Here is an 84,456-nt window from a genome sequence, read left to right on the forward strand (position 1 = left end):
CACGGAGGCCACGACGGACCACGCCACAGCCGTGGACACGGACCCACCCGGGGCGAGACCACCCATGACACGGCCGGACCGGGAAACGGGGCCGGAAGCAGGGGCGGAGGCGGGGGTTCGGCCGTGGTCATGCTCGCGCCCGTACCGTGACGGGCCGTCAGGCGTCGTGCGCGGCCCGGTGCGGAGCCGTACCGCCGCCCTCGTCCCCGGCCAGGTCCGCGCCCGCTCCCCGTTCCCCTTCCTGCTCCGCTGGTCCGTGTTCCTCGGTGCCGGCCTCTGCTGGGAGGTGGCCGCCCGGGCGCGGCGCAGCGTGTACTTCCCGCCGCCGCTGCGGATCGTCCGGCACGCCCTCGACCTGTGGTTCTCCGGCCCCGCCCGGCATCTGTTCCTCAGCTCGGACGCCGTCGGCACCATCCTGCCGAGCCTCGGCCGGATGGCCGCCGGGTTCGCGCTCGCCGCCGTGGCCGGGATCGCCCTGGGGATCGCGGTGGGCCGCTCGCGCCGGGCGTACGCGCTGTGCAACCCGGTGCTCCAGTTCGCGCGGGCCGTGCCACCGCCCGCGCTGGTGCCGGTGTTCGTCGTCGTCTTCGACGTCGGTACGCCCATGCAGGTGGCGTCGATCGTGTTCGGCGCCGTGTGGCCGGTGCTGGTCAACTCGGCGGAGGGCGCCCGTGCCACCGACCCGCTGCGGCTCCAGGTGGCGGCCGTGCTGCGGCTGACGGCACCCGAGCGGCTGTGGTTCCTGATCCTGCCCTCGGCGCTGCCCCGGATCCTCGCGGGGCTCCGGCTCGGCCTGTCGCTGTCCCTGATCCTGATGGTGTTCTCGGAGCTGCTGCCGGGCAGCGACGACGGCATCGGGTTCACGCTCACCGACGCCATGACCCGATCCGACCTGCTCACGGTGTGGGCGGCGCTGTTACTGCTCGGCGCGCTCGGGTATCTCCTCAACACCGCACTGCTGGCGGTCGAGAAACGGCTCGTCGGTCCGGGATCCCCGGCAGGGAGGACGGTATGACGACGACCACGGTGCGCGAGGCGGTCGTACGGCTGCTGCGTGACACCGGCATGACCACGGTCTTCGGCAATCCGGGCTCCACGGAGCTGCGGATGTTCCGGGACTGGCCGGACGACTTCACCTACGTACTGGGCCTCCAGGAGTCCGTCGTCGTCGGCATGGCGGCCGGGCACGCGCTCGGCACCCGGCGGGCCGCGTTCGTCGGACTGCACTCGGCCGGCGGCCTCGGGCACGCGCTCGGCGCGGTCTTCAACGCGTTCCGCGACCGGGTGCCGCTGGTGATCGTGGCCGGTCAGCAGGCGCGCTCGCTGATCCAGTTGCGGCCGTTCCTCGGTGCCGACGAACCGGCCCTGTTCCCGCGCCCGTACGTGAAGTCCGCGCGTCAGCCGGAGCGGGCCGAGGACGTGCCGGCGGTGCTCGCCGAGGCGTACCGGCTCGCGATGGCGCCGCCGCGCGGCCCGGTGTTCGTGTCGGTGCCGGAGGACGACTGGGACCGGCCCGCGGAGCCCGTCGCACCGCGCACGGTGCACTCGGCGTTCACGGCCGCCCCGGACGTCCTGGCCGCGCTCGCCGCCCGGCTGGAGAGCTGTGCGCGCCCGGCGCTCGTGGTCGGACCGGGGGTGGCCGACGAGGACGCCACCGACGAGGTCCGGGCGCTGGCCGAGCTGCTGCGGGCCGCGGTGTGGATCAGCCCGCTCTCCGGCCGCTCCGGCTTCCCGGAGTCGCATCCGCTGTTCCAGGGCTTCCTGCCGCCGGTCGCGGGCCCCCTGGCCGCGTGTCTCGCGCCGTACGACGTGGTGCTCGCACTCGGCGCGCCGGTGTTCACGTACCACGTGGCGGACGGCGGTCCGCCGCTGGCGCCCGGCACCGAGCTGTTCCACATGGACTGCGACCCCGGCCAGGCGGCCTGGCTGCCCACCGGCACCAGCGTCGTCACCACCCTGCGGCCCGCCCTGACGCACCTCACCGGGCTGCTGAAGCAGGCCCACCGCGCCGCGCCGCCGCCCCGCCCGGCACCGCCCCCGACCCGCACCGCCGGAGTACGGGAACCGGCCGGAGCCGGGGAGCGCATCACCGCGGAGCTGTTCTTCGACCTCCTGCGCGAGCGGCTGCCGCGCGACCGGGTCCTCGTCGAGGAGGCGCCGAGCCACCGCGACGCGCTGCACGCGCGGGTGCCCGTCGAAGCGGGCGGCGGGTTCCTGACCACGGGCAGCGGGGCGCTCGGCTGGGGGCTGCCGCTCGCGGTGGGCCGGGCCCTCGCCGACCGGCGCCGGGTGGTGTGCGTGGTCGGGGACGGCTCGGCGCTGTACTCGGTGCAGGCCCTGTGGACCGCGGCCCGGCACACGGCCCCGGTCACCTACGTCCTCCTCGACAACGGCGGATACGAGGCCGTGGGCGCGCTGGGCCGCCGGATCGGCGTCGCGCCCGTCCCCGGCACGACCGTCACCGGCATCGACTACGCGGCCCTCGCGGAGTCCTTCGGCTGCCCCGCGGCCCGCGCCGAGCACCCCGGGGAACTCCCGGCCGCCCTGGACCACGCCCTGGGCGCCGGCGACGACTCCGGCCCCTTCCTGCTGCACGTCACGGTGGCCGGCGGCGCGGGCACCCTCTACGAACCCCGGGTCGGGTGAGAGGGTGCTGCGCCTCGACTCCGTCAGCCGGCGCTTCGGCGAGCAGCACGTCCTGGACGGCATCAGCCTGACCGTGCCCGACGGGCAGCTGCTCAGCGTGGTCGGCCCCTCCGGCTGCGGCAAGTCCACGCTGCTGCGCACCATCGCCGGGCTGCTGCCCGCGCAGGAGGGCACGGTCACGGTCGACGGGACCCCGGTGACCGGCGTGCCGGAGCGGCTCGCGGTGGTCTTCCAGGAGTACGGCCGCTCGCTGCTGCCCTGGCTCACCGTCCGCGACAACGTGGCCCTGCCGCTGCGCCGCCGGGGCCTTGGCCGCGCCGCCCGCCGGGCCGAGGCCGAGACCATCCTCGAACGCGTGGGTCTGCACGGGGTCGCCCGGCGCCGTCCGCGCGAACTGTCCGGCGGTATGCAGCAGCGCGTCGCCATCGCCCGCGCCCTGGTCTGCCGTCCCTCGCTGCTGCTCATGGACGAGCCGTTCGGCTCGCTGGACGCGGGCACCCGGGAGGATCTGGAGGACCTGCTGCTGGAGGTCCACCGGGCCGACGAGACGACCATCGTGTTCGTCACCCACGACATCGACGAGAGCGTGTACGTGGGAGACCGCGTCGTCGTCCTCTCCGCCGGCCCCGGCTCCCGTGTCGTCCGGGACCTGCCGGTCACCCTGCCCGGCGAACGGGACCAGATCACCACCCGCGGCTCCACCGCCTTCGTGACGCTGCGCACGGAGGTGGGCCGGGCGGTGCGGGCGGTGCGGGGCGCTCCGCCGGAAGGACCGCGGTGAGCGGCGGCCCTCGGGAAGGCACCCGGACGTGATTCGAGGGGGCCCGGTCCGTCGACCGAACCCCCTCGGCTTTCCCCCTCCGGATCAGAACCCCCGTGATCCCCCCGGATCCCCCTCCGAAAGTCCTGACGCCACGTAAGACAGACGAGGTGGGACGAGGGTTGTACGGGAGTTCAAGATTCTTTCCGGCGGCCGGTCCGTTCAGCGGACCTCGACGGAGACCGGCTCGGAGACGGACCTGCCGTCCTTCGCGCGGACCACCTGGGCGCCCTTGTCGTCGAACTTCTCGCCGAGCTTGTAGGCGCCCTTCTTGACCTTCGCCGTCCCGGGCAGGGCCAGCCACTTCCTGCCGTCCTTGACCTGGAGGGTCACCTTGCTGCCGTCCTTGATGCCGGTGGCCCTGCCGGTGAAGGTGACCACGTCGCCCAGCCGGACGTGGGCGGCGCTCGCCTTGACGGTGAGCGCCGGGGCGGGGGCCGCGACGGCGGCCGTGGCACCGGTGGCGAGGAGCACGGCGGAAACCGCGGAAACGGTGGCGATACGCACGTTCACAGAAATCTCCTTGACTCTGAATAGACTTCCCGACCGCAATTACACGAGCTTTGCTCTGAGTTGCGGCCGACTCGAACTCTAGGGACACGACCAGCATCTACACGGTTCCGATCGGGTCGAGAAAATTCGAATCTACAGGTGAACCACAGCAAATCTAGGAGCCCTTGAAAGGCAGGAATCCGGCGAGCAGGGAATATAAAAAGAACCTGTGCGAAGGAGGCTTCGCACAGGTTCTGACCGGACCTCGCCGGACGGCCCGGTTACCGGTTCACGTGTGCCACGAAACGGCTCGCGGTCTCCGCCAGGACCTCGCGGCCGTCCCGTGCCCACAGGCCGTCGTTGAAGAGCTCGACCTCGATGGCGCCGGTGTAGCCGGCCGCCTCCACGTATCCCAGCCACTCCCGCATGTCGATCGCGCCGTCGCCGATCTGGCCGCGGCCGTTGAGGACGCCCGCCGGCAACGGGGTCGTCCAGTCGGCGAGCTGGAAGGTGTGGATACGGCCGCCGGCGCCGGCGCGGGCGATCTGGGCGGGTGCCTGATCGTCCCACCAGATGTGGTACGTGTCGACCGTGACGCCGACCTGGTGCGCCGGGAAGCGTTCCGCGAGGTCCAGGGCCTGGGTGAGGGTGGAGACCACGCAGCGGTCGGCGGCGTACATGGGGTGCAGGGGTTCGATGGCCAGCCGGACGCCGTGCTGTTCGGCGTACGGGCCCAGCTCGGCGAGGGCGTCGGCGATCCGCTCCCGGGCACCGTGCAGGTCCCGGGAGCCGGCCGGGAGGCCGCCGGAGACCAGGACCAGCACCTCGGTGCCGAGGGTCGCCGCCTCCTCGACGGCGCGCCGGTTGTCGGCCAGGGCCGCCGCGCGTGCGTCCGGGTCGATCGCCGTCAGGAAGCCGCCCCGGCACAGGGTGGTGACCGTCAGGCCGGCCTCGCGGACCAGTTTGGCGGTCGCCTCCACGCCGTGGGACTGCACCGGCTCGCGCCACAGACCCACGCCCGGCACACCCAGTTCCAGGCAGGCGTCGGCCAGTTCGGGGATCGACAGCTGCTTGACGGTCATCTGGTTGATCGAGAAACGCGACAGGTCGCCGCTCACCGCGGTCACTGGTCCACTCCGTACAGGGCGAGCAGGGTCTTCATCCGCTCCTCGGCCAACTTCGGGTCCGGGAACAGGCCCAGCCCGTCCGCGAGTTCGTAGGCACGGGCGAAGTGCGGCAGGGAGCGGGCCGACTGGAGGCCGCCGACCATGGTGAAGTGGGACTGGTGGCCCGCCAGCCAGGCCAGGAGGACCACGCCCGTCTTGTAGAAGCGGGTGGGGGCCTGGAAGAGGTGCCGGGAGAGTTCCACGGTGGGGTCCAGGAGGCCGCGGAAGCCCGCCGTGTCCCCGGTGTCCAGGACCCGGACCGCCTCGGCCGCGAGCGGGCCCAGCGGGTCGAAGATGCCGAGCAGCGCGTGGCTGAAGCCCTGCTCGTCACCCGCGATCAGCTCGGGGTAGTTGAAGTCGTCGCCGGTGTAGCAGCGGACCCCGCCGGGCAGGCGGCGGCGGATGTCGATCTCCCGCCGGGCCTCCAGGAGCGACACCTTGATGCCGTCGACCTTGTCGGGGTGGGCGGCGATGACCTCCAGGAAGGTCGCGGTGGCCGCGTCCAGGTCGGACGAGCCCCAGTAGCCCTCCAGGGCCGGGTCGAACATGGGGCCGAGCCAGTGCAGGACGACCGGTTCGGAGGCCTGGCGGAGCAGGTGGCCGTAGACGTCGAGGTAGTCCTCGGGTCCGTCGGCGGCCGCGGCCAGCGCCCGGGAGGCCATCAGGATGGCCTGGGCGCCGGTCTCCTCGACGAGCGCGAGCTGCTCCTCGTAGGCGGCCCGGACCTCGGCGAGGGTGGCCGGGCCGGTGAGCTGGTCGGTGCCGACGCCGCAGGCGATCCGGCCGCCGACCGTCTTCGCCTCGGCGGCGCTGCGGCGGATCAGCTCGGCCGCGCCCGCCCAGTCGAGGCCCATGCCGCGCTGGGCGGTGTCCATCGCCTCCGCGACGCCCAGGCCGTGCGACCAGAGGTGGCGGCGGAAGGCGAGGGTCGCGTCCCAGTCGACGGCGGCGGGCGAGTCGGGGTTGCTGTCGGCGAACGGGTCGGCGACGACGTGCGCCGCCGAGAAGACCGTGCGCGAGGTGAAGGGGGTGCCGGGAGTGAGGGCGAGCGGTTCGCCGCGGGTCTCGTAGGTCCGCAGCGAGCCGTCGGCCGAGGGCAGTCGGAGGGTCACAGCGAGATCTCCGGTACGTCGATGCGGCGGCCCTCGGCCGAGGACTTCAGGCCCAGCTCGGCGAGCTGGACTCCTCGGGCGCCGGCCAGCAGGTCCCACTGGTAGGGCGCGTCGGCGTAGACGTGCTTGAGGAACAGCTCCCACTGGGCCTTGAAGCCGTTGTCGAACTCGGTGTTGTCGGGGATCTCCTGCCACTGCTCGCGGAAGGCGTAGGTGGCGGGGATGTCCGGGTTCCAGACCGGCATGGGGGTCGCGCTGCGGTGCTGGACACGGCAGTTGCGCAGGCCGGCGACCGCTGAGCCTTCGGTGCCGTCCACCTGGAACTCGACCAGTTCGTCGCGGTTGACGCGGACCGCCCAGGAGGAGTTGATCTGGGCGACGGCGCCGCCGTCGAGCTCGAAGATGCCGTAGGCGGCGTCGTCGGCGGTGGCGTCGTAGGGCTTGCCGCCCTCGTCCCAGCGCTGCGGGATGTGGGTGGCGGTGAGGGCCTGGACGGACTTCACCCGGCCGAACAGCTCGTGCAGCACGTACTCCCAGTGCGGGAACATGTCGACGACGATGCCGCCGCCGTCCTCCGCGCGGTAGTTCCAGGACGGGCGCTGGGCGGTCTGCCAGTCGCCCTCGAAGACCCAGTAGCCGAACTCGCCGCGGACGGACAGGATCCGGCCGAAGAAGCCGCCGTCGATGAGCCGCTTCAGCTTCAGCAGGCCGGGCAGGAAGATCTTGTCCTGGACGACGCCGTGCTTGATGCCCTTCGCGTGCGCGAGCCGGGCCAGCTCCAGGGCGCCGTCCAGGCCGGTCGCGGTCGGCTTCTCGGTGTAGATGTGCTTCCCGGCGGCGATGGCCTGCTTCAGGGCCTCCTCGCGGGCGGAGGTGACCTGGGCGTCGAAGTAGATGTCGATGGTGGGGTCGGCGAGGACCGCCGAGAGGTCCGTGGCGATGTGCTCGCCGGACAGACCGTGCCGGTCGGCGATCTCGCGGAGCGCGTGTTCCCGGCGGCCGACGAGGACCGGTTCCGGCCACAGCACGGTGCCGTCGCCGAGGTCGAGACCGCCCTGTTCGCGCAGCGCGAGGATCGAGCGGACGAGGTGCTGTCGGTAGCCCATGCGCCCGGTCACGCCGTTCATGGCGATACGCACCGTCTTGCGTGTCACGTGTTTCCCTTCGTCCGCGTGCGTCTCAGCAACGCAGCAAGCGCTTTCTATACAGTCTGAAGCTAGCCTTTCACCACTGGTCTGTACAAGACCGTGACGGGGTCGACTTGTTCGAGGGGGCGAACAACCAGGGTGATTGGCCTTATGGTCTGCACGGCAAGGGGGCTTCCTTTGATCAGGCTGTGTACGACGGCGTACGACAAGATGCGCGACCGGAGGACGACGAGATGACGGTGACCCTGGCGGACGTGGCGGCCCGCGCCCAGGTCTCGCCCGCGACGGTGTCGCGCGTACTGAACGGCAACTACCCGGTGGCGGCGACCACTCGGGAGCGGGTGCTGCGGGCGGTGGACGAGCTGGACTACGTCCTCAACGGGCCCGCGAGCGCGCTCGCGGCGGCCACCTCCGACCTGGTCGGGATCCTCGTCAACGACATCGCCGACCCGTTCTTCGGGATCATGGCGGGGGCGATCCAGTCCGAGATCGGCGGGCCCGGCGGGCGCGCGGGCGGCGAGCGGCTGGCTGTGGTGTGCAACACAGGGGGCTCGCCGGAGCGGGAGCTGACGTACCTGACCCTGCTCCAGCGGCAGCGGGCGGCGGCGGTGGTCCTGACCGGCGGGGCCGTGGAGGACGCGCCGCACGCGGCGGCGGTGGCGGCGAAGCTGCGCAAGCTCGCCGACGCGGGCACCCGCGTGGTGCTGTGCGGGCGGCCGCCGGCGCCGGAGACCGACGCGGTGGCGCTGACCTTCGACAACCGCGGGGGCGGCAAGGAACTCACCGAGCACCTCATCGGGCTCGGGCACCGGCGGCTCGGCTACATCGCGGGCCCGGAGGAGCGGACGACCACCCGGCACCGGCTCGAGGGGCACCGGGCGGCGCTGGCCGCGGCCGGGATCGAGGAGGACCCGCGCTGGACCGTGCACGGCCGGTACGACCGGCGGGCGGGGTACGAGGCGACGCTGGAGCTGCTGCGCCGGGACCCCACGCTCACCGCCGTGGTGGCCGCGAACGACTCCGTCGCGCTGGGCGCGTGCGCGGCGCTGCGCGAGTCGGGACTGCGGATCCCGGAGGACGTGTCGGTGGCCGGCTTCGACGACCTGCCGTTCAGCATCGACGCGGTGCCTTCGCTGACGACGGTACGGCTGCCGTTGGCGGAGGCGGGCGCACGGGCCGGGCGGATCGCCATGGGGCGCGAGGAGCCGCCACCGGGAGGCATCGCGACGGTCCGGGGGGAGCTGATGGTCCGGGGCTCCTCAGGGGTACCGCGAGGCTGAGGCGGCGCCGACCGCCCGGGGTCTCACAGATCGCGGGCGACCGGCGGGGGGCCTCACAGCCCTCAGACCACAGGCGACCGGCCGGGCGTCTCACAGCCCCGAACCGCGGGCGGCCGACCGGCATCCCGTGGGCCGCGCGCAGGCGGCGGTCGACCGGCGTCCCGTGGGCCGCGCGCGGGCGGCGGTCGGTCGGGGAGCCGTCTCGCACACCACGGACCGGGGGTGGTCGGCGGGGCGGTGGGGGTCAGGGTCTGGGAGGGCGGGAGCGGGTCAGCAGCGGGAGCGGTGCCTCGCCTCGTCTGCGGTCCCGGTACCAGCGGCGGCCGGTGTCGTAGGCCCGGCGGGCCCGGCGCACCGGGGTCAGCTGGGTGGCCAGGTGGGTCTGATAGCGCCAGGGGGGCTGGTTGCCCTGGCGGACCGCCATCGCGTAGGCGAAGTCGACGGGGTCGCGGTCGAGGTAGCCGTCGAGGTGCTCGAACCAGGCCATGCTGGTGCGTGCCGCCGCCTGGACGGAGTGCAGTTCGGCGCGGCGGTGCCGGTCGTACTCGTGCAGGGCGACCCGCGGATCGTCGTACCGCTTCAGCGCGTGGGCGAGCACGATCGCGTCGATCATCGCGAGCCGGGTGCCGGAGCCCAGGGTGAAGTGGGTGGTGTGCGCGGCGTCGCCGGCGAGGACCACCCGGCCGTCGACCCAGGTCCTGTTGGTGACGTGCGTGAAGCGCTGCCACCTCGCCGGGGCGCCGCGCGACCTGCTGATCAGGGAGTGGCCGTCGAGGGCCCGGTGGAACACCTTCTCCAGCAGGGGTACGGCGTCCTCCTCGCCCATCGTGTCGAGGCCGAGGCCCTGCCAGGTCTCCGGGGAGCACTCGACGATGCAGGTGCTGACACCTTTGAACGACGGGTAGGCGTGGAACCAGATCCAGCCCGCCTCGGTCTCCTCGAAGGCGAAGACGAAACTGTCGAACTGCCGGTCCGTGCCGAGCCAGATGAACGGGTTGCGGCCGGTCTCCAGCCGGGTGCCGAAGTGCTCGGCGCGGCTCTGCCGGATCCGGCTGTTCGCGCCGTCGGCGGCCAGCACCAGGTCGGCTTCGGGCAGGTCGGCGGGGTCGGCGAGGCGCTCTCCGTGCCGTACGTCCACGCCCAGGGACCGGGCGCGCCGGGTCAGGATGTCGAGCAGGGCGGCGCGGCCCATGCTGTAGCCGTAGCCGCCGAAGTAGGCGGTCCCGTCGTGCCGGTCGCCGTGCACGCGGATGTCCTGCTGCTGCCAGAGCACGGAGCCGGCGCTGATCGCGCGGGCGCTCTCGGGGTCGTTGCCGTGCAGGATGTCCAGCAGGTCGTTCCAGTACACGACGCCCCAGCCGTAGGTGGCCTCGGGCGGGTCCGCCTCCAGGACGGTGATCTCGTGTCCGGCGTCCCGCAGCTTCGCCGAGATCGAGAAGTAGAGTCCGGCCGGGCCTCCGCCCACGCAGACGATCCTCATCCGGTCACCGCCTCCTGGCGTCGGGGCCCGTGCCCCGCAAGGGATTCGATGCACGGGTCCGGGTGCCCGAGGGGTCGGGCACCCGGATCCGTCCTTCACTGTCAGAGAGCGTCAGCGACCGTGGGTTCAGTCTCCCCAGCCACCGCCGCCGTAGCCGCCGCCCCCGCCCCAGCCGTCGTCGTCGCCGCCCCAGCCGCCGCCACCGTGGTGGCCGCCGCCCCAGCCGTAGTCGTCGTCGCCGCCCCAGCCCCAGCCGCCGTGGTCGTGGCCGCCGCCGTAGCCGCCACCGCCGTAGCCACCGCCGCCGTAGCCGCCACCGCCGTAGCCGCCGCCACCGTGGCCGCCGCCGCCGTAGCCGCCACCGCCGCCGTGGCCGCCACCGCCGCCACCGCCGCCGTGGTCGCCGTACGCGGCGACGTGGGCGGGTGCGGCACCGGTGGCCGCGCCGGCGACTCCGGCACCGGCCGCGAGCGCCAGGATGGGCGCCGAGATCGCAGCGATCGCGACCCTCTTCATACGTGTGGTGTGCGCGCGCATTTCTCGCCCCTCTCCGAGGGTGTGGATGTGTACCGGCGGCCGCTCAGGGGGACCGCCCTGCGTGCGCTCCAGAGCCTGCGCGCAGCTCTGAGCGCGTCCGCCGCCCTCGATGCCGGTTCTCCGCACCGCACGGGTTCTCCGGCGGACCACGTCACGCCCGAAGTTGAAAACGGACATAAGTGACGTTCGTGTATAAACCTACGGCGCTGACGCGACGAAGTCAAAAGCAGGACCGAGACCAGGCAAAAAGAACAAGTAAAGCCCGGACGGCCCGCGTTCGGGCCGACGCCTTCCGGCCTGACGGGGCGACGGGTTAGCCTCGGAGGGCGATATCTCTGACTCAGTCAATCATCGAGGTCCCGCCATGACCGTCCAGGACGTCCGCGCCTTCAACCGCTTCTACACCAACCTCATCGGCGCCCTCGACTACGGCCGCCACCTCTACGCCCCGTACACCCTCACCGAGGCCCGGGTGCTCTACGAACTCGCGCACTCCACGGACACCGACGCGGCCGACCTGCGCGCCGATCTCGCACTGGACGCGGGGTACTTGAGCCGCATCCTCAACAAGTTCGAGACCGCCGGGCTGATCGAGCGCGCCCCCTCGGACAAGGATCCGCGGCGGCGCCGGGTGTCCCTCACCACGGCCGGCCGGGCCGCCGCCGGCCTGCTGGACGAACGGGCCCGGGAGTCGGTCGGCTCGCTGCTGGGCGCCCTGGACCCCGGCGACCGGCCGCGCCTGGCCGAGGCCATGCGCACCATCCGCACCCTCCTCGGCGACGGGCACGCCCCGGACGGCGCGGCCGAGCCCGTGCTGCGCGAGCCGCACCCCGGCGACCTGGGCTGGATCGTGCAGCGCAACGCCGCCCTGTACGCCGCCGAGTACGGCTTCAACGCCGACTACGAAGGGCTGGTCGCCCGGATCGTCGCCGACTACGCCGAGGACCACGACCCGCACCTGGAGCGGACCTGGATCGCCGAGTGGGCCGGGCGGCCGGTGGGCTGCGTGATGTGCGTGCGGGACGACGCCCCGGGCACCGCGCGGCTGCGGCTGCTGCTGGTCGAGCCGGACGCCCGCGGGCTCGGCATCGGGGACCGGCTGGTCGGCGCCGTGGTGGACTTCGCGCGCGGGGTCGGCTACCGGGACCTGGTGCTGTGGACCAACGACATCCTGTCCTCGGCCCGCCGCGTCTACCAGCGGCACGGCTTCGTCCTCAGCGCCGAGAAGCCGCACCGCTCCTTCGGTCAGGACCTGGTCGGCCAGGACTGGCGACTGGATCTGCACGGGACGGGCCGCTGAGACTAGGTTGGTGAGCATGAAGTTCGCCTTCTCCACCCTCGGGGTCCCCGGTCTGCCCGTCTCGGACGTGCTGGCGCTCGCCACCACCCACGGCTACCACGGTGTGGAGCTGCGCGCCCACCCGGAGGAGCCGGTGCACCCAGGTCTCGGGCCGGCCCAACGGGCGGATGTCGCCGCCGAGTTCAAGTCGTGCGGGGTGGAGGTGCTGGGCGTCGCGGGCTACGCGCGGGTCGCCGCGCCCGGTGAGGACGCGCCGGTCCTCGACGAGATGCGGCAACTCCTCCAGCTGGCGCACGACCTGGGCGCCTCCTTCGTGCGCGTCTTCCCCGGCGCCGACCCCGACGTGCCGGCCGCCGAGTCCGACGCGATCGCCGCCCGGCGGCTCGGCACGGTCGCCGAGGACGCCTCCGCGCTCGGCGTACGGATCCTGCTCGAGACCCATGACTCGCACCGCACCGGCGCCGACGCCATCCGCGTGCTCGGCCCGGTCGGCCACCGCATGGCCGGCGCCCTCTGGGACGTCATGCACACCTGGCTGGGCGGCGAACAGCCCGCCGAGACCTACGCGGCCCTCGCGCCGCACCTCGGATACGTCCAGGTCAAGGACATCGCCTCGGCCGAGGACACCACCCCGCTGGCGCTGGGCGCCGGGATCCTGCCCCTCTCCGACTGCGTGGAGGTCCTCTCCCGGCACGGCTGGGACGGCTGGCTGTGCTGGGAGTACGAGAAGCGCTGGTACGAGGCGGCGGCCCCGCTGCCCGGCCTCCTGGCCGCGGGCCGCGACCACCTCTCCCGGCTCCTCAACGAATCGGCCTGAGCACGGCGCGGCTGCGGGCGGCCGGCCGCGGGCGCTGAGCACGGCGCGGCTGCGGGCGGCCGGCCGCGGGCGCTGAGCACGGCGCGGCGGCGGGCGGGCCCGGCCGCCGGCGCGGGAACGGGGCCTCAGGCGGCGTCGAGCGGGATCCCCCAGCCCGCGGCCAGTTCCCCGAACGCCTCGTGGAACCCCGGGAACGTCTTCTTCACGCAGCCCGGGTCGTCGAAGGTGATGCCGGGGGTGCGCAGGCCCGTCACCGCGAAGGACATGACGATGCGGTGGTCGCCGTGGGTCCTGATCTCGGCGGGGGCGGGGCTGCCGGGGCGGATCTCGATCCAGTCCTCGCCCGTGGCGACCTCGACGCCGAGCCGGCGCAGGTTCTCCGCGCAGGCGTCCAGCCGGTCGCACTCCTTCACCCGCGTGTTGGCCACGTCCTCGATCCGGACGGGGCCGTCCGCGAAGGGGGCGACGGCCGCGAGGGTGGGCATGGTGTCGGAGATGTCCCGCATGTTGACGGTGACGCCGCGGAGTGCGCCGGTGCCCCGGACGGTGGTGCGGTCCGCGCCGGTCTCCACCTCGGCGCCCATCCTGCGCAGGACGTCGACGAAGCCGAGGTCCCCCTGGAGCGCGCCCTGCCCGAGGCCCGGCACGGTGACCTCGCGGCCCGTGACGGCCGCCGCGGCGAAGAAGTAGCTCGCGGTGGAGGCGTCGGGTTCGATCGCGTAGGTGGTGGCCCGGTAGCCGCCCGGCGGTACGACGAAGGTGTCCCCCTCCCGTGCCACCTGCACCCCGAACGACCGCATCATCGCGAGGGTGATCCCCACGTACGGCGCGGATACCAGGTCCGTCACCCGGATCCGCAGGCCCCTGCGGGTCAGCGGTCCGAGCATCAGCAGCGCGGTGAGGTACTGCGAGGACTGCCCGGCGTCCAGGGTCACCTCGCCGCCCTCCACCCCGGCCGCCTCGACGCGCAGCGGGTGGTGGCCCTCCGCCGCCTCGTGCCGCAGGTCGACACCGAGGTCGCGCAGGGCGCGGGTGAGCGGGGCGAGGGGGCGGCGGCGCATCTGCTCGGACGCGTCGAAGCGGTAGCTGCCGTGGCCGGCGGCGGCGAGCGTGGGCAGGAAGCGGGCGGTGGTGGCGCCGTCCCGGCAGTGGACGTCGGCCTCGGGCACGGCGGGGCCCTGCGGGCGGCCGTCCACCTGCCAGGTGTCCGGGGTGCGGCCGACGCGGTAGCCGAGCCGGGTCAGTCCCTCGGCGAAGCCCTCGGTGTCGTCGGAGCGGAGGGGGCGGACGAGGGTGGTGACTCCGTCGGCGGCGGCCGCGAGGAAGAGGGCGCGGGCGGTGACGGACTTGGAACCGGGGATGGGGGCGACGGGCATGCGCCGATGATCTCCGGTTCCTCGTCGGTGCGGGGATGTCTGTCCATGGGGTGGAACGGTGGATCGTCGTGCGCGGGCCGGTGGGGGCCGTTCGCGCGGTTCCTCCCCCAGCCTTCGGCCGGGGGGACCCCCAGCGAGCCTGGCGGGGCGCTCCGCCGAGGTGTCTCGGATCCTTCCGCCGGCGGATTTCCGGGATCCGGTGGCCGGCGGGAACCTGGCCCCGGCTCCGGCCGTCCAACGCGCAGGCTGTCGGAAGAGTCCTCGTGGTGCGGCCCACCCTCTCCGCCGTACCGCGGCCGCCGGCCCGCCGCCATCGACGTGCCCCCCTCCAATGCGCCGATGGCGGCCCCTTTCCGGCTACCTTGCCCTCAGGGTTCCCCACCGGAAGGAGCGCACGTGCCCTCCAGACGCACCCTTCTCGCCGCGACCGCGGGTGTGACCGCGGGACTGACCGTCGGCACCAGCGCGCACTCCCTCGACTCCGACGAGCGGACACTGCGCGCCCTGGTCTCCCGGATGACGCTCCAGGAGAAGGTCGGCCAGCTGTTCGTGGCGCGGGTCCACGGCCACTCCGCCACCGCTCCCGACCAGGCCGACATCGACGCCAACCTGAAGGAGCTCGGCGTCCGCACCGCCGCCGAGCTCGTCGCGAAGTACCGGGTCGGCGGGATCATCTACTTCACCTGGACCCACAACACCCGTGATCCGCGGCAGATCGCCGAGCTGTCGAACGGGATCCAGCGGGCGTCCCTGGCACAGCCGCGCGGGCTGCCCGTGCTCATCAGCACCGACCAGGAGCACGGCGCCGTCTGCCGGATCGGCCGGCCCGCCACCCTCTTCCCGGGCGCGATGGCGATCGGGGCGGGCGGTTCGACGGCCGACGCCCGTACCGTCGGCCGGGTCTCCGGTGCCGAACTGCGGGCGATGGGGGTCCGGCAGGACTACTCCCCCGACGCCGACGTCAACGTGAACCCGGCCAACCCCGTCATCGGAGTGCGGTCCTTCGGCGCCGATCCGGACGCGGCGGGCGCGCTGGCCGCCGCCGAGGCACGGGGGTACCAGGAGGCCGGGGTGGCCGCCACCGCCAAGCACTTCCCGGGGCACGGCGACACCACGGTGGACAGCCACACCGGTTTCCCCGTCATCACGCACAGCCGGGAGCTGTGGGAGAAGCTGGACGCGGTGCCCTTCCGGGCGGCCGTCGCGGCGGGCGTCGACTCGGTCATGACCGCGCACATCCAGTTCCCGGCCCTGGACGACTCCGGTGACCCGGCGACCCTCTCCCACCCCGTGGTCACCGGCATCCTGCGCGGTGAACTCGGCTACGACGGTGTGGTGGTGACCGACTCGCTGAGCATGGCGGGGGTGCGCACGAAGTACGGCGACGACCGGGTGCCCGTGCTCGCCCTCAAGGCCGGTGTCGACCAGCTCCTCGACCCGCCCGCCCTGGACGTCGCCTGGAACGCCGTCCTGGAGGCCGTGCGGAACGGCGAGCTGACCGAGTCCCGGCTGGACGAGTCGATCCTGCGCGTCCTGCGCCTGAAGTCGCGGCTGGGGCTGCTGGACCGGCCGTACGTCGACGCGAAGGACGTCCGCCGGGTGGTCGGCACGGCCCACCACCTCGCCGTCGCCGACCGGGTCGCCGAACGCACCACCACCCTGCTGGTCAACGAGGGCGGTCTGCTCCCGCTGTCGCCGCGCACCCACCACAAGGTGCTGGTGGTGGGCGCCGATCCGGCGGCCCCGTCCGGCACGACGGGCCCGCCCACCGGCGTGCTCGCCGCCGCGCTCACCGAACTCGGTTTCGCCGCGAGCGCGTTGTCCACCGGCACGGACCCCTCCGCGGCCACGGTCGAGGAGGCGGTCGCGGCGGCCGAGGGGACGGACGCGGTGGTCGTCGGGACGTACAACGTCACGGCGGGTAGCGGGCAGCAGAAGCTGGTGGGCCAACTGGTGGGCACCGGACGGCCGGTGGTCGCGGTCGCGCTGCGCAATCCGTACGACGTGGCCCAACTGCCCACCGTCAAGGCCTGCTTGGCGTCCTACTGCTGGACCGACGTCGAACTGCGGGCGGCCGCCCGGGTGATCGCGGGCCGGGTGGCGCCACGCGGCAGACTGCCGGTGCCGGTCGGGCGGGCGGACGACCCGGCCCAGGTGCTGTACCCGATCGGCCACGGGCTGACGTACCGGACGCACACAGCAGACCGGGCATGACGCGCCCGCCGGGGCCGGCCGGTCCTCAGCAGAGGATCCACCCCGAGCTCACCGAGCCGCCCGCCACCGCGCCCTTCACCCACACGCAGCGATGGCCCGCGTGCACGGTCACCGGGCCCGCGCGGCGGGTGTACCTGCCCTTGTCCACGACCGGGCGGTTGCCGCGCGCCTGGACGCTGACGGACATGGTGCGCTTGGTCCCGGGGTTCTTGGAGAGGGTGACGGCGCAGACGTAGCCGCCCTGCCGGTAGACGTGCACCGTGCCGGTGGTGAACGGCAGGGTCCGGACCTCGCGGCCGGCGCAGTTCTCGGCCGTCACCGCCCGCGCCTGGGCCGGCGCCGCGAGGGCGAAGGCCCCGGAGGCGGCCAGCACGGCCGCGCCGAACGCCAGCCGCCGACGTATCGCACCACTGTCCACCGTCGTCCCCTCCCATGCCGCAGCCGTGCACCCTCCGTGTACGCCAGGTGCGTACTGATGTACGGACGCAGGACGTATGTCGGATGGTTGCACGACCGTCAGGGACGCGGGACCGCCGCCCCCTCGACGGCCCCCTCGGCGGTGCTCCGGCGGCGGGCGGCGGACGGCGAGCCGCGGTTCAGCGGGCCGCGGTTCAGCGGGCCGCGCCCACCGGCTCCTCCGGTTCCCCGGCCTGGCCGGTGAAGGTGCGCCACAGTTCGGCGTACCGGCCGCCGCGGGCGAGGAGTTCCTCGTGGGTGCCGTCCTCGGCGACCCGGCCGTGGTCCATGACCACCACCCGGTCGGCGCGCGCCGCGGTGGTCAGCCGGTGAGCGACCACGAGCGTCGTACGACGGCCCGCGAGACGGTCGGTGGCCAGGTTGACCTGCGCCTCGGTCGCCAGGTCGAGCGCCGCCGTCGCCTCGTCGAGGAGCAGCACGTCGGGGTCGACGAGCTCCGCTCGCGCGAGCGCGATCAGCTGGCGCTGGCCGGCCGAGAGGTTCCGGCCGCGCTCGGCCACCTCGTGGAGGTAGCCGCCGTCGAGGGTGGCGATCATCTCGTGGGCGCCGACCGCGCGGGCCGCCGCCTCCACCTCGGCGTCGCCGGCCCCGGGCCGCCCGTACGCGATGGCGTCCCGGACGGTGCCGGGGAACAGGTACGCCTCCTGCGGGACCACCCCGAGACGGTGCCGGTACGAGGTGAGGTCCAGGTCCCGCAGGTCGGTGCCGTCGGCGGTGACCCGGCCGCTCGTCGGGTCGTAGAACCGCGCCACCAGCTTCACCAGGGTCGACTTGCCCGCGCCGGTCTCGCCGACGAAGGCGACCGTCTGCCCGGCGGGGATGACCAGGTCGACTCCGGTGAGGGCCGCGTCCCCCTGGTCGGCGGCGCCGTAGGCGAAGCGCACGTCCTCGAAGGCGATGTCGCCGCGCAGGGCGTCCACCTCGCGGGGCTGCTCGGCGGACTTCGTGGAGGTCGGCTCACGCAGCAGTTCCTGGATGCGGCCGAGGGAGACGGTCGCCTGCTGGTAGCCGTCGAAGACCTGGGAGAGCTGCTGGACGGGCGCGAAGAACAGGTCGATGTAGAGCAGGTAGGCGACCAGCGCGCCGGTGGTGAGGGTGGCCGCCTCGACCCGGTGCGCGCCGGCGATCAGCACGCTCGCCGCCGCCACCGAGGACAGCAGCTGCACGAACGGGAAGTAGACCGATATCAGGAACTGGCCCCGGATACGGGCCCTGCGGTAGCTCTCGCTGCGCTCGGTGAAGCGCCGGGAGCCGTCGCCCTCGCGCCGGAAGGCCTGGACGATCCTGAGGCCCGCCACCGACTCCTGGAGGTCGGCGTTGACCACCGACACCCGCTCGCGGGCGAGTTCGTACGCCTTCACGCTCGCCCGGCGGAAGAAGAAGGTCGCGACGACCAGCGGCGGCAGGGTGGTGAAGACGACGAGGGCCAGCTGCACGTCGATCACCAGCAGGGCGACCATGATGCCGAAGAACGTGACGACGGAGACGAAGGCCGTGACCAGACCGGTCTGGAGGAAGGTGGACAGGGCGTCCACGTCCGTGGTCATCCTCGTCATGATCCGGCCGGTCAGCTCCCGCTCGTAGTAGTCGAGTCCGAGCCGCTGGAGCTGGGCGAAGATCTTCAGCCGGAGCGAGTAGAGGACCCGTTCGCCGGTACGGCCGGTCATCCGGGTCTCGCCGGTCTGGGCGGCCCACTGCGCGAGCACCGCGAACAGCCCCAGCAGCGCGGCCGCCCACACCGCGCCCAGCGCCATCCGGGAGACGCCCTGGTCGATGCCGTGCCGGATCAGCACCGGCAGGAGGAGGCCCATGCCGGCGTCCACGGCCACCAGACCGAGGCTCACGAGGAGGGGGGCGCCGAAGCCGCGCAGCAGGCGGCGCAGGCCGTAGGAGTCCTCGGGGCGGACGGCGCGGTCCTCGTCGATGTCGGGGGTGTCGGTCGCCGGGGGCAGGGCGTCCACCTGGGCGAGCAGTTCGGGGGTGGCCGGGGTGCCGGAGAGGGCGAGGTCCCGCGGCGTACGGTCGCCGGTCCACAGGCGCGGGGTCACACCGCGCTCGGCGTCGAACTCGGCGTCCAGTTCCTCCCGTACGGAGATGTCCTCGCGCGGCCCGGCGGGCAGGGCGTGCCCCGGCGAGACCCCGCCCAGTTCGTCGGGGTCGGTCAGCAGCCTGCGGTACAGCGCCGACCGCTCCTGGAGCTCCTCGTCGGTGCCGATGTCGGCGAGCCGGCCGTTGTCGAGGACGGCGATGCGGTCGGCGAGGTTGAGGGTGGAGCGGCGGTGCGCGACGAGCAGGGTCGTGCGGCCCCGCATCACGTGTCTGAGCGCCTCGTGGATCTCGTGCTCCACGCGGGCGTCGACGGCCGAGGTGGCGTCGTCGAGGACGAGCAGCCGCGGGTCGGTGAGGATGGCGCGGGCCAGGGCGACGCGCTGGCGCTGGCCGCCGGAGAGGGTGAGGCCCTGCTCGCCGACCTTGGTGTCGTAGCCGTCGGGCAGCTCGGCGATGAAGCGGTCGGCCTGGGCGGCTTGGGCGGCGGCGCGGATCTCCTCCTCGGTGGCGTCGGGACGGCCGTACGCGATGTTGGCGCGGACCGTGTCCGAGAAGAGGAACGAGTCCTCCGGGACCAGGCCGATCGCGGCCCGCAGCGAGTCGAGCGTCAGCTCACGGACGTCGTGGCCGCCGATCAGGACGGCGCCGTGGGTGACGTCGTAGAAGCGGGGGAGCAGGAGGGAGACCGTGGACTTGCCCGAGCCGGAGGAGCCGACGACGGCGAGGGTCTCGCCGGCGCGGATCTCGAGGCTCAGCCCCTGGAGGACCGGGCGCCCCTGGTCGTAGCCGAACGCCACGTCGTCGAACTCGACGGTGGCGGGCGCGTCGGCGGGGAGGGTCTTCGTGCCGTCCCTCATGGTCGGCCGGGTGTCGATCAGCTCCAGGACGCGTTCGGTGCCGGCGCGGGCCTGCTGGCCGACGGTGAGGACCACGGCGAGCATCCGGACCGGGCCGACCAGCTGGGCGAGGTACGAGGAGAACGCGACGAAGGTGCCGAGGGTGATGTGGCCGCGTACCGCCAGCCAGCCGCCGAGCGCCAGCATGGCGACCTGGCCGAGGGCCGGGACGGCCTGGAGCGCCGGGGTGAACCTGCTGTTCAGCCGGATCGTGCGCAGCCGCCCGGCGAAGAGCCTGCGCCCGACCTCGCGGAGCTTGCCGGTCTCCTGCTCCTCCTGCCCGAACCCCTTGACCACGCGTACGCCGCTCACCGCGCCGTCGACCACCCCGGCGACGGCGGCGGCCTGGGCCTGGGCGTACCAGGTGGCGGGGTGCAGCTTGGCGCGGCTGCGCCTGGCGATCCAGTACAGGGCCGGAGCGACGGCGAGGGCGACCAGCGTGAGCGGCGGCGACAGCCAGGCCATGATCGCGAGGGAGATCACGAAGAGGAGGACGTTGCCGATGGTCATCGGCAGCATGAAGAGCAGGCCCTGGATCAGCTGGAGGTCGCTGGTGGCCCGGCCGACGACCTGGCCCGTGGACAGTTCGTCCTGGCGCCGCCCGTCGAGCCGGGTGAGGGTGTCGTACATCTCCGTCCGCAGGTCGTGCTGGACGTCGAGGGCGAGCCGGCCGCCGTAGTAGCGCCGTACGTAGGTGGAGACGTAGACGAGGACGGCGGCCCCGATCAGCCCGCCGGCCCAGGGCGCCATCGACCGGCTGTGATCACCGATCACGTCGTCGATGATCACCTTGGTCATGAGCGGTACGACGGCCAGCACGGCCATTCCGGCCAGCGAGGACCCGAGCGCGAGCACGACGTCCCTGGGGTGCCGCCAGGCGTACCCCGCGAGTCTGCGCGCCCAGCCACCCTGTCCCCGCTCCCCCTGTTGCCCCGCCACGCGGTGCCCTCCGTTCGCCCTGGTCTTCCGCATCGCCACAACGTCGCAACGCGGCCGGAAGCGGATTTCATCCCTCCGCAACAATTCTCGGGCACGAGACGGAGGAGCGTCGGTCCGAGGGCCTGGGCCCTGCCGGCCCGGGGCTCCTCCCGGCCGGGGCCGCTGTCGGCTTCGCGGGTGCCCGGGGTGAAGAAGGTGACGAGGTTGCCGTCCGGTCACGGAACAGCAGGGAGCGGTTGCCCCAGGGCACCGTGGTGGGCCGGTGACGAAGCCGGTGACGAAGCCGGTGACGAAGCCGGTCAGGTTCCGGTACACCCGGTCCACGCCGTCGACGCGGAACTCGATGATCACGCTGTGGTTGTCCGGCGGGCGGGCCGCGCACGGGGCGAACGGCGGGACGGTGCGGGTGCCGGCGATCACGAGGGCCGCGCCCGCGGTCCCGAGTTCGGCGAAGTCCTCGGCGGCCCAGGTCGCGGACACTCCACGTCACCGCGTTCGCCGACCGTCTCGCGGCGCACGTCCGCCAGGTCTGGCCACGCGGGAAAACCGGTGGCCCGGTGGTGCCGCGCGCCCCTACCGTGCCTGTGGACCACAACTCCCAGGCAAGGACGTGCCGTTGCACACCGTGTGAGACCTCCCGAGAGCTGAACTGTCGCGCGTCGCGCCTGCGTGCCGCGCTCTTTCCCGCTGCGGATTTCTCACTGAGACCGGTGTGTTCCTGTGCTCGACAACTGGGTCGTCATGCCCACCTGCCTGCCCCTCGTCCTGCGCCGCTGCCACGCGTGCGCGTCCCCGCGCTTCCGGGCGAACGGAAAGTTCCGTGTCAACGCCCACCACAAACTCATCGACGCCTGGCTCCTCGTGCTCTGCGCCGGCTGCGGCCGGACCGCGAAGCTCACGGTCCTGGAGCGGACGGACGTGCGCTCCGTACCACCCCTGCTGCTGGACCGGCTGCATGCCAACGACCCCTCCCTGGCAGCCGAGTTGCTGCTGGATCCGGTGGTGCGGCGACGCAACCGGATCGCTCTCGACTGGGACGGGGCCTGGCGCCTCGACACCGGCGGCACGGGCCGTCCCGACCGGGAGGTGCTCGACGTCGCGGTGCGTTTCGCGGCGCCGATCCCCGTCCGGCCGGCGCGGCTCGTCGCCGAGGGCTGCGGTCTCGCGCGGGCCGACGTCGGGCGACTGATCGCGGAGGGGCGGCTCGTCTCGGCGGTCCGGCTGGACGGCCGGCTCTCCTGCGACTTCACGTTCACGCTCAAGCGCTGACGTCCGGCCCGGCGCCGGACCGGATAACGGATCGTCAAAGCCATCGACTCTCGTACAACCATTCGTGCGAACTCGTGCGTCACATCGGGCATGACTCACCGGATATCCAGACGTGCCCGCGCGCTGGCGGCGGTTGTCGGCGGGGCCGCGCTCACCGTGGGCGTGGCCTCGGCGCCCGCCTCGGCCGCCGCGCCCACGGTCAGCTGTACGTCCGCGAAGGCGGGCCTGGCCGCGAAGCTGAAGACGGACATCACGGCGGCCATCGCGAACCGCAGGGGGACGATCGCCGTCGGGCTGTACGACCGGTCCACGAAGACGACCTGCACACTTCGCTCCACCACCCACTACGACTCGGCCAGCACGGTCAAGGTCACCGTCCTCGCCACGCTGCTGTGGGACGCGAAGAAACACAACCGGTATCTGACCACCACCGAGCAGACGCTCGCCAAGGCCATGATCACCAAGTCGGACAACGACGCGACCAGCAAGCTGTGGAGGCAGCTGGGTCTGACGAAGATCAAGGGCTTCCTGAGCGCCGCCGGCATGACGCAGACCACGCCGGGCGCGAACGGCTACTGGGGCCTGACCCAGATCGACGTGCGCGACGAGCAGAAGCTGCTCGCCCTGGTCACCGCCAAGAACACCGTGCTCAGCGACAACGCTCGGGCCTACATCCTGAAGCTGATGGGGCAGGTCATCTCGTCCCAGCGGTGGGGCACCCCCTACGGCGCCCCGTCCGGTGTCGCCGTGCACGTCAAGAACGGCTGGCTACAGCGCGCCACGCACGGCTGGCGGGTGCACAGCCTCGGCACGTTCACGGGCGGCGGGCACGACTACCAGATGACCGTGCTGACCCAGGACAACAGCACGACGTCCTACGGCATCAACACGATCCAGGCCGTCGCGAAGGTCGTCCACAAGGATCTCAGGGCGTCCTGAGGCTCCTTGGCCGGAAATCGGCCCGTCCCTTCATGAGGCGGCCTCCGGCCCGTCACCGTCGCGTCCTACGGTGACCGCCATGCGCCTGCGAACCGTACTCGCCACCGTCACCGCCGGCCTGGCGGCGGCCACCTGTCTGTCCGCCGCCGGGCCCGCCACGGCCACGACCACCAACACCACGACGAACAGCGCCTGTTCGCCCTCGGTGTCCATCGACGGCTTCTCCGACGCCCTCGACAAGACGACCTTCGGCGGCTACTTCGTCGGGAACCTGTCCGCGCTCGCCGTGGACAAGGACGGCTCCCTGGCCGCCCTGGCCGACCGGTCCTACCTCTTCGACCTGGACGCGAAGACGCTCGCGCCGGAGAAGGCCGTCGGGCTCGCCGACGAGAACGGCGCGGCGCTCGACTCCGAGGGCCTGGCCGTGGACCGGGACGGCACCCGGCTGATCACCTCCGAGACCGAGCCGTCCGTCCGGCGCTACTCGGCGGACGGCAGGATCCTGGACCGGCTCCCGGTGCCGTCGTCCCTGCTGGTGTCCCCCGCCGGGCGGGCCACCTCCAACCAGACCTTCGAGGGCCTGACCCTGCTGAACGGCGGCCGCACCCTGCTGGCCTCCATGGAGGACGCGATCTCCGGGGACACCCCCGGGACCGTCCGCTTCCAGACCTGGCGGCGCACCAGGGGCGACCACTTCGAACTGTCGGCCCAGTACGCCTACCGCACCGACGACCCGGCCCTCGGCGTCCCCGAGGTGCAGGCGCTGCCCGACGGCCGGCTGCTGGTCCTGGAGCGCGGCTTCACCTCCGGCGTCGGCAACACCGTCCGCCTCTTCCTCGCCGACCCGCGGCACGCCACGGACACCCGCGGGATCGGGAACCTGACCGGGCAGACGGGCGTCCACCTGATCAGGAAGACGCTGCTGACGGACATCGCGACCTGCCCGTCGCTGGGCGCCACGGCCAGGCAGCCGCAGCCCAACCCGCTCCTCGACAACATCGAGGGCATGGTGGTCACGGGCCACGCGAAGGGCCGCTACCAGGTCCTCCTGGTCAGCGACGACAACCAGAACGCGGCCCAGACGACCAGGTTCTACCGCCTGTCGGTCCGGGTGCGCTGACCGCCGGTCGCCCGCGCGGAGGGCGGCCCGCACCGGCCGCCGCCCGTGTGCGAGCGGCCCGCACCGGCCGCCCTCTTACCCACATCTCACCCACCCACAGGCCGTTCCCAGGATCAGCACAGCGCTCACCCATCGCGCCGCTGCATGTTGGGCTCGTGACATCTGCCACCGATCCCACCCCCCACACGCACCCGACCGTGTCCCCCGACTGGGCCCCGCCCACGGCGGCTTCCGCGGCTCCCCTGCCGGACAGGGCACCACGCTGGTCCCTTCCCGCGTTGGTCGCGATCCTGGTCCTGGCGGCGGTGCTCTACGCCTGGAACCTCTCCGGTTCCGACATGAACACCTTCTACAGCGGAGCCGTCTGGGCCGGCACGAAGAGCTGGAAGGCCTGGTTCTTCGGCTCGCTGGACCCGGGCAACTTCCTGACCGTCGACAAACCGCCGCTCGCGACCATGGTCATGGGCCTGTCGAGCCGGATCCTCGGCTTCGGCACGTGGCAGATGATGGCGCCGATGATCGTGCTGGCGCTCGCCACGATCTACATCCTGCACACCACCGTGAAGCGGGTGTGGGGCCACGGCGCGGCGGCCGTCGCCGCGCTGGTGCTGGCGCTGACCCCGATCACCGTCGCCATCAACCGCGACAACAACCCCGACACCCTTCTGGTGTTCCTCATGGTGTCGGGCGCGGCGCTCGCCTTCCGCGCCACCCGTGACGAGAGGCTGCTGCCGCTGCTCGGCTCGGCCGCCTGCTTCGGTCTCGCCTTCAACACCAAGCTGCTCGCGGGCTGGATCGCGCTGCCCGCCGTCTTCGCGCTCTACCTGTACGCGTCGAAGGCGCCCTGGGTGAAGCGCGTCGTCAACCTGCTGCTCGCCGCGGTCGTCCTGGCCGTCTCCAGCTTCTGGTGGGCGATCGCCGTCTCCCTGGTCCCGGCCTCCGACCGGCCCTACATCGGCGGCTCCACGGACGGCTCCGCCTGGGACCTGATCATGGGGTACGACGGCCTCGGCCGGGTCTTCGGCGGCGAGGGCAACGGCGGTGGCGGCGGGGGCGGAGGCGGCGGCTTCTCCGGTTCCGCGGGCCTCGGCCGGATGTTCAACGACGTCCTCGGCGGCCAGATCTCCTGGCTGCTGCCCTTCTCGGCCATCGCGCTCGTCGGCGGTCTGGTGCTGTGCGGGCGCGCCCCGCGCACCGACCTCAGGCGGATGGCGCTGGTCCTGTGGGGCGGCTGGACCCTCCTGCACTACGTGATCTTCGCGACCGCGCAGGGCACCATGCACCCCTACTACACGACCGCGCTCGCCCCGGGCATCGCGGTGCTGTGCGCCGGCGGCGGCGTGATGCTGCTGGACGCGTTCCGCACCGACAAGCGGTGGGTGTGGGTCCTTCCCCTCGCCTTCGGTGTCACCGGCGTGTGGGCGATCGTGCTGCTGCGCCGGGCCTCCGGCTGGAACACCTGGCTGTGGCCGACGGTCGGCGTGCTGACCGCGGCCGGCATCGTGGGCATGATCCTCTTCCGGTCGGGCGGCAGGGTCCGGCTGCTGGCGGTCTCGCTGGCGGCGGCCGTGGTCGCGGCGCTGGCCGGCCCGACGGCGTACGCGGCGACCCTGCCGTTCGGCAGCGGCACCGGCGGCGGGATGCGTGGCGGTACGAACCCGACCGCGGGCCCCTCGACGGGCAGCGGCTTCGGCGGCGGACCCGGCGGAGGCGGCGGCAACCGCGGAGGCTTCCCGGGGGGCGGCGAGATGCCCGGCGGTACGCAGCAGGGCGGCCAGAACAGCCAGGCCGGCGGGTTCCCGGGCGGGATGAACGGTGAGGCGCCGGGCGGCGGGACGAACGGCCAGGCTCCCGGCGGCACGGGCACCGGAAACGGTGGGACCGCCCCCGGCGGCGGCACCGGCGAACTGCCGAACGGCGGCACCGGAAACGGTGAACTGCCCGGCGGCACCGGCGGGATGCCCGGCGGAACCGGTGGCACCGGCGAGCTGCCCGGCGGCGGTACCGGTACCGGCGGCACGCGCGGCGGCTTCGGCGGCGGCATGGGCGGCGGCGGTATGGGCGGCGGCGTCGACAGCGACCTGATCGCCTACCTCAAGAAGCACATGGACGGCGCCACCTGGCTGCTGGCCGTCTCCAACTCCCAGTCCGCGGCGCAGATCGAGCTCAGCGCGCGGGAACCGGTGATCTCCATGTGGGGCTTCACCGGGTCCGACAAGGCGATGACCGTCGCCAAGCTGAAGGAGCTGGTGAAGGCGGGCAAGCTGCACTACATCCAGGTCGGCTCCGGCGGCATGGGCATGGGCGGTGACAACACCCTCAGCTCCGAGGTGACCTCCTGGGTGCAGAAGCACGGCACCGCGGTGAAGGAGAGCGCGTACAGCAAGAGCACGAGCGGAAGTTCCAGCTCGCAGGGCAAGAGCACGAGCCCCTCGAAGAGCACGAGCGGAAGTTCCTCCTCGCAGAGCAGCACCTCGACGCTCTACCGGCTGGACCCTTCGGACGTCAGCTGACACACCGGCACCAAGAGGCCCCCGACCACGCGGTCGGGGGCCTCTTTTTACGTCCCGTTTACCTGCGCGTCCTCATGTTCATGTCACCCTCCTTCTTGCCGCCTCGTCAACCCGCGTAGATGGGACTCTCTTTATGCTGGCGACACACATCCGGCGCTGGAAGCCGGTGGCGCTGACGACCGCCGCCGTCCTGGTGGGCCTGACGGTCCCGGCGCTGACGGCGACCCCGGCCGCCGCCACGACGACCGCGTACGACTCGACGTACTACAAGAACGCGATCGGCAAGACGGGAACGAGCCTGAAGTCGTCCCTGCACACGATCATCAGCGCGAACGTCACCAAGCTGTCGTACTCGGCCCTGTGGGACGCCCTGAAGAAGACCGACCAGGACCCGAACAACAGCAGCAACGTGATCCTGCTGTACTCGGGCATCTCGCGCAGCAAGTCCCTCAACGGCGGTGACAGCGGCGACTGGAACCGTGAGCACGTGTGGGCGATCTCGCACGGCGACCTGACCACGTCCACCGGGCCCGGCACGGACCTGCACCACATCCGTCCCGAGGACGTGGCGGTCAACGGCAAGCGCGGCAACCTCGACTTCGACGAGGGCGGCTCCACCTTCACCAACAGCGGCGGCAGCAAGGTCGACTCGGACTCGTTCGAGCCGCGCGACGCCGTCAAGGGCGACGTGGCCCGGATGATCCTCTACATGGCCGTGCGCTACGAGGGCGACGACGGGTTCGCGAACCTGGAGCCCGACGACAAGGTCGGCAACGGCTCCAATCCGTACATCGGCAAACTGTCGGTGCTGAAGCAGTGGAACGACGAGGACCCGCCGGACTCCTTCGAGGAGAACCGCAACGACGTCATCTACAACACCTACCAGCACAACCGGAACCCGTTCATCGACCACCCGGAGTGGGTCGACGCGATCTGGTAGGCGCCGTCCGGACCGGTCCTACTACTTCCCTCACACAGGTGAAGTCGATCTTGGACTCGGGCGTGTCCGCATGGCCGGCCCGCAGCATGGGGGCGCCCCGGCAGTTCCGCCGGGGCGTCCCCAACTCCCTTTTCCGGAGAGTCCCGTGAAGCTGCGCACCTGGTCCCTCGCCGCCGCCCTCGCGCTGACCGCACTCGTCGTCCCCGCCCAGAGCGCCTCCGCACACGCGGCCGCCGCCCCGTCCTGTCCCGACGGCTCGGTCTGCTTCTGGAGCGGTGAGGGCTTCGGCGGCGACCACTGGGAGTGGACGTCCCGCAGCGGCTACCGCGACATGCCGCCGAACCTCCACGACAACGTCGGCTCCTTCGTCGCCTCCACCCGCGCCTGCTTCGTCAACTGGGACCCGCAGGAGAAGCGCGACGTCTTCAACGGCGACTGGCGCTCCCAGTACCGCGGCGACTTCGGGGGACGGATCGACGGAGTGGGCCCGGGCGCCTGCTGACCGCGGAGGCCTCCTCCGCAACACGCCCTAGTCCAGATGCGTCGGTGCGAACATCCGCAGCAGGGCCGGGAGTACGACCACCGAGGGGCCCGGTGCGGCCAGGGCCTTCGCCAGGTCCGCCGCCAGGTTCTCCGGGGTGGTCCGGGTGCCGGGGACGCCGAAGGACTCCGCGAGGGCCACGTAGTCGGGGCGGGTCAGCTCCGTCGCCGTGGCCTCGCCGAAGGCGTCGGTCATGTACTCGCGGAGGATGCCGTAGCCGCCGTCGTCGACGATGAGCCAGGTGACCGGGAGGTCGTACTGCCTGGCCGTCGCCAGTTCGGCGATGGAGTAGAGGGCGCCGCCGTCGCCGGAGACCGCCAGCACCGGGCGGGTCGGGTCGGCGGCGGCCGCGCCCAGGGCGGCCGGGAAGCCGTAGCCGAGACCGCCTGCGCCCTGCGCCGAGTGCATCAGGTTCGGGGCCTCGGCGTCGAACGCCGACCAGGCCCAGTACGCCAGGATCGTCATGTCCCAGAAGGACGGGGAGCCGGCCGGCAGGGCCTGCCGGACCGACGTCAGCACGTCCTGTTCCAGGGTGAGTTCCTGGCCGGCGATGCGGTCGGAGACGCGCGAGAGCAGGTCTCGTACCCGGTCCGCCGCCTGGTCGTCCGCACGCGGGGTCACCGTCTCCAGCAGCGCCTGGAGCGCGAGGCGGGCGTCCGCGTGGATGCCGAGGGCGGGGTGGTTGGACTCCAGTTTGCCGAGGTCGGCCTCGATCTGGATCACCCGGCCGCGCGGCTTGAACGTGTGGTAGTTCGAGGAGAGTTCACCGAGGCCCGAGCCGACCACCAGCAGGACGTCCGCGTCCTCCAGGAAGTCCGTGGTGTGCCGGTCCTCCAGCCAGGACTGGAGGGAGAGCGGGTGCTGCCAGGGGAACGCGCCCTTGCCGCCGTAGGTGGTGACGACCGGGGCGTTCAGCGTCTCCGCCAGCTGCCGCAGCTTCCCCGCGGCGTCCGACCGTACGACCCCGCCGCCCGCGATGATCGCCGGGCGGGCGGCCCGGGACAGCAGGTCGGCCGCGACGGCGGTCAGTTCGGGGCGCGGCGGGAGTTCGTCGGGGGTCGCGTCGACCGCGGTCACCACCGGGACGGACGTCTCGGCGAGGAGGACGTCCTGCGGGATCTCCACCCAGACCGGGCCGTGCGGGACGGTCAGCGCGGACTGCCAGGCGGCCGCGATCGCCGACGGGATCTGCGACTGGGTGCGGACCGTGTGGACCGACTTCACCACGCCCCGGAACGAGGCCGACTGGTCGGGGAGTTCGTGCAGGTAGCCGTGGCGGCCGCCGCCGAGGCCGGCCGTCGGGATCTGGCTGCTGATCGCCAGCACGGGCGCGGACGCGGAGGCCGCCTCGTGCAGCGCGGCCAGCGAGGTCAGCGCGCCGGGGCCGGTGGAGAGGAGCAGCGGGGCCGCCTCGCCGGTGATCCTGCCGTACGCGTCCGCCGCGAAGCCCGCGTTGTTCTCCACCCGGAGGCCGACATAGCGCAGGGCGGAGCGGCGCAGGGCGTCGAACATGCCGAGGGCGTGCTGGCCGGGCAGCCCGAAGACGGTGGTCGCGCCGAGCCCGGCCAGGGTCTCCACGACCAGGTCCCCGCCGTTGCGGCCGGCGGGCGGGTTCAGGGCTGCGGCCGTCTGCGCCTCGGTCGGGCGGAGCACCAGGTCGTGGTCGTGGGTCACTTGGAGCGTGCCTCGGCAATCTGTCGGGTCATGATCGTGGTCAGTTCGTAAGCGGTGTGCGAGGCCGCCACCGACGTGATCTCCGCGTGGTCGTACGCGGGGGCCACCTCGACGACGTCCGCCGACACCAGGTTGCAGGAGGAGAGTCCGCGCAGGATCTCCAGCAGCTCCCTGGACGTCATACCACCGGCCTCGGGCGTGCCCGTGCCCGGGGCGTGCGCGGGGTCCAGGCAGTCGATGTCGATCGAGATGTAGAGGGGGCGGTCGCCGATGCGCTGCCGCAGCTGGTCGGCGACCTCGTCGGCACCGCGGCGGTAGATGTCCGCCGAGGTGACGATGCCGAAGCCCATCTTCTCGTCGTCGGTGAGGTCCTGCTTGCCGTAGAGCGGGCCGCGGGTGCCGACGTGCGAGAGGGCGGAGGTGTCGAGGACGCCCTCCTCCACCGCCCGCCGGAACGGGGTGCCGTGGGTGTACTCGGCGCCGAAGTAGGTGTCCCAGGTGTCGAGGTGGGCGTCGAAGTGGAGCAGCGCGACCGGGCCGTGCTTCCTGGCGACGCTCCGCAGCAGCGGCAGCGCGATGGTGTGGTCGCCGCCCAGTGTCATCAGCCGGGCGCCGGTGCCGAGCAGTTCGTCGGCCGCCGCCTCGATGGTCTCGACGGCCTCGTTGATGTTGAACGGGTTCACCGCGACGTCCCCGCCGTCCGCCACCTGCGCCAGCGCGAAGGGGGAGGCGTCCTGCGCGGGGTTGTACGGACGCAGCAGCCGGGACGCCTCGCGGATGGCGTTGCCGCCGAAGCGGGCGCCCGGCCGGTAGGAGACACCGGAGTCGAAGGGCACGCCCACGACCGCCACGTCCGCGCGGCCCACCTCGTCGAGGCGGGGCAGCCGGGCGAAGGTCGCGGGACCGGCGTACCGCGGGACGCGGGAGGAGTCGACGGGGCCGCGGGGCGTCTCGTTGCTGGTCATGGGGGTGCTGCCTACTTTCCTACGCTTCATCGCGTGCGTACCGCTATGTACTGCCTCTGACGACGACTCTACTGGTGGGCCGGCACCGGTTCGGACGCGAGTTCGGGGGCGGCACGGCCGGCCAGCCGCTCGCGCCAGTTCGCCAGCACCGCCGCGTCGGTCGGCTTCGTCGCCAGGGAGACGGCGACGTACGCGGCGAGGGAGGAGAGGAGGCCGTAGTAGACGGGCTCGTTGGCGAGGATGCCGTACCCGGCCATCAGGCCGATCACCGCGAGACCGCCGACGACCACGGCGGCGAGGGCGCCCTGCACGGTGCCGCGCTTCCACAGCAGCCCGCCGAGGATCGGCACCAGCAGTCCGCCGACGAGCAGGTTGTACGCCACGGTCAGCGCCTCCACCACGTCGTTGAGCGCGATGGCCGTGCCGATCACTCCGATCCCCATGACCAGGATGAAGACGCGGTTGCCCCGCACCTCGTCGTGATCGCCGGAGCGCGCCTTCCCGCGCAGCCGCGACCAGATGTCGTTGTTGGCGACGGTGGCGCAGGCGATCAGCGCGCCGGAGGAGGTCGACATCACCGCGGCGAGCGCGGCGGCCAGCACCAGCCCCCGCACGCCGACGGGGAGTTCGTCCTTGACGATGGTGGCGAAGGCGTCGTCCGGGCTGCCCAGCTTCGGGTACATCACCTTGGCGGCCGTCCCGATGACCGCTCCGGCGAGGGCGTAGAGCAGGCAGTAGGTGCCCGCGACCGTGCCGCCCCACCTGGCCGTCGTGTCGCTGCGCGCCGTGAACACCCGCTGCCAGATGTCCTGCCCGATGAGCATCCCGAACGTGTAGATCAGCACGTACGTGAAGATCGTCTCGCCGCCGATGCCCAGCGGGTCGAAGTACGAGGTCGGCAGCTTCGCCTTCATCGCGCCGAAGCCGCCCGCCTTGACCACCGCGATGGGCAGCAGCAGGAGCAGCACGCCGATGGTCTTCACCACGAACTGGACCATGTCCGTCAGGGTGATCGACCACATGCCGCCGAGCGTCGAGTAGGCGACGACGATCGAGCCGCCGAGGACGATCGCGACGGTCCGGTTCATGTCGAAGAGGACGTCGAAGATCGTGGCGTAGGCGATGGTCGAGGTGACGGCGAGCATCAGGGTGTACGCCCACATGACCACGCCGGAGATCACGCCCGCCCGGCCGCCGTACCGCAGGTCCAGCATCTCGGAGACGGTGTAGACCTTGAGGCGGGCGATCCGGGCCGAGAAGAAGACGGAGAGGGCGAGCAGGCCCAGGCCGATGGTGAAGACCATCCAGGCCCCGGACAGCCCGTACTGGTAGCCCAGGCCGACCCCGCCGATGGTGGACGCGCCGCCGAGGACGATCGCGGCCATGGTGCCGGAGTACATGGCGGGCCCGAGCCGGCGCCCGGCCACCAGGAACTCGCTCTTGGACCGGGCGCGGCGCATGCCCCACCAGCCCATGGCCAGCATCCCGGCGAGATAGAGCACGATCACTGTGTAGTCGACGGCCATGGGACCTCCCTCGAATCGCGTGCACGGAGTCGGACGACGTGCAACGACACTAGGTGGCCGGAAAGCGACTGCGAAGTGTACGTTTCATCCATTCGAACCGCAGCGCATGGAGGGAACGCACACCGTGCCGGACCCCGCCGTTCCCCCCACGCCCGCGGTGCCCCTCACGGCGCTGCTGGCCCGCGAGGACCTCGCCCTGCGCCGGATCGCGGGCCCGTCCGACCCCTCCCTGGTGGTCCACGCGGCCCACACCTCGGAGATGGCCGACCCGTACCCGTACCTGCTGGGCGGCGAGCTGCTGCTGACGGCCGGGGTGCACATCCCGGACGCGGCGGGTTCGGGCACCTACTTCGACGACTACGTGTCCCGGATCGTCGCGGCGGGCGGCGCCGCCCTCGGCTTCGGCCTCGCCCCCGTCCACGACACCGTCCCGCGCGCCCTGGTCGCCGCCTGCGACCGCCACGGCCTCCCGCTGATCGAGGTCCCGCCGGGGACCCCGTTCACCGCCGTCGCCCGCGCCGTCTGGCAGCTGCTCGCCCAGGCCCGCCTGACCGAGCTGCGCCGGGTCAGCGACGCCCAGCAGAGCCTCGCGGCCGCCGCCGCCCGCCCCGACCCGGTCCCCTCGGTGCTGCGCCAGCTGGCGGTCCGGCTCGGCGGCTGGGCGGCCCTGTACGGCCCCGAGGGCACGGAGATCGCGTCGGCGGGCCGCGCGCCGGAGCCGCCGGTGCGCGCGTCCCTGACCGAGCTGGCGGAGGTCGTACGCCCCTCGGGCCCGGGCACCCCCACCTCCGCGACCCACGCCACCGCCGCCGCCCACCTCGCCGCCTACGCCCTCGGCACCGGCCACGGCTTCGCCCTCGGCGTGGCCACCCCCGGCCGCGAGCCGGGCGACCACACGATCGCCTCCGTCGCGGCGGTCCTCCTCACCCTCCTGACCGGCGACCAGCAGACCGGCTCGGGCGCGGCCCGTACGTCGGCACTCGTACGGCTCCTGCTGGGCGGTACCGCGGAAGAGGTGGCTCTGCTGCTGGGCAGCAGCGCCATCTGGTTCGTCGTGCACGCCGCACCGGACGACCGACGTGACCGTGCCCACCCAGGGGCGCGGGACCCTGCCGACACGCGGCTCCGCCGCGGGGCGCGACCAGCCCCCGCGCACCCGCAGCCGCCCGACCTCCTGGCCGCCACCGCCCTGGGCGCCGCACTCGGCTCGCCCCTCATCGACCCCGTAGGGGACATCGTCCGACTCCTGGTCCCCGCCGACCGGACACCTGAGCCGCAGCCAGGCTGGACCCTCGGCGTCAGCGCCCCCGCACCCGCACAGCATCTGCCGGCCGCGGCCACGCAAGCGGCACGCGCCCTGGCCCGCGCCCGGGCGACCCGCACCCCGCTCGTCCGCCACAGCACCCGCCCCGCCCTCGACGACCTGGTCCCCCGCGAGGACGCACAGGCCCACGCCCGCGCCCTCCTCGCCCCGCTCGCGGAGCACCCCGCCCTCGTCGAGACCCTGCGCACCTGGCTCTCGCTGCACGGCAGTTGGGACCGGACCGCGGTCGCCCTGGCCGTCCACCGCAACACCGTGCGGCAGCGGATCGCCCGCTCCGCGGAACTCCTCGGCACCGAACTCGACGACCCCGACGTCCGGATGGAGCTGTGGTTCGCCCTCCGGAGGCAGTGACCCACGTCCCAGCGGGCGATACGCAGGGAATCCGCACAGCACGCTGCCTCACAATGGAGCCATGCCGATACCCGGGACACCCAGCCGCGCCGAGCTCGTCGAGCACCTTGTGAAGACCCGTATCGCGGGCGATGTCGCCACGCCCCGCGAGAACAACCTGCTCCACTACCGCAAGCTGGCCAACGGCGAGCGCAACTGGTGGCTCGGACTGGAACTCGGCGACCGCTGGACCGACGAGCAGGACGTCCTGGCCGTGATGGCCGAGCGGGTCGGGGTGAACGACGACGCGGAGTACCGGTACGGCCAGGACACCATCGATCCCGAGCTGACCGTGGACGGCCTGGAGCGGCTGGCCGCGCGGCTGCGCAAGGCGGCCGAGGGGCGGCAGCGGGTGCTGTTCGCGACCGGTCACCCGGGCGGCCTGCTGGACGTGCACCGGGCGACGGCGGCGGCGCTGCGTACGGCCGGCTGCGAGATCGTGGTCATCCCGGACGGCCTCCAGACGGACGAGGGGTACGTGATGCAGTTCGCCGACGTGGCGGTGCTGGAGCACGGGGCGACCCTGTGGCACACCCACTCCGGGGAGCCGATGAAGGCGATCCTGGGCGGCCTGGAGCGCGCGGGCCGGCCGCTGCCCGACCTGGTCGTCGCCGACCACGGCTGGGCGGGGTACGCGGCGCAGGCCGGTCTGGACTCCGTCGGCTACGCCGACTGCAACGACCCGGCGCTGTTCCTCGCCGAGGCGGAGGGCACCCTCCAGGTGGCCGTACCCCTCGACGACCACGTGCTCAGCCCGCGGTACTACGACCCGCTGACCGCGTACCTGCTGGCGGAGGCCGGGCTGGCCTGACATGCCGGTGTGCGGCCCCCGTGAGACGGGAGCCGCACACCGTGTCCTGGCCCTAGACCCTCAGTTCCTGCCGTTCGTGGTCCTGTCGTGCCCGGCCGGGTTCAGCCGAACCCGAGTCCGCCGAAACCGCCGAAGCCTCCGAGGCCGCCGAAACCGCCGAAGCCGACGGCGGGGACGACCACGACCGGGACGACCGGAACGACGGGGACGACGGCGAAGCTGCGGAACCCGCAGTTGTTGAACCCGCCGCCCCGGAAGCCGTTGCAGCCGAACCCGCCGGTGACGACGGTCTGGTGGGTGGAGGCGGGAGCCGCCGAGGCGGTACCCGCGGCGCCGATCGCGGCACCACCGGCCAGCAGCAGGCCGGCGGCGGACATCGCGGCGAGACGCCTCGCGCGCTGTACTCGCATGGGAAATACCTTTCTGCCGGACATACGTCCGCTACGCGGCACGTCCGCTATGCGGCACATGCACTGTGCGGCATTTCACTCATAGAGCTTAATCTCGGACAAACAGGACGGCACGTCGGATGGTCACCGACCGTCATTCCCCGAGCTCAGGGGCCCCGGCGTGGGATCCAGATACACCCGGCCGATCGCGGGGAACGCGGCCCGCAGCCGCTGCTCGGCGCGCTCGCAGGCCCACTCGATCTCGGCCGCCGTCGACACGTCCCGGAGGTCCACCTTGGCGGCCACCAGCGCCTCGTCCGGGCCCTGCACCAGCGTGGTCAGCTCCAGCACGGCCACGATGTGCCGGGACGCCAGCAGCTCCGCGCGGATCCGCTCCCGTACGGGCCTCGGCAGCGGCCGCCCGACGAGGAGTTCGGCGTTGGACCGGCCCAGCACCCAGGCGACGTACAGCAGGAGCACGCCGATGAGGAGGGAGGCGAGGCCGTCCCAGACGCCGGAGCCGGTGAGCTGGCCGCCGAGCAGCCCGCCGGCCGCGAGCACCAGGCCGACGAGCGCGGCCGAGTCCTCCATCACCACGGCCTTCACGGCGGTGTCGGGGGTGTACCGGAGGTAGCGCTTGAACGGCGCCTTGAGACGGGCCGCCTCGCCGCGCGCCTGCTTCAGGCCGGTGCGCAGGGAGTACCCCTCCAGCACGAGGGCCACGGCCAGCACGAGGTACGACGCCAGCGGATCGCCGGGCTTCTCCCCGACGGCCAGCGTGTGGACGCCGTCGTAGAGGGAGAAGACCGCCCCGCCGACGAAGGTGGCGACGGCGGCGAGCATGGCCCAGATGTACCGCTCGGGGCCGTAGCCGAGGGGGTGTTCCTCGTCGGCCGGCTTCCCGCTGCGCTTGAGGGCGGTGAGCAGCAGCAGTTCGGTGACGGTGTCGGCGACCGAGTGCGCCGCCTCGGACAGCATCGCGCTGGACCCGCTGACCACTCCGGCGACCGCCTTGGCCACGGCGATGCCGAGATTGGCGACGGCGGCGACGATCACCGTGAAGGTGCTCTCGCCGCCGCCGTCGTGCGTCTGTGTCTCCGTCACGCCTCTCGGTTTTCCCGTGGGACGCGGACGACACCCTCCTGGATCACGGAAACGGCGAGTGAGCCGTCCTGGGTGTAGATCCGGGCCTGGCCGAGCCCACGGCCGCCGGAGGCGGACGGCGACTCCTGGTCGTACAGCAGCCATTCGTCGGCGCGGAACGGGCGGTGGAACCACATGGCGTGGTCGAGCGAGGCGCCCACCACGTCGCCGACGGCCCAGCCGCCGCGCCCGTGCGCGAGCAGCACGGAGTCGAGGAGGGTCATGTCGGAGACGTAGGTGGCGAGGACGACGTGCAGCAGGGGATCGTCGTCGAGTTTGCCGTTGGTGCGGAACCAGACCTGGCTGTGCGGCTCGCGCGGCTCGCCGTACTTCCCGTACGGCGGCTCGTCGACGTACCGCAGGTCGATCGCCTCGCGGGCCTCCAGGAACCTCTCCACCACGGCGGACGGCAGGTGGTCGTAGCCGCGCAGCCGCTCGGCGGAGGTGGGGAGGCCGGCCGGGTCGGGCGCGGGCGGCATCGGGGCCTGGTGGTCGAGGCCCTCCTCGTACGTCTGGAAGGACGCCGAGAGCGTGAAGATCGGCCGGCCGTGCTGGACGGCGACCGCGCGCCGGGTGGTGAAGGAGCGGCCGTCGCGGATCCGCTCGACGTTGTAGACGATGGGCGCGCCCGGGTCGCCGGCGCGCAGGAAGTACGCGTGCAGCGAGTGCGCGTGCCGGTCCGCCGGGACGGTGCGTCCGGCGGCGACCAGCGCCTGGGCCGCGACCTGGCCGCCGAAGACGCGCGGGACGACGGCGGACCGGGACTGGCCGCGGAAGATGTTCTCCTCGATCTGCTCGAGGTCGAGCAGATCGAGGAGATCACTCAGTGCCTGGTTCATGGCACCTTTTCTACTGGCGGGTTGTTGCGGTGGCCCTACAGGCCCATGTCCTTCGCGATGATCGTCTTCATGATCTCGCTGGTGCCGCCGTAGATGCGGTTGACGCGGTTGTCCGCGTACAGGCGGGCGATCGGGTACTCGTTCATGAAGCCGTAGCCGCCGTGCAGCTGGAGGCAGCGGTCGATCACGCGGTGCGCGACCTCGGTGGTGAACAGCTTGGCGCTGGCCGCCTCGGCGGGGGTCAGCTCACCGGCGTCCAGGGCCTCGGTGGCGCGGTCGACCACGGCCTCGGCGGCGTCCACCTCGGCCTGGCAGGCGGCCAGCTCGAACTTGGTGTTCTGGAAGGCGGCGACGGGCTGGCCGAAGACGACCCGCTCCTGCACGTACTGCTTGGCGAACCGGACCGCGGCCTTGGCCTGCGCGTAGGCGCCGAAGGCGATGCCCCAGCGCTCCGAGGCGAGGTTGTGGCCGAGGTAGTAGAAGCCCTTGTTCTCCTCGCCGAGCAGGTCCTCGACCGGGATCTTGACGTCGACGAACGCCAGCTCGGCGGTGTCGGAGGTCTTCAGGCCCAGCTTGTCGAGCTTGCGCCCGATCGAGTAGCCCTCCGCCTTCGTGTCCACCACGAAGAGGGAGATGCCGTGCCGGCGGTCCTCCTTGGTGGGCGCGGCGGTACGGGCGCAGACGATCATGCGGTCGGCGTGCACACCGCCGGTGATGAAGGTCTTGGCGCCGTTGAGGACGTAGTGGGTGCCGTCCTCGCTGAGCCTGGCGGTGGTCTTCATGCCGGCGAGGTCGGAGCCGGTGCCCGGCTCGGTCATCGCGATGGCCCACATCTCCTCGCCGGAGACGAACTTGGGCAGGTACCGCTTCTTCTGCTCGTCGGTGGCGAGCAGCTTGATGTACGGCAGGCCGAGCAGCACGTGCACGCCGGAGCCGCCGAAGGAGATGCCCGCGCGGGCGGTCTCCTCGTACAGGACGGCCTCGAACTTGTAGGAGTCGATGCCGGCGCCGCCGTACTCCTCGTCCACGCGGATGCCGAAGACGCCCAGCTCGGCGAGCTTGTAGTAGAAGTCGCGGGGGGCCTGGCCGGCGGCGAGCCACTCGTCGTAGACCGGGACGACCTCGGCCTCGATGAAGGCGCGGAGGGTGTCCCGGAACGCCTCGTGATCCTCGTTGTACAACGTACGGCGCACGGCCGCCACCTCCAGGCACGTCAGCTGTCTAAGCGCTTGCTCAGATCTCCAAGGTACCGGTGGGTAGGGCGACGGGTCCAGGGTGCGCGGGACGGGACGGGGGTAACGCTCGTCACTCCCCCGCCGCCGCGCCGAACGCCCCCTTCGCCATCCGGTGCAGCAGTCCGGCCGTGGTCCCGCGCCCCGGCAGGGAACCCGGTCGGCCCAAGTGCGGGGTGGAGTTCAGGAGGCCGAAGACCGAGTGGACCGCCGAGCGGGCGGCGGGCTCCGCGAGCCCCGGGTGGACCTCCCGGACGACCTGCACCCACAGCTCGACGTACTGCCGCTGGAGCTGGCGGACCAGTTTCCGGTCGCTGTCGCGCAGGCGGTCCAGTTCCCGGTCGTGCAGGGTGATCAGTGGACGGTCGTCGAGGGCGAAGTCGATGTGCCCCTCGATGAGGGAGTCGAGCACCTCCTCGGCGGGGACCCCGTCGGCCTCCGCGAGGCGCCGCTTCGCCCCCGTCAGCAGCTGCCCGCTGATCCCCACCAGGAGCTCCGCGAGCATCGCGTCCTTGCCCGCGAAGTGCCGGTAGAGACCGGGCCCGCTGATGCCGACCGCGGCGCCTATCTCGTCCACGCCGACACCGTGGAAGCCGCGCTCGGCGAACAGCCGGGCGGCCTCCTTGAGGATCTGCTCACGACGGGTCGGGGCGTCGGTTCTCGTGACCATGAAGGCAATTCTAGACAGGGAGGTTAGCGGTCGTTAACCTGAGGGAAATGCGTTAACGCTCATTAACAAGGTGAGGGGATCGCGGGATGGACCAGGCACCGGAGCTCCACAGCGCGGCGGACCCCGCGTCGGAGGCCTTTCGGGCCAACGAGGAGGCGCACCGCGTCCTCGTGGAGGAGCTGCGCGGCAAGCTGGCCGCGGCCGCGCTGGGCGGCGGCGAGAAGGCGCGGGCCCGGCACACCGCGCGCGGGAAGCTGCTGCCCAGGGACCGGGTGGACACCCTGCTGGATCCGGGGTCCCCGTTCCTGGAGCTGGCCCCGCTGGCCGCCGACGGGATGTACGACGGGGCGGCCCCGGCCGCGGGCGTGATCGCCGGGATCGGGCGGGTCAGCGGCCGGGAGTGCGTGATCGTCGCCAACGACGCGACGGTCAAGGGCGGCACGTACTACCCGATGACCGTGAAGAAGCACCTGCGGGCGCAGGAGGTGGCCCTCGACAACCGGCTGCCCTGCCTCTACCTGGTGGACTCGGGGGGCGCCTTCCTGCCCATGCAGGACGAGGTCTTCCCGGACCGTGACCACTTCGGGCGGATCTTCTACAACCAGGCCCGGATGTCGGCCGCGGGGATCCCGCAGATCGCGGCGGTGCTCGGATCGTGCACGGCCGGTGGCGCGTACGTCCCGGCGATGAGCGACGAGGCGGTCATCGTCCGCGGCCAGGGCACGATCTTCCTGGGCGGGCCCCCGCTGGTGAAGGCAGCCACGGGTGAGGTGGTGACGGCCGAGGAGCTGGGCGGCGGCGAGGTCCACTCCCGGGTCTCCGGGGTCACCGACCACCTCGCCGAGGACGACGCGCACGCCCTGCGGATCGTCCGGAACATCGCCGCCACCCTCCCGGCCCGGAGCGCCCTGCCCTGGGAGGTCGCCCCGGCCGCCGAGCCCAAGGCCGACCCCTACGGCCTCTACGGCGCCGTCCCCGTCGACTCCCGGACCCCCTACGACGTCCGCGAGATCATCGCCCGGGTCGTCGACGGCTCCCGGTTCGCCGAGTTCAAGAGCGAGTTCGGGCAGACCCTGGTCACCGGCTTCGCCCGGATCCACGGCCACCCCGTCGGCATCGTCGCCAACAACGGCATCCTGTTCTCCGAGTCCGCCCAGAAGGGCGCCCACTTCATCGAGCTGTGCGACCAGCGCGGGATCCCGCTGGTGTTCCTCCAGAACATCTCCGGCTTCATGGTGGGCAGGGACTACGAGGCGGGCGGCATCGCCAAGCACGGCGCGAAGATGGTGACGGCGGTGGCCTGCACCCGGGTGCCGAAGCTGACGGTGGTGGTCGGCGGCTCCTACGGCGCCGGGAACTACTCCATGTGCGGCCGGGCCTACTCCCCCCGCTTCCTGTGGATGTGGCCCAACGCCAAGATCTCCGTGATGGGCGGCGAGCAGGCCGCCGGCGTGCTGGCCACGGTCAAGCGGGACCAGCTGGAGGCACGCAGCGAGGACTGGCCCCGCGAGGCGGAGGAGGCCTTCAAGGCACCGATCCGGGAGCAGTACGAGCGCCAGGGCAACGCCTACTACGCGACGGCCCGCCTCTGGGACGACGGGGTCATCGACCCCCTCGACACCCGGCAGGTGCTCGGACTCGCGCTGACGGCCTGTGGCAACGCGCCGCTGGGTGAACCCCGGTTCGGCGTCTTCCGGATGTGAGGAGGGGACTCGTGTTCGACACCGTACTCGTGGCCAACCGGGGCGAGATCGCCGTCCGGGTCGTCCGGACGCTGCGCTCGCTGGGCGTGCGCTCGGTGGCCGTGTACTCCGACGCCGACGCGGACGCCCGGCACGTCCGGGAGGCCGACACGGCGGTCCGGCTCGGCCCGGCGCCCGCGGGCGAGAGCTATCTGTCGGTGGCGCGGCTGCTGGACGCGGCCGCGCGGACCGACGCGCAGGCCGTCCACCCCGGCTACGGCTTCCTCGCCGAGAACGCGGCCTTCGCGCGCGCCTGCGAGGCGGCGGGGCTGGTCTTCATCGGCCCGCCGGCCGACGCGATCGCGCTGATGGGCGACAAGATCCGGGCCAAGGAGACCGTCGAGGCCGCCGGGGTGCCGGTGGTGCCCGGCGGCCGTGACCCCGAACTGGCGGACGCGGCACGGGCGCTGGGCGCGCCGGTGCTGCTCAAGCCGTCGGCGGGCGGCGGCGGCAAGGGCATGCGGCTGGTGCGCGACCTCGCCCTGCTGGACGACGAGATCGCCGCGGCCCGGCGCGAGGCCCGTGCCTCCTTCGGCGACGACACGCTGCTCGTCGAGCGGTGGGTCGACCGGCCCCGGCACATCGAGATCCAGGTACTGGCCGACGGCCACGGCAACGTGGTGCACCTCGGCGAGCGCGAGTGCTCGCTCCAGCGGCGGCACCAGAAGGTCGTGGAGGAGGCGCCCAGCGTGCTGCTCGACGAGGCGACCCGGGCCGCGATGGGCGAGGCAGCGGTGCAGGCCGCGCGCTCGTGCGGGTACGTCGGTGCGGGCACGGTCGAGTTCATCGTGCCGGGCGGCGACCCTTCGTCGTACTACTTCATGGAGATGAACACCCGGCTCCAGGTGGAGCACCCGGTCACGGAGCTGGTCACCGGTCTCGACCTGGTGGAATGGCAGCTGCGGGTGGCCGCGGGTGAGCGGCTGCCGTACGGGCAGGGGGACATCGCGCTCACCGGGCACGCGGTCGAGGCGCGGATCTGCGCGGAGGACCCGGCCCGCGGCTTCCTGCCGACCGGCGGCACGGTGCTCCTGCTGGACGAGCCGTCCGGCGCCGGGGTCCGCACCGACTCCGGGCTCAGCGAGGGCACGGAGGTGGGCAGCCGGTACGACCCGATGCTGTCCAAGGTGATCGCGTACGGCCCGGACCGGGAGACCGCGCTCCGCAAGCTGCGCGCGGCCCTCGCCGGGACGGTCACGCTGGGCGTGGGGACCAACGCCGGTTTCCTGCGCCGGCTCCTCGCCCATCCGGCGGTGGTGGCCGGGGAGCTGGACACCGGGCTGGTGGAGCGGGAGGCGGACGGGCTGGTGCCGGACGCGGTGCCGGCGCAGGTGTACGCGGCGGCCGCGCTGCTGCGCCACGGCGCCCTCGCGCCCGCCGGCGGCCCCGGCTGGGCCGACCCGTTCGCCGCCACCGACGGCTGGCGCCTCGGCGGCCGCCGGGCCTGGACCCCGTACCACCTCCAGGTGCCCGGCCGCGATCCGGTGACCGTCCGCGTGCGCAGCACGCCGGACGGGACGGCGGAACTCCTCCTGCCCGGCTCGGCGGAACCCGTGCGGGGGTCCGTGCCCCGGGGGCGTACGGAGGGGCACCGGTTCACTTTCGGGCTGGACGGCGTCACCCACTCCTTCGCCGCGCTGCCGGACGGCACCTGGCTCGGCCTGGACGGCGACGCCTGGCAGGTGCGCGACCACGACCCGGTGGCCGCGACCCTCGACCGCGGCGCGCACTCCGGCGCCGACTCCCTCACCGCGCCCATGCCCGGCACGGTGACCGTGGTGAAGGTCGCCGTGGGCGACGAGGTGACCGCGGGTCAGAGCCTGCTGGTGGTGGAGGCGATGAAGATGGAACACGTCATCTCCGCCCCGCACGCCGGCACGGTCGCCGAACTCGACGTGCGGCCCGGCACCACGGTTGCCATGGACCAGGTGCTCGCCGTGGTCGCGCCGGCCGCCCCGGCGGAGGAGGACCAGTGACACTCCCCATGGCCGTACCGGCCGCCGATCTGCCCGCCCGGGTACGGATCCACGAGGTGGGCGCGCGCGACGGACTTCAGAACGAGAAGTCGGCCGTGCCCACGGAGGTCAAGGCCGAGTTCATCCGCCGGCTGGCCGACGCGGGCCTGACGACGATCGAGGCGACCAGCTTCGTGCACCCCAAGTGGGTGCCCCAGCTGGCCGACGCGGAGGACCTGTTCCCCCGGGTCCGCGACCTCTCCGGGGTCGCCCTGCCCGTCCTGGTCCCCAACCGGCGCGGTCTGGACCGCGCGCTGGCCCTCGGTGCCCGCCGGGTCGCCGTCTTCGCCAGCGCCACCGAGTCCTTCGCCAAGGCCAACCTCAACCGCACGGTGGACGAGTCGCTGGCCGTCTTCGACCCCGTCGTCCGGCAGGCGAAGGAGGCCGGCGCGCACGTCCGCGGCTATGTCTCGATGTGCTTCGGCGACCCCTGGGAGGGAGCCGTGCCGCTCCACCAGGTCGTGCGGGTCTGCCGGGCGCTGCGCGACATGGGCTGCGACGAGCTGAGCCTCGGCGACACCATCGGAGTGGCCACCCCCGGCCATGTCCTCGGACTGCTCTCGCTCCTCAACGAGGAGGGCGTGCCGACGAACGTCGTCGGCGTGCACTTCCACGACACCTACGGCCAGGCGCTCGCCAACACCTACGCGGCCCTGGAACACGGCGTGACGACGGTCGACGCGTCCGCCGGCGGGCTCGGCGGCTGCCCGTTCGCCAAGTCCGCCACCGGCAACCTCGCCACCGAGGACCTGGTCTGGATGCTCCAGGGCCTCGGCATCGACACCGGAGTCGATCTCGGCCGTCTCACCGCCACCAGCGTGTGGATGGCCGGCCAACTGGGCCGACCCAGCCCGTCCCGTACCGTACGCGCCCTCTCCCACCAGGAGTGACGACCATGGACCACCGCCTCTCCCCCGAACTGGAAGAACTCCGCCGCACGGTGGAGGAGTTCGCGCACGACGTCGTGGCGCCCAAGATCGGCGACTTCTACGAGCGGCACGAGTTCCCGTACGAGATCGTCCGCGAGATGGGCCGCATGGGCCTGTTCGGGCTGCCGTTCCCCGAGGAACACGGCGGCATGGGCGGCGACTACCTGGCGCTCGGCATCGCCCTGGAGGAACTCGCCCGGGTGGACTCGTCGGTGGCGATCACCCTGGAGGCCGGGGTGTCGCTCGGCGCCATGCCGATCCACCTCTTCGGCACCGAGGAACAGAAGCGCGAGTGGCTGCCGAGGCTCTGCGCCGGGGAGCTCCTGGGCGCGTTCGGGCTCACGGAACCGGACGGCGGCAGCGACGCGGGCGCCACCCGCACCACGGCCCGGCTCGACCCCGCCACCGACGAGTGGGTGATCAACGGCAGCAAGTGCTTCATCACCAACTCGGGCACGGACATCACGGGGTTGGTGACGGTCACCGCGGTCACCGGCCGCAAGCCGGACGGCAGGCCCCTGATCTCCTCGATCATCGTCCCCTCCGGCACCCCCGGCTTCACGGTCGCCGCCCCCTACTCCAAGGTCGGCTGGAACGCCTCCGACACCCGCGAGCTGTCCTTCGCCGACGTCCGGGTGCCGGCCGCCAACCTGCTGGGCGAGGAGGGCCGCGGCTACGCGCAGTTCCTGCGCATCCTGGACGAGGGCCGGATCGCGATCGCGGCGCTGGCGACCGGGCTGGCCCAGGGCTGCGTGGACGAGTCGGTGAAGTACGCGAAGGAGCGGCACGCCTTCGGGCGGCCGATCGGCAGCAACCAGGCCATCCAGTTCAAGATCGCCGACATGGAGATGAAGGCCCACACCGCCCGCCTGGCCTGGCGGGACGCGGCCTCCCGGCTGGTCGCCGGCGAACCCTTCAAGAAGGAGGCGGCCCTCGCCAAGCTCTACTCCTCGACGGTCGCCGTCGACAACGCCCGGGACGCCACCCAGGTGCACGGCGGCTACGGGTTCATGAACGAGTACCCGGTGGCCCGGATGTGGCGGGACGCCAAGATCCTGGAGATCGGCGAGGGCACCAGCGAGGTCCAACGGATGCTGATCGCCCGCGAGCTGGGCCTGGTGAGCTGAGCGGGCGGGCCCGGCTGAGCGGGCGGGCCCGGCTGAGCGGGCGGGCCTGACTGAGCGGGCGGGCCTCGGGTCAGACCCCGCTCGCGTCCTCGGGGACGACCCGCAGGCCGGGGCGCGCGGGGTCGTCGCCGGGGATACCGGGCGGCAGCACGGGTGCCAGCGCCCGGAAGACCTCGCGCATCGCCCGGTCGTCGTACCCGGCGAGCGTCTCGGTGGCCTGGAGCAGCAGCCCGCCGCCGCGCAGTTCCCGTACCGCGTGGAACGCGCCGTCGGCCGAGAGGTGCGAGGCGCCGCCGAGCCGGGCGGCGAGCTCGGCGGGGACGCCGGTGACCCAGGAGTAGCCGCGGAGGTGGGTACGGGACTCCCCGAGGTACTTGCGGTGCGTCCGTCGCAGCGCCGCCTCCAGGTCGGGGGTGTCGTGGAAGTTCCGGAGGTCCACCCGCGCGAAGGCCGGGCCGGCGCCGTCGAGGGCGGCGGCCAGGAAGTCCGGCAGGGCCGCGCAGAAGACCGGGTCGGCGATCCGGTCACCGCCGAGCCCGAACACGGAGAGCTCGGTGTGCGTACCGCCGCGGCCCTTGTGCCGGCTGCCCACGCGCCCGTGGTCGTCGACCCACTCGCCCTCACCCGCCGACGGCTCGTGAAAGCCGGCACACGCGTAGAAGGGGTGCGCGCAACGCGTCGGCGGGTCCCGGACGTTGGACATCATCTGAGGTTAGGCTAACCTAAGCGACGACTTGTCCGGCGGGTTTCCGCACGTCCGAAAGCAGCCACAGCCATGTCCAACGCCAGAGCCGCCCACCTCACCCGCCGTGGCATCCTCGCCGCCGGCGGCGCCCTCGGCCTCGGTGCCGTGCTCGCCGCCTGCGGTGACGACGACAAGAGCGGTGGCTCCTCCGGCAAGGGGACGACAGCCGCCGGTTCCGGCCCCTGGAGCTTCAAGGACGACCGCGGGACCACCGTGAAGCTGGACAGGGCCCCGGCGAACATCGTCGCGTTCGTCGGTGTCGCCGCCGCGCTCCACGACTACGGCGTCGAGGTCAAGGGCGTCTTCGGCCCGACCACGACCAAGGACGGCAAGGCCGACGTCCAGGCGGGAGACATGGACGTCAGCAAGCTGACCGTCCTCGGCAACACCTGGGGCCAGTTCAACGTCGAGAAGTACGCGGCCCTCGCCCCGGACGTCCTCATCACCACGATGTTCGACGCGGCCGGCACCCTCTGGTACGTCCCGGACGAGTCCAAGGACAAGATCGCCAAGCTCGCGCCGAGCGTCGGGATCTCCGCCTACGACCGTCAGCTGACCGTTCCGCTCCAGCGGGTCTGGGCCCTCGCCGAGTCGCTCGGCGCGGACCTGACGGCGAGCAAGGTGGTGGACGCCAAGAAGCGCTTCGAGGCCGCGTCCACCCGGCTGCGGGCCGCCGCCAAGGCGCACCCGGACATCAAGGTGCTGGCCGGGTCCGCCGCCCAGAGCCTGTTCTACGTCTCCGGCACCGACCTCTCGGTGGACCTGGAGTACTTCAAGGCGCTCGGTGTGAACTTCGTGGAGCCGTCGGCGTCCGTGCTGAAGAAGAGCGGCGGCTGGTACGAGGACCTGAGCTGGGAGAACGTCGACAAGTACCGGGCCGACGTCATCATGATGGACGACCGCTCGGCGACCATCCAGCCGGCCGACATCACCGAGGCCACCTGGAAGAAGCTGCCCGCGGTCCAGGCCGGCCAGGTCATCGCCCGCTCCCCCGAGCCGATCTTCTCCTACGACAAGTGCGTCGCGATGGTGGAGAACCTCGCCAAGGCCCTGGAGACCGCGAAGAAGGTCAGCTGACCTTCCGTCCCGCGCCCCCTACGACTTCCTGACTCTCAGGAGCTCATATGACGACGGCCGTAGCCGCCCCGTTCCGTTTCTTCTCCCTCCGGGTCGTACGGACGAGGCGGCTCGGTCCGTCTCTGGTCCGGGTCACCTTCGCCGGTGCCGACCTGGCGCACTTCCACTCCCACGGACACGACCAGTCCCTGTCCCTGTTCCTCCCGGCACAGGGGCGCACCGAGCCCGTCGTCCCGATCGAGCTGGGCGACGGCTGGTGGCAGGGCTGGCGTGAACTCCCCGACGACGTACGGGCCGTGATGCGCTCCTACACACTGCGGGCGCTGCGCCGGAATCCCGACGAGATCGACATCGACTTCGCGCTGCACGGCATCGGGCCGGGCGCGGCCACTCCCCCGGGGCCCGCCTCCCGCTGGGCGGCACGGGCCCGCGCCGGGGATCCGGTGGTGCTGCTCGGCCCGGCGGTCGCGGACAACCGGGCGATCCGCTTCCGGCCGCCCGAGGACACCGACCTGGTGCTGGTCTGGGGCGACGAGACGGCCGTGCCCGCCGCGACCGCGATCCTGGAGGCGCTGCCCGCCGGGACCCGGGCCCGCGCCTGGCTCGAGGTCCCGCACGCAGGGGACGTCCAGGACGTGGCCGCCGGGCCGGACGTGGAGATCACCTGGCTGACCGGCGGGCGCGGCGCCCTGGCGGAGATCCGCGCCGCCCGGCTACCGCGCTGCGAACGGCCGTACGTCTGGATCGCCGGCGAGTCGGGGCGGGTGCGGGAACTGCGCCGGCACTTCGTCCAGGAGCGCGGCACGGACCGCCGCCGGGTCACCTTCGTCGGCTACTGGCGGCGGGGCCTGACGGAGGAACAGCTCCGGGCGGCCGGGGAGTAGTTGGGAAGGCGGAGTGACCGTCGTCACGGGAGAGGCAGCGCTTCGTTCGCGGTACTTAGGTTAGGCTAACCTAAGTGGAGCCGATCGCTCCGCACCCTCGCACGGATCGTCCCGGAGGCCCCCCTCATGCGCTCGCACCTGCTCAACGACCTCACCGCGGAGCACTACCGCCGCCGCGTGACCGAAGGAGTAGAGCGGGTGGCGGCCAAACTCGCCGCCACCGACCGTCCGTTCACCGGTGTCGCCGTCGACGCCCTCGCCCCGCGCGTCGACGGCATCGACCTCGACCGTCCCCTGCACGACACCAGCGCGGTCCTGGACGAACTGGAGGACGTCTACCTCCGGGACGCGGTCTACTTCCACCACCCCCGCTACCTCGCCCACCTCAACTGCCCCGTGGTCATCCCGGCGGTGCTCGGGGAGGCGGTGCTCTCCGCCGTCAACTCCTCCCTGGACACCTGGGACCAGTCGGCCGGCGGCACCCTGATCGAGCGGAAACTGATCGACTGGACGACCGCCCGCATCGGCCTGGGCGAGGCCGCCGACGGCGTCTTCACCTCCGGCGGCACCCAGTCCAACCTCCAGGCGCTGCTGCTGGCACGGGAGGAGGCCAAGCCGGGGCCGGGTGGCCGGGAGGGGTCCGCCGGCCTTGCCGACCTGCGCGTCTTCGCCTCCGAGGTCGGCCACTTCAGCGTGCAGAAGGCGGCGAAACTGCTCGGCCTCGGCCCGGACGCGGTGGTCTCCGTCCCCGTCGGCCAGGACAAGCGGATGCAGACCGTCGCCCTCGCCCGCGAGCTGGAGCGCTGCAAGCGGGACGGTCTGGTGCCGATGGCGGTCGTCGCCACCGCCGGCACCACCGACTTCGGCTCCATCGACCCGCTGCCGGAGATCGCCGAGCTGTGCGAGCAGTACGGCGTGTGGATGCACGTCGACGCGGCCTACGGCTGCGGGCTGCTCGCCTCCCTGAAGCACCGGGACCGGATCGCCGGCATCGAACGCGCCGACTCGGTCACCGTCGACTACCACAAGTCCTTCTTCCAGCCCGTGAGTTCGTCCGCCGTGCTGGTCCGGGACGCGGCCACCCTGCGGCACGCCACCTACCACGCGGAGTACCTGAACCCGCGCCGGATGGTGCAGGAGCGCATCCCCAACCAGGTCGACAAGTCCCTCCAGACCACCCGCCGCTTCGACGCCCTCAAGCTGTGGATGACCCTGCGCACCATGGGTGCCGACGGCATCGGCGAACTCTTCGACGAGGTCTGCGACCTGGCGGCCGAGGGCTGGCGACTGCTCGCGGCCGACCCGCGCTACGACGTCGTCGTCGAACCGTCGCTGTCCACCCTCGTCTTCCGTTACATCCCCTCCGCCGTGACCGACCCGGCCGAGATCGACCGCGCCAACCTGTACGCCCGCAAGGCCCTGTTCGCCTCCGGCGACGCCGTGGTCGCGGGCACCAAGGTCGGCGGCCGCCACTACCTCAAGTTCACCCTGCTCAACCCCGAGACCACGACGGCCGACATCACCGCCGTCCTCGATCTGATCGCCGGCCACGCCGAGCAGTACCTGGGAGAGTCCCTTGACCGCGCGTCCTGAGAGCCCGACCACCGTCCATGACTTCGTGGGGATCGGACTCGGCCCCTTCAACCTCGGACTCGCCTGCCTGACCGAGCCGATCGCCGAACTGGACGGCGTCTTCCTGGACGCCAAGCCCGCCTTCGAGTGGCACGCGGGCATGTTCCTGGACGGCGCCCACCTCCAGACCCCGTTCATGTCGGACCTGGTCACCCTCGCCGACCCCACCTCGCCGTACTCCTTCCTCAACTACCTGAAGGAGAAGGGCCGGCTGTACTCGTTCTACATCCGCGAGAACTTCTATCCGCTGCGGGTGGAGTACAACGACTACTGCCGCTGGGCCGCCGACAAACTGACCAACGTCCGCTTCGACACCACGGTGACGGAGGTCCGTCACGAGGACGAGGACGGGGTGTACGTCGTCGCCACGGCCGGCGGGGAGACCTACCGCGCCCGCCGACTGGTCCTCGGCACCGGCACCCCGCCGCACATCCCGGCGGCCTGCGAGGGCCTGGGCGGCGACCTCGTCCACAACTCGCGGTACCTCGGGCACCGCGAGGCGCTCCAGGCCAAGGAGTCGATCACACTGGTCGGCAGCGGCCAGTCCGCCGCCGAGATCTACCTCGACCTGCTGAGCGAGATCGACGTCCACGGCTACCGGCTGAACTGGGTGACCCGCTCCCCGCGCTTCTTCCCGCTCGAATACACCAAGCTCACGCTGGAGATGACGAGCCCCGAGTACGTCGACTACTTCCACGCCCTGCCCGAGGACACCCGCTACCGGCTCACCGCCGAACAGAAGGGCCTCTTCAAGGGCATCGACGGCGACCTGATCAACGAGATCTTCGACCTGCTCTACCAGAAGAACCTCGGCGGCCCGGTCCCCACCCGGCTGCTCACCAACTCCTCGCTGGACGGCGCCACGTACGACAACGGCACGTACACGCTGAAGCTGCGCCAGGAGGAGCAGGGCAAGGACTACGAGATCGAGACCCAGGGCCTGGTCCTGGCCACCGGCTACCGGTACGCCGAGCCCGAGTTCCTCAGGCCCGTCCGCGACCGGCTGCGCTACGACACGCACGGCAACTTCGACGTGGCCCGCAACTACGCGATCGACGTCACCGGCCGGGACGTGTTCCTCCAGAACGCCGGCGTCCACACCCACAGCATCACCAGCCCCGACCTGGGCATGGGCCCCTACCGCAACGCGTACATCATCCGCGAGCTGCTGGGCTCGGAGTACTACCCCGTGGAGAAGACGATCGCCTTCCAGGAGTTCGCCGTATGAGCACGATGACCATGACGTTCGCCTTCCGGCCCCTCGACCCCCTCCAGGACGCCGAGCTGCTGCACTCCTGGGTGACGCACCCCAAGGCGGCCTACTGGATGATGCAGGACGCGCGGCTGGAGGACGTCGAGCGGGCCTACATGGAGATCGCGGCCGACGAGCACCACCACGCGCTGCTGGGGCTCGGCCCGGACGGCGCGCCCGCGTTCCTGATGGAGCACTACGACCCCGTCCACCGGGAGCTGGTGGGGCTGTACGAGCCCGAGCCGGGCGACGTCGGGATGCACTTCCTGACCCCCGCCACCGGCACACCCGTGCACGGCTTCACGAAGGCCGTCATCACCGCCGTCGTCGGCCGTCTCTTCGAGGACCCGGCGACCCGCCGGATCGTCGTCGAGCCGGACGTCCGCAACACGGCCGTGCACGCACTGAACGAGGCCGTCGGGTTCGTGCCCGTACGGGAGATCGAGAAGCCGGAGAAAAGGGCGTTGCTGAGTTTCTGCACCCGGGAGCGGTTCGAGCGGGCGGTGGCCGCCGTATGACCCTCGCAGACGCGGTCGCCCACCTCTCCCCCGAGCGCTGGGAGAGGGCCAACCGGCTCCTGATACGCAAGGCGCTCGCCGAGTTCGCCCACGAGCGCCTGATCACCCCGGAGGCGGACGGGCCGTCGTACGTGGTCCGCAGCGACGACGGGCTCACCCGCTACCGCTTCACCGCCGTCCGCCGCGCCCTGGACCACTGGGAGGTGGACCCGGACTCCATCGGCCGTACCCGGGACGGCGCCGAACTGCCGCTCGCCGCCCTGGACTTCCTCATCGAGCTGAGGGGCTCCCTGGGGCTCAGCGACGAGATCCTGCCGGTCTACCTGGAGGAGATCTCCTCCACCCTCTCCGGCACCTGCTACAAGCTCGCCAAGCCCCGGGTCCCGGTCGCCGAGCTGGTGCGCGCCGGCTTCCAGGAGATCGAGACCGGGATGACCGAGGGCCACCCCTGCTTCGTCGCCAACAACGGGCGGCTCGGCTTCGGCGTCCACGAGTACCTGTCGTACGCCCCGGAGACCGCGAGCCCGGTCCGGCTGGTGTGGCTGGCGGCCCACCGGTCGCGTGCCGCCTTCACGGCGGGCGTCGGCATCGAGTACGAGTCCTTCGTACGGGAGGAGCTGGGTGAGGCGACCGTCGACCGCTTCCACGGCGTCCTGCGCGACCGGGGCCTCGACCCCGCGGACTACCTCCTCGTCCCGGTCCACCCCTGGCAGTGGTGGAACAAGCTCACCGTCACCTTCGCCGCCGAGGTCGCCCGTGACCACCTGGTCTGCCTGGGCGAGGGGGACGACGAGTACCTGGCCCAGCAGTCCATCAGGACCTTCTTCAACCGGTCCCACCCGGAGAAGCACTACGTGAAGACCGCCCTGTCGGTCCTCAACATGGGCTTCATGCGCGGGCTCTCGGCCGCCTACATGGAGGCCACCCCGGCGATCAACGACTGGCTGGCCCAGCTCATCGACAACGACCCGGTGCTGAAGTCCACCGGTCTGTCGATCATCCGGGAGCGGGCGGCCGTGGGCTACCGGCACCTGGAGTACGAGAAGGCCACCGACCGCTACTCGCCGTACCGCAAGATGCTGGCCGCGCTGTGGCGGGAGAGCCCGGTGCCGGCTCTCCAGGAGGGCGAGTCGCTCGCGACGATGGCCTCCCTCCTCCATGTGGACCACGAGGGCGCGTCCTTCGCCGCCGCGCTCGTCGAGCAGAGCGGGCTGACGCCGAAGGAGTGGCTGCGGGCCTACCTGCGGGCCTACCTCACCCCGCTGCTGCACTGCTTCTACGCCTACGACCTGGTGTTCATGCCGCACGGTGAGAACGTCATCCTGGTCCTGGCGGACGGCGTGGTCCGGCGGGCGGTCTACAAGGACATCGCCGAGGAGATCGCGGTGCTGGACCCGGACGCGGTACTGCCGCCGGCGGTCGAGCGGCTGCGCGTCGAGGTCCCCGACGACCAGAAGCTGCTGTCGGTCTTCACGGACGTCTTCGACTGCTTCTTCCGCTTCCTCGCCGCGAACCTCGCGACCGCGGGGGTCCTCACGGAGGACGACTTCTGGCGGACGGTCGCCGAGGTCGTCCGCGAGTACCAGGAGTCGGCACCCGAACTCGCCGACAAGTTCGAGCGGTACGACATGTTCGCGCCCGAGTTCGCGCTGTCCTGCCTGAACCGGCTCCAGCTGCGCGACAACCGGCAGATGGTGGACCTGGCGGACCCGTCGGGCGCCCTCCAGCTGGTCGGAACCCTGAGGAATCCCGTCGCGGGGTTCTGACCCGGGCCGGTGGGCTCCCCCGAGTACGGTCCTCGGGGGAGCCCACCGCCTTGCACGGACGCCGCCTTGCACGGACGCCGCCTTGCACGGAACCGTCGCCTTGCACGGAACCGTCGCCCTGTACGGAACCGTCGCCCTGTACGGACGCGGAGCCCGCGGTGGAACAATCCCCCCATGGCGGAAATCATCCAGAAGGACGGTATCTGGGTCTTCGACGGAGACGCCCTGCGGCTGACCCCCGGGCGGGACCGGAACGTCGGGACGCTGCGCCGGGCGCTGGGTGAACTGGTCGTGCCACTGGACGCGTTGGCCGGGGTCTCGTTCGAACAGGGCCGCAGGGCGGGGCGGCTGAGGCTGCGGCTGCGGGACGGCTCCGATCCGCTGCTGCACGCCGCCGGGGGCCGGCTCGCCGAGATCCACGACCCCTACCGGCTGACGGTCGAGCCGGACCGGTACGGGGTCGCCGAGTACTTCACCGACGAGGTGCGCGACGCGCTGCACCTGGCGCGGGTGCCGGGGACGCCGGTGAGCGAGTACCTCCTGCCGGGCCCGCCGCTGCCGCTGTCGGTGTCCGCCGGGGACGGCACCGCCTCGTTCGACGGGGAGCGGGTCCGGCTGGAGTGGAACTGGAAGACGGAGGACGCCAAGGCCGCCGCCGGACCGCGGACGCTGGACCTGGCGGACATCCTGGGCGTGGAGTGGCAGCCCTCCGCCGGGCTGGAGAACGGCCATCTGCGGTTCCGGGTGCGGGGCGCGCCGGCCCGGACCCGGGCCAAGTACGACCCGAACGCGGTGGAGCTGTGGGGGTTCAAGCGGGACCCCCTGATGGCGCTGGTCGCGGCCGCGGTGCAGGCCCGGCTGCCGCACCCGTCGGCGGCCGCCGTGGCGGACGTGCCGCGGCAGGCGCAGGCGCCGGGGGCCGATCACGACGCGCTGCTGCGCCGGCTGCGGGAGCTGGGCGAGCTGCACCGCGCGGGCGTCCTCACCGACGAGGAGTTCACGACGGCCAAACAGGCGGTCCTCAGAGAGCTGTGAGGACCGCCTGCTTCTGCCTCTACCGGCCTGTGACCGCTGGGCCCGTGACCGCCGGGCCCGTGACTACTTGGCCTTGCGGGCCACCGTGAAGTGGTCGATGCGGTCGCCGGTCTCCGCTATGCCCGACACCTTCAGCTTGGCGTACTGGCCGCGCGGGGCGGGCTCGACGTCCACGCGCAGGAACGAGTAGTTGAGGTAGCGCACCCGGGACCAGGTGACGGTCTCGTTGACCTTGCCGTCCTTGGTGTTGATGAAGGAGGCGACGGAGTCGACCTCGTTCAGGTGGCCCTCGTAGGAGTCCGGGGCGGTGAAGGCGTAGAGGCTGCGGCCGGCCGCGCCCGCGGTGACGTAGACGACACCCTCGGACTCGGGGTAGGCGGTCTCGCCGATCGGGAGCTTCTTGACGACCTTGTTGCCCTTGATCACGTCGGTGCGCTCGTACTGGTGGTTGTGGCCGTTGATGACCAGGTCCACCGTGTACTTCTCGAACAGCGGCACCCACTCCTGTCGCACGCCCCCCTCCGAGGCGTGCGCCGTGGAGGTGCAGTAGGCGCAGTGGTGGAAGAACACGACGATGAAGTCGATGTCCTTGTCGGCGCGGAACTTCTTCAGCTGCGCCTCGAACCACTTGGTCTGGGTGCCGCCCGAGATGCCGAGGTTGGCCGGGATCTCGAAGGAGACGTCGTTCGGGTCGAGCGAGATGACCGCGGTGTTGCCGTGGACGAAGGAGTAGACGCCCGGCAGGTTCTTCTTGTCCGGCCCGTTGTCGGGGAGGCTGAAGCGGGCCTCCTCGCCACCGTAGCCGTTGGGCGAGTACCAGGCCTCCATGTCGTGGTTGCCGTACGACACCATCCACGGCACGGACTTGGCGACCGACTCGGTCTGGGCCAGGAACTGGTCCCACACGCGGGAGTCGAAGCCGGTGTCCGCGGTCTTGCCCTGGCCGGCCGGGTCGGCGTAGGCGATGTCGCCGGCGTGCAGGTGGAAGCTGGGGTTCTGGCCGAGGATCAGGGCGTCGTTGGCCAGGCCGTGGTAGCTGACGCCCTGGTCGCCGAAGGCCGTGAAGGTGAACGGCTCCTTGTGGCGGGGGGCGGTGGTGAAGGTGCCGATGGTGCCGGCGAACTTCGGGGAGGCGGGGTCGAAGCCGTCGTGGCCGACGCCGTAGTAGTACGTCTTGCCGGGCTTGAGGTTGGCCAGCTTGGCGTGCACGTAGTACTGCGTGTGGTCGCCGCTGGCGCCGATGCCGGCCGGGGTGTAGAGGGAGCGGACCTCGGCGTCGATCTTGACGGAGAGGTGCGAGGCGTGGGTGCCGATGCGGACGAAGGGCCGCTTGACCGCGACCGGGACCTGCCAGGAGATCGTCATCTCGGTGCCGGCGTCGTTGCCGTAGGCGAGGTGCCGGCCGAACGGGGCCACGTAGGCGCCGTCGACGTACTGGGTGGCGGGGGCGGAGGACTGCGTGGGGACGGCGGCCTGGGCGGTGCCGCCCAGCACGAAGGAGCCGCCCGTGACGGCGCCGAGCGTGACGGCGCCGCCTCTGATCATGGAGCGCCGGGAGAACTTGGCGCGGAGGTACTCGTGCTGCTCGGCCATGGTCATGCGGTCGGCGAGCTCATCGGGTACGCCCATACGAGGAATGTCCATGGCGTCTGAAAATCGTCTCCACAAGCGACGTGGCGCAAGACACAGGATGGACAGGCTGCGAACAGCACCCCATAAGAGATTCAACAGAGCGTTGCCCGGAATCGGGCAGGATTCTTGCGAAACCGACTCCGGTACTTCAGGATCTACCGGGTGCACGACGAACTTGTTGATCATCTGACGCGGTCCACGCCCCTGAGCCGGGGCGAGGCACTGCGGGTGGTCCAGGACGTGCTCGCGTACTTCGACGAGACGGCCGGGGACTACGTCCGGCGCCGCCACCGCGAACTCCAGGCGGAAGGCCTGGTGAACACGGAGATCTTCGAACGGATCGAGGCGGATCTGAAGTACAGGGCGGTCGCCCCGCCGGAGTTCACCCTCCGGCAGCTGCGCCGCATCGTCTACGGCTGACCCATCAGGTCGAGGATCGGAACACCTATATATGTGCGGGATTGTCGGATACATCGGTAAGCGCGACGTTGCTCCCCTTCTTCTCGAAGGTCTACAGCGGCTGGAATACCGCGGTTACGACTCGGCGGGCATCGTCGTCACCACCCCGAAGACCGGCGGCCTGAAGATGGTCAAGGCCAAGGGCCGGGTCCGCGACCTGGAGGCGAAGGTCCCGGCGCGCTTCAAGGGCACCACCGGTATCGCCCACACCCGCTGGGCCACCCACGGCGCGCCCTCCGACGTGAACGCCCACCCGCACATGTCCGCCGACCTGAAGGTCGCCGTCGTCCACAACGGCATCATCGACAACGCCGCCGAGCTGCGCCGCAAGCTGGAGGCGGACGGCGTCGAGTTCCTCTCCGAGACCGACACCGAGGTCCTCACCCACCTGATCGCCCGCTCGCAGGCGGAGACCCTGGAGGAGAAGGTCCGCCAGGCGCTGCACGTGATCGAGGGCACGTACGGCATCGCGGTCATGCACGCCGACTTCCCCGAGCGCATCGTGGTGGCCCGCAACGGCTCCCCGGTGGTCCTCGGCATCGGCGACAAGGAGATGTTCGTCGCCTCGGACATCGCGGCCCTGGTCACCCACACCCGGCAGATAGTGACCCTCGACGACGGCGAGATGGCCACCCTCAAGGCCGACGACTTCCGGACGTACACCACCGAGGGCACCCGGACGACGGCCGAGCCGACCACCGTGGAGTGGGAGGCCGAGTCGTACGACATGGGCGGCCACGACACGTACATGCACAAGGAGATCTTCGAGCAGCCCGACGCGGTCGACCGCGTGCTGCGAGGCCGCATCGACGACCGCTTCTCCACCGTGCACCTCGGCGGCCTCAACCTGGACGCCCGGGACGCGCGTGCCGTGCGCCGGGTGAAGATCCTCGGCTGCGGCACCTCGTACCACGCGGGCATGATCGGCGCCCAGATGATCGAGGAGCTGGCTCGTATCCCCGCGGACGCCGAGCCGGCCTCCGAGTTCCGCTACCGCAACCCGGTGGTCGACCCCGACACCCTGTACATCGCCGTCTCGCAGTCCGGTGAGACGTACGACGTCCTCGCCGCCGTCCAGGAGCTGAAGCGCAAGGGCGCGCGGGTGCTGGGCGTGGTGAACGTGGTGGGCTCCGCGATCGCCCGCGAGGCGGACGGCGGCACGTACGTGCACGCGGGCCCGGAGGTCTGCGTGGTGTCCACGAAGTGCTTCACGAACACGACGGTCGCGTTCGCGCTCCTCGCCCTGCACCTCGGCCGCATCCGTGACCTCTCGGTCCGCGACGGCAAGCGGATCATCGAGGGCCTGCGCAAGCTGCCGGCCCAGATCTCGGAGATCCTCGCCCAGGAGGCGGAGATCGAGAAGATGGCCGCGGAGTACGCCGAGGCCCGCTCGATGCTCTTCATCGGCCGCGTCCGGGGCTACCCGGTGGCCCGTGAGGCCTCCCTGAAGCTGAAGGAGGTCTCCTACATCCACGCGGAGGCCTACCCGGCGTCCGAGCTGAAGCACGGTCCGCTGGCGCTGATCGAGCCGGCCCTCCCCACGGTGGCGATCGTCCCGGACGACGACCTGCTGGAGAAGAACCGCGCGGCGCTGGAGGAGATCAAGGCCCGCAGCGGCAGGATCCTCGCGGTGGCCCACCAGCACCAGGAGAAGGCGGACCGTACGATCGTCGTCCCGAAGAACGAGGACGAACTCGACCCCATCCTGATGGGCATCCCCCTCCAACTCCTCGCCTACCACACGGCGAAGGCCCTGGGCCGCGACATCGACAAGCCCCGAAACCTCGCGAAGTCGGTGACGGTGGAGTAGGGCCGTCCGCATGTGCGGGCCGGTGGGGGTTGCTCGCGCAGTTCCCCGCGCCCCGTCAGGGGCGCGGGGAACTGCGCGAGCAACCCCCACGCGCCCGCACGGGCCGACGAAACCGAACGGACCCCCACGTGTGCCATCAAGGCCCCGCAGGGGTCCGCTCATTGGATCGCCGGGTCCGCCCAACTCCCCGGCGTCGGCTGCCATTTCAGCCGTGGGCCGTCACCCCACGCCCGGCAGCCCGCCTCGGCAGCACCGTCGGCCAGTGCGCGAGCGCGGCCGTCGCGGCGTACCAGGCCACCGCTCCCGCGGCCACCGCGACCCAGCCACCGGCCTTGGCCAGTGACGAGCTGTCGGCGAAGTTCGCGACGGCGAGTACCAGCATCGCCAGGAACAGCAGCCCGTACACGCCCTGTCCGAGCTGGTCGCCGCCCGCGAGGGTCAACGACAGGGCCACGAGGGCGAAGAGGAGCAGGAAGAGGCCGGCGCCGTTGGCCGAGGTGTGGTCGCCGGACGAGACGGCCCAGGTGAACCAGAGGGCGCCGAGCGCCACCCAGCCCGTGCCGTTCACGGTGTCACGGTCACGGAAGGCCAGCAGGCCGACGAGGAACAGGGCGACTCCGCCCACGTAGTGGGCGATTGACACGGCGTCGGACGTGGTCACGTCGTCGATGACGCCGGTGGTGCCGAGGCCGAACGCCAACAGGGTGATCCCCAGGGCGAGTCGGCCGGCCACGGTGGTGGTTCCGCTTCCCGCGGAGACGTCATTGTCCACGGCGGGCTCCCTTCATGCTCTGTGCAGTTGTACGCGGTGACCGATATATGCCCTTCACAAGGGCACAAACACCTCTGCACGGCAGAACGGAGAGTTACGGAATGACAACGACGGGTCGCTTGGCCCGCTTGGCGAGCCGTCCGGCGACGGAGCCGAAGATCCGGCCGACGATCCCGTGGGTCGACCCCACGACGATCGCGTCCGCCTCGTACTCCCGCCCCACCTCTTCGAGTTCGTGGCAGATGTCACCGCCGCGCTCGACGAGGATCCAGGGCACCTCGGAGAGGTAGTCGGCACAGGCGAGTTCCAGACCGAGCACCTCGGTGCGGTGGTCCGGCACGTCGACGAAGACGGGCGGCTCGCAGCCGGCCCACACGGTGGTCGGCAGTCGGTTGGCGACGTGAACGATGATCAGCCCGGTGCGGGAGCGGTGGGCCATGCCGATCGCGTAGGCGAGGGCGCGCTCACTGGAGGTGGAACCGTCGAAGCCGACGACCACCCCGTGCTTGAAGGCGGGATCGCAGGAAGGGCGTGCCTCTTCCGCCGCCAGGGCATCGGCCGCCGTGGGGTCGGCGACCGGCCGCTTGCGGTCCGCTGGATCGAAGAATTCGTGACCGGCCATGGCTGTCTCGGCGTTGTGATCCTTATGTATGGGAGGGACGACAGAGTGCGGCGGAGCTGTGTCCGGGAAACATCTTCCCAAGCCCATACCCCCAAGGGTACGGCGGCACGCCTCCTCAGCCCAGATCCCGCGCACGCTCCGTAGGGGGCTTTTCCCCGGAGTCGGTTAGGGGTTCCCCGGAGCATGCACGAGCCGCGCCCGTAACGCAATGGTTGCTGCCCCGTACAGGCGGTTTGCACAGGATTCGGACAGGCCCGAGGCGTACGCACGGTGACCGTCGGCGCCGACGGGCGTTGATCACGGTACGAGTGCACCACGACAGGGAGTACGACGATGTCCGGACCGCGTCCCACCGCCCGCGATCCGCGCTCCGCCGGACGCCGTCCGCACCCCGCCCCGGACACCACGGGCGACGTGGTCCGCTGGGCCGCGTTCTCCTGCGTCCTCGTCCCGGTGGTGCTCCTCTGGTACGGCACCTCGCTGGCCGGTGCGGCCGGCACCGCGCTGGGCCTCGCCGCCGTCACGGCGGTGTGCCGGTTCCTGCTGCGGCGGTCGGAGCGCGCGACGGCGCCCCGGGGAGGCGGACGTCACACCAGGGGCACCACACCGGGCACCCGGAGCCCGACGGACACGACACCGGTCGACTGACCGGTTTCGACACCCTGGAACGCTGCTTTTCAGCCAACTTCCCGACCCTGTGCAAGAGGACCCCCCGCTCCCCCCGAACCCCCGTTCCACCTGCACGGACAGGGTCCGGGAGACCCCGTGCACCCTATGCGGTTTGGCCACTGACACGAGGCGCACTTCCCTGCACGGCCCGCGAGTGCAACCCTTCGTGATCGAATGCTTCACGCCAAGTTGTCATGTCGACAATCCATGGCGTGTCGAACTGGTCAACGCGACACCGCGGGAACCAGTAGATTCGATCTTGACGTCTTACGGCGGGGGACTCGTGCAGGACCGAGGGGAAACGTGCAGGAGCGACACAACCGAGGAGCCGCGACCACCGAGGGGGGCTTAGCAGTATGAGCCACGACTCCACTGCCGCGCCGGAAGCCGCGGCCCGGAAACTGTCCGGGCGACGCCGCAAGGAGATCGTCGCGGTGCTGCTGTTCAGCGGCGGCCCCATCTTCGAGAGTTCCATACCGCTGTCGGTGTTCGGGATAGACCGCCAGGACGCCGGCGTGCCGCGCTACCGACTGCTGGTGTGCGGCGGCGAGGAAGGCCCGCTGCGGACCACAGGGGGCCTGGAACTCACCGCGCCGCATGGCCTGGAGGCCATCTCACGCGCCGGGACGGTCGTCGTGCCGGCCTGGCGCTCGATAACGGCGCCACCACCGGAGGAGGCGCTGGACGCACTGCGCCGCGCCCACGAAGAGGGGGCGCGCATAGTAGGACTGTGCACCGGGGCGTTCGTACTGGCCGCCGCCGGACTGCTGGACGGCCGCCCGGCCACCACGCACTGGATGTACGCGCCGACGCTGGCCAAGCGCTACCCGTCGGTGCACGTCGATCCACGCGAACTCTTCGTGGACGACGGGGACGTGCTGACCTCGGCCGGTACGGCGGCCGGGATCGACCTGTGCCTCCACATCGTGCGCACGGACCACGGCAACGAGGCGGCCGGGGCCCTGGCCCGCCGCCTGGTGGTCCCGCCGCGCCGCTCGGGCGGTCAGGAGCGCTACCTCGATCGGTCTTTACCAGAGGAGATCGGCGCCGACCCGCTGGCCGAGGTCGTCGCCTGGGCACTGGAGCACCTCCACGAGCAGTTCGACGTGGAGACGCTGGCGGCACGCGCGTACATGAGCCGCCGGACGTTCGACCGCCGTTTCCGGTCCCTGACCGGCAGCGCCCCGCTCCAGTGGCTGATCACACAGCGGGTGCTCCAGGCGCAGCGCCTCCTGGAGACGTCGGACTACTCGGTGGACGAGGTGGCGGGCCGCTGCGGCTTCCGCTCCCCCGTCGCGCTGCGCGGCCACTTCCGCCGCCAGCTCGGCTCGTCCCCGGCCGCGTACCGGGCGGCGTACCGGGCCCGTCGCCCCCAGACCGACCGTCCCGACACCCCGGAACCGGCGCCGCTGCCGCCGTCGGGTCCGCTGCCGGTCCAGTACCCCGAGGGGGTGCTGCCGATGCAGACCCGCAGGACGGCCGCGGTGGGCCTGTCGGCCAGCCTGCCGGGCCCGCGCACGGGCAGCTGAACCGCGCCGCCGCCCACCCGGCCGAGCCGGGTGGGCGGTCGCCGTTCCCGGGCTCCGGCCCGCCGCCTCGCCCACGAGGTCACCGCACGGCAGGTCCGGCTCGCGGCGGCGCGCCGTAAGGTTAGACACATGAACGATCGCATGGTGTGGATCGACTGCGAGATGACCGGCCTCTCGCTGTCCGACGACGCGCTCATCGAGGTGGCCGCGCTGGTCACCGATTCCGAGCTGAACGTGCTCGGCGAGGGCGTGGACATCGTCATCCGTCCGCCGGCCAAGGCACTGGAGACGATGCCGGAGGTGGTGCGGCAGATGCACACCGCGTCCGGGCTCCTCGACGAACTGGCCGGCGGCACGACGCTGGCGGAGGCCGAGGAGCAGGTCCTGGCCTATGTACGGGAGCACGTGAAGGAACCCGGCAAGGCCCCGCTGTGCGGAAACTCCGTCGGCACCGACCGCGGCTTCCTGTCCCGGGACATGCCGGCCCTGGAGGGCTACCTGCACTACCGGATCGTCGACGTCTCCAGCGTCAAGGAGCTGGCCCGGCGCTGGTACCCGCGGGCGTACTTCAACAGCCCGGAGAAGAACGGCAACCACCGCGCCCTCGCCGACATCCGCGAGTCGATCGCCGAACTGCGCTACTACCGCGAGGCCGTCTTCGTACCGCAGCCCGGCCCGGACTCGGACACCGCGAAGAAGATCGCCGCGAAACACGTCCTGCCTGCCCAGTAGCCGTACCCGGGTCCCCGGAGGGCCCCCGGAAAAGCCGTGCACGAGCACCCCTCCGGACCCTGTACACTTTTTCTCGGCCGGTCGGAGAAACCACAAAGTCACCGCCGGTCGTGGTGGGTGTAGCTCAGCTGGTAGAGCACCTGGTTGTGGTCCAGGATGTCGCGGGTTCGAGTCCCGTCACTCACCCTTGTAGGAGAGGCCCCCGGCCTGCGGAGACGCGGACCGGGGGCCTCTTCGTCGTCCGGCGCCGTGTGAGCACGGCGACGCCCCGCCGGCCGGAAGGGCCGGCGGGGCGTCGCCGTCGTGTCGTCGGTCGTCGTCGGTGGGCGTCAGCCGACGTAGCCGGCCACGTCCGCGATCACGTTCGTGGTGCTGCTCGTGTAGAGGTCCACCTTGCCGTCGGAGCCGACGGGCACGATGACCTGGTTGGCGATCGTCCTGCCCTGCGCCCAGTTCAGGTTGGAGGCCGTCGGACGGCTGCCGCCGTCGGCCCAGGCGGTGAGGTAGCCGCTGCCGGTGGTGCCGGTGACTGTGACGGTCAGCACGACCGCCTTGACGCCGGTGGACGGGATGGCGTCGCGCCCCGAGATCTGAAGGGCCAGCGTCTTGCCGGAGCCCAGCGCCGTCGTCTGACGGGTGTCCAGCAGGCGCAGCGGGGTGACCGTGTGGAAGGCCGAGCCGCTGGTGGAGAAGTAGCCGGAGACGTCGGCGATCACGTGGCTGGTGCCGTGGACGTAGATGCTGACGTTGCCGTCACTGCCGACCGGCACGGTCACCAGGTTGGGGATGGTGGTCCCGGTCGCCGACCAGTTGACGTTGGACGCGGTCGGGCGGCTGGCGCCTTCGGGGTAGGCCTCCAGGTAGCCCCCGCCGACGGTCTGGGTGGCCGTCAGGTTGAGCACCACGGAGGTGGCGGCGGTGGGCACACCCCCGTGGCCGCGGACCTTGAGGCTGACCACCGCGTCGGAGATCTTGCTGGTGGTGGAGATGCCGACCTTGGAGCGGGTGTCCAGCAGGCGGGCCGGGGTGAGTGCCGTGTACTTCGAGCCGGTGGTGCCGCTGGTGTAGTAGCCCTGGACATCGGCGATCACGTGGGTGGTGCTGCTCGTGTAGAGGTCGACCACGCCGTCGCCCGCCACCTTCACGGTCGCCGAGGCGGCGATGGTCTGGCTCGCAGCGGTCCAGTCGAGGTTGCTGGTCGCCGGCTTACTGGTGCCGTCGGCCCAGGCGATCAGCGAACCCGCGCCGGTGGTGCCGGTGACCGTGAGGTTGAGCACGACAGCGGTCACGCCGCTGCTGGGGATCCCCCCGGCTCCCTCGATCTTGACCGGGGCGGTGCCGCCCGCGACCAGGGGCTTCGTGGCCGGGACGGAACTGAGGCCCCAGCCCGTGCCGTTGCGGGTGTCCAGCAGGCGCTTGGGGCTGCTGAGCGGGTGGAAGGTGGCGGCGCCCGTGGCGGCCGTGCCCTTGGCCGCGCACAGCGCGCTGGTCAGGCCGGCCTCTTTGGGCGAGCCCAGGCCGGTCACCTCGTCGTAGCCGGCCGCCGCCGTGTAGCCCGTGGCGTAGACGGAGTTGTCGCCGCTGGTGACGTCCCAGAAGTTCGTCGGGTAGCTGCTCCGTGCGGCCTTGTAGAGGGCGTTGTTGAGGAAGCCGACCGGGCCGTTGGCCTGGCAGGCCGTGCCCGCGTTGGCCTGGACGACCGCGGCGGCCCAGGTCGGGGCCGCACCGCTGGTGCCGCCGACGAGGCCGGGGACGGGACTGGAGGACTGGCTGTCGTCCTGGAAGTAGATCGGATACCCGTCGGCCGGGTCCGCCAGGGCGGAGACATCCGGAACGGCACGCTTGGTGGTGGTGGCGACACCGCCCTGGTAGACGACGGGAGCCCAGCGCGAGGACACGCCGCCTCCGGTGCCGCCGGAGGCGTTGCCCCACGTCGTCTGGGTCGTGGTGCTGCCCGAGGTGGTCATCGTGGTGCCGCCGACACCGGTGACGTACGGCTGGCTCGCGGGGTCGTCGACGGCCTTGGCCGTGGAGCCGGTCGCGCGGTAGCAGTCGCTGGAGCCGTCGTCGCCCGAGGCGGCGACGACGCTCTGGCCCTGGGCGGCGGCCTCCGCGAAGACGGTGTTCTCGGCGCTCGCGGTCGCGCTGCTCTCGACCGCCTCGCATTCACCCCAGCTGGTGGAGATGACCTGTGCCTGGTCGTCGGTGACCATCCGCTGGTAGACGTCGAGCACGTTCTGGTCGGTCGCGGACGCGGCGTCCGGTCCCTGGTAGTCGATGACGGCGGCGCCGGGCACCAGACCTATCAGGTCCTCGATGTCGAGCGCCGATTCCACGCCGACCGAACCGTCGGTGGCCGGCGCGCCGGCCCCGGCGGTCGTGTCGACGTACACGTGGGACACCGAGGTGCTGGTGCCGACGCAGGACTGGTACGCGGCGATGCTGCCGGCATCGACGTTCTCCAGCTCGAAGACGGCCACGGTCTGTCCCGCGCCGGCGGTGGCGGAGCTGCTCATCCCGTAGGCGCCGGCCAGCTTGCCGGGGCTGTAGTAGTCGGTGCCGTCGGTCAGGCCCGAGCCGGTGAAGTCGGCGCAGAGTGCCGGGGTGTACGTGTGGGGGGTCACCGTGCGCGAACCGCGCCCGGTGGCGGTGGCGGTGGCGGTGGCGGCAGAACCGTTCCTGCTCGTGCGACGTACCGCGGAGTGGTGACTGCTGACGGTGTTGACACTGCTCAGACCGACGATCCCGGTCACCGAGGACGCCACGTTCGCGGGCAGCGAGGGGGCCGAGGTGTTGAGGTAGTCGGTGGTGCCGTCCTTGAGCCGGACGTCGTGGAAGCCGGTGGCGAAGGCGTGGGACGCCTGCGCGGCGGTGGCGGTGACCGGAATGGACAGGCCGTCAGGGCTGACCTTGCCGGGAGAGAGACCGGCCGCCTTCAACGCCCCCGAGACCGCGGCGATGGTGGCCCGCGTGGGGCCGAAGACCGAGGCGAACTGCCCCTTGGCCAGGTAGTGGTGGTACTGGGCGTTGCCCGGTGTGGACACCGCGGTGACGAAGTCCGCCAGCGACTGCGGATCCCGCGGGGCCAGGTTCACGCTGAGGTGCAGCGTGGTTCCCGACGCGGTCGCGCCCGTCACCGTCGCACCCGCCGGGACCCGCGGGGCCGCGCCTATTCGCCTGGGCGCGTGCGATCCGGCCGTGCCCCCCTGCGCGACCGCGCCACCGGCGGTCGCGGTGACAACGGCGAGGGCGGCAGCGGCGGTGGAAGCCGCCACGATCACCCTGGTCCGTCTGCCGGTCTTGACTGCCGCGCGCCCGGGACGTCCCGGCGCGGCGTGGACCTTCTTGGCCATGCGCGAATCTCCTAGAAACTGACGCACCACCACATCGATGTGCTGTGACGGCGGTCGAAGCGTCACTCGGCCGACAGGCGCGTCCACGTCACGAGGCGTGCAGGAGCTGTCCCTCTTAACCGAAGTGTGCGCATTTTTTATCAGGTCATGACAGTTGCTGTCTCTGCCCGCCCCTGAACCATGAGCTGATCTTTACCGACCGTCGCAGGTGGGTCCTGCTGGGGTGCGGCCCCAGTGCGAACCCCGGTCCGGCGGTGCTGTCCTGACGTGGTCGGCGACGACGGCGTGCGCGGCCGGGAACAGGGCACCGCCTGCCGTGACCGGTACGGCTCCGAGGCCGCGGCGCCGCTCGGCGTCTTCGGCCCCCGCTTCTACCGAACTCCCCGCCCCGCATGAACTCCCTGCCCCGATCGGACTTCTTCGTCCCCCGACCGAAAGGCGACCGCCTTCCCATGCCTTCCGAACTCCGGCCCCCGGCCGGCCGCCGTGGATTCCTCAAGGGCGCCGCCGGCGCACTGGCCGTCCCGGCCGCCGCCGCCCTCGTCGGCGCGTCGGCCGAGCCCGCCCACGCCGACGACGGCGGCCTGCCCGACTACGCGCCGATCCCGGCCGCCGCGGCCGGGCCCCGGGTGAACGAGGCCGGCTACCACGTGGGCCAGATCGCCGGAAACCTCCACTGGGTCACCGACTCCTTCTACCAGGCCATGTTCCTGACGACCCGGCGGGGCGTCGTCCTCGTCGACGCCCCGCCGACCATCGGGCACAACCTGCTCCGCGCGATCGACGACGTCACCCGGGCCAACGGCCGGCCGAACAAGGTCACGCACCTGGTCTACTCGCACTCGCACGCCGACCACATCGGCGCCGCCGGCCTGTTCGGAACCGACGTCGTGCGGATCTCGCACGCGGCGACGGCCGGCCTGCTGGCCCGCGCGGCGGACCCGAACAGACCGCTGCCGACGGTCACCTTCCAGGACAAGTACCAGCTCAAGGTCGGCGGGGAGACCCTGCGCCTGGCGTACCACGGCCCCAACCACTCCCCCGACAACATCTTCGTCCACGCGCCCGAGTACGCCACCCTGATGCTGGTCGACGTCCTGTACCCGGGGTGGGTGCCGTTCAAGAACCTCGCGGTCTCCCAGGACATCCCCGCCTGGATCAAGGCCCAGAGCATCGCCATGGACTACCCGTGGCAGACGTTCGTCGGCGGCCATCTCGGGCGGCTCGGAGTCCGCGCGGACGGCGACCTACAGATCCGCTACATGGACGATCTGGAGACCAGCACCCGGTCCGCGATCGCCAGCGTCGACCCGGCCCCGTTCTTCGCCAAGTACGGCGCGCAGGGGAACTCGTGGGCGATCTTCAAGACCTTCCTCGACGCGGTCGCGGACGCCGCCGCCGCTCCCGTGGCCGCGAAGTACACCGGGGTCCTCGCCGCCGCCGACGTCTTCACGCGGGACAACGCGTGGACATTGCTGGAGTCCCTGCGGATCGACGCGGGTGTCCTCGGGCCGTTCGGCGTCCACCCCTGAGACACCGGCCCTGAACACGGCCCTGAAACACCGGCTTTGAACCGCCGGCTTTGAAACGCCGGCCCTGAACCGCCGGCTTTGAACCACCGGCCCTGAACCGCCGGCTTTGAACCAGGACACCGACAAGAGAGGCCCAGCCATGACCGCTCCCGTTCCCGTGGTCTTCATCCACGGACTGTGGCTGCACAGCACCTCCTGGCAGCCGTGGATCGATCTGTTCCGTGCCGAGGGCTACGACCCGTCCGCGCCCGGCTGGCCCGGCGATCCCGACACCGTCGAGGACGCGCGCCAGAACCCCGAGAGCATCGCCGGCCACGGCATCGACGACGTCGTCGAGCACTACGCGGCCCTGATCGCGGCCCTGCCCGTGCGGCCCGTCGTGATCGGTCACTCGTTCGGCGGGATGATCGCGCAGAAGCTGCTCGGCCAGGACCGCGCCGCCGCGGCCGTCGCGATCGACGCCGCGCAGATCAAGGGCGTCCTGCCCCTGCCGCTGTCCGCGCTGAAGGCGACGCTCCCGGTCTTCAAGAACCCGGCCAACAAGCGCCGGTCGGTCTCCCTGACCGCGGAGCAGTTCCGGTTCGCGTTCGGCAACGCCATCGCCGAGGAGGAATCGGCCGCCCTGTACGAGCGCTGGACCATCCCCGCGCCGGGCAAGCCGCTGTACGAGGCCGCCGCCGCCAACTTCAACCCGCACTCGCCGGCGAAGGTCGACACCGGTAACAGCGGACGCGGCCCGCTGCTGCTCGTCTCCGGCGGCAAGGACCACACGGTGCCCGAGGTCGTCACCCGGGCCACCCTCAAGCAGTACCGGCACTCCGACGCGGTCACCGACATCATCAACTTCCCCGACCGCGGGCACTCCCTGACGATCGACGGCGGCTGGCGCGAGGTCGCGGACACCGTCCTGACCTGGCTGCGGCAGCAGAGTCCGGAGCCGGGGCGATGAGTTCCGGCCCCGCGCCGGGGGCCGGCAGCGGCGGCTTCGCCGAACAGCTCGCGGGCCGGCTCCGCCTGGAACCGGAGGCGGCGGTCGACCATGTCGTCAGCGACGTGCGACGTCTGCCCACCGCCCGGCTCGGCAGTCCCGACGGCGGCGTACCGCGCCCGGTCTGACCCTCCCCTGTCCCGGCACGGCGGGCGCCGAGCCCGCCGTGCCTCGCTCACCCTCGCGCCTCTGGAGACACCTGTGAGATTCCGCCTGTCCAGATCCCGCGCCCTGGTGGCCGCGGTCTTCGCCCTGGCCCTCGGCCTCGGCTCGACCACCCTCACGGCCTCGGCCTCGGCCGCGGCCGCGGCCGCGGCCAAACCGGCGTCGCCGTCCGGCGAACGAATACCCGCCGGCTTCAGCGAACACAAGACCCGGGTCGCCGGGATCGGCATCAACTATGTGATCGGCGGCCACGGCCCGACCCTGGTCCTGATCCACGGCTACCCCCAGACCTGGTACGAGTGGCACGGCATCATGCCCGCGCTCGCCGAGCACTACACCGTCATCGCGCCGGACCTGCCCGGCGCGGGCCGGAGCGACGCCCCGGCGTCCGGCTACGACAAGAAGACCATGGCCGCCGAGCTGCACGCGCTCCTGGTGTCGCTCGGCAAGGACCGGGACGTGAACGTCGTCGGCCACGACATCGGCACTATGGTCGCCTACTCCTACGCCGCGCAGTACCCGCGCAGCGTCAGGAAGCTCGTGCTCAGCGAGGCCCCCATCCCCGACCCGGGCCTCTACGAGTTCCCCTCCCTGACGGCCCAGGGCCCCGGAGCGTGGCACTTCGGCTTCTTCTCCCTGGGGACCGGTCTCCCGGAGAGCCTGATCCGGGGCCGCGAGCTGACCTGGACGACCGGCTTCATGCGGGGCATCGCCGTGCACAAGGACGCCCTGACCCCGGACGACCTGCGGGTCTTCGCCTCCTACCTGCGCGACCGCGCGCACCTGGAGGCGAGCTTCGCGTGGTTCCGGACGTTCCCCCAGGACATCGCGGACAACGCGCGGTTCCGGAAGAAGCCCCTGCCCATGCCTGTCCTCGCGATAGGCGCCGACGGCAGCCTCGGTTCGTCGGTCGCCCGGCAGGTGCGCCACTACGCCACCCACGTGACCCCGGCCGTCGTCCCCGACTCCGGCCACTGGATCTACGAGGAACACCCGAAAGAGACGACCGACATGCTGCTGCGCTTCCTGGGCGGCAGCCGATGACGTCAGGAGCGGAAATGACCAGGTTCTTCCCCACCTTCGGCCCGGCGGCCGAGCGCGAACCCTTCTGGTTCCTCGGCGGCCAGGCCAGGATCCTGCTGCCCGGTACCGCGACCGACAACCGGCTCAGTCTGATGGAGTTCGCCGACCCGGCCGGCCACGCGCCCCCGCACCACGTCCACGAGGACGAGGAGGAGATCTGGTTCGTCCTCGACGGCGAGGTGACGTTCTTCGTCGGCGACCAGCGCCACGACCTGGTGCCCGGACAGGTCGGCTACGGGCCGCGCGGGGTGCCGCACAGCTATCTGGTGCGCTCGCCCGAGGGGGCGCGGATGGCGGTGCTGTTCAGCCCGGCGTGCATCGAGGAGTACTTCAGGGCCAACGGCACGCCGGTGGCCGAGGCCGGGGACCTGCCACCGGAGTTCGATCTCGGGGCGGTCGTGGCCTCCGCCGAGGCCTTCCACCTGCGCGTCACCGGGCCCCCGCCGTCTCTGTGAGCCGGACCGCGCCATCGCCCACGACACCGATCCGCCGGGCTCACGAAAGGAAGACGGACATGCCGTACATCACCGTCGGCCAGGAGAACTCCGCCGACATCGAGCTGTACTACGAGGACCACGGGAGCGGGCAGCCCGTCGTGCTGATCCACGGCTACCCGCTGGACGGCCACTCCTGGGAGAAGCAGCTCCCGGCCCTGCTCGACGCGGGCCACCGGGTCATCACCTACGACCGGCGCGGCTTCGGCCGGTCGTCGCAGCCGACCACGGGCTACGACTACGACACCTTCGCCGCCGACCTCGACGCGGTGCTGACCGAGCTGGACCTCACCGACGCGGTACTCGTCGGGTTCTCCATGGGCACCGGGGAGGTCGGCCGTTACCTGGGCGCGTACGGCTCGCGGCGCGTCGCCAAGGCCGCCTTCCTGGCTTCCCTCGAACCCTTCCTGGTCAAGGCCGACGACAACCCGGGCGGCGTCGACCGGTCCGTCTTCGACGGCATCCTGGAGGCGGTGACGAAGGACCGCTACGCCTACTTCACCGGCTTCTACGAGGCGTTCTACAACCTCGACGAGACGCTCGGCAGCCGGATCGGCGAAGAGGCCGTGCGGGCGAGCTGGAATGTGGCGGCGGGCGCCTCGGCGTACGCGTCGGTGGCCTGCGTGCCCACCTGGATCACCGACTTCCGCGCCGACGTCGCCAAGATCGACGTACCGACGCTGATCCTGCACGGCACGGCCGACCGGATCCTGCCGATCGACGCCACCGGGCGGCCCTTCCACGCGCTGCTGCCCTCGGCCGAGTACGTCGAGATCGAGGGCGCCCCGCACGGTCTGCTCTGGACGCACGCCGAAGAGGTCAACGCCGCGCTGCTGGCCTTCCTGGCCAAGTAGCCGCCCGGCTCCGCCACCACCGAGGGCCCGGACCGCGGTGCGGTGCGGGCCCTCGCGCGCGTCCCGTGGGCGGCCGGTACCGGACCGGACGCCTTCGTCAGTCCTGCGCGCCCGCCCGCCACGCACTCGGTGAGGTGCCGTACGCCGCCCGGAACGCCCGGCTGAAATGGGCGGCGTTCGTGAAGCCCCAGCGGCGTGCCACCGCGGCGACGGTGGGGGTGGCCGGGGAACGGCGGGACAGCTCGCTGCGGCACTCGTCCAGGCGGCGGCGCTGGATCCAGCGGGCGACGGTGGTGGACTCGCCCTCGAAGAGCTTGTGCAGGTAGCGGACCGAGATGCGGTGTTCCCTGGCGATGTGGACGAGGGTCAGGTCGGGGTCCGCGAGATGGCGGTCGATGAAGGCCTTGACCCGGAGCAGGAGGGCGAGGCCGCCGCCGGCGGTGTCCTGGGGATCGCGGCCGAGCCGCTCGGCGAGGAGCGTTCCGACGAGGTCCACGGCACTGGCCGCCAGCCGTTCGGCCACCGTGGGGGTGATGTCGCAGGCGCGGTCGGCCACGCTCTGTAGGAAGGGCAGGACCACGTGGCCCAGCCCGTCGTCGCGGAGCAGCGACGTCGCCGTGATCCGCTGGAGTTCCCCCTCGGTCTGCGGCAGCAGGGAGCAGGGCACCAGCAGCACCTGCATCCGGAACCGCCGCGGGAAGCGCAGGGTGTAGGGCCGGGTCGTGTCGTACAACGCCACGTCCCCCGGGTGCAGTTCGGCGCTGCGGGAGTCCTGGTCCACGTGGGCGTGGCCACTGCGCTGCAAGCCGACGTACACGTAGCCGGAACTGTCCCGGGCGATCAGGCCGGGCGTGCGGTCGACGCGCCCGCGGTCGCAGTCGACGGTGGTCGCCTGTAGCGGACCGAGCCGGTCGGTGCTGATCGTCCCGCTGAAGGGCTCGTCCTTGGGGAGCGTGATCCGCAGTGGGACGAAGGTGCGGAAGACGTCTTCCTGCCAGTGCTCCAGACGCTCGTCGCCGGGCATCGACCGCACCGAGAACACAACGCTCATGCCCACTTCCCCAGGCTTCGCGACGCGAGCGCCGACAGGTGACGCCCGGCACCGGGACATCCGGAGCCCCTCAGGCCCTGGCATGGAGTATCGCCTCTCCCGAAGCCCGGACGCGCGGGTTCCGGTGCGCTCGCACCAGGGTGGGTGCGCGATGCGCACAGCACCGGTGCGCGCTGGGCAAAGCCGGACGCCGCCCGGCCTCCTACAGTGCAACGCGTGGCAGCCCGAGGCGTGGCACCGGAGACCGGCGAGGAGCGGTGACGGTCGCAGGCGGCCCCACCGGAGGCCGGCCCGCTCGCCTCGCCGACGGACACGGCCGCTTCCCCGCGCCTCGATCCGCCGCCCCCGGCCGCCTCGCGCACCGGGCTGCCGGCTCCCGCCCCCCCCGGATCTCCTCCGGCCCGACGTCGTCTCCTGCGTGTGGTGAAGGGAACTCTCATGATGGGGTCGGGCGTTCACCGTGCGGCCGGGCCGCCGATGGTCGGCCGGCACGCGGAGCGTGCGGCGATCGGAAGGCTGCTCGCAGCGGTCCGTGACGGCTTCGGCGGGGCGCTGGTGCTCAACGGCGACGCGGGAGTGGGCAAATCCCGGCTTCTGGAGTACGCCGCCGAGTCCGCCCAGGACCTGACCGTCGTCAGGCTGGTCGGCGTGGAGGCCGAGACGCGGCTGGGCTACGGAGCCCTGCACCGTCTGCTGCGGCCCCGTCTCGGCCGGCTGTCGGCTCTGCCCGAGCGGCAGCGTGCGGCTCTGAGCGCCGCGTTCGGGCTGGCCGAGGCTTCGCCGTCCGACCGCAACCTGGTCGGCCTGGCCGCGTTGACGCTGCTCTCGGACGCGGCCGCGGCGGCACCCACCCTCTGCCTGATCGACGACGTGCAGTGGCTGGACCGCGAGTCCGCGGAGACCCTGGCGTTCGTGGGCAGCCGCCTGTACGCGGACTGCCTCGGTCTGCTGTTCGCCGGCCGTGACGGGACCGGCGACCACGGCGTCCTCGGCGCCCTGCCGGCGCTCCGGCTGGAGGGACTCGCGGACGCGGAGGCCAGGGCCCTGCTGACCGCCGGCGTGACCGCGCACCTCGACCGCGCGGTCGCCGAGCAGCTCGTCGCCGGTACCGGCGGCAACCCCCTCGCGCTCCTGGAACTCGCGGTGAACCTGGCCCCGGAACAGCTGGCCGGGGTCGCCCCGCTGCCCGAGCCGCTGCCGGTGAACCAGCAGCTCGAGGACCACTTCCGGCGGGCGGCGGCGCTGCTGCCCGCCGACACCCGGAGGCTGCTGCTGCTCATGGCCTCGACGCCGACGGACGACCCGGCGGCGCTGTGGCGCGCCGCCGGTTCCCTGGGCCTGTCCGTCCGGTCGGCCGCGCCCGCCGTCACCGCGGGGATCCTGCGCACCGGGACCACCGTCGAGTTCCGCCACCCGCTGATCCGGTCGGCGGTCCACTCCGCCGCGTCCGCCGCGGAGCGACGCGCGGTCCAGGCGGCGCTCGCCGCCACGAGCGCCCCCGAGCGCCGGGCCTGGCACCTGGCCGAGGCGGCCGACGGCCCGGACGACGGCGTGGCCGCGGAGCTCGAAGCCGCCTCCGCGCTGGCCCGGGCCCGCGGCGGGTACTCCGAACAGGCCCTGGTCCTCAACCGGGCCGCGGAGCTGACGTCCCGTCCGGACGAGCGGGCCGAGCGGTATCTGGACGCGGCGGCGGCTCATCTCGCCGCCGGCAATCTGGCGGCGGTGCACCCGCTGCTCGAACTCGCCACTCCCGACCTGACCGGGCCGGTGGCCCGGGCCCGCGCGACACGGCTGCGGGCGTCCGTCGAGATGGTCTGCGCCCGGCCTCGCGAGGTGCCGGCGATGCTGCTGGCCGCGGTGGCCGAACTGGGCACCACCGACCCGGTGGTGAGCTGGGAGCTGCTGCGCGAGGCGACGCACGCCGCGATCATCAGCGGCCGGATGATCACCGGGACGACACCCCGAGAGGTCGCCAGGGCCACCGCCGACGCCTGGCGCGACACGGGGGTACCGGCCGGGAGCCCTGATCCGCTGACGGCGGCACTGGCGCGCCTGATGGCCCACGGCTACGCCGCGGGAGCCCCGGCGCTGGCGGCGGCCCTGGCCCGGTTGCGCACCGCCGGCGAACTCCAGGAGCTGAGTACGTTCAGCACCGTGGTCAGCCTCGCGGGCGACGAGTTGTGGGACATCGAGGCCAAGCGGGAGATCCTCGGGAAGCTGGTGACCGCGGACCGGGGCCGGGGAGCCCTCTACGGGCTCAGCATGGCGCTGTTCGCCCTCGCCACCGTGGAGATCTGGAACGGCCGGTTCGCCGCCGCCGAGGGCTGCTACAGCGAGGCGTACGACTACCTGGCCGCGACCGGGTACGGCGTTCCGGGAGATTTCCACAAGGCCCTGCTGTACGCCTGGACCGGCCGGGAGGCGGAGCTGCGGGCCGCGGTCGCGACGATGCGCGCCGCGTCCGAGAGCCTGGGCATCGTCATGCACCGGTGGATCGGCCAGGCCCTGAGCATCTTCGAGATCGGTCGCGGGCAGTACCGGGAGGCGCTGGACGCCCTGCTCGCGGTGTTCGACGACGACCCGTTGGTCCTCGGCGACGTCAACCTCGCCGGAATGGTCGAGGCCGGGCTGCGGTCCGGTGACCGGAAGGCCGCCGCCCTGGCCATGGCACGCATGGAGGAGCGCGCTCCGCTGGCCGGCACCCCGTGGGCGTCGGGGCTGCTCGCGCGCTGCCGGGCCCTGATGGCCGACGGGGACGGGGCCGAGCGGCTGTACCAGGAGTCGATCGCGCAGCTCGGGAAGGTCCCGGTGGCCGTGGAGCTGGCGTGGTCGCGTCTGTTGTTCGGCGAATGGCTGCGCCGGCGCCGGCGCCGTGCCGACGCCAGGGTCCAGCTCCGGGCCGCGTACGAGGCCTTCGAGTCCTGGGGGGCGGCGCCGTTCGCCGAGCGGGCGAGGGTGGAGCTGCTGGCCACCGGGGAGACGGCACGCAGACGAACGGCCGACACCCAGTTCGACCTCACCCCGCAGGAGCGTCATGTGGCGGTGCTGGCCGCGTCGGGTCTGACCAACGCGGAGATCGCCACCCAGCTGTTCGTCACCACCTCGACCATCGAGTTCCATCTGAGCAGGGTGTTCCGCAAGCTCGGGATCACGTCGCGCAGACAGATCGGGAGCAGGCTGGGCGCCACCGGTCCCGGCGGGTGACCCCGGGGCGGCGTCCGGTGCGCTCCGCCCGGCTTCGCACCGGGGTGGCTCCCCGGTGCGAGCGAACGTCGAGCGGGGTGGAATACGACCGGCCGGCGCCCTTGGCACCGGCGGGAACCGGTGACGAGGAGGCGGCCATGACGGGATCGGGAGCACGGACGATGACGGATCACGCCGGCGTCCCGCTCAGCCACGGCCGGCCACGGGTCAACGGGGTCGACCTGCACTGTGCGACGGGCGGCAGCGGCGACCCGGTCGTGCTGATCCACGGCGTGCCGAAGACCATGTTCTTCTGGCGCCACGTCATCCCGCTGCTCACCCCGCACCACACGGTCGTCGCGGTGGACCTGCGGGGATTCGGCGGCTCCGCACGCCCTGCGACCGGGTACGACACGCGGACCCTGGCCGCCGACGTCGCCGCGCTGATGGCGGCGCTGGGACACGACCGGTACCGCGTGGTGGGCGAGGACTGGGGTGCGGCCGTCGCCTACGCCGTCGCGGCCTTCCACCGCCCGAACGTCGTCCAGCTCGTCTTCCAGGAGACGAGACTGCCCGGTCTGCCGGTGCCCGGCCTCGGGCCGCTCGACGCCGAGGACCCCCGCACGGGCTGGCACCGCTCGTTCTTCGGCCTGCCGCACTACCCGGAACTGCTGATGGCCGGCCGGGAGCGGGCCTTCTGGACGTACTTCATGCGGCGGATCATGTGGGACCCGAGCGCGTACACGGACGCCGACGAGGACGAGTACACCCGAGGGCTCGAGGAACCGGGCGGCAACCACGCGGTGTTCGAGCTGTACCGGGCGACCGGGACGGACGCGGAGCAGAACCGGCCGCAGTTCGCCGTCCCGCTGGAATGCCCGGTGCTGGCCGTCGGGGGGCGCGCCTACCTCGCCGCGGAGCCCGGCGAGCAGATGGCCCGGGTCGCGGTGGACGTCACACCTGTGGTGATCGAGCGGGCCGGGCACAACATCCCGTTGGAGGCACCCGCCGAACTCGCGCGCCACTACCTCGACTTCTTCGCGACCGCGGAGGAAAGACCGTCGACGGGGACGGGCACGGTGCCGGTGCCGGAAGCGCCGGGACGGCGGCCGTCCGAACCGGATGCCCGCGAGGTCAGTCCGCGGCCGCCGGGCCCGGTTCGCCGATCGCGCGGGGGATCTGCTTCCGGGAGGTGATGCCGAGCTTGCGGAACACCTTGTTCAGATGGAACTCGACGGTCGAGGCGGTGACGAACAACCGCGTCGCGATCTCCCCGTTGGTCAGCCCCGAGGCGGCCATGGAGGCCACCTGCCGTTCCCGCGGTGTGAGATCGAACCTGGTCTCCTCGGTCCGCCTGCGGGCCTTCTCGCCGGTGGCCAGCAGTTCGGTCCGGGCCCGCTCGGCGTACGGCACCGCGCCGAAGGCGTCGAAGCTCTCGTACGCGGCTCGCAACTGCCTCCTGGCATCGGAGCGCCGCTTGCGGCGGCGCAGCCATTCGCCGAACAGCAGCCGCGAGCGGGCCTGTTCCAGGGCGAGCGGCCCCTGCCCCAGCAGGTCGACCGACTCCTCGTAGGACTTCTCGGCGTCGTCGCCGTCCGCCGCCAGCGCCCGGCCGAGGGCCAGGGTGCCCAGCGCCCAGGGTGTACCGGCGAGCGGGGCGCGTTCCTCCAGCCGGGCCAGGGCGCGGTCCACGGCGTCCCGGTCGCCGGTGCGGACACCGGCCTCGACGAGCAGCGGCAGCACCAGGTTGCCGCAGGTCGGAGGGTCCTCCTCGAAGACCGCCCGGGTGTGCCGCAGCGCCTGCCGGTAGTCGCCCCGGCCCAGCTCCAGCGAGGCCAGGGCGTGCTGGGCCATCAGCTGGTGCAGGCCGAGACCGATGCTCCTCATCTCCGCGGTCCGCCGTGCCGCCGCCCGCAGCTCGGTCTCCCGTCCGGTCAGGGCGAACAGGTGGAGCCGGTTGATGTCTCCGCCGCCGGGGAAGCCGGTGGCGGCCACGATGTCGTCGAACTCGGCGTAGCGGACCTCCGCCTGTGTGAACCGTCCGTCCAGGAGGTCGTAGCGCGCCTCGACGAGCAGCGTGATGCCCAGCGCGTACAGCGCGCCGCCGGCACGCTCCGACGCCGCCATGCGGTCGGAGAGTTCCCGCCCGGCCCGGGCGTCCCACAGGTCGTCGCAGGCCATCAGCAGCATCACCGCGAACGGGCTGGTCGCCTCGCCGGTCGCGCCGCCGCCGCGCAGTTCGTCCAGGGCGCTGCGCAGCACGGGCACGCCGTGCTCGTACCCCTCGGCCACGCGCCGGGCCAGCCCCTCCATCAGCAGGTCGCGGCCGCGCCCGGCGGAGTCCGCGGGGGGCCGCGCGGCGACGACGGCCGCCGCGACCTCGGTCAGCGACGTGCCCCGCGTGCAGTCGTGGGCGACCAGCGCGGCGTGCAGCGCCTCGCAGAGCAGTTCCCAGGTCAGTCGTGGGTCCCGGGTGCCGAGCCTGGCCACGGCGTCCGACAGCATCGCGGGGACGTCGGCGACGGCGATCCGGAACATCTGCGCGGTCGCCCGCATCCGCAGCTCGCGCGTGCGCATCACCGGGCCGTGGATGCCGGCACCGGCCAGGTCCAGCAGGGTCCCCGCCGCCGACGCGTCGCCGGACATCAGGTGGGCCTGCGCCGCGTCGAGCAGCCGCTCGGCCCGCTTGTCCGGGTCGCCGGTGAAGTCCGCGGCGCGGGCCAGGAACAGGGCCTGCTGGGAGTAGCCGCCGCGGGCACGGGCTCGTTCGGAGGCGGCCGCCAGGGCGTCGGCGGCGCCCTCGTCCACACCTTCGGCGGCCTCGGACCGGTGCCAGGCACGGCGGTCTGCGTCCCGTACCGGGTCGCAGACGGCGGCCAGTGCCGCGTGGATCCGGCGGCGCTCGCCGGGTTCGGCTCCGGCGTAGACCGTCGAGCGGATCAGGGGATGCCGGAAGGCCGTCGGCGTGCCCCGGCCGAGGATGCCCGCGGCGACGGCCGGCTGGGCGGCGCGGGCGGACAGGCCCAGCCGCCCGGCGGCCCGCCACATCATCCCCGTGTCGTCCGAGGGGGCCGCCGCCAGCAGCAGCAACAGGGTGGCGGTCTCCGGCGGCAGGGCCTGGACGAGGCGCCGGAAGTGGCTCTCGAGGAGCCGGCTCACCGGCAGCGGATCGGGCAGCGGGGCGATGCCGGTCAGCTGCTCGGCGGCCAGGGCGTCGGCCAGCTCCAGCAGCGCGAGCGGATTGCCGCCGGTACCGGCGACGATCCGGTCGGCCACCGCGGTGTCCACCCTCCCGGCGCGGAAGGAGAGCAGGGATCTGGCCTCCGGCTCCGGCAGGCCGGTCACCGCGAGCACGTCGAGCGCGTCGAACCGGCCGTTCTCGCCGAGCCCGTCGCGGACGGCGATGATCAGGCCCAGGGAGTCGGCGTGCAGCCGGCGGGCGGTGAACGCGAGTGCCTCGGCCGACTCCCGGTCCAGCCACTGCGCGTCGTCCAGCAGGAACAGCAGCGGCTGGTCGGCGGCGGCCTCGGACAGCAGCGTCAGCGTGGCGAGGCCGACCAGATAGCGGTCCGCGGGCGGCCCCGGAACCAGTCCGAGGGCCGCGTCCAGGGCGGCCCGCTGCGGTCCGGGCAGCCGGCCCGTCCGGTTCAGGAACGGTCGCAGCAGCCGGTGCAGCGCGCCGAACCCGATACCGGTCTCGGTCTCGGCCGCGGTCAGCCGGACCACGCGGAGTTCGCGGGCCCGGTCGGCGGCGTACTCCAGGAGCCGGGTCTTGCCGATCCCCGGCTCGCCGGTCAGGACCAGGACTCCGCTGAGGCCGTCGCGCACCGCGTCGAGCAGCCGTCCGATGGCGTCGCGTTCGGCGTGGCGGCCGAGCATGGGCGGTCCGGATGTCTGCTGGACGCCGTTCCACACCATGGGACCGCTCCCCCCTTGTCGATGTCCTGACATGGGGAACGCTAGGAACGCCGCGCGGGCGGCGGCGAGCGTCATGTGACGGTGGTGTGCCGGTCAACGCAGGGCGCTGACCACCGTCCGCAGCTCGGCGCGCGAGGCGACGCCCAGCTTGGGGAAGATCCGGTGCAGGTGCGAGCTGACGGTACGGTGCGAGAGGTAGAGCCGCTGGCCTATCTCGCGGTTCGTCAGGCCCTCGGCGGCGAGCCGGACGATCTGAAGTTCGTGGGCGGTCAGTTGGTCCCGGGCGTCCGGGGCCCGGCGGCGGCTGGTCTCGCCCGCGGCGCGCAGTTCCCGGCGGGCCCGCTCCCCCCAGGGGATCGCGCCGAGTGCGTCGAACATGTCGCGGGCGGCACGGAGGTGGTCGCGGGACTCGACACTGCGCCGCCGGCGCCGCAGCCACTCGCCGTAGGCCAGGTGGGTACGGGCCCGGATCAGCGGCCAGGCGCCGAGGTCGGCGCCCAGCGCGTCCGCGAAGAGCGGGTCGGCGTCCTCGTCCGCGGCCAGCAGCGCCCTGGCCAGCCGCAGTTCGGCGTGCAGCACCGGCGCGGAGGTCACCGTGGCGACCTCCTCCAGCTCGGCCACGATCGGGAGCACCGCGTCCTGGCGCCCGCAGTGCGTCGCCGCGTCGACGAGGTCACCCACGGCCGTCAGCCGCAGGGCGACCTGGAACGCGGGATCCGCCGGATCGTGCAGCCGGCGCAGCCGGCCGAAGGCCTCCTCGAACCGGCCCGCGCCCAGCGCGGCCAGCCCGCGTGCCATCGACGCGGTGGCCAGCACCGGACGAGCCCCGGCCGGCAGCCCGATCTCCTCCGCCTCCTCGGCCAGCGCCAGCGCGGAGTCGACCTCGCCGCGCAACGCGGCCAGCTTGGCGGCGGTGGCGGTCATCAGCGCGTACATCATGGCCTGGCTGGTCTCGCGCGCCAGCCTCCGGGACTCCTCGGTCGCCGCGATCGCCGCGCCGAGGTCGCCCACCACGAGAGCGCTCCACGCGTCCGCGCCGACCGTCCGGGCCAGCAGCCCCAGGCGCCCCTGGGCCCGCAGCGGCGCGCTGCCGGCCGCCGAGAACGCCCGCGCCAGCTCGAAGCCGCCGACGAGGAGTGCGGCGGTGCTGAGCATGCGGTAGGCGCGGCCGTCGTCGCCTTCCTTCAGGGCGACGTGCCGGGCCCGCTCCAGGACGAAGGTGCCGCGGTCGACCGGCGCGGCGTAGGCACAGATGGCCAGCCGCCACGGGTCGAGTTCGTCGAGTTCGAGCCGTTCCACGGTCCGCAGAACCGTGCGGCGGGCCTCCGGGCCCGGGTCGGACCAGAAGCACAGCTGCGCCGCGCTCCACAGGATCCGCAGCGCCAGCGCGCGGTCCTCCGCGGCCATCTCCGCCGCGAGGGCCGTCAGGGAGTTGGCGCCCGACGCATGGCTGTGCAGTCCCTCGTCGAAGCTGCCGCGCAGCCAGACGACTGTGGCGTGCTGCCGTCGCGTGAGCGGCCCGGTGAGCGCCTGGTCCAGCAGCCGGGTCACGGACTCGGGCCGGCCGAGTTCGACGGCGAAGTCGGCGGCGCGCAGCAGCCGTTCGGCCCGGCGGACGGCGTCCTCGCTGAGCGCGGCGGCCTGTTCGAGGGCCGTGACGGCCGCCGCGATGCCGCCACGGCGTGCGGCCCGGTGAGCGGCGTCCTCCAACGCGGCGGCGACCGCTTCCTGGGGCTCGTCGGCCGCGGCGGCCCGGTGCCGCAGCTGCCGGTCCGGATGTTCCCAGAGCACGGCGGCGAGCGCGGCGTGTGCGGCGTGGCGGACGCCGGCCGGCATGGTCTGGTGGATCGCCGACCGCATCAGCGGATGCCCGAACCTGACGTCGTTGCCGACGACTTGGACGAGCCGGGCGCGCACGGCCGGGTCGAGTTCCGCGGGTCCGGCCGTGGCGCCGGTGAACAGCCGGGTCGCGCGGTAGGTCTCGGGGAGCGAGGAGCTGTCGTTGAGGGCCGCGATCCGCAGCAGGCTGCGGGTGATGTCGGGCAGGGTCTCCAGGCGGTCGGTGAAGGCCCGTTCGAGCCGCTCGGTGAGCGGCAGCTGGGACATGTGCGGATCGGCCGACGCGCCCAGGGTGCGGGAGAGTTCGGTCAGGGCCAGGGGGTTCCCGGCGGCCTCGGTCAGCAGCCGGCGGTGCGCGGTCGGCCGCAGGTCCGGGGCGTGGTCCGCCAGGAGTTGTGCGGCCTGGCCGTCCGTGAGCGGCCCCAGGGTCACGGAGGTGAGTTCGTCGGAGTTCAGCCGGGACCGGTAGCCCTCGCGGGCGGCCCCCACGACGACCACCGGCTCCGTACCGACCCGGCGTGCCACGAAGGCCAGGACACTGGCGGTGGCGTCGTCGAGCCACTGGACGTCGTCGACCAGGAGCAGTACCGGTGCGAGGGCGGCCGCGTCGGCCAGGAGGTTGAGCACCGCCAGGCCGACGAGGAAGACGTCGGGGACGCCGGCTCCGGCGTGGCCGAGGGCGGTGTCCAGCGCCTGCCGGTGCGGGTCGGCGAGCTGAGCGGCCTCCGCGGCCAGCGGGCTCAGGACGAGTTGCAGACCGGCGTAGGGGATGTCGCTCTCGGCCTCGACACCGCTGGTGCGCAGGACCCGGTGACCCAGCCCTTCGGCGAGGACGGCGGTCTCCGCGAGCAACGCCGTCTTCCCGATGCCCGGTGCCCCGCGGACCAGTACCGCGCTCCCGTGGCTCCGCGGCTCGGCCAGCAGCCGGCGCAGCAGGTCCAGCTGACCGTCCCGGCCGACGAGCTCCACGTTCCCCCCATCAGCCGGGTCCCCGGACTCGGTCTGTCTGGAAGGTCAGCCTACTGCGCCACGGCCGGTGTCAGGACACCGCTTTCTCCCCTGTCGGGCCGACCGCGAACCGCTTGCCGTCCACGCCCCGCACGTTCAGGCCCGCGTCCTGCGCCGTGCCGTCCACCACCTGCGGCGCCGGCGTCCTCGCCGAGCTCTCCGCCACGGACCGCGAACCCCGGACCCCGGTCACGCGCCGAGCGGCCGGTGCCGGCATGACCTCTCATTGTGGATTGACTATTCCACAAAGTGGGCTACCCTTGCGGTATGGCACGCATCAGGGAGTTCGACATCGACCGGGCGCTGGACCGCGCCATGGACCTGTTCTGGCGCAAGGGCTATGCCGAGACCTCCCTACAGGACCTGCTGAAGGAACTGTCGATAGGCAGCGGCAGCTTCTACGCGGCCTTCGGCTCGAAGGAACAGCTCTACGACCGCTGCCTGGAGCGCTACACCTCCCTCCAGGGCGGCGACCTGCGGGAGACCCTCGACGGGACGGCCGACATCAGGACCGCGGTGCGCAAGGTGCTCGTCCCGATGATCGAGGCGGACCTGACCGACCCCACGCGCGGCTGCCTCGTGGTCAGCACCTCCACCCAGTGCGGCGAGCAGCCGTCGGCCGCGGAGCGCGTCACCACCGCCGTCCGGCAGGTCGAGTCCCTGCTCGCCGGGGCCCTGGAGCAGGCGCAGGTGCGGGGCGAGATCTCCCCGGACAAGAACCCGCGGGAGCTCGCCCGGTTCCTCACCACGTTCATCCAGGGGATCCGCGTCGTCGGACAGGCGCGCACGGGAAGGGAGTTCGCGGAGGACGCCCTGTCCGTCGCGATGCGCGCCCTGGACTGACCGCCCCGGACGCGCCTCCCCGCCAGGCGCGCACCCGTGGCCGGCCGTACCGTAATTATGTATTGACCAATCCAGAAAGGCGTTGTCATGGAACTGCACCTCGAGAACAAGGTCGCCGTCGTCACCGGAGCCAGCAAGGGCATCGGCCTGGCGGTGGTCGAGAAGCTGGCCCGCGAGGGCGTCAAGGTCGTGACCGGCAGCCGCTCCTCCACTCCCGAGCTGGACGCCCTGGCGGCCGGCCACGACGTCACGATCGTGCCGGTCGACCTGTCCACCACGGCGGGCGCCGAGACCCTGATCCAGCAGGCCGTGGAGCGTCACGGGCGGCTGGACATCCTGGTCAACAACGTCGGCGCCGCCGAGCCCCGCGAGTCGTTCCTCAAGGTCGACGACGCCGACTGGCAGCGGATCTTCGACCTGACCTTCTTCAGTGCCGTCCGCGTCAGCCGGGCCGCCCTGCCGCATCTGATCGCGGCGGGTGACGCGGCCATCGTCAACATCAGCTCGATCAACGCCCGGCTGCCGTTCCCCATGGTGGTCGACTACTCGGCCGCCAAGGCCGCGCTGACCAACCTCAACAAGTCGCTGTCCGAGGAGTTCGCACCGCAGGGCGTGCGCGTCAACGCCATCGCCCCGGGCCCGGTCCGCACACCGTTCTGGACCGCGCCGGGCGGCTTCGCCGACGCCACCGCCGCGGCCGCCGGCACCACCGCGCAGGAAGCGCTGGACGTCGTCGTGCCGCAGAGCATGGGCATCACGTCCGGACGGGTCAGCGAGGCGGGCGAGATCGCCGACCTCACCCTGTTCCTGGCCTCCCCGCTGGCAGCCAACATCACCGGCACGGAGACCCTCGTCGACGGCGGCCAGACCAAGACGCTCTGACGCCAGGACAGGCCGGACGCGACCCGGCGGCCGCGGGCGGCCGGGCCCCCGCGGCCGGACCGGTCACTTCGCCACGCGGTGGCGGAGGTGGACGACGCCGGAGTCGAAGGTGCGGGTCTCGACGAGTTCGAGGTCCACCCGCCGCTCGTCCCGGGGGAAGAAGGGGGTGCCGCCGCCGACCAGCACCGGGTAGACCACGGTCCGGTACTCGTCGATCAGGCCGGCCGCGGCCGCCTCGACGGCGAGGGTCGCGCCGCCGATCGCGATCTCGCCCTCACCCGGTTCGGCCCGCAACCGCTCGATCTCCGCCGCCAGGCCGCCGGAGAGCAGGCGGGCGTTGCCCTGCACCGCCGTGAGCGTGGTCGAAAACACCACCTTCGGGAGAGGCTTCCAGAGCGCGGTCCACTCGAGCATCGCGTCATCGAGCGACGGGTCCTCGTCGGCGGTCTCCCAGTACAGCATCGTCTCGTACAGCCGCCGCCCCAGCAGGTGGACGCCGACCCCCCGGATCTCGTCGATCCAGAAGCGGAAGACCGCCGGATCGGGCGCCGACCAGTTGAAACCGCCGTCCGGCCCGACGATGTAGCCGTCGAGCGAGACGCTCATCGAATAGGTCACGCTGCGCATCAGGGCCCTCCTCGGTGACGGGTTCGACAGTACGACCGCCCGGCGCCGCGGAACTCATCGCCGCACCCGGAATCTCAGCCGCCACCGCCCCGCCCGGCCGCGGCGACGCCGTAGCCGTCCAGGTAGTCGCGCACCCGCACCAGCCGCCCGTCCCGGACGCGCAGCACCAGCAGCCCGGGGATCGTGACCTGCCCGGCGACCACGACCTGCTCGGCCACGATCACCTCGGGGTCGGCCGTGTCATGGACGGCGACCTCCCTGATCTCCGTCACCCGCACGGGACTGGCACCCCAGACCGCCCGGTGTCCGGCGCGGACCTCCTCCCGGCCCTCGTACCGACGCGCCGCCCGAGCGGATCGCCGGACTCCTGCGCCCGGCGCTCAGATCGCTGACGGAACCCGTCGGCCCGTCGCCCACCGAGAGCCCGGAGCCGGGGGCCGGGGCCGCGGGCCAGAGCCGGGGGCCGGGGCCGGGGGCCAGAGCCGGGGGCTAGGAGGACGCCCTGATCACCAGTTCCGTGGGCAGGACCGCGTGTTTGCGTTCCGGGCCGCGGGACTCCACCGGGCGGCGGTCGGCGATCTCGGTCAGCAGCAGGTCGATCATCGCGCGCCCCATCTCCACGATGGGCTGGCGGACGCTGGTGAGCGGCGGCTCC

General features: G+C 72.3%; 72 protein-coding genes and 1 tRNA gene (1 of these 73 cut by a window edge). 44 read left to right on the forward strand and 29 right to left on the reverse strand.

The window, feature by feature from the left end:
- The 4 genes from AAW13_RS28685 to AAW13_RS28700 all read left to right on the forward strand — a co-directional run.
- Window positions 1-68: the 3' end of an ABC transporter permease gene (locus tag AAW13_RS28685; protein WP_052768650.1), read on the forward strand. The gene continues 787 nt to the left of window position 1, outside the view; only the last 68 of its 855 coding nucleotides appear in the window; the start codon falls outside the window, past its left edge; it ends in the stop codon at window positions 66-68.
- Between the two features lie 110 nt (window positions 69-178).
- Window positions 179-1,015, forward strand: coding sequence for an ABC transporter permease (locus AAW13_RS28690; RefSeq protein ID WP_046731663.1), 837 nt, complete (start codon window positions 179-181; stop codon window positions 1,013-1,015).
- Complete coding sequence (mdlC, locus tag AAW13_RS28695; RefSeq protein ID WP_046731641.1) at window positions 1,012-2,646, forward strand: benzoylformate decarboxylase; 1,635 nt, start codon at window positions 1,012-1,014, stop codon at window positions 2,644-2,646. The genes AAW13_RS28690 and mdlC overlap by 4 nt, the downstream gene beginning before the upstream one ends.
- A gap of 4 nt (window positions 2,647-2,650) precedes the next feature.
- Complete coding sequence (locus AAW13_RS28700; protein ID WP_046731640.1) at window positions 2,651-3,427, forward strand: ABC transporter ATP-binding protein; 777 nt, start codon at window positions 2,651-2,653, stop codon at window positions 3,425-3,427.
- A 201-nt stretch (window positions 3,428-3,628) separates the two neighbouring features.
- Here the strand turns inward: AAW13_RS28700 and AAW13_RS28705 are convergent, their stop codons facing one another.
- The 4 genes from AAW13_RS28705 to AAW13_RS28720 form a co-directional block, all read right to left on the reverse strand.
- Window positions 3,629-3,979 (reverse strand): hotdog family protein, encoded by a 351-nt coding sequence (locus tag AAW13_RS28705; RefSeq protein ID WP_046731639.1) that lies wholly within the window; start codon window positions 3,977-3,979, stop codon window positions 3,629-3,631.
- Window positions 3,980-4,239: 260 nt separating this feature from the next.
- A complete protein-coding gene (locus AAW13_RS28710; protein ID WP_046731662.1) occupies window positions 4,240-5,040 on the reverse strand; it encodes a sugar phosphate isomerase/epimerase family protein in 801 nt (266 codons plus the stop codon).
- 41 nt (window positions 5,041-5,081) lie between these two features.
- Window positions 5,082-6,236, reverse strand: a complete 1,155-nt coding sequence (locus AAW13_RS28715) for a dihydrodipicolinate synthase family protein (protein ID WP_046731638.1) — start codon at window positions 6,234-6,236, stop codon at window positions 5,082-5,084.
- Window positions 6,233-7,390, reverse strand: a complete 1,158-nt coding sequence (locus AAW13_RS28720) for a Gfo/Idh/MocA family protein (RefSeq protein WP_046731637.1) — start codon at window positions 7,388-7,390, stop codon at window positions 6,233-6,235. Before AAW13_RS28720 ends, AAW13_RS28715 begins: the two co-directional genes overlap by 4 nt.
- Window positions 7,391-7,617: 227 nt before the next feature.
- On the opposite strand from AAW13_RS28720, the gene AAW13_RS28725 reads away from it, so the two are divergent.
- Window positions 7,618-8,664: a LacI family DNA-binding transcriptional regulator gene (locus AAW13_RS28725; RefSeq protein ID WP_046731636.1), complete on the forward strand. Its 1,047-nt coding sequence runs from the start codon at window positions 7,618-7,620 to the stop codon at window positions 8,662-8,664.
- A 244-nt stretch (window positions 8,665-8,908) separates the two neighbouring features.
- Here AAW13_RS28725 and AAW13_RS28730 read toward each other — a convergent pair whose 3' ends face one another.
- Complete coding sequence (locus AAW13_RS28730) at window positions 8,909-10,144, reverse strand: FAD-dependent monooxygenase (protein ID WP_046731635.1); 1,236 nt, start codon at window positions 10,142-10,144, stop codon at window positions 8,909-8,911.
- Window positions 10,145-10,270: 126 nt separating this feature from the next.
- Window positions 10,271-10,660: a hypothetical protein gene (locus AAW13_RS46435; RefSeq protein WP_071659715.1), complete on the reverse strand. Its 390-nt coding sequence runs from the start codon at window positions 10,658-10,660 to the stop codon at window positions 10,271-10,273.
- A gap of 385 nt (window positions 10,661-11,045) precedes the next feature.
- On the opposite strand from AAW13_RS46435, the gene AAW13_RS28740 reads away from it, so the two are divergent.
- Both AAW13_RS28740 and AAW13_RS28745 read left to right on the forward strand, forming a co-directional pair.
- Window positions 11,046-11,981: a bifunctional helix-turn-helix transcriptional regulator/GNAT family N-acetyltransferase gene (locus AAW13_RS28740; RefSeq protein WP_046731633.1), complete on the forward strand. Its 936-nt coding sequence runs from the start codon at window positions 11,046-11,048 to the stop codon at window positions 11,979-11,981.
- Window positions 11,982-11,997: 16 nt separating this feature from the next.
- On the forward strand, window positions 11,998-12,798 hold the full coding sequence (locus AAW13_RS28745) for a sugar phosphate isomerase/epimerase family protein (RefSeq protein WP_046731632.1): 801 nt from the start codon (window positions 11,998-12,000) through the stop codon (window positions 12,796-12,798).
- A 125-nt stretch (window positions 12,799-12,923) separates the two neighbouring features.
- Here the strand turns inward: AAW13_RS28745 and aroA are convergent, their stop codons facing one another.
- Entirely contained in the window at window positions 12,924-14,174 is a 1,251-nt protein-coding gene (gene aroA, locus AAW13_RS28750) for a 3-phosphoshikimate 1-carboxyvinyltransferase (RefSeq protein ID WP_046731631.1), read from the reverse strand.
- 339 nt (window positions 14,175-14,513) lie between these two features.
- Between aroA and AAW13_RS28755 the strand changes: the two genes are divergently transcribed.
- A complete protein-coding gene (locus tag AAW13_RS28755; RefSeq protein WP_046731630.1) occupies window positions 14,514-16,388 on the forward strand; it encodes a glycoside hydrolase family 3 protein in 1,875 nt (624 codons plus the stop codon).
- Window positions 16,389-16,413: 25 nt separating this feature from the next.
- On the opposite strand, the gene AAW13_RS28760 is transcribed toward AAW13_RS28755, so the two are convergent.
- On the reverse strand, window positions 16,414-16,806 hold the full coding sequence (locus AAW13_RS28760) for a hypothetical protein (protein WP_046731629.1): 393 nt from the start codon (window positions 16,804-16,806) through the stop codon (window positions 16,414-16,416).
- Between the two features lie 193 nt (window positions 16,807-16,999).
- Window positions 17,000-20,782 carry an ABC transporter ATP-binding protein gene (locus AAW13_RS28765; protein ID WP_046731628.1) on the reverse strand — a complete coding sequence of 1,261 codons (3,783 nt, stop codon included), beginning with the start codon at window positions 20,780-20,782 and terminating at the stop codon, window positions 17,000-17,002.
- A 687-nt stretch (window positions 20,783-21,469) separates the two neighbouring features.
- On the opposite strand from AAW13_RS28765, the gene AAW13_RS28770 reads away from it, so the two are divergent.
- The 6 genes from AAW13_RS28770 to AAW13_RS28795 all read left to right on the forward strand — a co-directional run bounded on the left by AAW13_RS28770 (window position 21,470) and on the right by AAW13_RS28795 (window position 28,032).
- Window positions 21,470-22,018, forward strand: a complete 549-nt coding sequence (locus AAW13_RS28770) for a DUF1062 domain-containing protein (RefSeq protein WP_107483430.1) — start codon at window positions 21,470-21,472, stop codon at window positions 22,016-22,018.
- A gap of 90 nt (window positions 22,019-22,108) precedes the next feature.
- The gene (locus AAW13_RS28775; RefSeq protein WP_046731627.1) at window positions 22,109-22,957 is read left to right on the forward strand and encodes a serine hydrolase; all 849 of its coding nucleotides are present in this window, start codon (window positions 22,109-22,111) and stop codon (window positions 22,955-22,957) included.
- A 79-nt stretch (window positions 22,958-23,036) separates the two neighbouring features.
- The gene (locus tag AAW13_RS28780; RefSeq protein ID WP_046731660.1) at window positions 23,037-24,077 is read left to right on the forward strand and encodes an esterase-like activity of phytase family protein; all 1,041 of its coding nucleotides are present in this window, start codon (window positions 23,037-23,039) and stop codon (window positions 24,075-24,077) included.
- A 155-nt stretch (window positions 24,078-24,232) separates the two neighbouring features.
- Window positions 24,233-26,590 carry an ArnT family glycosyltransferase gene (locus AAW13_RS28785; protein WP_046731626.1) on the forward strand — a complete coding sequence of 786 codons (2,358 nt, stop codon included), beginning with the start codon at window positions 24,233-24,235 and terminating at the stop codon, window positions 26,588-26,590.
- A gap of 133 nt (window positions 26,591-26,723) precedes the next feature.
- A complete protein-coding gene (locus AAW13_RS28790) occupies window positions 26,724-27,530 on the forward strand; it encodes an endonuclease I family protein (protein ID WP_046731625.1) in 807 nt (268 codons plus the stop codon).
- Between the two features lie 145 nt (window positions 27,531-27,675).
- Window positions 27,676-28,032 (forward strand): peptidase inhibitor family I36 protein, encoded by a 357-nt coding sequence (locus tag AAW13_RS28795; RefSeq protein WP_046731624.1) that lies wholly within the window; start codon window positions 27,676-27,678, stop codon window positions 28,030-28,032.
- Between the two features lie 27 nt (window positions 28,033-28,059).
- Here the strand turns inward: AAW13_RS28795 and AAW13_RS28800 are convergent, their stop codons facing one another.
- The 3 genes from AAW13_RS28800 to AAW13_RS28810 all read right to left on the reverse strand — a co-directional run bounded on the left by AAW13_RS28800 (window position 28,060) and on the right by AAW13_RS28810 (window position 32,236).
- Window positions 28,060-29,745: a thiamine pyrophosphate-binding protein gene (locus AAW13_RS28800; protein ID WP_046731623.1), complete on the reverse strand. Its 1,686-nt coding sequence runs from the start codon at window positions 29,743-29,745 to the stop codon at window positions 28,060-28,062.
- Window positions 29,742-30,710: an agmatinase gene (speB, locus tag AAW13_RS28805; RefSeq protein WP_046731622.1), complete on the reverse strand. Its 969-nt coding sequence runs from the start codon at window positions 30,708-30,710 to the stop codon at window positions 29,742-29,744. The genes AAW13_RS28800 and speB overlap by 4 nt, the downstream gene beginning before the upstream one ends.
- A 68-nt stretch (window positions 30,711-30,778) precedes the next feature.
- The gene (locus tag AAW13_RS28810) at window positions 30,779-32,236 is read right to left on the reverse strand and encodes a sodium:solute symporter family protein (RefSeq protein WP_046731621.1); all 1,458 of its coding nucleotides are present in this window, start codon (window positions 32,234-32,236) and stop codon (window positions 30,779-30,781) included.
- A gap of 106 nt (window positions 32,237-32,342) precedes the next feature.
- Between AAW13_RS28810 and AAW13_RS28815 the strand changes: the two genes are divergently transcribed.
- Together AAW13_RS28815 and AAW13_RS28820 are read left to right on the forward strand one after the other, a co-directional pair.
- A complete protein-coding gene (locus AAW13_RS28815; protein WP_046731620.1) occupies window positions 32,343-33,911 on the forward strand; it encodes a PucR family transcriptional regulator in 1,569 nt (522 codons plus the stop codon).
- Window positions 33,912-33,972: 61 nt separating this feature from the next.
- A complete protein-coding gene (locus AAW13_RS28820; protein ID WP_046731619.1) occupies window positions 33,973-34,761 on the forward strand; it encodes a phosphatase in 789 nt (262 codons plus the stop codon).
- A gap of 101 nt (window positions 34,762-34,862) precedes the next feature.
- Here the strand turns inward: AAW13_RS28820 and AAW13_RS28825 are convergent, their stop codons facing one another.
- The 5 genes from AAW13_RS28825 to AAW13_RS28845 all read right to left on the reverse strand — a co-directional run bounded on the left by AAW13_RS28825 (window position 34,863) and on the right by AAW13_RS28845 (window position 39,034).
- A complete protein-coding gene (locus AAW13_RS28825; protein ID WP_071659716.1) occupies window positions 34,863-35,171 on the reverse strand; it encodes a hypothetical protein in 309 nt (102 codons plus the stop codon).
- Window positions 35,172-35,294: 123 nt separating this feature from the next.
- A complete protein-coding gene (locus AAW13_RS28830) occupies window positions 35,295-36,254 on the reverse strand; it encodes a cation diffusion facilitator family transporter (protein ID WP_046731618.1) in 960 nt (319 codons plus the stop codon).
- Entirely contained in the window at window positions 36,251-37,132 is an 882-nt protein-coding gene (tesB, locus tag AAW13_RS28835; protein ID WP_046731617.1) for an acyl-CoA thioesterase II, read from the reverse strand. The genes AAW13_RS28830 and tesB overlap by 4 nt, the downstream gene beginning before the upstream one ends.
- A gap of 35 nt (window positions 37,133-37,167) precedes the next feature.
- Complete coding sequence (locus AAW13_RS28840) at window positions 37,168-38,325, reverse strand: acyl-CoA dehydrogenase family protein (protein ID WP_046731658.1); 1,158 nt, start codon at window positions 38,323-38,325, stop codon at window positions 37,168-37,170.
- A gap of 112 nt (window positions 38,326-38,437) precedes the next feature.
- Window positions 38,438-39,034, reverse strand: a complete 597-nt coding sequence (locus tag AAW13_RS28845) for an SACE_7040 family transcriptional regulator (RefSeq protein WP_046731616.1) — start codon at window positions 39,032-39,034, stop codon at window positions 38,438-38,440.
- Window positions 39,035-39,120: 86 nt separating this feature from the next.
- Between AAW13_RS28845 and AAW13_RS28850 the strand changes: the two genes are divergently transcribed.
- From AAW13_RS28850 to AAW13_RS28865, 4 genes are read left to right on the forward strand one after another with little or no spacing between them, the layout of a single operon-like run.
- Window positions 39,121-40,737: a carboxyl transferase domain-containing protein gene (locus AAW13_RS28850; protein WP_046731615.1), complete on the forward strand. Its 1,617-nt coding sequence runs from the start codon at window positions 39,121-39,123 to the stop codon at window positions 40,735-40,737.
- Window positions 40,738-40,748: 11 nt separating this feature from the next.
- Entirely contained in the window at window positions 40,749-42,752 is a 2,004-nt protein-coding gene (locus tag AAW13_RS28855; protein WP_046731614.1) for an ATP-binding protein, read from the forward strand.
- An 8-nt stretch (window positions 42,753-42,760) separates the two neighbouring features.
- Window positions 42,761-43,681, forward strand: a complete 921-nt coding sequence (locus AAW13_RS28860; protein WP_046731613.1) for a hydroxymethylglutaryl-CoA lyase — start codon at window positions 42,761-42,763, stop codon at window positions 43,679-43,681.
- A 5-nt stretch (window positions 43,682-43,686) separates the two neighbouring features.
- Window positions 43,687-44,847 carry an acyl-CoA dehydrogenase family protein gene (locus tag AAW13_RS28865; RefSeq protein WP_046731612.1) on the forward strand — a complete coding sequence of 387 codons (1,161 nt, stop codon included), beginning with the start codon at window positions 43,687-43,689 and terminating at the stop codon, window positions 44,845-44,847.
- A gap of 70 nt (window positions 44,848-44,917) precedes the next feature.
- Here AAW13_RS28865 and AAW13_RS28870 read toward each other — a convergent pair whose 3' ends face one another.
- Window positions 44,918-45,553, reverse strand: coding sequence for a hypothetical protein (locus tag AAW13_RS28870; protein WP_046731611.1), 636 nt, complete (start codon window positions 45,551-45,553; stop codon window positions 44,918-44,920).
- Between the two features lie 69 nt (window positions 45,554-45,622).
- On the opposite strand from AAW13_RS28870, the gene AAW13_RS28875 reads away from it, so the two are divergent.
- The 7 genes from AAW13_RS28875 to AAW13_RS28905 all read left to right on the forward strand — a co-directional run bounded on the left by AAW13_RS28875 (window position 45,623) and on the right by AAW13_RS28905 (window position 53,756).
- Window positions 45,623-46,669, forward strand: coding sequence for an ABC transporter substrate-binding protein (locus tag AAW13_RS28875; RefSeq protein WP_046731610.1), 1,047 nt, complete (start codon window positions 45,623-45,625; stop codon window positions 46,667-46,669).
- A gap of 47 nt (window positions 46,670-46,716) precedes the next feature.
- On the forward strand, window positions 46,717-47,553 hold the full coding sequence (locus AAW13_RS28880; RefSeq protein ID WP_046731609.1) for a siderophore-interacting protein: 837 nt from the start codon (window positions 46,717-46,719) through the stop codon (window positions 47,551-47,553).
- A 126-nt stretch (window positions 47,554-47,679) separates the two neighbouring features.
- Entirely contained in the window at window positions 47,680-49,146 is a 1,467-nt protein-coding gene (gene desA / locus AAW13_RS28885) for a lysine decarboxylase DesA (protein WP_046731608.1), read from the forward strand.
- Window positions 49,130-50,413, forward strand: coding sequence for a lysine N(6)-hydroxylase/L-ornithine N(5)-oxygenase family protein (locus AAW13_RS28890; RefSeq protein ID WP_046731607.1), 1,284 nt, complete (start codon window positions 49,130-49,132; stop codon window positions 50,411-50,413). The genes desA and AAW13_RS28890 overlap by 17 nt, the downstream gene beginning before the upstream one ends.
- Window positions 50,410-50,955, forward strand: coding sequence for a GNAT family N-acetyltransferase (locus AAW13_RS28895; protein WP_046731606.1), 546 nt, complete (start codon window positions 50,410-50,412; stop codon window positions 50,953-50,955). Before AAW13_RS28890 ends, AAW13_RS28895 begins: the two co-directional genes overlap by 4 nt.
- Window positions 50,952-52,721, forward strand: a complete 1,770-nt coding sequence (locus tag AAW13_RS28900; RefSeq protein WP_046731605.1) for an IucA/IucC family protein — start codon at window positions 50,952-50,954, stop codon at window positions 52,719-52,721. Before AAW13_RS28895 ends, AAW13_RS28900 begins: the two co-directional genes overlap by 4 nt.
- Window positions 52,722-52,895: 174 nt before the next feature.
- Window positions 52,896-53,756, forward strand: a complete 861-nt coding sequence (locus AAW13_RS28905; RefSeq protein WP_046731604.1) for a DUF4429 domain-containing protein — start codon at window positions 52,896-52,898, stop codon at window positions 53,754-53,756.
- A 63-nt stretch (window positions 53,757-53,819) separates the two neighbouring features.
- Here AAW13_RS28905 and AAW13_RS28910 read toward each other — a convergent pair whose 3' ends face one another.
- Entirely contained in the window at window positions 53,820-55,385 is a 1,566-nt protein-coding gene (locus AAW13_RS28910; protein ID WP_046731603.1) for a purple acid phosphatase family protein, read from the reverse strand.
- Between the two features lie 165 nt (window positions 55,386-55,550).
- Between AAW13_RS28910 and AAW13_RS28915 the strand changes: the two genes are divergently transcribed.
- On the forward strand, window positions 55,551-55,808 hold the full coding sequence (locus AAW13_RS28915; RefSeq protein WP_046731602.1) for a hypothetical protein: 258 nt from the start codon (window positions 55,551-55,553) through the stop codon (window positions 55,806-55,808).
- 31 nt (window positions 55,809-55,839) lie between these two features.
- On the forward strand, window positions 55,840-57,657 hold the full coding sequence (gene glmS, locus AAW13_RS28920; RefSeq protein ID WP_046731601.1) for a glutamine--fructose-6-phosphate transaminase (isomerizing): 1,818 nt from the start codon (window positions 55,840-55,842) through the stop codon (window positions 57,655-57,657).
- A 205-nt stretch (window positions 57,658-57,862) separates the two neighbouring features.
- Here glmS and AAW13_RS28925 read toward each other — a convergent pair whose 3' ends face one another.
- Both AAW13_RS28925 and AAW13_RS28930 read right to left on the reverse strand, forming a co-directional pair.
- Entirely contained in the window at window positions 57,863-58,429 is a 567-nt protein-coding gene (locus AAW13_RS28925) for a GPR1/FUN34/YaaH family transporter (RefSeq protein ID WP_046731600.1), read from the reverse strand.
- 94 nt (window positions 58,430-58,523) lie between these two features.
- Window positions 58,524-59,051, reverse strand: coding sequence for a universal stress protein (locus AAW13_RS28930; RefSeq protein WP_046731599.1), 528 nt, complete (start codon window positions 59,049-59,051; stop codon window positions 58,524-58,526).
- A 333-nt stretch (window positions 59,052-59,384) separates the two neighbouring features.
- On the opposite strand from AAW13_RS28930, the gene AAW13_RS28935 reads away from it, so the two are divergent.
- The 4 genes from AAW13_RS28935 to AAW13_RS28950 all read left to right on the forward strand — a co-directional run bounded on the left by AAW13_RS28935 (window position 59,385) and on the right by AAW13_RS28950 (window position 62,167).
- On the forward strand, window positions 59,385-59,699 hold the full coding sequence (locus AAW13_RS28935; RefSeq protein ID WP_071659717.1) for a hypothetical protein: 315 nt from the start codon (window positions 59,385-59,387) through the stop codon (window positions 59,697-59,699).
- 377 nt (window positions 59,700-60,076) lie between these two features.
- Entirely contained in the window at window positions 60,077-61,249 is a 1,173-nt protein-coding gene (locus tag AAW13_RS28940) for a helix-turn-helix domain-containing protein (protein ID WP_046731598.1), read from the forward strand.
- A 129-nt stretch (window positions 61,250-61,378) separates the two neighbouring features.
- The gene (gene orn, locus AAW13_RS28945; RefSeq protein ID WP_046731597.1) at window positions 61,379-61,981 is read left to right on the forward strand and encodes an oligoribonuclease; all 603 of its coding nucleotides are present in this window, start codon (window positions 61,379-61,381) and stop codon (window positions 61,979-61,981) included.
- A 113-nt stretch (window positions 61,982-62,094) separates the two neighbouring features.
- Window positions 62,095-62,167, forward strand: a tRNA-His gene (locus AAW13_RS28950).
- A gap of 143 nt (window positions 62,168-62,310) precedes the next feature.
- Here the strand turns inward: AAW13_RS28950 and AAW13_RS28955 are convergent.
- Window positions 62,311-65,334 (reverse strand): S53 family peptidase, encoded by a 3,024-nt coding sequence (locus tag AAW13_RS28955; protein WP_046731596.1) that lies wholly within the window; start codon window positions 65,332-65,334, stop codon window positions 62,311-62,313.
- 267 nt (window positions 65,335-65,601) lie between these two features.
- Here AAW13_RS28955 and AAW13_RS47490 point away from each other — a divergent pair, with 267 nt between their 5' ends.
- From AAW13_RS47490 to AAW13_RS28980, 7 genes are all read left to right on the forward strand, one after another.
- Window positions 65,602-65,730, forward strand: a complete 129-nt coding sequence (locus AAW13_RS47490) for a hypothetical protein (RefSeq protein WP_276207607.1) — start codon at window positions 65,602-65,604, stop codon at window positions 65,728-65,730.
- Between the two features lie 56 nt (window positions 65,731-65,786).
- Window positions 65,787-66,866 (forward strand): MBL fold metallo-hydrolase, encoded by a 1,080-nt coding sequence (locus tag AAW13_RS28960; protein WP_046731656.1) that lies wholly within the window; start codon window positions 65,787-65,789, stop codon window positions 66,864-66,866.
- Between the two features lie 139 nt (window positions 66,867-67,005).
- Entirely contained in the window at window positions 67,006-67,815 is an 810-nt protein-coding gene (locus AAW13_RS28965; RefSeq protein WP_046731595.1) for an alpha/beta hydrolase, read from the forward strand.
- Window positions 67,812-67,982: a hypothetical protein gene (locus AAW13_RS46070; protein WP_167391741.1), complete on the forward strand. Its 171-nt coding sequence runs from the start codon at window positions 67,812-67,814 to the stop codon at window positions 67,980-67,982. Before AAW13_RS28965 ends, AAW13_RS46070 begins: the two co-directional genes overlap by 4 nt.
- Before the next feature lie 73 nt (window positions 67,983-68,055).
- A complete protein-coding gene (locus AAW13_RS28970; protein ID WP_052768647.1) occupies window positions 68,056-69,063 on the forward strand; it encodes an alpha/beta fold hydrolase in 1,008 nt (335 codons plus the stop codon).
- Between the two features lie 14 nt (window positions 69,064-69,077).
- Entirely contained in the window at window positions 69,078-69,557 is a 480-nt protein-coding gene (locus AAW13_RS28975) for a cupin domain-containing protein (protein WP_046731594.1), read from the forward strand.
- A gap of 59 nt (window positions 69,558-69,616) precedes the next feature.
- Window positions 69,617-70,450, forward strand: a complete 834-nt coding sequence (locus AAW13_RS28980) for an alpha/beta fold hydrolase (RefSeq protein WP_046731593.1) — start codon at window positions 69,617-69,619, stop codon at window positions 70,448-70,450.
- 97 nt (window positions 70,451-70,547) lie between these two features.
- On the opposite strand, the gene AAW13_RS28985 is transcribed toward AAW13_RS28980, so the two are convergent.
- A complete protein-coding gene (locus AAW13_RS28985) occupies window positions 70,548-71,501 on the reverse strand; it encodes an AraC-like ligand-binding domain-containing protein (protein ID WP_046731592.1) in 954 nt (317 codons plus the stop codon).
- 423 nt (window positions 71,502-71,924) lie between these two features.
- Here AAW13_RS28985 and AAW13_RS28990 point away from each other — a divergent pair, with 423 nt between their 5' ends.
- Window positions 71,925-74,705 carry a helix-turn-helix transcriptional regulator gene (locus AAW13_RS28990; RefSeq protein ID WP_240528767.1) on the forward strand — a complete coding sequence of 927 codons (2,781 nt, stop codon included), beginning with the start codon at window positions 71,925-71,927 and terminating at the stop codon, window positions 74,703-74,705.
- A gap of 161 nt (window positions 74,706-74,866) precedes the next feature.
- The gene (locus AAW13_RS28995) at window positions 74,867-75,880 is read left to right on the forward strand and encodes an alpha/beta fold hydrolase (protein ID WP_063777081.1); all 1,014 of its coding nucleotides are present in this window, start codon (window positions 74,867-74,869) and stop codon (window positions 75,878-75,880) included.
- Here AAW13_RS28995 and AAW13_RS29000 read toward each other — a convergent pair.
- The 3 genes from AAW13_RS29000 to AAW13_RS29010 form a co-directional block, all read right to left on the reverse strand.
- On the reverse strand, window positions 75,819-78,602 hold the full coding sequence (locus AAW13_RS29000; protein ID WP_240528768.1) for a helix-turn-helix transcriptional regulator: 2,784 nt from the start codon (window positions 78,600-78,602) through the stop codon (window positions 75,819-75,821). The genes AAW13_RS28995 and AAW13_RS29000 overlap by 62 nt on opposite strands.
- A 93-nt stretch (window positions 78,603-78,695) precedes the next feature.
- Window positions 78,696-81,410 carry an ATP-binding protein gene (locus AAW13_RS29005; RefSeq protein WP_046731591.1) on the reverse strand — a complete coding sequence of 905 codons (2,715 nt, stop codon included), beginning with the start codon at window positions 81,408-81,410 and terminating at the stop codon, window positions 78,696-78,698.
- 70 nt (window positions 81,411-81,480) lie between these two features.
- Window positions 81,481-81,666, reverse strand: coding sequence for a hypothetical protein (locus tag AAW13_RS29010; protein WP_046731590.1), 186 nt, complete (start codon window positions 81,664-81,666; stop codon window positions 81,481-81,483).
- 50 nt (window positions 81,667-81,716) lie between these two features.
- On the opposite strand from AAW13_RS29010, the gene AAW13_RS29015 reads away from it, so the two are divergent.
- Together AAW13_RS29015 and AAW13_RS29020 are read left to right on the forward strand one after the other, a co-directional pair.
- Window positions 81,717-82,292, forward strand: a complete 576-nt coding sequence (locus AAW13_RS29015; protein ID WP_046731589.1) for a TetR/AcrR family transcriptional regulator — start codon at window positions 81,717-81,719, stop codon at window positions 82,290-82,292.
- Window positions 82,293-82,379: 87 nt separating this feature from the next.
- Window positions 82,380-83,174, forward strand: coding sequence for an SDR family NAD(P)-dependent oxidoreductase (locus tag AAW13_RS29020; protein WP_046731588.1), 795 nt, complete (start codon window positions 82,380-82,382; stop codon window positions 83,172-83,174).
- Between the two features lie 63 nt (window positions 83,175-83,237).
- Here AAW13_RS29020 and AAW13_RS29025 read toward each other — a convergent pair whose 3' ends face one another.
- From AAW13_RS29025 to AAW13_RS29035, 3 genes are all read right to left on the reverse strand, one after another.
- Entirely contained in the window at window positions 83,238-83,801 is a 564-nt protein-coding gene (locus AAW13_RS29025; RefSeq protein ID WP_046731587.1) for a dihydrofolate reductase family protein, read from the reverse strand.
- Window positions 83,802-83,875: 74 nt separating this feature from the next.
- Window positions 83,876-84,073: a nuclear transport factor 2-like protein gene (locus tag AAW13_RS29030; RefSeq protein WP_240528769.1), complete on the reverse strand. Its 198-nt coding sequence runs from the start codon at window positions 84,071-84,073 to the stop codon at window positions 83,876-83,878.
- A gap of 217 nt (window positions 84,074-84,290) precedes the next feature.
- The coding region (locus AAW13_RS29035) for a substrate-binding domain-containing protein (protein WP_167391742.1) at window positions 84,291-84,456 on the reverse strand (166 nt) is incomplete at its 5' end.

The organism is Streptomyces humi (genome assembly GCF_001005085.2).
GTDB lineage: Bacteria > Actinomycetota > Actinomycetes > Streptomycetales > Streptomycetaceae > Streptomyces > Streptomyces humi.

Coding starts and splice junctions, on each gene's coding strand:
- AAW13_RS28865 (WP_046731612.1), top strand. CDS start 43,687: ATGGACCACCGCCTCTCCCCCGAACTGGAAGAACTCCGCCGCACGGTG.
- AAW13_RS28755 (WP_046731630.1), top strand. CDS start 14,514: ATGGCGGCCCCTTTCCGGCTACCTTGCCCTCAGGGTTCCCCACCGGAA.
- AAW13_RS28940 (WP_046731598.1), top strand. CDS start 60,077: ATGAGCCACGACTCCACTGCCGCGCCGGAAGCCGCGGCCCGGAAACTG.
- AAW13_RS28900 (WP_046731605.1), top strand. CDS start 50,952: ATGACCCTCGCAGACGCGGTCGCCCACCTCTCCCCCGAGCGCTGGGAG.
- AAW13_RS29025 (WP_046731587.1), bottom strand. CDS start 83,801: ATGCGCAGCGTGACCTATTCGATGAGCGTCTCGCTCGACGGCTACATC.
- AAW13_RS28765 (WP_046731628.1), bottom strand. CDS start 20,782: ATGCGGAAGACCAGGGCGAACGGAGGGCACCGCGTGGCGGGGCAACAG.
- AAW13_RS28875 (WP_046731610.1), top strand. CDS start 45,623: ATGTCCAACGCCAGAGCCGCCCACCTCACCCGCCGTGGCATCCTCGCC.
- aroA (WP_046731631.1), bottom strand. CDS start 14,174: ATGCCCGTCGCCCCCATCCCCGGTTCCAAGTCCGTCACCGCCCGCGCC.
- AAW13_RS28995 (WP_063777081.1), top strand. CDS start 74,867: ATGACGGATCACGCCGGCGTCCCGCTCAGCCACGGCCGGCCACGGGTC.
- AAW13_RS28825 (WP_071659716.1), bottom strand. CDS start 35,171: ATGCGAGTACAGCGCGCGAGGCGTCTCGCCGCGATGTCCGCCGCCGGC.
- desA (WP_046731608.1), top strand. CDS start 47,680: ATGCGCTCGCACCTGCTCAACGACCTCACCGCGGAGCACTACCGCCGC.
- AAW13_RS28815 (WP_046731620.1), top strand. CDS start 32,343: ATGGAGGGAACGCACACCGTGCCGGACCCCGCCGTTCCCCCCACGCCC.
- AAW13_RS46070 (WP_167391741.1), top strand. CDS start 67,812: ATGAGTTCCGGCCCCGCGCCGGGGGCCGGCAGCGGCGGCTTCGCCGAA.
- AAW13_RS28880 (WP_046731609.1), top strand. CDS start 46,717: ATGACGACGGCCGTAGCCGCCCCGTTCCGTTTCTTCTCCCTCCGGGTC.
- AAW13_RS28780 (WP_046731660.1), top strand. CDS start 23,037: ATGCGCCTGCGAACCGTACTCGCCACCGTCACCGCCGGCCTGGCGGCG.
- AAW13_RS28790 (WP_046731625.1), top strand. CDS start 26,724: ATGCTGGCGACACACATCCGGCGCTGGAAGCCGGTGGCGCTGACGACC.
- tesB (WP_046731617.1), bottom strand. CDS start 37,132: ATGAACCAGGCACTGAGTGATCTCCTCGATCTGCTCGACCTCGAGCAG.
- orn (WP_046731597.1), top strand. CDS start 61,379: ATGAACGATCGCATGGTGTGGATCGACTGCGAGATGACCGGCCTCTCG.
- AAW13_RS28960 (WP_046731656.1), top strand. CDS start 65,787: ATGCCTTCCGAACTCCGGCCCCCGGCCGGCCGCCGTGGATTCCTCAAG.
- AAW13_RS28910 (WP_046731603.1), bottom strand. CDS start 55,385: ATGGGCGTACCCGATGAGCTCGCCGACCGCATGACCATGGCCGAGCAG.
- AAW13_RS28930 (WP_046731599.1), bottom strand. CDS start 59,051: ATGGCCGGTCACGAATTCTTCGATCCAGCGGACCGCAAGCGGCCGGTC.
- AAW13_RS28710 (WP_046731662.1), bottom strand. CDS start 5,040: ATGACCGTCAAGCAGCTGTCGATCCCCGAACTGGCCGACGCCTGCCTG.
- AAW13_RS28955 (WP_046731596.1), bottom strand. CDS start 65,334: ATGGCCAAGAAGGTCCACGCCGCGCCGGGACGTCCCGGGCGCGCGGCA.
- AAW13_RS28870 (WP_046731611.1), bottom strand. CDS start 45,553: ATGATGTCCAACGTCCGGGACCCGCCGACGCGTTGCGCGCACCCCTTC.
- AAW13_RS29010 (WP_046731590.1), bottom strand. CDS start 81,666: ATGCCGGCACCGGCCGCTCGGCGCGTGACCGGGGTCCGGGGTTCGCGG.
- AAW13_RS29020 (WP_046731588.1), top strand. CDS start 82,380: ATGGAACTGCACCTCGAGAACAAGGTCGCCGTCGTCACCGGAGCCAGC.
- AAW13_RS29000 (WP_240528768.1), bottom strand. CDS start 78,602: ATGGTGTGGAACGGCGTCCAGCAGACATCCGGACCGCCCATGCTCGGC.
- mdlC (WP_046731641.1), top strand. CDS start 1,012: ATGACGACGACCACGGTGCGCGAGGCGGTCGTACGGCTGCTGCGTGAC.
- AAW13_RS28730 (WP_046731635.1), bottom strand. CDS start 10,144: ATGAGGATCGTCTGCGTGGGCGGAGGCCCGGCCGGACTCTACTTCTCG.
- AAW13_RS28965 (WP_046731595.1), top strand. CDS start 67,006: ATGACCGCTCCCGTTCCCGTGGTCTTCATCCACGGACTGTGGCTGCAC.
- AAW13_RS28820 (WP_046731619.1), top strand. CDS start 33,973: ATGCCGATACCCGGGACACCCAGCCGCGCCGAGCTCGTCGAGCACCTT.
- AAW13_RS28935 (WP_071659717.1), top strand. CDS start 59,385: ATGTCCGGACCGCGTCCCACCGCCCGCGATCCGCGCTCCGCCGGACGC.
- AAW13_RS28745 (WP_046731632.1), top strand. CDS start 11,998: ATGAAGTTCGCCTTCTCCACCCTCGGGGTCCCCGGTCTGCCCGTCTCG.
- AAW13_RS46435 (WP_071659715.1), bottom strand. CDS start 10,660: ATGAAGAGGGTCGCGATCGCTGCGATCTCGGCGCCCATCCTGGCGCTC.
- glmS (WP_046731601.1), top strand. CDS start 55,840: ATGTGCGGGATTGTCGGATACATCGGTAAGCGCGACGTTGCTCCCCTT.
- AAW13_RS28985 (WP_046731592.1), bottom strand. CDS start 71,501: ATGAGCGTTGTGTTCTCGGTGCGGTCGATGCCCGGCGACGAGCGTCTG.
- AAW13_RS28905 (WP_046731604.1), top strand. CDS start 52,896: ATGGCGGAAATCATCCAGAAGGACGGTATCTGGGTCTTCGACGGAGAC.
- AAW13_RS29015 (WP_046731589.1), top strand. CDS start 81,717: ATGGCACGCATCAGGGAGTTCGACATCGACCGGGCGCTGGACCGCGCC.
- AAW13_RS28895 (WP_046731606.1), top strand. CDS start 50,410: ATGAGCACGATGACCATGACGTTCGCCTTCCGGCCCCTCGACCCCCTC.
- AAW13_RS28850 (WP_046731615.1), top strand. CDS start 39,121: ATGGACCAGGCACCGGAGCTCCACAGCGCGGCGGACCCCGCGTCGGAG.
- AAW13_RS28980 (WP_046731593.1), top strand. CDS start 69,617: ATGCCGTACATCACCGTCGGCCAGGAGAACTCCGCCGACATCGAGCTG.
- AAW13_RS28975 (WP_046731594.1), top strand. CDS start 69,078: ATGACCAGGTTCTTCCCCACCTTCGGCCCGGCGGCCGAGCGCGAACCC.
- AAW13_RS28725 (WP_046731636.1), top strand. CDS start 7,618: ATGACGGTGACCCTGGCGGACGTGGCGGCCCGCGCCCAGGTCTCGCCC.
- speB (WP_046731622.1), bottom strand. CDS start 30,710: ATGACCAGCAACGAGACGCCCCGCGGCCCCGTCGACTCCTCCCGCGTC.
- AAW13_RS28810 (WP_046731621.1), bottom strand. CDS start 32,236: ATGGCCGTCGACTACACAGTGATCGTGCTCTATCTCGCCGGGATGCTG.
- AAW13_RS28845 (WP_046731616.1), bottom strand. CDS start 39,034: ATGGTCACGAGAACCGACGCCCCGACCCGTCGTGAGCAGATCCTCAAG.
- AAW13_RS28740 (WP_046731633.1), top strand. CDS start 11,046: ATGACCGTCCAGGACGTCCGCGCCTTCAACCGCTTCTACACCAACCTC.
- AAW13_RS28775 (WP_046731627.1), top strand. CDS start 22,109: ATGACTCACCGGATATCCAGACGTGCCCGCGCGCTGGCGGCGGTTGTC.
- AAW13_RS28860 (WP_046731613.1), top strand. CDS start 42,761: ATGGCCGTACCGGCCGCCGATCTGCCCGCCCGGGTACGGATCCACGAG.